The sequence below is a fragment of the Rhodococcus sp. Chr-9 genome (assembly GCF_000801125.1).
Classification (GTDB): domain Bacteria; phylum Actinomycetota; class Actinomycetes; order Mycobacteriales; family Mycobacteriaceae; genus Rhodococcus; species Rhodococcus pyridinivorans.
This window is the reverse complement of sequence record NZ_JTIZ01000076.1, coordinates 1-115,343: the sequence shown is the minus strand read 5'-3', so window position 1 is coordinate 115,343 and position 115,343 is coordinate 1. Positions and strand designations below refer to the sequence as shown.

The following is a 115,343-nucleotide window of genomic DNA, read 5'->3' as shown; positions in this document are numbered from 1 at the left end:
CGAGTCCGTTCAGACCCGGAAACTGCACGCTGGTCGCCTCGGTGAGGGTTTCGCGCGAGACCAGCACGGGGTCGAGCAGCTCGCGCGCGAACAACGCGAGATCGGCGACCGACGACTGCGCCCCGTGACCCGCCGGCCCCGGCAGGGACGAGGACGGCATGCCGAGCGGCTCGAAGACCGCTTGCCGGAGGTATTCCGGGAACTCGATACCGGTTTCCGTCTCGACGAGTTCGGCAAGCACTTCGAAGCCCGCACTCGAGTAGATCCGCTTCCGTTCGGGTTCGGTCTGCACGGTGCGCTCACCGAACGCCAGACCGGAGGCGTGGGCGAGCAGGTGGCGCACCGTCGACCCCGCGGGGCCCGCGGGCTGGTCGAGCTCGATCGCGCCCTCCTCGACGGCCACCAGCGCGGCGTACGCCACGAGCGGCTTCGTCACGGATGCGAGTGGGAAGACCTCGTCGAGGTCTCCCCTGGACGCGACCGTTCCGCCGTCGCGGGTCACCACCGCGGCGGCGGAACGGTCGACAGGCCAGTCGCTGAGCAGATCGAGGCTGTGCACGCGATCAGCCTACGAGACGCCCCGGCGGCGCGGGGTCACCGGTCGGTACCGGTCACCAGTCGGCTTCGGTGTAGCGGATGACGCCGCGGATGTTCCTGCCCTCGAGCATGTCCCGGTATCCGTCGTTGATCTGCTCGAGGGTGTAGGTACGCGTGACCATGTCGGCCAGGTTCAGTTGACCGGACTTGTACAGGTCGAGCAGGTTGGGGATGTCCACCCGCGCGTTGCAGCCACCGAAGATGTTGCCCTTGAGGTCCTTCTGCAGCATCGAGAGCAGGAACGAGTTGAGCTTGACGTCCATGTCGGACATGTAGCCCATCGCCGTGACGACGCACCGGCCGCCCTTGGCCGTGAGTGTCAGTGCCGGATCGACCAGCTCGCCCTTCATCTCGCCCACGGTGATGATCGTCGAGTGGCACATGCGGCCCCACGTGATCTCCATGATGGGCACGATGGCCTCCTCGATGGAGGCGTAGGTGTGGGTGGCACCGAACTTGAGCGCCTGCTCCCGCTTCCACGGCTCCGGGTCGATCGCGAACACGTGGCGCGCACCCGAGGCGACGGCGCCCTGCAGAGCGCTCATGCCGACACCGCCGACGCCGATGATGGCGACCGAGTCGCCGGCCTTGACCTCGGCGATGTTCGTCGCCGAACCCCAGCCGGTGGGCACGCCGCAGCCGACCAGCGCCGCGAGCTCGAAGGGTACGTCCTTGTCGATCTTGACGACCTGGCTCTGGTTGACCGTCATGTACGGCGAGAAGGTGCCGAGGAGGCACATCGCGATCACGTTCTCGCCGCGGGCCTGAATGCGGTAGGTGCCGTCGGAGATCGCCTGGCCGCCGAGCAGTCCCGCCCCGAGGTCGCACAGATTCGAGTGCCCCGAGGAACAGGACGGACACCGTCCGCACGCAGGGATGAAGGACAGCACGACGTGGTCGCCCACCTCGAGACCCACCACACCCTCACCGACCTTGGTGATCACGCCCGAGCCCTCGTGACCACCCATGGCGGGGAAGGACGGCATCGGGGTTGCGCCCGTGACGATGTGATGGTCGGAATGGCACATGCCGGCGGCTTCCATGCGGATCTGCACTTCGCCCGCGACGGGATCGCCGAGGTCGATCTCCTCGACGGACCACGGTTCGTCGATGCCCCACAGCACTGCACCCTTGGTCTTCATCTGGCTCGCCTTCCATCGCATTGCCGGTTGTGCACGTGACGATAGCCACAATCGCACAGAATTGGAACAGGTTCTACATGCTTTCCCGGCCCGGTGGGACACCCGCGCTCGATACGGTGAGAGGCAGTCCCGCGGGTCACCACCGCCCGAGCGTCCGAGGAGATGCCGTGTCCGACAATCCGGAACTCACTTTCCACGGGGCGGCGAGAACCGTCACCGGTTCGTGCGCGACGGTCGAACTCGGCGACGCACGGATCCTGATCGACTGCGGACTGTTCCAGGGCTCCCGCAGCCTCGAGAACCTGAACGTCGCAGAGTTCCCGTTCCCCCCGGAGTCGGTCGACGCCGTGATCCTCACCCACGCCCACATCGACCATTGCGGCCTGCTCCCCAAGCTCGTCGCCCGCGGCTTCGACGGCCCGATCTTCTGCACGGCCCCCACAGCGGAATTGCTCTCGTTCATGCTTGCCGACTCGGCTCGCATCCAGGAGGTCGAGGCCCAGCGCCGCAATCGGCGACGCGACCGCGCGAACCGCGCCGAATTCCACCCGATCTACATCGAGGAGGACGCCCGGCTCGCCGCCTCGCGCGCCCGGCCGATACCGCTCGAGGAGTGGTTCGAACCGGCGCCCGGTTTCCGGGTCCGCCTGTGGAATGCCGGACACATCCTGGGATCGGCCTCGGCGGAGATCGAGGCCGGCGGTGTGCGGATGTTGTTCTCGGGGGATCTGGGGCCGGAACAGAAGGCCTTCCACGCCGATCCGGAAGGTCCGACCGGACTCGACTACGTCGTCTGCGAATCCACCTACGGGGACCGCTCACGCCCTCGACTCACGATCGCCGAGCGCCGCGACCTCCTCGCCCGGGAGGTGAACGAGGCACTCGGGCGGGGCGGCAACCTGATCGTGCCGTCGTTCGCGCTCGAACGCACCCAGGAGTTGTTGCTCGACATCGGATATCTGCTCGATGACGAGCGTATTCCGGGGGTGCCGGTCTTCGTCGACTCCCCGCTGGCGATCCGCGCGACCGACGTCTTCGCCGCACATGCCGGAGAACTCGAGGATCTCGACGGCCGGAACGTCTTCCGCCATCCGGGCATCCGGTACACCACCGAGGCCGAGGAATCGATGCGGATCGACAGCTACGATCGCGCGATCATCATCGCGGCCTCCGGGATGTGCGAGGCGGGACGGGTTCGGCACCACCTGCGGAACAACCTCGCCCGCCCCGACTCGACGGTGCTCTTCGTCGGCTATCAGGCGCAAGGCACGCTCGGCAGGGTGATCCTCGAGGGTGCCTCGAAGGTCCGGATCTCGGGTGAGGACATCGATGTCCGGGCACGGATCCGGCGGATCGACAGCTACTCCGCGCACGCCGATCGCGGCGAGTTGGTGCAATGGGTCGGGCAACGCGCGCCGATCTCCGGTGCAGTCTTCCTCGACCACGGAGAACCCGATGCGCTCGCCGCCTTCACGGCGGCGCTGCACGACCTCGATGCCGGACTGAACGTGGTCGTCCCGGAGATCGGCGCCCGATACCGGCTCGTGGCGGGCGGTCCGCCCGAGCACATCGCCACGGTCGCACCCCCGGCGCCGGTGCACGTCGGCCGCGACTGGCAGAACGAGTACGCCGAGTTCGCTACCGGTCTGCGCGACCAGCTGCTCGAGATCGACGACCCGCGCACCCGGGAGCGCGCGATCGCTGCGATGCGGAAGGTGCTCGACGAATACCGCACGGGTGCCCAGACCCCGGAGGAGCACCGGCGCCACTCGAGGCCGGGCCGGCGCAAGCCTCCGCCCCGCCGGAGGCGCCGTTTCTGAGCGTGATCCTCATGTTCGACCGCGGCGAGGGCCGCCGCATCGGCATCGGACAACGGAGGACGAACCATGACGACGAAGGCGCTCGCGCCCGACGTATCCACGTGGCCGGCAGAGAACCCGCAGCTCATCGGCAGCCGCTGCGACGACTGTTCCGCGACCACATGGCCCACCCAGCCGCGTTGCCCCCCGGTGCAGCGGGGCGAACTTCTCGGAGCTGCTGCTGCCGCGTCGCGGCACGCTCGTGGCATGGACCACGCAGGGCTTCGTGCCGATCTGATCCGCACACATCCCATCGAGGAGTTCCCGACATCGTGAACGACGTTGCCATCATCGGGGTGGGCCTTCACCCGTTCGGTAGATTCGGCGCCAACCGGCATTCCCTTCACCAACGTGTTCAACACGTGCGCGACGTCCGCTTCACCGCCGATCCCGCCATGCTCGGTCTGCCCGCCTGGTACGCCGAGAACGGACAGTTCGTCACCACCAAGTTCTTCGGCATGAAGGCGAACCGCTACGCCATCGACCACAACATCTCGCACAAGACGCTCGCACGGGTCGCGGCGAAGAATTACCGCAACGGCGGCCTCAACCCGAATGCCTTCCGCCGCACGGAGTTCAACATCGACGACATTCTGTCGTCGCCGATGCTCAACTACCCGTTCACGGCGAAGATGTTCTGCGCGCCGGACGAGGCTGCCGCAGCGGTGATCATGTGCCGCGGCGATCTGGTGTCGAAGCACACTACCGAAACGCCGGTCTACCTGCGCTCCAACGCGATTCGCACGCGCACCTACGGCGCGTACGAGGTCCGTGTGACGTGGGCGTCGGTCGAGGAGGACGTCTCCCCCACCGTCTACGCAGCCAAGGCCGCCTTCGAGGGCGTCGGCACCAGCCCCGAGGGCGTCGGCATCGGCCCCGAGGGCGTCGAGGGAGCCACCGCGATCGGCGGATCCCTCCCTGCGAACACCGACGGGTGGTCTCATCGTCAACGGTGAACCCGTCGACGTCTCCGGCATCCGCCAGGTCCACGAACTGGTGTTGCAGCTGCGCGGTCCGGCCGGCGAGCGGCAGATTCCGGGCGAGCCGAAGGTGGGCCTCGCCCAAGTCCACGGTGCCCCGGCACCGCAGCCGCATCGATCCTGTCACTCCGAGCACCACGTAACCGCACGAAAGTTCGCTCGCCGCAAGAGATCCCGAGTGCGGTGGCCGAACTCGTCCCAGGGACACCGCGAGGCCGGAATCACAGCACCCCGAGGCACTTTTCGCAACCGGAGGAAGGTACTGTCCAGCTCAGCGGGTCGAACGCGGGGGACGACTCTCGGCATCACTTCGAGTCGAGGCGTTCATCCGTGCGTCGATCCGTCGTGTCCCGTCGTGGCTTCCGCAGCCTTGCGGTCGGTCTCGCAGGCCTCTCGTCGCTCGTGTTCGGCACCGCCACCGCGCACGCCGATCCCGAGCAACCCGACGCCGAGCCCGCCACCGCCTACGTCGAGGGCGTCGACGAGGTGACCGACCAGCACTGGACGGTCCGCGTCTATTCCCCGGCCGTGGATACCGTGATCCCCCTGGACGTCCTGCGTCCGGCCGATCCGAGCGAGCCGCGGCCGGTCGTCTACGCCCTCGGCGGCGCGGGTGTCGGTGTGATCGACGGCACCGGGTGGATGGAGAGCAGCGACATCGCCGAGTTCTTCTCGGACAAGAATGTCAACGTGGTCATCCCCGCCACCGGCAACTTCAGCTACTTCACCGACTGGGATCTCGACGATCCGGTTCTCGGTCGCAACCAGTGGCAGACCTTCCTCCTCGAGGAACTGCCGCCCGTCGTCGACGAACTGCTCGACACCGACGGCAAGCAGTCGATCATCGGGATGTCCATGAGTGCCGGCTCCGCGCTGGACCTCGCGATCCGGAGCGGCGACCTGTACTCCGGCGTCGCATCCCTCAGCGGATGCGTGCGCACCAGTGATCCGGTCGGTCAGCTGTACGTGAGGCTCGTCGTCGAGCGCCGCGGCAAGGGCGACGTCGAGAGCATGTGGGGTCCGGCCGACGGGTCCGCGCTGGGCCGAGCACGACGTCTACCTCAATGCGGAAGGCTTGCGCGGCAAGGCCTTGTACCTGTCGAGCCGCAACGGTCTGCCCGGCACGTACGACGTCCCCGGTCAGGAACGCGCGGCGGGTGAATCGTTCGCCACGCAGATCGTCGCAGGCGGAGCGATCGAGGCCGCCACGAATGCCTGCACGCACCAGCTGGTGGACCGGCTCGAAGCGCTCGACATCCCGGTCACGGCCGAACTCGATGCCGACGGAACGCATTCGTGGGGTTACTGGGAGGACGACCCGCGCAAGGCGTGGCCGATCCTCGCCGAGTCGATGGGCGCTGAGGCCTGATCGCGAGGCTTCGCTCGCGGGGGGCCTGATCGCGAGGCTTCGCTCGCGGGGGGCCTGATCCCGAGGCGTCACTCGCCGGGGTCCAACCGGATCCGGGCGACCACCGAACGGTGATCCGCCCTGGGAAGGTCGTCGGAGTCGAACGCGACGGCCGTCCCGTTCCCGACGAGGATGTGATCGATCGCCACCAGCGGCGGGCCGGGTTTGTCGGTCGGATAGGTACGCACCGCCCCCGCTCCCGCCTGCTCCGCGGCATCGGCGAAACGCCCCGAGAGCAACGCGCGGAACTGCGCATGGTCGTAGGTGGCGTTGAAATCGCCACCCACGACTGCGGGGACGTCGGCCGGAGATCGATCGAGGATGTTCTGCAACCGTGACAGTTCGGCAGCCCAGTCCTGCGCGTCGAACACCGGTGGGACCGGGTGGAACGCGTGGACCGCGACCGGTCCCGCTCCCGGTACGTCCGCGAGCGCAGAGAGTTGACGGAAGACGAATCCGTCGTGTTCGACGGTGTCCGACAGCGGAAATCGGCTCCAGATCCCCGTTCCCGACGCCAACTCTCCGGGGACGAGATACCGATGGGGTAACAGCTCGTCGAGACCGGCACGGGTGAGTCCATCGACCCCCGCAGAGGTGAGTTCGTTCACCGTGAGCAGGTCGACGTCGCGGTCCCGGACCCGGGACACGACGACCTCGGGATCGGCACCCCTGTCGAACAGAATGTTCGCGTGCATCACGGTGATATCGGGACCCGCACCGGCCGCAGCCGTCGCGACGTGGAGAGGCGCCTGGGTCCAGACCGCAGTCGCAGCAATCGCACCCGCAACGAGGGCCCCGAATAGGCGTCGACGGACGGCAAAGGCGATCAGCCCGATCACCGCACCGGCCATCAGATACGACGCGCCGGACGCTGCGAGCACCAAGGATTGGGCCGACCACCTACCGAAGTGGAGCGCGAGACCGACCGCGCCTGTCGCGGTTGCCGTCCACCCGAGAACGTCCGATCCGAGCCGGAGCCACTTCGCCGTCACCACGCCACACAACCATGCCGCAGGTCGCGTGCGCGAGGACCCGTCACCGATCGGAGCGGGAGGCGATCGCGGCGAGGTGCGTCGCGAGCCGGTCCGCGGCCGCCCGAAGTTCCGGTGGCTCGAGGACGACCGCCTCGAAACCCATTCGCGCGACGTGCATCACGACCCAGTCCGGGTCGTCCGCGCCGACGACGAGCACGCACCACCCGTCCTCGTCGTCCTCGACCCGCCCGACCTGCGGCGGCACCATGTCGCGCACCTGGCCGGCGTCCGCCCGCAGGCGGATCCGCGCGATGTACCGGTAGGGCGACTCCGTCACGGACCGCTGGACGTACGACACCGGATCGGGATGCTGCCGCGGCCGGAACCGCCAGGTCGTGAGGGACACGTCGCGCATCCGGTCGAGCCGGAAGGTGCGCCAGTCGTCGCGATCGACGTCCCATGCCATGAGGTACCAGCGCTGTCCGGCAGCGACCATCCGCACCGGTTCGACGGTGCGCTCGTCGTCCGCCTCCTGCCGGGTGGTGTACCGGAACCGCACACGGGTCGCGTCGCGGCACGCGCGGGCCAACGCCAGCAGCGTGTCGGCGTCGATCTCGGTGCCCGCGCCGACGACGGTCTCGGTGGCGCCGTAGATCGCCCGCACCTCCTCGCGCAGACGCGGCGGCATCACCTGGTCGAGCTTGGCCAGTGCACGCAGGGCCGCCTCGGCGGCACCGGCGATGGTGCTGCCCGACGCCAGTCGCAGCGACACCGCCGTGGCGATCGCTTCGTCGTCGTGCAGGAGCAGCGGCGGCAGTCTCGTGCCGGCACCGAGTTGATAACCACCGCCGACACCGGGGGTCGCGCGGACGGGATAGCCGAGGGCGCGCAGCCGATCGACGTCGCGGCGCACCGAGCGATCGGTCACGCCGAGTTCCGCAGCCAGTTCGTCAGCGGTCCACGAGGGGCGACTCTGCAACAGCGCAAGCACCCTCAGAACCCGTTCGGTGGTCGACTCGACGGTCACACGACGATAGTCGCACGGATCACGGACCGAAACTGTCCGGAATATGCGTCAACCTGGAGCCATGACAGAACTCGACTGGAATCACCTACTGCGACAGCAACTCGACTATCCGGTTCGCCGCCGCCTCGACGGCCTCACCGACGACGAATACTTCTTCGAGCCCGCACCCGACTGCTGGAGTGTTCGGCCGCGCGGGACGGGCACCGCTCCCCTACTGGGAGGCGCCGGGGCGATGACCATCGATTTCGCGTTCCCCGAACCGGATCCGCCACCCTTCACGACGATTGCGTGGCGGCTCGGGCATGTGATCGTCGGCGTGCTGGCGATGCGCAACGCGAGCCATTTCGGACGCACGGCCACCGACTACATGTCGTTCGAGTACGCAGCGACCGCGGACGAGGCCCTCGCCCAGCTCGATGCCGAACTCGCCACGTGGATTGCGGGCGTCGAGTCCCTCGGGGAAGACGGACTCGCCCGACCGTGCGGTGAAGCCGAAGGACCGTACGCCGAGTACCCGATGGGCACGCTGGTCCTGCACATCCACCGCGAACTCATCCATCATCTGTCCGAGGTCTGTCTTCTGAGGGACCACTACCTGCACACCCGTACCCGCGCCCGACAGGAGGCGAGCTGACATGGCCCGCGACATCCAGATCACGTTCGACTGCGCCGATCCCGCGGCTCTCGCGGACTTCTGGGCGGACGCCCTCGGCTACGAACTCCAGAAGCCGCCCGGCAATTTCGTGTCGTGGGACGACGCGCTCGACGCGATGGGGGTGCCACTCGAACGACGCAACGACGCGTCGGGCATCGTCGACCCGGACGAGGCAGGGCCCCGACTGTTCTTCCAGAAGGTGCCCGAGGGCAAGCAGGCCAAGAACCGGATGCATCTGGACGTGCGTGCCGCGCCCGGACTCGACGGCGCCGAGCGCATGGCCGCCCTGGAAGCCGAGGCCGAGCGGCTCGTCGCACGCGGGGCCACGCGCCTGGAGCGTCACGACCCGGCGCCGCCGTTCGGGGCCGGCCACATCGTCATGGCCGACCCCGAGGGCAACGAATTCTGCCTCGACTGAGACTTCGCATGGTCAGGCCGGTTCCGAGACCCAGTGGACGAGTTGCCAGATGATCCCGTTCGGATCGGCGAACTGGCAGTACCGTTCACCCCACGGCTCGGTCTCCGGCTTGGTCACGACCGTCGCACCGGCTTCCGCGATGCGCGCGAACTCGGTGTCGACGTCGTCGACGACGAAGGCGATGAGCATGCCCTGACCGGCCGGGCCGGCGACGGATTCCGGCTTGAAGGTCGACAGCCCGGTACGCAGGAACACGATGTTGAATCCTGCGTCCGGGTGAGTCAACGAGACGAATCCGTCCGCCGACATCTCCTCGGTGAAACCGAAGTGCCGGATTGCGAAATCTGCCGATGCGGCAGTGTCGGCGACGTTGAGCGACAGTGCTGTGGACTTGATTTTCATAGGACCTCCCCCAGAGCAGAAACCTTGTACGGCGTATAGAGTACTCCCGAGAGCGAGTTTTCGGGAGGCATTTATGGCGCGCGATCTGATCGACCTGCTGTGGCGCGAGCATCCCGACGCGCCGACCGGTGGTTCCCGCGGGCCGAAAGCCAAGATCACCACCACATCCGCGGTGGACGCTGCGGTAACCGTCGCCGACGCGGTGGGCCTCGACGCGGTGACGATCCGTCGCCTCGCGACCGATCTGGGCGTCTCCGCCATGGCCCTCTACACCCATGTCGGGTCGCGCGACGACCTCCTCGTCCTCATGGTCGATCGGGTCCACGCCCGGCAACCCCGGCCGCCCTACGAGGCCCCGTCGTGGCGGGATCGGGTACGGCAGGTCGCCGAATCCGAACTCGAGCACTACGCCGCACACTGGTGGCTGCTGGACGTCGACGATCAGCGCACGGCCCTCGGCCCCGGCACGATCGCGAAGTACGACCACGAACTCCACGCCTTCGACGGCACGCCCCTCGGCGACTTCGATCGCGACGCCGCGCTCACGTTCGTCGCGGACTTCGTGCGGGGTGCGGCCCGAGCCCGACGACCTGATCCGCACGCCGCCGACATGGGCGAGGCCTGGGCGCGATGGAACGAGCGACTCGCGCACTATCTCGGTGACGACCATCCCCTCGCACAGCGGGTGGGAGCGGCCGCCGGAGCAGAGATGAACGCCGCCTACAGCCCGCACCACGCATGGGAGTTCGGGCTGCAGCGCATCCTCGACGGGCTCGAACCGCTCGTCTCGAATGGCGGGGTGCGACCCACCGGGGAATGATTTCCCCGAAGGTTCGTACGAGAGATTCGAGGATTTCATGAAGCGATTCGCCGCGGGCGTGCTCGGTTGTGCCGCAATCGCCTTTGCAGTGCCGGCCACGGCGTACGCAGATCCCGGCACACCTACGCTCCCCACGGAGGACTACTCCGGGTGCCGCTTCGCGTCGATCTCCGCGGAATGCCGCTGGGAAACGCTCCTCGCCAGCTTGGCCGGCCTGTTACCGACCGGATCCGCGGAGGCCGGACCCACCATCCGGTAGAAGCCGTCACGACTTGGGTGGATCCGCCCCCGCTTTCCGGGGTCGGATCCACCCGAATCGCATCACCTCTCGCGCACCTCTTCGAGCCTGCGGATCAACGTCGCCGCGTCGAACGGGCCGGTGTGCCGGGCGAGGTCCGATCCGGTGGCGCCGAGGTAGAAGGTGGGCGTTCCGAAGACGTCGCTGGTCTCGGCGTCGAGATCGTCGTCCTCGACACGGTGACGATACCGCCCCAGGCGAAGGTCCTCGTCGAACCTGTCCATATCGAGACCCAACTGCTGGGCGTGTTCGTAGATCTCGTCGCGGGACAGAGCGTCGCTGTGGGCGAACAGGTGGTCGTGCATGTCCCAGAATCGTCCCTGCGCCGCCGCAGCCTCGGCCGCTTCGGCGGCGAACCGGGCGTGCGGGTGGTGTTCATCGAGGGGAAGGTGCCGGAAGACGTACCGCAGGTCGTCGCCGAAGTGCTCGCGCACGTCGCGGATGCTGCCGGTGGCCTTGCTGCAGAACGGGCACTCGAAGTCTCCGTACTCGACGAGTGTGAGCGGAGCGTCGACCGGTCCCCGTATGTGGTCGCGGTTCGGATCCACCGGACGCAGCAGCACGAGCCCGGCAGATCCCTGCGGCGGATTCAGGCGGTCGGACAGCCGGAACAAAGCCCAGCCCAGCGCCGTGGCGAGAACAGCCGCGAGAAGGACGCCGATTCGGGCGTCGTTGGCCGCTTCGGGAGATTCGATCGCCAGATCCACGATGAACAGTGAGATCGTGAACCCGATGCCGGCGAGCGCGGCACCCCCACCGACGTGCGAGAGGGTGAGTCCCGGCGGCAGGCTGCCCGGACGCAGGCGCGAGAAGATGGCAGTGGCCGCGGTGATGCCCACGAGTTTGCCCACCACGAGACCGAGGACGACGCCCCACGTGATCGGCGACCGGATCGCAGTGCCGACGGTCTCGGCGGAGATCACCACACCCGCGTTGGCGAGGGCGAAGATCGGCACGACGAGGAACGCCGTGTACGGCTGGTAAAGCCGTAGCAGCCGCTCGTTCACGGACACGGCGCGGAGCACCCCGAGTTGCGCGGCGCGCGCGTAGTCGGAGTTGGGCGACTGGCGGAACGCCCGCGTGAGTTCGCCGGCGCGCTCCACCTCGCTGCGGCGCGGCGGATAGACGGGAAGGATCAACGCGATCAGTACACCGGCGAGGGTCGGGTGCACACCGGATTCGTAGAACGCCACCCACGTCCCTGCCGCGACGACGAAGTAGACGACGCCCCGCCACACCTCGAGCCGGCGGAATTGCAGGATCAGCAACAGTCCGATCGCGGCAGGTATCAGGTAGACCGGCTGCAGATCGTCGGTGTAGACGAAGGCGATGATGGCGAGGGCGCCGATGTCGTCGGCCACGGCCAGCGTGAGGATGAACACGCGCAGGCGGGCCGGGCAGCGGGGTCCGACCAGCGCGAGCGCACCGAGCACGAAGGCGGTGTCGGTGGACACGACCACACCCCACGCTCCTGCGGCCTCCCCGCTGGGGTTGAGCAGCAGAAACAGTCCCGCAGGTAGCGCGAGCCCCGCGATTGCCGCCACGAGCGGGACCGCGGCGCGCGTCCGGTCGGTGAGCTCTCCCATGGTGAGCTCGCGTTTGACCTCGAGGCCGACGACGAAGAAGAACAGCGTCATGACGGCGTCGTTGACCCAGTGCTCGAGGTCGAGATCGATGCCGTAGTCGCCGATGCTGATGCTGAGAGGTGTGTGCCAGAACGTCTCGTACGAGTCGCCCAGGTTGGCCCAGACCAGAGCGATCAGGGTCGCCGCGAGTACGACGCCTGCCGCGAGCGTGTCGTCGTCCGTGCCGTCGCGGACCCCTGCCAGAAGGTCGGACGCCCGGCGGAGCGTCGTCGGGTTCTCGTCGACCGTCATGTGCTCCCTCGTTCCGCAATCCGCTCCGAGCAACTCGGTGCCGGTGAGTACACCGACGACATCGCACAACGCCGGCCCCCGGGGCGATTATTTCCGGTATCGGCCGTTCGAACCTGCATTGTCCGAACACAACAATGCAACCGGTTCCGCCGTACAGGAGGCGGAATGCACCCCTCCGACTACCGACCTCATCCGAAACTAGACCGAATCGTTGTGCCAACAACCGATTTCGGCGTTTCGACAGCCCGACCGTTACATTCCGCCGCTACCTGTCGCCTCGACGGAGGATAGCCCTGCGCGTCCGCCCCGGGTATCGTCACGATCCACCGAAGCATCGGTTCCGAATAACCCTCGGTGAGAACAACTTTCCTAAGTTCTCTTACGGAGAGGAGGTGGATCCGTTGCTGCACACGGGGACGATCCGAAGAGCCCGATGGATGTTGATCACCGCACTGGGAGCAGGGGTGCTCGTCGCGGCGACGACGCACCAGCCCGACTCTGTGGTCCGGGCCGACCCGACGGTCGCGCATGCCCGGTCGTCGCACTCCTCGGTCTCGGTTTGCGCACCGCCGGACGGTGCGCCTGTCTGGCGTCCGGGCGAGCTCGGCGACCACCCGGATCCACCGGCTGCGATCGGAGCGGTGGCGAACGGGCGGATCGGAGGCGTCTTCCATCCGTCCACCACGATTCGACTGACCGGCCTGGACGTGTGCGAGCAGTACATCGACCGCACCATCGTCACGACGAACGACGGTTGGTTCCTGTTCACCGGTCTCATGCCGGGTCGCTACACGCTGCGGGGGGACGACGGAACGGTGCTCACCGAGGTCGAGGTCTCCGCCGAGTCATCGGATCATTCCGGACTGGTGTTGGCTCCCGGTTAGGTCGTCAGCACGAGGAGGTAGCCGCCGCCGGCCTGCTCGATCCTGGTATCGAACCGCACTCCCGGCTCGAGTCGCGACAAGCGGTCGAGGAGCCATTCGGAGGCGTCCTCCGCGTCCGACTTCTCGGGACACCGGGCAACGGCGACGCGACCACCCTTGCGGGTGAGCTGCTCGACGACGCCGATGATGGGCGCCGGGTCGACGACGAAGAGCCGGTCGGACCACGGCACGACGGGTTTGACGGCACCCTTCTTGGTGTTGCAGGCGCGGTGCGCGAGTCGCTCGACTCCGCCCTTTCCCTTGCCACCCTTCTTGGCGGTGTTGATGCTGTCGATGCTGGGACCGCGCGGGTCGTTGACCGACATGTCGGGGTCCACGGGCTCGTCGCACAACCAGCAACGCCACGCCTCGCGCTCACCGACTTCTCGAAGGGTGCTCATGGGGTCGAACGCTACCGTTCCGACAAGCAGGAACATCTCGCGGCCATGAGCGAAGGATGTGGGGCGGGCGGGGCTCGAACCCGCGACCAGCGGATTATGAGTCCGCGGCTCTAACCGACTGAGCTACCGCCCCGTCGCGACGACATGCGTCGCACAGTGCCGCACTGCTCGCACGGCGCGATCGAATGCTACCCGGACACAGCGGGCAACACTCTACCGGGTACGAAGTAGCAGAGATCACATCGGTGGATGTTCTGCCGCATAGGCACCCCCGGATACACAGAATCCTCCCACCCGTGACGGGTGGGAGGATTCTGTAGGCGCTCCCCCGGCTGGACTCGAACCAGCAACCGTTCGATTAACAGTCGAATGCTCTGCCAATTGAGCTACAGGGGATTGTCCTGCGGTGCTCCGCGGTTTCCCCCGGTGCGTGAAAAACCATAGCGTCCCACCCGCCGCAGCACCAAATCGCCTGCTTGTGGGCATGCTGCGGGGTCATCGGGCAGGATGGGGACGACGCAGTCACAGGTGGAANTACTCGGCACCCGAGCGGGTCGCGCGAGGTACGAACAGATCAGCAAGACGGCCAAGGCGGTGGCCGCGAGCCCCGTCACGAAGAAGGCGATCGAGGTGGGCCGGCAGAAGCTCGCCGACTCGCTCAGTCCTCAGCCCAAGCTCGAGCCGATGAAGCCCATCGACGAGACGACCACGATCATGATCCCGCGGGACCAGTTGAAGAAGTAGACGGTCAGCCGGCCAGGCCGTCACCGATGGCCTGGTCGAGCAGGCTCCGCCGGTACTGTTCGAGCGCCATGAGGTCGCCGAGCAGGGCGTGGAACTCCTCGGACTCGGTGGCCGGGGAAATCCGCTGCAGTTTGGACTTCAGTTCGGCCACCTGCTCGCCGACCCAGACCTCCTGCAGCCGGGCCAGCACGCCACCGATGTAGCGCGGCAGCCGGTCCTCTTCGGCGGGGACGGGTTCGACGGCGAGTTCCATCACGAGCGAGTGCGCGACGGGATCGGTCGCTGCCCTGCCGACGGCGTCGACCCACTCGGCTCCCCCGAGGCCCGCTGCAGTTCCGCCGGCGTCGGCGACGGCCTGCCGCACGGCCGCGTAAGCAGGGTCGGTGAAGGTCTCCGGCGGCAGGGAGTCGAAGACGGTCCCGGCGATACCCGGATACTGCAGCGCGGCCTTCAGCGCGTCGCGCTGCGGCCACAGCGTCGGATCATTCGGCCGAGGGCGGCGCAGGGCCGACACGGGCTCCGCCGTGGCCGTCGCGGGCCGCGCCTTGGCTTCCGGTGCACGAACTCCTCGCCGTGCCTCCTCCTGCACACGCCGACGCACGGTGGGGATGTCGTCCCATCCCGTCCAGTGCGCGAGTTGCACCGCGTAGTTGTCGCGGATCGTGCGGTCCTTGATCCGGCCCACGACGGGGACACATCGGCGCAGGGCCTCGACGCGACCTTCGACGGTGTCGAGATTGTGTTCGGCGAGAATCGATTTCACGACGAACTCGAACATCGGGGTGCGGCGGGCCACGAGGTCGCGCACCGCACCGTCGCCCGACTGCTGCCGCAACTCGCACGGGTCCATGCCCTTGGGGGCGATCGCGACGTAGGTCTTCGCGGCGGTCTTCTGATCGCCCTCGAACGCCTTCATCGCCGCCGCACGACCGGCGTCGTCGCCATCGAAGGTGTAGATGACCTCACCGCGGAAGAAGCTGTCGTCCATGAGCAGGCGACGCAGCAGCGCGAGATGTTCGTCACCGAAGGCAGTGCCGCACGCGGCGACCGCGGTCTTCACGCCGGCCAGGTGCATGGCCATGACGTCGGTGTAGCCCTCGACGATCACGGCCTGGTGCGACTTGGCGATCTCGCGCTTGGCGAGGTCGAGGCCGAACAACACCTGAGACTTCTTGTACAGCACCGTTTCCGGTGTGTTCATGTACTTGGCGGTGATCTGGTCGTCGTCGTACAGACGGCGGGCACCGAAGCCGATGACGTCGCCCGCGAGATTGCGGATGGGCCACAGCAGTCGACGGTGGAAGCGGTCGATCGGACCGCGGCGACCCTGCCGGGACAGTCCTGCGGCCTCGAGTTCCGAGAATTCGAATCCCCGGCCGAGGAGGTGCTTGGTGAGCGCGTCCCAGCCGGCGGGTGCGTAGCCGCAGCCGAACGTCTCGGCGGCTGCCTGGTCGAAGTTGCGTTCGGTCAGGTAGTCGCGGGCGGCCTGGGCGTCGGGCGCGCGCAGTTGCTCGGCGTAGAACTGTTGGGCGGCCGCGTTCGCCGCGACCAGCCGGGCACGCGTGCCCCGGTCGCGTTGGACGGACGGACCGCCGCCTTCGTAGTTCAGCGTGTAGCCGACACGCTCGGCGAGCTGCTCGACGGCCTCGACGAAGCTGACGTGTTCGATCTTCTGCAGGAACGAGTAGACGTCGCCGCCCTCACCGCAGCCGAAGCAGTGGTAGTGCCCGTGATTGGGCCGCACGTGGAAAGACGGGGACTTCTCGTCGTGGAAGGGACACAGGCCCTTGAGCGAGTCGGCGCCTCCGCGCTTGAGTGCGACGTACTCGCCGACGATGTCCTCGATGCGCACGCGGTCGCGAATGGCCGCGATGTCTCTGTCTGAAATACGGCCGGCCACGAGACGAGTCTAAGCCGCCGGGCAGACTGCCCGGCACGACGGTCCGACGCAACCCACACCCGCGAGCGCGTAAGCGCGTCCCTCCGGACAGATGCACGGCGCCGGACTCGTGCTTGTGTCCGCGAAGGGCGCAAACGTCGGTGTCAGCCCCAGCTCGCCTGCGCGGCGAGGCTGTCCCGGTCGATCCGTTCGAGGCGCGATTCGGTGCACGACGCGATCTGATCGACCACGACCCGTACCTTCGCAGCATCGTCGGGCGCGGCCTTCCAGGCGGCGACGAAGAACGGGTCGAGACCGACCGGCGCGGTGCGCAGTAGCCACTCGGCGACGCGGTGGATGCGTTCGCGTTGCGATTCCTGGCGGGTGCGGTGGGCGCGGTCGGACATGACGAACTGCAGCGCCATCGTCTTGAGCAACGCGACCTCCGAGACCACGATCGGCGGGACCACGAGGTCGGCGTCGTACCGGGTGACGCGTCGGCCTTCCGTCGCCTCCCGGGTCCCGAGGATCGCTGCGTTGGCGAAGCGGCCCACCAGCTCGCTGGTCAGCTTCTTGAGCGCGACCGAGCAGGCGAGGGTGCCGTCGAAGGTGCCGACGGCGCGGACCACCGGCATGGAGGACAACCGCTTCGCCGCCTCGGTGAGCTCGGCCGGGTCGAGACCCGAGAATTCGCGCATGCCCACCTCGATGAGTCCGGCGACATCGTCGGGATCGTCGAGCATCCGCAGGTCGATGCGACCGTCGATCACACCGTCCTCGAGGTCGTGCACCGAGTACGCGACGTCGTCGGACCAGTCCATGATCTGCGCCTCGAGGCACTTGCGGCGCTCGGGTGCGCCTTCGCGGATCCAGTGGAGGATCTCGGCGTCGTCGTCGTACGAGCCGAACTTCGCGCCCGGGCGCGGACGCGTCCAGGGGTACTTGAGCGTCGCGTCGAGCGAGGCGCGGGTGAGGTTGAGACCGGCGCTCGAGCCGTCCGGATAGAGGATCTTCGGTTCGAGGCAGGTGAGGATGCGCAGGTTCTGCGCGTTGCCTTCGAATCCGCCGCAGGACTCCGCGACCGCGTCGAGTGCCCGCTCGCCGTTGTGCCCGTAGGGCGGGTGCCCGATATCGTGGGCGAGGCCGGCCAGGTCGACGAGATCGGGGTCGGCGCCGAGCCCTTCGCCGATGCTGCGGCCGATCTGCGCGACCTCCATCGAGTGCGTCAGACGGGTGCGCGGGGTGTCGCCGTCACGGGGGCCGACGACCTGTGTCTTGTCGGCCAGGCGGCGCAGGGCCGCGCAGTGCTGCACGCGCGCACGGTCGCGTGCGAAGGCGGTCCGCTCGGACGCCGCTCCCTCGGACCCGGCGAGCGCCGAGGTCTTGCGCGGCTCGGCGACGCGCCGTTCGAGATCGTGTTCGCTGTAGCGCTGCATCACACTGCCTTCCGTCACCGAAGACCCTACGTTCCGCCTCACTGCTGCGCCGTATACGGGAAATCGGCGGAGAAGTGGGTGATCTGGTACCAGATCAACGCGCCGGTCTCGCGGGCGATGCCGTGCAGCTGCGACTCGCGGGTGAACACCGCCGGACCCTGGCGGGTGGGAGCGGTCCAGGCGTCGAGACCGGCGTCGCGCGCCATGGTCCGGGTACGCAACGAATGCCACGGGTCGCTGACGAGCACGACCGACGACAGGCCCAGCTCCGACATCTCGCGGCTGACGGCCTCGACGCTGAGCAGTGTGTCCGAGCCCTCTTCGACGGCGACGATCGACTCGGCGGGCACCCCGCGCGAGACGAGATAGTTCTTGCCCGCCGCGGCCTCGGTGAACAGGTCGCCCTCCTGCTTGCCGCCGACGGTGACGATCCGCGGCGACACTCCCGCTTCGTAGAGCTTGAGGGCCTGCTCGAGGCGGGCCTCGAAAACCGACGACGGTGTGCCCGAATACTGCGCGGCCCCGAGCACGANGGCGGGGGTGCGGTCGTCGATCCGCGCGACCTGCCACACCCGCAGCGCCGTGCCGCCGACGACGAGGACGGCGGCGAGCAGCACCCCGATGATCAGTCGCCGGAGCCAGCGCGCGATGCGCGCGCCGACCCCGAGGTCGTCCCCGGTGTACGTCGCGGTGGTGCCGGTGCGGCGGGATGCGGTGCTCACCCCCTGATTCTGCCAGCGAACGAGAACGCGTCGACCGGACGACGCGCCGACCCCGTCCTCACCTCGGAACCACTAGATTCGATTCCATGGCACACGTATCGGCCGCACCGCTCCGGCGACCTGCAGCACCGCTCCGGCGACCTGCAGCACCGCTCCGGCGACCTGCACGGTCCGCGCTCGCATTCGTCCCCGCCCTGCTGGCAGTGACCGCGTGGCTGTTCCTTCCCGCGGCGGCCTCCGCGGAGCCACCCTCGCGGCTCCCCCAGCCGATCACCGACACCGCGGGCGTGCTCGACGACGCCGACGTCGCACGCATCCAGGAAGCGACGAACACCCTCTACGACGAGCACGGCCTGCAGTTGTGGGTGACCTACGTGTCGAGCTTCGACGGACGCGACTACAACAGTTGGGCGCAGGCCACCGCGCAGGCAAGCAATTTCGGTCCCGACACCGCGCTGCTGGCGGTGGCGACCGACGACCGCGAGTTCGCGCTGTGGACACCGACGGGTTCGGAGATCTCCGAGAGCGAGCGCGACCGGATCAGCTCGTCCGGCGTCGTGCCGGCCCTGCGCAACAGCGATTGGGCGGGCGCCGCCGTGGGCGCGGCCGACGGGTTGAGCAACGCCCTTACGCCGTCGGCTGCTCCGGTGACGACGCTGCTCGTCGGCGGCGGTGTCATCGCGGCCGGTGGTGCCGGGCTCTACGCCTACAACCGGCGGTCGAAGAGGAAGCGCGCCGACGCCGGTGCCGCGCAGGCCGCGCAGGTCGATCCGGCCGACACGACCGCTCTGCGCGGTCTGCCGGTCGAGGGTCTAGACCAGTATGCACAGACCCTCCTGGTGGACACCGACAACGCGGTGCGGTCCAGCGCCGAAGCGCTCGAGCTCGCCCGGGGTGAGTTCGGGGACTCCGCGGTGGCTCCTTTCGACCGCGCACACCGGCAGGCACAGGTCGCGTTGGCGAACGCCTTCGAGATCCGTCAGCGCCTCGACGACGACATCCCCGAGACGCCCGAACAGCAGCGCGACATGCTCGTGCAACTCGTCTCCTCGTGCGGGCAGGCGAACCGCGAACTCGATGCGCAGGTCGAGGCGTTCGACAAGATGCGCAACCTGCTGCTCGATGCCCCGGCCCGTCTGGACGGCCTCACGCAGCGCGCGATCGCGCTGCAGGCCCGCATCCCCGAGGCCGAGCGGATTCTGGGGCAGCTGCACTCGGAGTTCCCGGCGGGCGCCCTGACTCCGGTGGTCGACAACGTCTCGCTGGCGTGGGAGGAGATCTCGTTCGCCGAGAACGCGATCGACCAGGGCCGCACGGCGGTGGCGCGACCGGTCGGTGAGCAGGGCGACGCCGTGCGCGCGATCCGCGAGGCCGAACGCGCACTGGGGCATGCCGCGACGCTGCTCGACGCGCTCGACCATGCGGCGGAGGACATCCGGCGCGCGATCGCGACGCTTCCCGCCGCGGTGGAGGACGCCGAACAGGGTGTCGCCGACGCGAAGCAACTCCTCGACGCGGGCGGCCCGGAACTCGTCGACGCCCTGAAGGCCGTGCAGGAAGCCCTCGACCACGCCCGGGCCGAGCAGCACACCGACCCGCTGGGCAGTTTCACGCGGGTCGTCGAGGCCGATGCGCGTCTCGACGAGTTGCGTGCCCGGACGCGGCAGGCGAAGCAGCAAGCCGAGGAGATGCGGCGCCGCCTCGAACAGGATCTGAGCGCAGCGCAAGCGCAGGTCACCGCCGCGGCCGACTTCATCGGGACCCGCCGCGGCGTCGTGGGCGCCCAGGCACGCACCCGCCTGTCGGAGGCGCAGCGGCACCTGCAGGCCGCGCAGCAGGCAGCCGAGTCCGATCCGGCGGCCGCCATCCAGTACGCGCGGTCCGCCGCGTCGCTGGCCGCGCAGGCACTGCGCAGCGCCCAGAACGACGTGCAGCGCTGGAACAACCAGCACCGTCCGCCCCGCGGTGGTTCGTCGGGCGGCAACGTCGCCGGTGCCGTGCTCGGCGGCATCCTCATCAACAGCGTGCTCAACAGCGGCCGCGGCGGTGGCTTCGGTGGCGGTTTCGGTGGGGGCGGTTTCGGGGGCAGCGGCTTCGGCGGATCGAGTGGAGGACGCTTCTAGACCGGACGCTACCCCCACTACGAACTCATGGGACGCCTCGGAACGGTCGACGTCGCGCTGACACCGACCGACACGGACACGGTCTCATGGTTCTTCCGCAGCCCGCTCTACAAGCACTTCGGGTTGCTCACCGAATACGAGGGCACCTTCACCCACCAGGGTCGCAGCGTCACGGCCGACGGTCTGTGCTCGTTCGAGTACGGGGCGATACCGAGCCCGTATCTGATGCGGTCCACTCCTCTGCCGCCCGCGGCGAAGGCTCCGCTCGACCATTTCGTCTACCAGATCGTCGATCTCGACGCCGACACGCAGATCCTGTTGAGCCGCTACGCGATCGGTGACCGACCGTTCATGACGACGGCGATCCTGCGTACCCGCAGCGGTGCGGAACCCGTTGCCGGGACGTGGATTTCGAGATGGTTGAACTGCGCGACCAGTCCGAGCCGACTCCCTACGGCATCCCGATGCAGGTGCCGCGCCGGACCCGGTTCCTGGTGAAGGACACCCGCGGTCGTCCCTGGCTGGATTTCGAAGGGATCATGGACACCCCCTTCACCTACGGGCTGAGCACCGGATTCGTCACCGGTTTCGCATGGTCGGCGATCTGGCGGGGTGAGGAGATCTCCGGCCGCAGATATTTCGAGTACATCGATCGGCGCTCGACGAGGTGACCGCTACGAGCACCCGGCTACGAAGCGACAGATGCCCTCCGGTCCGTCGGGACCGGAGGGCATCTGCGTCGATCGGATCGGTCAGCAGCCGATCAGGCGCTGCGCGAGGTAGCCCTCGACCTGGTCGAGGCTCACACGCTCCTGCGCCATGGTGTCGCGCTCACGGATCGTGACGGCCTGGTCCTCGAGGGTGTCGAAGTCGACTGTGATGCAGAACGGGGTGCCGATCTCGTCCTGGCGACGGTAGCGGCGGCCGATGGCGCCGGCGTCGTCGAACTCGATGTTCCAGTTCTGGCGCAGCTTCGCGGCGAGGTCCTTGGCCTTCGGGCTCAGGTCGGCGTTGCGGCTGAGCGGCAGCACGGCGGCCTTGACCGGCGCGAGACGACGGTCGAGGCGCAGCACGGTGCGCTTGTCGACGCCACCCTTGGCGTTGGGTGCCTCGTCCTCGGTGTAGGCGTCGACGAGGAAGGCCATGAGCGAACGGGTCAGGCCGGCCGCCGGCTCGATCACGTAGGGCGTGTAGCGCTCATTGGTGGCCTGATCGAAGAAGCTCAGGTCGGTGCCGGAGTGCTTCGAGTGCGTCGACAGGTCGAAGTCGGTGCGGTTCGCGACGCCCTCGAGCTCACCCCATTCGCTGCCCTGGAAGTGGAAGCGGTACTCGATGTCGACGGTGCGCTTCGAGTAGTGCGACAGCTTCTCTAGCGGGTGCTCGTAGAGGCGCAGGTTGTCCTTGTTGATGCCCAGATCGGTGTACCAGTTCATCCGGTAGTCGATCCAGTACTGGTGCCACTGCTCGTCTTCGCCGGGCTTGACGAAGAACTCCATCTCCATCTGCTCGAACTCGCGGGTGCGGAAGATGAAGTTGCCGGGCGTGATCTCGTTGCGGAAGCTCTTGCCGATCTGGCCGATGCCGAAGGGCGGCTTCTTGCGCGAGGTGGTGAGCACGTTCGCGAAGTTCACGAAGATGCCCTGCGCCGTCTCGGGGCGCAGGTAGTGCAGGCCTTCCTCGCTCTCGATCGGGCCGAGGAAGGTCTTGAGCATCATGTTGAAGTCGCGGGGCTCGGTCCACTGGCCCTTGGTGCCGCAGTCCGGGCAGACGATCTCGGTCATCGGCACGGCGTCGGGGTCGTCGAGCTTGTTCTTCTCGGCGTAGGCCTCCTGCAGGTGATCCTGCCGGTGACGCTTGTGACAGCTCAGGCACTCGACGAGCGGGTCGTTGAAGACACCGACGTGGCCGGAGGCGACCCAGACCTGACGCGGCAGGATCACGGACGAGTCGAGGCCGACGACGTCCTCGCGGCTGGTGACCATGTTGCGCCACCACTGCTTCTTGATGTTGTCCTTGAGCTCCACGCCGAGCGGCCCGTAATCCCACGCGGACCTGGTGCCGCCGTAGATCTCACCGCAGGGATAGACCAGGCCCCGGCGCTTGGCGAGGTTGGCGACGGTATCGATCTTGGATTTGGGTGCCACTCGGTTTCTCCATCTTCGATGCGGGTTTTCGCAGCATGCGTCGATCTGTAAGCCTATCGCTCCTCGTTCGCAGCTCGAATTCGCGCCGGTTGACATGCACAACCGTGCATATCAAAATGGAATCGATTTGCAATAAGGCCCGCCGACCGGCGGCCGCCCCTGCCCCGAGGAGCCCCGTGAGCATCGACGCCGATCCACGCGAGTGCAGCACGGGCGAGCGCGCCCGCGGCCCGATCGGCAGCGACGCCCTGCCGTCCCCGGTCGATGTCTCCCCCGGCGCCCTGATCGCGGCCGGTGAGCTGCTGCGCGCACTGTCGGCACCCGTCCGCATCTCGATCGTGCTCGAACTGCGCGAGTCGGCCCGCTGCGTGCACGAGCTCGTCGGCGCCCTCGGCGTCACCCAGCCGCTCATCAGCCAGCATCTCCGCGTGCTCAAGACCGCCGGCGTCGTGCGCGGCGAACGCTCGGGACGCGAAGTGCTCTACCACCTGGCCGACGACCATCTCGCCCGCATCGTCGTCGACGCCGTCGCTCACGCCCAGGAAGGACGATCGCAGTGACCTCCGCCCGCAAACCTCTCGTGGGGGTCCGCTCGACCCGTCAACGCAGCGCCATCGTCGACCTGCTCGACAACACCGAGGAGTTCCGGTCCGCCCAGGACCTGCACGACGAGCTGCGCAAGCGCGGCGAGGGCATCGGCCTGACGACCGTCTACCGCACCCTGCAGTCGCTCGCCGAGGTCGGCAGCGTCGACGTGCTGCGCACCGACAGCGGCGAGTCGCTGTTCCGGCGGTGTTCCTCCGGGCACCACCACCATCTCGTGTGCCGCCACTGCGGCTTCACGGTCGAGGTGGACGGCCCGGAGGTCGAACGCTGGTCGCACGAGGTGGCCGAGTCGAACGGCTTCGTCGACGTCAGCCACACCGTGGAGATCTTCGGCAACTGCCGCGAGTGCGCCCTCGCTCAGGGCTGAACCGACGGCCCGCGGCCGTCAGCCGCAATCGCAGTCATCACAGCCGCAGCCGTCGGCGAGCAGGTTCTCCTCGCCGTCCTCGGCCTCACCGTCGAAGACCGACGCTTCTCCGCCGAGACGCTGCGCCAATGCGCGTGCCTGCTCGACGACCGGCACGAGCGACGCGACGGCCCGCACGAGATGGATCGGGACGAGCGGCGACGCCGCGACCCGCAGTTCGACGGTGACTCGGTCCTTGTCGAGGACGAACTTGACTTCGGGGAACTCGACCTGCAGGTCGCCGAGGACCTCGGCGGCGCGGGTGCGGCCCGTGATGCCCTCGACCAGGTAGGTGGTGAGCAGCACGAAGCCGCCCTCGGCGTCGACGGTCGCGTAGGTGAGCACGTCGTCGATCCAGATCGGGATCTCGCCGTCCTCGTCGGGCTCGGGCGCTTCCTCGAGAATCTCGGACAGCGTCTCCACCACAGCGGCGCGCAGCATGTCGTCGTCCTCGGTGGGGATCGCGACGGCGTGCGTCCCGTCGGCGACGACCTCCTCGGTGGTGGTCTCGGCGTCGATGTCGGTGGTGGTCACGAATTCTCCTTGGGATCGGGGGTGCCGGCCACGGCGCCACGCGCGTCGGCGGCACCGTCGAGCACGAGCAACAGCATGGTGGTCAGCGCCGTGTCGTCGAGCCCGGTCGCGGGGAACGAGTACCGCAGCACGACGTCGGCGTCGGTCTCGCGTTCGATGAGGTGGACCGAGCCGAACTGCAGGGCGTCGGCGGCGGCCGCGACCCGACCGCGCACGGCGTCGTCGAGCGGAAGATCCCACGCGAGCACTCCGGTGACGGAGACCACGTCGAGTCCTTCGGTGAGCGTGACGACCTGCAGCGCGAAGGGCACGGCGCCGTAGTCGAATCCGAACGAGCCGTCGCCGTCGGCGGCGGACGACGGGGTGCGGACGTCGACGAAGGGCGTCAGCGCGCCCGCGATCCGCTCGCGCAGCGAGGTCACTTCACACCACCGAACCGCCGGTCGCGGGAGGCGTATTCGACGCACGCCGCCCACAGATCGCGCCGGTCGAAATCGGGGAACATCGTGTCCTGGAAGACGAGTTCGGCGTAGGCCGACTGCCACAGCAGGAAGTTCGAGGTGCGCTGCTCGCCCGAGGGCCGCAGGAACAGGTCGACGTCGGGCATGTCGGGCTCGTCGAGATACCGCGCGATCGTCGACTCCGTGATGCGTTCGGGATCGAGTTCCCCTGCCGCGACCCGGCGGGCGATCTCCCGTGCGGCGTCGGCGATCTCGGCGCGACCGCCGTAGTTGACGCACATCGTGAGAGTCATGACGTCGTTGTCCTTCGTCAGTTCCTCGGCGATCTCGAGTTCCTTGATCACGCTGCGCCACAGGCGGGGACGGCGACCGGCCCACCGGACGCGCACCCCCATCTCGTGCATCTCGTCGCGGCGGCGGCGGATCACGTCGCGGTTGAAGCCCATGAGGAAGCGGACCTCGTCGGGGCTGCGCTTCCAGTTCTCGGTGGAGAAGGCGTAGGCCGAGAGCCACTCGACGCCCATCTCGATACATCCGCACACCGTGTCCATCAGCACGGCCTCGCCGCGTTCGTGGCCGGCGGTGCGCGGCAGACCGCGCTCCTGCGCCCAGCGACCGTTGCCGTCCATCACGAGCGCCACGTGCTGGGGGATCAGCTCGGGTTGCAGCACGGGAGGTCGCGCGCCCGACGGATGCGGGTCGGGCGGCCGGATCACCCGCTCAGGCGATGGGGGCGTGGTACGTCGTCGAATCACGGTCCCCATCCTGCCGGACACCCTGGGCGACGTCATCAACCCGGTTCCCCGTCGCAGGTTCGGTGCGACCGCGCTCGACGAGGGGCAGCGAACGCAGTTGCCGTTCGAGATGCCACTGCAGGTGCGCGGCGACGAGCCCGCTGGCCTGGCGACGCACCGCCGTGTCGGCGGCCTCGGTGTCGGCCCAGCGTCCGTGGTTGAGCGCGTCGAGCAGCGCCAACACACCCGGGGCCGGGGTGGCCGCCCCCGGCGGACGGCAGTGCACGCACACCGCACCACCGGCGGCGACGTGGAAGGCGGTGTGCGGGCCGGGACGGTCGCAGCGCGCGCAGTGGGTGATCGCCGGCGCCCATCCCGCGTAGGCCATGGCCCGCAGCAGATAGGCGTCGAGTACGAGTTCGGGTGGCCGGGTGCGGTCGCACACCGCGCGGAGGGCGCCGACGGTGAGTGCGTGCAGGCGCGGCACGGGCGCGCGTTCCTCACCGGCGAGGCGTTCGGCGGTCTCGAGGATCGCGCACGCGGTGGTGTAGCGGGGGTAGTCGTCGACGATACCCACCGCGAAGGCGTCGAGGGTCTGCACCTGGGTGATGACGTCGAGACTGCGGCCCGGGTGGAGCTGGACGTCGATGTGGGCGAACGGTTCGAGCCGTGCGCCGAACTTGGAGCGTGTCCGGCGCACGCCCTTCGCGACGGCCCGCACGAGACCGTGCCGACGCGTCAGCAGGGTGACGATGCGGTCGGCCTCGCCCAGCTTGTGCTGGCGCAGCACCACCGCGTTGTCCCGATAAAGCCTCACTCCCCGAGTCTGTCATGTCGCGGTGACACGGGACGGTCCACGAAGGGACTCGACACCCAGAACGGGAACGCGTTATTGTTCGTTCGAACGAACGGGGGAACGAATGGACGCTCGAACCGACCTGCGCGACCTGAAGGCGACCGTCGAGGCACTCGACCGCGGCGAGACCACCTCCACGGACCTCGTCCGTGCGAGCCTCGACCGGATCGACGAATCGCAACCGCACCTGAACGCCTTCCGCGTCGTGCGCCGCACCACCGCACTCGACGAGGCCCGCGAGGCCGACCGGCGCCGCGCGAACGGCGAACACCTCCCCCTGCTGGGTGTCCCCATCGCGATCAAGGACGACACCGACATCGTCGGCGAGACGACGATGTTCGGCTGCGCCGGCACCTTCGCCCCGAAGGACACCGACGCCGAGGTGGTGCGTCGCCTGCGGGCCGCCGGCGCGGTGATCGTCGGCAAGACCCACTCCCCCGAACTCGGCCAGTGGCCGCTCACCGGCGGCGACGCCTTCGGGCACACCCGCAGCGCGTGGTCGCGCGACCACACCCCCGGCGGCTCGTCGGGTGGCAGCGCCGCGGCCGTCGCGGCGGGACTCGTGCCGGCCGCCCTGGGATCCGACGGCGCCGGATCGGTCCGCATCCCCGCCTCGTGGTCCAATCTCGTCGGCATCAAGCCCCAACGCGGCCGGATCTCCATGTGGCCCGACGCCGAATCCTTCAACGGACTCACCACGCACGGCCCACTCGCCCGCACGGTCGCCGACGCGGCCCTGCTCCTCGACGTCGTGTCCGGGAACCACCCCGGCGACCGGCACGCGTGCGCGCCGCTGACCGTCTCCGACGCCGTGGGACGAGATCCCGGCAGACTGAACATCGCTCTGTCGCTGAAGATCCCGTTCACCGCGACACCCACCAGCCTCGACGCCCGCGTCCGCACCCGCATCGCCGCACTCGCCGCGGTACTGCGCGATCTCGGCCACGAGGTGACGCTCGCCGATCCCGACTACGGAATGACGTTCGGTCTCACCTTCCTCCCTCGATCCATGGCCGGTATCGAGGATTGGTTGTACCGCCTGCCCGACCCGTCCCTCGCCGACGTGCGCACCCGCGCCAACGCCCGCACCGGCCGGTTCCTGCACGGTTATCCGTTGCGGGCGGCGCGCGCGGTCGAACCGCGACTGCACCGTCGGGTCGGCCGCATCTTCGACCGGTTCGACGTCGTACTCGCCCCCACCACTGCCACACCGCCGCTGCCGGTGACGGCGATCGACGGCATCGGCGGCTGGGCGACCGACAAGGTCATCACCGGCGCATGCCCCTACGCGTGGCCGTGGAACGTGCTGGGCTGGCCCGCGATCAACGTCCCCGCGGGTTTCACCGAGGAGCGACTGCCGGTGGGTGCCCAGCTGCTCGGCCCGGCGAACTCCGAACCGCTGCTGGTGTCCCTCGCCTCCCAACTCGAATCGGTGCTGCGCTGGCACGAACACACCCCGGAGCGATGGTGGTGACCACGCGCGACGACGCCCGCTCGCGGATCGTCCACGCCACCCTGTATCTCGTCGGCACCGACGGGGTCGCCGGGGTGACGAACCGGCGCATCGCGGCGCGCGCCGAAGTGTCGCTCGGTTCGATCACCTACCATTTCCCCACCCAGGCCGACCTGCTGCGCGCCGCGCTCGAGTTCTTCGTCGACGAGGAGACCGAGCGGCTGCGAGAACTCGCCGAGCAGTATCGATCCCGGGCCCTGTCGCTGACGGAGGCCGCCGAACTCACCGAACGCGTCGCCCACGACCTGACCTTCACGGCCGAACGCATCGCCCCCTTCGAGCTCTATGTGCAGGCGGGGCGCGACGAGGAACTGCGGCGGGTCGCCGAACGCTGCTGGCGTGCCTACGACGCGTTGACTGCCTCCGTCCTTTCCGCGCTGGGAGTGCCGGATCCGGAGACGATCGCCCCGACGGTCGTCGCGACCATCACCGGGCTGCAACTGCGCCGCCTGTCGACGGGTACGGAGCCGGATCTGTCGGAGGCCGTTCTGCTGCTGCTGCACGGCGCGGCGGCCACGCGTCGCTGAGTTCCCTTCGGTCACCGGCCCCGGCGTGACGACGCGTTCACATCCGCGTCCGCGACGAAACACCACCGTCACGAATTATGCCGTGTGCACAATTCTTTCGCGTCGCGAGTGGTTGGTCGGCCGATTGCCGAGTCCTGTCCGACTCTTCGGGATCGACATGTTCCGGCCGACGACGGCGGTGCCGCCCATCGATGCTCGCGGCGATGCTGCACCATCGGCGCCGACGAACTCATGGTGCGTCCCTTCGGGCGCTGGATGATCAACGGCCGTATCGCCTACGTCGTGCTGTTCGTCGTCACCTATCTGCTGTCGTTGTTCTTCTGCCCACACCTGCTCTCGCGATCATCGGTGCCGTGCTGCTCCCGGCGGCGATCAAGGCCGGGCTGCCGCCGCTCGGCCTTGATCGCCCTCGCGATTTCCGGACAGGGCGTGGCCCTCGAACATTGTGCCACCCATTTCGTCGACGGCTTGGTCCACGCGTTCAAGGCCATGGGAATCATCCTGCCGGTGGCCGGATTCGTGTACCCCGGCATCCCCGACTACTCCGGTTCGATCCTGGGACTCGAGGACGGCACCGGGCCGGCCTTCCTGTTCGACGCCGTCGAGAGCATCCAGACCCGCATTCCCGACAACGGTCTCTTCGCCGCGTTCAGCATGATCCTGATCGGCATGCTCATCGGTCTGGACGGCTCCGGCTGGGCCGGTCTGCCGCTTACCGGTGGTATCGTCGCCGCGCTCGCCCCGCAGGCCGGAACGGACACCGCAACGCTTGCCGCCCTTGCGCAGAACGCCGCGACCTGGACCGGCGGCGGCACCCGCGTCATCTGGTCGTCGCTGATCGTGGTCGCGGGCTTCTGCCGCGTCCCGGTCGGTGATCTCGTGCGACGACTCGCGATCCCGGTGGTGAGCGGATTGCTCGTCGCCGCTGTCGCCGCTTCGACGTCTCCGCTGCCGTCGCCATGACACCGCGGCCGGCGGAACTGATCGACCGCTTCAGCGCGTTCGTCGGCACCGACCTACCTCGCGTCGATGTGGGTCGCCCGGCCGATCACCGCGTCCACCCCGTAGGGCTCGGCGTCAGAATCCCAGACGGCCCAGCTGTTTGGGGTCTCGCTGCCAGTCCTTCGCGACCTTCACGTGCAGGTCGAGGTAGATCTTCACGCCGAGGAGCTTCTCGATGTGGGTGCGTGCGGCGGTGCCCACTTCGCGCAGCCGCGCGCCCCCCTTGCCGATGACGATGCCCTTCTGGCTCGGCCGTTCGACGTAGAGCAGGGCGTGCACGTCGAGCATCTCGCCCTGCTTCTCGGTGCGACCCTCGCGTTCGGTGATCTCCTCGATCACGACGGCGAGCGAGTGGGGCAGCTCGTCGCCGAGACCTTCGAGGGCGGCCTCGCGGATGAGCTCGGCCATCAGGGTCTCTTCCGGCTCGTCGGTGAGCTCGCCGTCGGGATAGAAGGCCGGTCCGGGTTCCATGTGCGAGACGAGGACGTCGACGAGGACCTCGACCTGCTCACCCGAGGCCGCGGAGACCGGCACGACCTCGCAGTTCTCGCCGAGGAGCTTCGACACGGCGAGCAACTGCGCGGCGACCTGCTGTTTGCCCACCTTGTCGATCTTCGTGACAATGCCGATGACCGGGGTCTTCGGCGCCATGTGGCGCACCTGCTCGAGGATCCAGCGGTCGCCGGGGCCGATCTTCTCGTCGGCGGGGAAGCACATGCCGATCGCGTCGACCTCGGAGTAGGTGTCCTGCACCAGGTCGTTGAGCCGCTGGCCGAGCAGGGTGCGCGGGCGGTGCAGTCCCGGGGTGTCCACGAGGATGAGCTGGGCGTTGTCGCGGTGGACGATGCCGCGGATGGTGTGGCGGGTGGTCTGCGGGCGCGACGAGGTGATCGCGATCTTGCTGCCGACAAGCGCATTCGTGAGCGTCGACTTCCCGGTGTTGGGCCGGCCGACGAAACAGATGAAGCCGGAACGGAAGTCGGTGTCGGTCATGCATGCTCCTCGGTGGTGGCCGTATCGGTATCGGTGGGTTCTTCTTCGGGGCTGACGCGCTGCACGAAGACGGTGCTCACACGCACCCGCCCGCGGACGTCCGGTCCGCCCTCGCCGCGGAGCAGCAGGCCGTGGGTCCGTACCTCCGCACCCGGCAGAGGAACTCGGCCGAGTTCGTAGCCGAGGAGTCCGCCGACGGTGTCGACCTCGTCGTCCTCGATGTCGATGTCGAACAGTTCGCCGAGGTCCTCGACGGGAAGTCGCGCGGAAACGCGGTAGGTGTCGTCGCCGAGTTCCTCGACGTCGGGGATCTCCCCGGTGTCGTACTCGTCGGCGATCTCGCCGACGATCTCCTCGATGACGTCCTCGATCGTCACGAGACCGGCGATGCCGCCGTATTCGTCGACGAGGATCGCCATGTGGTTGCGGTCGCGCTGCATGTCGGCGAGCAGATCGTCGAGGCGCTTCGAATCCGGCACGAAGACCGCCGGTCGCATGACGTCGGCGACGGAGACGCTGCGTCCGCCGTCGCGGTGGTAGTAGGTCTGCTGGACGAGATCCTTGAGGTAGACGACACCGCGGATGTCGTCGACGTTCTCACCGATCACCGGGATCCGCGAGTGCCCGCTGCGGACGGCGAGCGAGGTGGCCTGACCGGCCGTCTTGGTCTCCTCGATCCACACCATCTCGGGGCGTGGAACCATGATCTCGCGAGCGGTGGTGTCGCCGAAGTCGAACACCGACTGGATCATCCGGCGTTCCTCGTCGGCCACGACCCCGCTCTCCTGAGCGAGATCGACCAGTTCGCGCAGCTCGATCTCGTTGGAGAACGGGCCGTTCCTGAAACCGCGACCGGGTGTGACCGCATTGCCTACGCTGATGAGGATTCGGCTGATCGGACCGAGCAGGACACCGAGTACCCGCAGCGGTCCGGTGGCGGCGAGCGCGATCGGGTACGCGTGCTGGCGTCCGAGCGTGCGCGGGCTGACCCCGATCACGACGTAGTCGACGATCACCATCACCGCAGCGCCCACGACGAGCGCCCATGTGCGGTCGAGCACGGCGAGCAACGCACCGACGAGCACGACGGTGGCGGTGATCTCGCAGAGGATGCGCAGCAGCACCGTCAGATTGACGTAGCGGGGCCGATCGTCGAGCAGACCGAGCAGGCGGCGCGCACTGGGGCGGCCCTCCTTCGCGAGTTCCTCGGCGCGCGCCGCGGATACGGTGTTGAGCGCGGAATCGACAGCGGCGAACAGGCCGCCGAGCACCACCAGGACGACCGCCAGGACGACGAGGGGCACGGTACTCACGCGATCGTCACTCCCTCGATCGGTGCCGTCCGATCACGATGGCTCGCACTGTCGCCGCTCATGATTCGGGGGTGTCGACGAAACCGGCCTTGCCCAGCAACTTCCGGTCGCGGGCGGCGAGCCGCGCCTCGTGCTCGGCGCGGCGGATCTCCTCGTACCACTCGGCGAGGAGCTGGTTCTGCAGGCCGAACATCTCCTTCTCCTCCTCCGGTTCGGCGTGGTCGTAGCCGAGGAGGTGGAGCATGCCGTGCACGGTGAGCAGGGCGAGTTCGTGGGCCACCGGGTGACCGGCCTTCGCCGCCTGGTCGGCGGCGAACTGCGGACACAGCACGATGTCGCCGAGCATCGACGGTCCCGGTTCGGGAGCGTCCGGACGCCCCCCGGGCTCGAGTTCGTCCATGGGGAACGACATCACGTCGGTGGGGCCGGGAAGGTCCATCCACCGCACGTGCAGATCGGCCATGGTGTCGAGGTCCACGAGCACCATCGACAACTCCGCCGCCGGATGCACATCCATCCGGGCGATCACGAAACGGGCGACGTCGAGGAGCTCCTCCTCCGAGACGTCCATTCCCGATTCGTTCGAGATCTCGATGCTCATGACTGGAGTTCCTTCTGCACGACGGTATTCGGTTGATCTACAAGGGTGTTCATCGACGCTGCACCCGCTGCGCGCGACGTTGAGCACGGTTGCCGGGGATCCCGTCGCCGTCGCGGGTGGCCTCGAAACGGCTGTAGGCGTCGACGATGTCGGAGACGAGCCGGTGCCGCACGACGTCGCTGCTGTCGAGTCGCGCGATGTGGATGTCGTCGATGCCGTCGAGGATCTCGGTGGCGGCGGCGAGACCCGAACGGGCGCCGCCGGGCAGGTCGATCTGCGTGATGTCGCCCGTCACGACGATCTTGGAATTGAAGCCCAGACGCGTGAGGAACATCTTCATCTGTTCGGCGGTGGTGTTCTGCGCCTCGTCGAGGATGATGAACGCATCGTTCAGGGTGCGGCCACGCATGTACGCCAGGGGTGCGACCTCGATGACCCCGGCCTGCATGAGCTTCGGGATCGCCTCGGGATCCATCATGTCGTGCAGCGCGTCGTGCAGTGGACGCAGATACGGGTCGATCTTCTCGTGCAGGGTGCCCGGCAGGAAGCCGAGCCGCTCCCCTGCCTCGACGGCGGGACGCGTGAGGATGATGCGGTTGACCTGCTTGGTCTGCAGCGCCTGCACGGCCTTTGCCATGGCGAGATAGGTCTTGCCCGTACCAGCCGGTCCGACACCGAAAACGATGGTGTGGGCATCGATCGCGTCGACGTACCGCTTCTGGTTCAGGGTCTTGGGCCGGATCGTCTTCCCGCGCCGCGACAGAATGTCGAGGCTGAGCACGTCGGCCGGCGACTCGGAGAGCCCCTGGGTGAGCATGCCCACGGTGCGACGCACGGCGTCGGGCGCGAGCGATTGTCCGCGACGGACGATGGTGACGAGTTCGGCGAGCGCACGTTCCGCGAGGGCGACGTCGGCGGGCGCTCCGGTCAGCGTGACGGTGTTGCCCCGCACGTGGATGTCCGCCGCCAGGAGGGCTTCGAGGGCGATCAGATTCTCGTCCGCGGCTCCGAGCAGGGGCGCTGCGGCCTCCGAGGGGAGGTCGAGGCTCGATTTGACCGTGGTCGGCTCGAATTCGGGGGGCTCGTGGGGTCGGTCTGGTTCACTCACGTGGACGGTACGTCCTGCTTTCGGTTCGGCTCCTGCACGACGGTCGTCGTGTTCGTGCCAGTCTAGCGCCGGACGAAGCGCACCCTCCCGCAACAGGGAGTTTCAGCGGGGTTGGATTCCGCCTTCACCAGAACCCGCCTCCGCGAGCCACCGCCGTGCCTCGGCGAGGATCCCGGGTGCCCGGTCGGGTGAGACCCCACCGAGCACGAGATTGCCCAGGACGATCGTGTCGCCCGAGTCGTCCACCAGCCCGAGATTGGCCTGCTCGAGTGTGGCCATCGTCAGGCCCTCCATCATCCCTACGAGCACGGGCGCCGGGAGGTAGTCGGAGAGCTGGCTCTGCGCGAGGCCGCGTTCGACGTGCCCGAGGACACGTGAGCGCACCGGGGAGACCAGCTCGGCGATGCGCTGCTCTCCCATCTCCTTGCGGGCGAAGGAGAGCAGCACGCGGTAGCGGTCGCCGATGGGCCAGGTCCGCAACGCCACGACCGCGAGCGCGACCGCGGGATCGTCCGGCTCGGGGTGGTCGAGAGCCTCGGCGAGTGCGGTCGAGGCGTCGTCGACGATCCCCTCGACGAGGGCTTCCCGGTTGGGGAAGTGCGCATAGACGGTGCGGCGGACGACACCCGCGGCTTTGGCGACATCGTCCATGCTCGCGTCGGAGTCGGCCGCAAAGCACATCACCGCAGCGTCGAGTATGCGCATGCGGTTCGCATTGAATCGGGTTCGCGGTCGTGTGACCGAGTTCTCCACGTTCTCGCCCTCTTCCGCTGACTGTGATCTGTCTTTCATTTTAGTTGCACACGGATGTGCAGCTGCGTAACTTGCACACCACCGTGTAGATCGGGGCTCAGGTCCCGGCCCGTGTCGCACCCGAGGAGAGCCCATGCCCACTGCCGTGACCCTCGCAGGAGGGACCGCAGCGAAGGAACCCTACCGGCTGCGCTGGGCCGGACTGGCGGTGCTGTGCCTGAGCCTGCTCATCGTCGTGATGGCCAACACCTCGCTCATCGTCGCCGCACCCGGCATGCTGCGCGAACTGCAGCTCACCAGCGCCGACATGCAGTGGATCATCGACGGCTACACCGTCCCCTATGCCGCGCTGATGCTGCTGTTCGGCGTGCTCGGCGATCGATACGGACGACGTCGCGCGTTGCTGGCGGGCCTGGTCGTCTTTGCCGCCGGCGCGGTCTACGGATCGTTCGCCGACAGCGCCGGCGACGTGATCGTCGCGCGCATCGTCATGGGGGTGGGCGCCGCCGTGATCATGCCTGCGACACTGTCGCTGCTCGTCGCGATGTTCCCCGTGCACGAGCGTGCCCGCGCGATCGCAGCCTGGGCCGCCACGTCCGGACTCGCCATTGCGCTCGGTCCCCTGCTCGCCGGATGGCTCCTCGAATCGAACTCGTGGGGTTCGACCTTCCTCATCAACGTGCCGATCGCGGCATTCGCGGCGATCGCGGCCCTGATCCTCGTGCCGGCCTCGAAGGCGGACGATCTCACCCGCACCGACTGGGTCGGCGGCGCCCTGTCGGTCGCTGCTCTCGGCGGAATCGTCTACGCGATCATCGAGGGGTTCCACTTCGGTTGGGGCACCGGGGTGATCGCCACCTCGATCGGCTCGGTGATCGCCGCGGTGCTCTTCGTGATGTGGGAACTTCGCCACCCCCGGCCGTTGCTGGACGTGCGTCGGGTCGCGGACCGGACCGTCGGCGGTGCGTGCGTGTCGGTGTTACTGCTCTTCCTCGTCGCCTTCGGCGCCATCTACTTCGTCGCGCAGCAGTTCCAGTTCGTGCTCGGTTACGGCCCGCTCGAGACCGGTCTGCGTCTGCTTCCCCTCGCGGTGACGGTCTCGCTCGGCGCGGCGCTGAGCGGCCGGTTCGCGCCCCGACTCGGTGCGCGGGCCCTCGTGGGCACGGGCATGTTCGCCGCTGCGGCAGGCATCCTCACCTTGACCGTCACGGCCGGCGCCTCCGGCTTCACGCCCTTTCTGATCTCGTTGTTGCTGCTCGGATTGGGCATCGGCCTGGCCACATCCCCGTCCACCGACCTGATCATGGGCGGCTTCCCCGACTCGGACCTCGGAGCGGCGGGCGGGTTGAACGACACCGCAGTGGAATTCGGCGGGTCTCTGGGCATCGCCGTGCTCGGCTCGATCCTCGCGACCACCTATCACCGCGAGATCTCCGGGTTCCTCGACGGATTGCCGTTGGCGGACCTGACAGGTCCGATGGCCGATCAGGCCGCGATGGCGATCGAGGCGGCCGGCGATTCGGTGGGCGGTGCGGCGATCGTCGCGGAGGAACTCGCAGCGAACCCATTCGCGGCGTCGTACGCACAACCGCTGCTCGACGCGTCGTCCGCAGCGTTCGCCGAGGCGATCTCGTCCGCGAGCCTCGTCGCCGGCATCGTCCTGCTCATCGGCGCCGCGGCGGTCACCACGCTACTCCCCCGCGGACTCCACACCCGCACCGGCAGCGAGGCCGAGATCGGCCACTGACCGGACGGTGAGCAGGTCGAGCGATCGCGCCCAGGCCCGGGTGCTCCGGTTCAGGAAGGCGACGTGATCCTCACCGTCGAACAGCTCCAGCGACACCGGATCTCCTGCCGCGTCGGCCGCGTCGACGTAACGGTGCGCGACACTCACCGACACCTGCTCGTCGGCGGTGCCGTGCAGCACCGCGACCGGCACACCGATCGGCGGCCGGTGCGTCGGCGAGGCCGACCGATAACACTCGGGTGCCTCCGCGTAGGACGCACCGAAGAGCGCCTCGAACGCCTCCACGCGACGACCGCGCTCCCCGGCGGTGACGAGGTCGAGCGCACCCGCCTGCGAAACCACGAATTCCGGTCGCACCGACGTGCACTCACCCGCGAGCCACACCGCCAGCTGGCCTCCCGCAGAGTGACCGACGAGCCGCACACGGTCGAGATCGACCTCGACACCGCCGCGCTGCGCGTGCGGAACGACCTCGGTGAAGATCGTCTCGTACGCCGCGACCACATCGGCGGACATCTCGTCCCACGCGCCACCGGCCTCGAGACGGCGGTACTCGACGTTCCACGCCACCACACCGCGACGCGCGAGTTCCACGGACAGCGCCGTACCGAGGGTGAGCTGGTAGCGGCCGTGCCACGAACCGCCGTGAACGACCATGACGGCGGGAACGGGCCCCGTCACCGTCGCGGGGTCGGGTAGGAAGACGTGCCCGAACTGCTGCGAGTGGGTGCCGTAGGCGATCTTCGTACGAGCCAAGAGAGGAAATTCCTTCGATACGTATGGTCGGGACCCGCAAGCGATCCCGCAGCACAGAGAATCGGGACCCGCAAGCGATCCCTAGTGCAGGGGCCTGGTACGCCACCGGTCGGTCAACACACCGATCGCGCCGAGTGCGACGGCCGCGGCGGTCGAGGTGCGCAGCACCGTGGGGCCGAGACCGACGGCCACCGCGCCCGCGTCGACGAGGGCCTCGACCTCCGCGTCGTCGAGTCCGCCTTCGGGACCGACGATCAGCGTCAGCGAATCGACGTCGCGCACGGGCAGATCGGCGAAGGGGATCGTGGCGGATTCGTGGAGCACCGCGACGACGTCGCCGCGCTCGACGGCCGAGCGGACCCGTGCGACGACCTCGGGTGTGCGGTGCAACCCGGCCACCGTCGGCACGTGCGCGCGCCGCGACTGCTTCGCCGCGGACGTCGCGACCGCCTGCCACTTGGCAACACCCTTGTCCGCCTTGGCATCCCACCGGGCGACACAGCGCACCGACTGCCACGGTACGAACTCGTCGGCGCCGGCCTCGGTGGCCAGTTCGACGGCGAGTTCGGACCGGTCGGACTTCGGCAGCGCCTGCACGACGGTCACGCTCGGACGCGGCGGGTCGACAACGCGACGACCGAGCACGAGCGCTTCGAGCCGGTCCTTCGCGACCGCCGTGACCTCGACGTCGGCGACCTCACCGGCACCGTCGGACAACACGAGCCGCTCGCCTACCGCGATACGGCGCACCGTCGCGGCGTGCCGGCCCTCCTTGCCGTCGAGCACGGCCGTCCGCCCCTCGTCGGGCAGCGGGTCGAGGTAGAACAGTGTCGCGGCCACCCGAGCGACCTAACGGGCGCTGAACGCGTCGCGCAGGCGCGAGAACAGGCCGCCGGTGTTCTGCGAACCCGTGGTCACGACCTCGACATGCTCCCGGTCGCTGTGCCGGCGCAGGTCCTCGAGCAGCTTCGTCTGCTTGTGATCGAGCTTGCTCGGCACCACGACCTCGAGATGCGCGTGCAGGTCGCCGCGCGTACCCGAGCGCAGCTTCGGCATGCCGTGGCCGCGCAGCACCGAGACCGAACCGGGCTGGGTGCCGGGATCGATGGTGATCTCGGTGGGGCCGTCGAGGATGGTCTCGATCGTCACCTTGGTGCCGAGCGCAGCGTCGACCATGGGCACGCGGATGGTGCAGTGCAGGTCGTCGCCGTCGCGCACGAAAACCTCGTGCTGCTGTTCGAGCACCTCGACGTAGAGATCGCCGGCAGGACCGCCGCCGGGGCCGACCTCGCCCTGAGCCGCGAGGCGGATGCGCATCCCGTTGCCGACGCCGGCGGGCACCTTGACGGTGACCTCGCGGCGGGCGCGCACGCGGCCGTCACCACCGCACTTGCGGCAGGGATCCGGGATCGTCTCGCCGACACCGCGGCAGGTGGGGCACGGGCGGGACGTCATGACCTGGCCGAGGAAGGAACGCTGGACGGACTGAACCTCACCGGCGCCACCGCAGGTCTCGCAGCGCACGGGCTTCGAATCGCCGTGGGTGCCGGAACCGGTGCACGCGTCGCACAGGATCGCGGTGTCGACCGTGACCGTCTTGGTGACGCCGCGAGCGCATTCCTCGAGGGTCAGGCGGGTGCGGAGCAGCGAGTCGGCGCCGGGCTGGACGCGGCCGCGCGGACCGCGGGAACCGCCGGCCCCACCACCGAAGAACGCCTCGAAGACATCACCGAGGCCGCCACCGAAGCCGGCGCCGCCGAAGCCGCCCGCACCGCCGCCACCGGGTTCGAGCGGGTCGCCGCCGAGGTCGACGATGCGTCGCTTCTCGGGATCCGACAGCACCTCGTAGGCGGCCGAGATCTCCTGGAAACGCTTCTGCGCCGACTCGTCGGGGTTCACATCCGGGTGGTGCTCGCGCGCCAACTTGCGGTACGCCCGTTTGATCTCCTGGTCGGTCGCGTTCTTGGACACGCCGAGCGTCCCGTAGTAGTCCCGTGCCACGTTTGGTTCTCGTCCTTACGTCGTTCTACAGAGCAAAAATGGACGGTGCTCAGCGTTCGCCGAGCACCTCACCGATATATCTCGCAACGGTGGCGACCGATGCGATGGTTCCCGGATAGTCCATCCGGGTGGGGCCGAGCACTCCCAGACCACCGAAGACCGTACCCGCGGCCCCGTAGCCGGTGGACACGACCGAGGTGGTGCGCATCTCCTCGAACTGGGTCTCCTCACCGATGCGGACGGTGACCCGGCCTGCGTCCTGGCTGGACGCGAGCAGTTTGAGCACCACGACCTGCTCCTCGAGGGCTTCGAGGACCGTACGCAACGAGCCCGGAAGCATGCCGTGGCCGTCGAAGTCGGCGGCGTTGCGGGTGAGATTGGCGGTGCCGCCGAGCACGAGACGCTCCTCGGGGTGCTCGACGAGGGTCTCCACCAACACGGTGGTGCACCGGATGAGCGCGTCGCGCAGATCGTCCGGTGCGTTGTCGGCGAGCTCGGTCACTGCGACGGAGGCCGCGGCGAGCCGCTTGCCGGTCAATGCCCCGCCGAGCAGCTCACGCAACCGCGACAGGCCGTCCTCGTCGATCACGTCGCCGAGTTCGACGATGCGCTGATCGACGCGGCCCGAGTCGGTGATGAGCACGAGCAGCAGCCGCGCCGGTGTCAGCCCGACCACCTCGAGATGTCGCACGGACGACGCGGAGAGCGTCGGGTACTGCACGACCGCGACCTGGCGGGTGAGCTGCGCGAGCAACCGCACCGCGCGGCGCAGCACGTCGTCGAGGTCGACGCCCGATTCGAGGAACTGCAGGATTGCGCGGCGCTCGGCCGACGAGAGCGGTTTGACCTCCGCGATCCTGTCGACGAACTGGCGGTAGCCCTTGTCGGTGGGCACGCGTCCCGAGCTCGTGTGGGTCTGTGTGATGTATCCCTCTGCTTCGAGCACAGCCATGTCGTTGCGGACCGTGGCGCTGGACACTCCGAGATTGTGCCGGTCGACGAGAGTCTTGGAGCCGATCGGCTCCTTGGTGGACACGTAATCCGCCACGATGGCGCGCAAGACCGTGAATCTCCGCTCCTCGGTACTCGACAACCCGCCACCTCCGTTTCCGCCGCCTGCAGGACTGCACCTCTCGGGGCCGTACCCTGTCAGTCTAATCGCGCGACGACCTCGAAGGTGTCGGGCACGTGTGCGATACCACCCCGAACCGGAAGCGACGCCTTCGGCGCGTCCCCCGTAATGTGTTCACATGATCTTCAAGGGCGTCCGGGACGGCAAGCCGTATCCCGATCACGGACTGTCTCTGCGCGACTGGTCGAGGATTCCGCCCCGCCAGGTGCGCCTCGACGAGATCGTCACGACGACGAAGGTGCTCGAACTCGACCGGCTGTTGTCGGAGGACTCGACGTTCTACGGCGATCTGTTCCCACACGCCGTCCAGTGGCAGGGCGTGCTGTACCTCGAGGACGGACTCCACCGTGCCGTGCAGTCTGCGCTGCGGAACCGGACGGTGCTGCACGTGCGTGTCTTCGAGTACGACGTGCTGATTCCCGGTGGCGTGCCCGACCCGGGCGCCGAGGTTCGGGGCCCGTCGCCCGCATAGCCCGATCAGGGGTGGATACCGTGGAGCCCCGCGATGTGTCGAGTGTGATCGTCACCCTCACGTTCGTCACCGTCGACGGCCGGACCGAGTCGGATAAGTACTAGGTGTCGGTGGTCGAGAACCGTGGGCGGCTGTCGGTCTACGACTCGGAGCGCATCGGAGCAGCATGACGCGACCGGTCGGTCGGAGCAGCATGACGCGACCGGACGGTCAGTCGTCCGCGCCGACCAGGATGGTGCGGACCACCGCGTCGGCGAGCAGCCGGCCCCGGTCGGTCAGCACGAGCTGATCGTCGCGCTCCACGGCGAGCCCGTCGGCGACCACCGTCTCTGCTGCCTCGCGCTCACCGTCGTCGAGCTCCGACAACGGCAGGCCCGTGCGCAGCCGGACGGTGAGCATGACGAGTTCGGTGTGCCGGTCCTCGGCCGTGAGGTGTTCGCTGCCCCCGACGGGCAGGACTCCGTCGGCGAGGGTCGACGCGTAACGGGCGGGATGCTTGACGTTCCACCAGCGCACGCCACCGACGTGGCTGTGCGCGCCCGGCCCGGCGCCCCACCAGTCGCCGCCGTCCCAGTAACCGAGGTTGTGGGCGCAGCGCGCCGACGGATCATCGGCCTTCGCCCAGTTGGACACCTCGTACCAGGTCATCCCGGCGTCGGCGAGTCGCGCGTCGATCCGCTCGTACCGCGATGCGAGCACGTCGTCGTCCGGAGCCGGCAGCTCGCCGCGACGGACACGGCGAGCGAGGGCGGTGCCGTCCTCGACGATGAGCGCGTACGCCGAGACGTGGTCGACCCCCGCTTCGAGCACGGCGTCGAGGGAGGCGTCGAGGTCGGCGTCGCGCTCGCCGGGAGTACCGTAGATCAGATCGAGGTTGATGTGGCCGAAACCGGCCGCGCGCGCTTCCTTCGCCGCCGCGACGGGACGCCCGGGTGTGTGGGTGCGGTCGAGGACCGCCAGCACGTGGGGCGCCGCGGACTGCATGCCGAGCGACACGCGGGTGTATCCGGCCTCGCGGATCGACGAGAAGAACTCCGTGGAGGTCGACTCCGGGTTCGATTCGGTGGTCACCTCGGCGCCGGGAGCGAGCCCGAACGAGTCGCGGATCGCGTCGAGCACCTGCGCGAGACCGTCCGCGCCGAGCAGCGAGGGTGTTCCGCCGCCGACGAAGACCGTCTCGGCAGCGGGAGTCCGTCGTCCGGATTCGGACAGCAGCCGGGCACCGGCGTCGAGTTCGCGGCGCAGACCCTCCAGCCAGGACTGCGGCGACGCCGCGCTGCCGAGTTCCCCGGCCGTGTAGGTGTTGAAGTCGCAGTAGCCGCAGCGGGTCGCGCAGAAGGGCACGTGCACGTACACACCGAACGGTCGCGTCCCCACTCCTGCGAGTGCCGAAGCGGGAAGTTCGAGACCGGCCGGACGACCCGCGATACCGATTTCCGTGCCGGTGCGTCGACCGATCTCAGTGCTGTTCACGCCCTCCAGTGTTCCAGAGACCTGAAGGGCGGCTCCGCGCGCGACGCCCCTACCTCGACATTTCCCGAAAATCGGGTGGAAATACCGCCCGCAATTCGGAATCGCCCCGGTGACATGGCACAATGGTCCGCATGACAGGACACGGAGTGCGACTCGTGGCGCGACGCCACGTCGACTTCAAGCGCGTCTGCGCATCCTGTTGTCTGCCTTGCGCCGCTTGTCTCTGCGCCGACTGTCTCTAGTCGGCACTCCCCGGCACATCCCAGATCCCGCCGGGTCGAAGCATGCGTGCACGAGGTCAGCTCCCTCCTGCGCTCGTCGATCCGGTTCCAGCGAGTATCAGGAGACCCTGTATGTCGTCGATCACCGACGTCACGCCCGCCGACGAGTCGGCCACTCCCGCCCGCCGCGCGCGTCCCGCCAAGCGTCGCGCCGAAGGCCAGTGGGCCCTCGGCTACCGGGAGCCGCTCAACGCCAACGAGCAGACGAAGAAGGACGACAACCCGCTCAACGTCCGCAAGCGTATCGAGAACATCTATGCGCAAACCGGTTTCGACGGAATCGACAAGAGCGATCTGCGCGGCCGCTTCCGCTGGTGGGGTCTGTACACCCAGCGCGAGCAGGGCTACGACGGCACCTACACCGGTGACGAGAACATCGACCTGCTCGAGGCGAAGTACTTCATGATGCGGGTGCGCTGCGACGCCGGCGCCCTGAATCTCGCGCAGCTGCGGACGATCGCCGGTATCTCCACCGAGTTCGGTCGCGACACCGCCGACCTGTCCGACCGCGAGAACGTCCAGTACCACTGGATCGAGGTCGAGAACGTCCCCGAGATCTGGCGTCGTCTCGAATCGGTCGGCCTGAAGACCACCGAGGCGTGCGGCGACTGCCCTCGCGTCGTGCTCGGTTCGCCGCTCGCCGGTGAGTCCCTCGACGAGATCATCGACGGCACCCCCGCGATCGACGAGATCGTGCGCCGCTACATCGGCAACCCCGAGTACTCGAACCTGCCGCGCAAGTTCAAGACCGCGATCTCCGGCCAGCAGGACGTCGTGCACGAGATCAACGACGTCGCCTTCATCGGCGTCGAGCATCCCGAGCACGGCCCCGGCTTCGACCTGTGGGTCGGCGGCGGCCTGTCCACCAACCCGATGCTCGCGCAGCGGGTCGGCGCCTGGGTGCCGCTCGAGGAGGTCGCCGATGTGTGGGAAGGCGTCGTCGCGATCTTCCGCGACTACGGCTACCGGCGGCTGCGGTCCAAGGCACGCCTGAAGTTCCTCATCAAGGACTGGGGCATCGAGAAGTTCCGCGAGGTGCTCGAGACCGAGTACCTGAAGCGTCCGCTCATCGACGGCCCGGCCCCGGCCGCACCGGAGCGTCCCATCGATCACGTCGGTATCCAGAAGCTGCGCAACGGCCTCAACGCCGTGGGTGTCGCGCCGATCGCCGGTCGTGTCTCGGGCACGATCCTGTCGAAGGTCGCCGACGCCGCCGAACGTGCGGGTTCCGACCGGATCCGGTTCACCCCATACCAGAAGCTGATCGTGCTCGACGTGGCCGACGACAAGGTCGAGCAGCTCGTCACCGAGCTCGAGGCGCTGGGTCTGCCGGCCTCGCCGTCGCCGTGGCGCAAGAATCTCATGGCGTGCACGGGAATCGAGTTCTGCAAGCTGTCCTTCGTCGAGACGCGCAAGCGTTCGCAAGCCCTCGTGCCCGAGCTCGAGGAGCGTCTCGCCGACATCAACGCGCAGCTCGACGTCCCGGTGACGATCAACATCAACGGCTGCCCGAACTCGTGTGCGCGCTCCCAGATCGCCGACATCGGCTTCAAGGGTCAACTCGTCGACGACGGTGAGGGCAACCAGGTCGAAGGTTTCCAGGTGCACCTCGGCGGTGCGCTGGGCTTCGACGCGAAGTTCGGACGCAAGCTGCGCCAGCACAAGGTCACCAGCGCCGAGCTCGGCGACTACATCGAGCGGGTGGTGCGCACCTTCGTCAAGGAGCGCACGCCCGGCGAGCGCTTCGGCGAATGGGTCGTCCGCGCCGAGGAGGCAGACCTGCGATGACGGGCACTGCTGCAGCGGTCGACACGAAGACGGATCGGGAAGGGACGCGATGACGATCGATACGAACATCGACGAGCTCCGGAGTATTGCCGCGCAGGGGGCGGCAGAACTCGAAGGTGCGTCGGCGCAGGAACTCCTGCGGTGGACGGACGAGACCTTCGGTACCCCCACCACCGACGGTGGACGTAGCGGGTACATCGTCGCGTCCAACATGCAGGACGGTGTCCTGGTCCATCTGGCCGCGCAGCAGCGCCCCGGCGTGGACGTGCTGTTCCTCGACACCGGCTACCACTTCGCCGAGACGCTCGGCACGCGCGATGCGGTGGAGCAGGTGTACGGCGTGAACATCGTCAACGCCCGGGCGCAGCAGTCCGTCGCGGAGCAGGACGCCCTGCTCGGCAAGGATCTGTTCGCCCGCGACCCGAACGAGTGCTGCCGCCTGCGCAAGGTGGTGCCGCTGAAGGAGAGCCTGAAGGGCTACCGCGCCTGGGTGACCGGAATCCGCCGTGTCGAGGCGCCCACCCGCGCGAACTCACCGCTCATCTCGTTCGACGACGCGTTCGGACTGGTGAAGATCAATCCGATCGCGGCATGGTCCGACGAGGACATGCAGAACTACATCGACGAACACGGGATCCTCGTCAATCCGCTCGTCGACGAGGGCTACCCGTCCATCGGGTGCGCCCCGTGCACCACCAAACCACTTCCCGGAGCCGATCCGCGCAGCGGGCGCTGGGCCGGCCGAGCCAAGACCGAATGCGGGTTGCACGCCTCATGACACTCACCGATACGAATCCCACCGAGACCCGGACGCTGCTGGACGGCAACCGGTTCGACACCCTCGACGCCCTCGAGTCGGAAGCGATCCACGTCTTCCGCGAGGTCGCGGGCGAGTTCGAACGCCCCGTCATCCTGTTCTCGGGAGGCAAGGACTCCACCGTCCTGCTGCACCTCGCCATCAAAGCGTTCTGGCCCGCGCCGCTGCCCTTCGCGCTGCTGCACGTCGACACCGGCCACAACCTCCCCGAGGTCCTCGAGTTCCGCGACCACGTCGTCGAAAAGTACAACCTCCGACTGCACGTCGCGAGTGTCGAGGACTACCTCGCCGACGGCCGGCTCACCGAGCGTCCCGACGGCATCCGCAACCCGCTGCAGACCGTGCCGCTGCTCGACGCGATCTCGGAGAACCGGTTCGACGCCGTCTTCGGTGGCGGCCGCCGCGACGAGGAGCGTTCGCGCGCCAAGGAGCGGATCTTCTCGCTGCGCAACGCATTCGGCCAGTGGGATCCGAAGCGTCAGCGTCCGGAGTTGTGGAATCTGTACAACGGGCGGCACGCACCCGGGGAGCACGTGCGTGTCTTCCCGCTGAGCAACTTCACCGAGCTCGACATCTGGCGCTACATTGCCCGCGAGAACGTCGAACTGGCGAGCATCTACTACGCGCACGAGCGCCCCGTCTACCGCCGCGACGGCATGTGGATGACCCCGGGTGTCTGGGGCGGTCCGGCCGAGGGCGAAGAGCCCGAGACGCGTTCGGTGCGCTACCGCACCGTCGGCGACGGATCGACCACCGGCGCGATCCTGTCCGAGGCCTCCACGAACGAGGAGATCCTCGCCGAGGTCGCGGCATCACGACTGACCGAGCGCGGCGCCACCCGCGGCGACGACCGGGTTTCCGAAGCGGCGATGGAAGACCGCAAGCGAGAGGGCTATTTCTGATCATGAGCGACCTTCACGAGCAGAGCGTGCAGAGCGACACGCAGCTGCTGCGCCTCGCCACCGCCGGTTCGGTCGACGACGGCAAGTCCACCCTGGTGGGACGACTGCTCTACGACACCAAGTCCGTACTCGCCGACCAGATCGACGCCGTCACCCGCGCGTCGGTCGACCGCGGCCTCGACACCCCCGACCTCTCGCTGCTCGTCGACGGCCTTCGCGCCGAGCGTGAGCAGGGCATCACCATCGACGTGGCGTACCGCTACTTCGCGACGCCGAAGCGCAGCTTCGTCCTCGCGGACACCCCGGGTCACGTCCAGTACACCCGCAACACGGTGTCGGGTGCGTCCACCGCGCAGCTCGTCGTCCTGCTCGTCGACGCGCGCAAGGGTGTCGTCTCGCAGACCCGCAAGCACGCCGCCGTGCTGGCCCTGCTCGGTGTGCCGAAGCTCGTCCTCGCGGTCAACAAGATCGACCTCGTCGAGGATCCGGCCTCGGTGTTCGCGCAGATCTCCGCCGAGTTCGGGGAACTGACGAGTTCGCTCGGCTGGGCACCCGAGGACGTGCAGGAGATCCCGGTCTCCGCGCTGCACGGCGACAACGTGGCCGTGCGCAGCGAGAGCACCCCCTACTACGACGGCCCGACGCTCATCGAGCACCTCGAGTCGGTTCCCGTCGACGCCGATGTGCACGGCCGGCACGAGACCGGTCTGCGCTTCCCGGTGCAGTACGTGATCCGTCCCCGCACCGCCGAGTTCCCCGACTACCGCGGCTACGCCGGTCAGGTCGCGGCAGGGTCCCTGCGCCCCGGTGACGAGGTCGTCGTGCTGCCGTCCGGTGTCCGCACCACCGTCGAGCGCATCGACAGTGCCGACGGCGCATTCGATGTCGCGCACGCCGGCCGGTCGGTGACCCTCGTGCTCGCCGACGACGTCGACGTCTCCCGCGGCGACATCATCGCCACCCCGGAGGCGGCACCCGAGCCGCTGTCGGAGTTCGAGGCCACCGTGTGCTGGCTCGCCGAGAAGCCGTTGCGCCCGGGCGCCCGGTTGCTGCTCAAGCACGGCACCCGCATCACGCAGGCCATCGTCGGGACGATCGACGAGCGGTTCGACGAGCAGGATCTCTCCTCCGTCCCGAGCCCGGAGAGCATCGAGCTCAACGAGATCGCGCGCATCACGGTGCGTGTGGCCGAGCCGATCGCCGCGGACGACTACCGCATCAACCGCCGCAGCGGCAGCTTCCTGCTGATCGATCCGGCCGGGGGCAACACCCTCGCCGCGGGTCTCGTGGGCGACGGACTCGCCGACATCGAGCTCGGGGACCGCGTCCCGGCATGATGCCGCTCGTCGCCGTCGCGCACGGCAGTCGCGACCCGCGTTCGGCGCAGGCCGTGGCTGCCGCGCTCGACACCGTCCGGGCCGAGAACCCCGGTCTGGACGTGCGACTCGCGTTCCTCGACCTGAACACCCCGTCGGTCGGTCAGGCTCTCGACGCGCTCGCCGCGGACGGGCACCGGCAGGTCGCGGTGGTGCCGCTGCTGCTCGGCAGCGCCTTCCACGCGCGGGTCGATCTGCCGGCCCTGTTGCACGAAGCGCAGCAACGTCATCCGCTGCTCGAGGTGCTGTGCTCGCCGATCCTCGGCGACGACGATCTCCTCGTCGACGCGGCTCGCGATCTCATCACGGCCACGGGGGTGTCGGCCGACGATCCGTCCGTCGGTATCGCAGTGTGCGCGGTGGGATCGCGACGCCCCGAAGCGAACCGGGCGACCGGGCTGGTCGTGCCCCGCATTCTCGTCGGCACGGCGTGGACGCAGGCCGCGGCGTGCTTCGCCACGACCGGTCCGTCCGTGGGGACGACCCTCGCCGACCTCACCTCCCGCGGTGCCCGCACCGTCGTGCTGACACCGTGGATCCTCGCCCCCGGGCTGCTGTGGGACCGTGCCTGCGCCGAGGCCGACAGCCTCGGGCACGTGCGGGTCGCGCAGACCCTCACCCGGCACGATGCCGTCGCGCGGGTGATCACCGAGCGCTACACCGAGGCCGTGCACCGGCGGCGCGGACTGCGCGTGGCCTGAGTCACTTCCGGATCTCCACCCGAGTTCACGCACGATTTGCATTCCTCCGCTACAACGGAGTCACGGTCGTCGTCCGACGACATCGGTGATCCGGGAGGGCCTCACGTGCAGAACGAACTTCGGCGCTACATCGATCGGCTCCGCACGGAGGGCTATTCGGTGCGCGACGACCACGGTGAGGACCCCGATCTGATCGACATCGAGGGCCGGGCCGTCGACACCTGGCGGGAGAACTATCCGTACGACACCCGGATGGACCGCGCCACCTACGAGGTCGAGAAGTATCTCCTGCAGATCGAACTGCTGAAGTTCCAGTCGTGGGCCAAGGACAACGGCTCCAAGCACATCATCGTGTTCGAAGGTCGCGACGCCGCCGGCAAGGGCGGCACGATCAAGCGGTTCCAGGAGTACATCAACGTCCGGCACGCCCGGACCGTCGCGCTGAACAAGCCGTCCGACCGTGAGCAGGGCCAGTGGTATATGCAGCGCTACATCCAGCACTTCCCCACCGCCGGTGAGCTCGTACTGTTCGACCGCTCCTGGTACAACCGAGCCGGCGTCGAACGGGTCATGGGTTTCTGCAGCGACGACGAGTACGAACGTTTCATGGAGCACGTCCCGTTGTTCGAGAAGCTCGTCGTGGACGCCGGCATCACCCTGACGAAGTTCTGGTTCTCCGTCACCCGGAGGGAGCAGCGCACGCGCTTCGCCATCCGCCAGCTCGATCCGGTGCGGCGGTGGAAGCTGTCGGAGATGGACCTCGAATCGCTCGACAAGTGGGACCAGTACACCGACGCGAAGGAAGAGATGTTCCGGCGCACCGACACCGACTGGGCGCCGTGGACGACCATCAAGTCCAACGACAAGAAGCGGGCCCGGGTCAACGCGATGCGGTTCTTCCTCAACCAGTTCGAGTACGACGACAAGGACCGTCAGATCGTCTTCCCGGCCGACCCGAGGATCGTGCAGCGCGGCAAGGACGCCGTCGGCGACTAGCTGCCGGGAGGTCGTGCTCCGGGCGTGCCGAGGTGCGCAGGACTGGCGCCCAGACTGCGATCCGTACCACACTGGATGGTGACGCGAGGAGGCAGCATGGGCACAGCCAATGTCGGTCACGGAATCGTCGTCGGCATCGACGGATCGGACAGCGCACTCGATGCGGCCCGGTGGGCCGCCTGCGTCGCCCGACGTCTCGGCGAACCGATCGACCTGGTCCACGTTCATCCCCCCACCTCCGGCGACGGGACCGACCCGTCGGAGGAAGCCGTTCTGACCGCCGCGGAAGCGGCAGTTCGGGGCGCGGTCGACCGGGTCGAGGTCCGGCGGTCCACTCCGTCGGGCAAGCCGGATCGAGTGCTCACCGACCTGTCGCGCGAGGCACGGATGATCGTCCTCGGCCACACGACCACCACGGAGTGGGAGTCGATGATCCGGCGCTCCGACGTCGTGTCGGTGGCCAACCACGCGGAATGCCCGGTGGTGACGTGGCGCAGCCGCGACGGATTCCAACCGCCCGACGGGCGCCCGGTCGTCGTCGGAGTGGACGGCACCGAGGTCAGCGAGTCCGCCGTCGAGCATGCGTTCGCGACCGCCGCGGCGCTCGAGGCACCCCTCGTCGCGATCCACACCTGGACGGAGCAGTCCACGCTCACCTACGGCGAGGGGTCACGGTTCACGGACTGGACGGCCTACGTCGAGCACCGGAGGGAGGAGATGAAGTCGCATACCTCCTGGCACACCGAACGGTTCCCCGACGTCGCGGTCTCCTACCGGGTCGAGCGGGGCAAGCCCGACATCGTCCTGCTCGAGGAATCCAAGAGTGCCCAGCTCGTGGTGGTCGGCAGCCACGGCCGGAGCCCGCTGGCCGCTGCGGTGGTCGGCTCGAGCAGTCAGGGACTCATCCATCACAGTTGCTGTCCGGTCATGATCTGCCGCGCCCACCACCGATCGGAAACCGAGGCCCACTGAGCCGACCCGCGTGACCCTCGAGTCCCCCGCTCGGTTACTGTGCGGCGGTACCGAGCGGGGCGGTCTCCGACGCGGCCGGAGCGTGCGCGTAGACGGTGTCGCCCGCGACGAGCCCCAGGTCGTGGGTTTCGCCGCGGGTGATCTGCGTCGTGAACTGCTCACCCGTCGCGTCGTTGCGCAGTTCGACGCGCACCTCGAAGCCCAGCCGGACCACACGCTCGACGGTCGCCCGCGTGACACCGACCGAGCCGCCGGAGGTGTCGGAGAGCGCAGGTTGCCGGGCGAGCCGGATGTCGTGCGGCCGCACCAGCACGCCGTTGAGCTTGGACACCGTCCCGAGGAACGACATCACGAAGCTGTTCGCCGGGCGATCGTAGAGTTCCTCCGGCGTTCCGACCTGTTCGATACGTCCGGCATTCATCACCGCGATGCGGTCGGCGACGTCGAGCGCCTCCTCCTGGTCGTGCGTGACGAGCACGGTGGTCACGTGCACCTCGTCGTGCAGGCGGCGCAGCCAGGTCCGCAGGTCGGCGCGCACCTTCGCGTCCAGGGCACCGAACGGCTCGTCGAGCAGCAGCACCTGCGGGTCGACGGCGAGAGCACGGGCGAGCGCCATGCGCTGACGCTGGCCACCGGACAACTGCGCCGGATAGCGTCGCTGGAACCCGCCGAGCCCGACGATCTCGAGCAGGTCGTCGACCCGCTTCGTGATCTCGGCCTTGGGCCGCTTGCGGATCTTGAGTCCGAAGGCGACGTTCTCGCGCACGGTCATGTGCTTGAACGCGGCGTAGTGCTGGAAGACGAAACCGATGTCGCGCTTCTGCGGGGTGACGCCGGTGACGTCCTTACCGGCGATGTGGACGGTGCCCGCGTCGAGGGTCTCGAGGCCGGCGATCGAACGCAGCAGCGTCGACTTCCCCGAACCCGAGGGTCCGAGCAGGGCGGTGAGCGAGCCGGACGGGATGTCGATGTCGACGTCGGCGAGTGCGGCGAAATCTCCGTAGTTCTTGCGCGCCCCGGTAACAGCGATCATTCGGTGGTCCTCTTCCGGTCGAGCAGGGTCATCAGCAGCAGGACGATCACCGCGATGGCCATGAGCAGGGTCGCGGCGCTGTAGGCGCCGAAGGTGTTGTGGTCGTCGATGTACCGGGCGTGCACGAGCAGCGTCAGGGTCTGGGAGACGCCGGGGAAGCCGGACGAGACCATGATGACGGCGCCGAACTCGCCGAGGGCCCGCGCGACGGTGAGGACGATGCCGTAGGTCAGGCCCCAGCGGATCGCCGGCAACGTGATCCGCCAGAAGGTCTGCCAGGTGTTCGCGCCGAGGGTCGCGGCGGCCTGCTCCTGCTCCTCACCGATCTCGCGCAGCACCGGTTCGACCTCGCGCACGACGAACGGCAGCGTCACGAAGATCGTCGCGAGCACCATGCCCGGCAGGCCGAAGATCACCTTGAAGCCGAGATCCTCGACGGCACCGAACCAGCCGTTGGCGCCCCACAACATGATCAGGGCGACACCCACGACGATCGGCGAGACCGCGAAGGGCAAGTCGACGACGGCCTGCAACAGTCCCCTCCCCGGGAATCTGCCGCGGACGAGCGCCAGCGCGACGACGATGCCGAAGATCACGTTCACGGGCACGACGATCGCGACGATGAGCAGCGACAGGTTCAGAGCCGAGATCGCCGCCGGGGTGCTGATCGACTCGGCGAACGCCACGATGCCGTTCTCGAAGGTGCGGTAGAGGATCACCCCGATCGGGACGAGCAACAGTACGAACAGGTAGGCGAGCGCGACGAAGCGCAGCGACAGTCGGGATGCGAGGGACTGTTTCACCGGTCGTCCTCCTCTCGGCGCAGCCCCCGATTTGCAACCAGGCGCAGGACGAACAGCACGACGAAGGCGATCACCAGCAGCGCGACGGAGACCGCGGCGGCGTTGACCGGCCGGTCGATCTCGATTTGCTGCTGGATGTACTGCGACGCGACCTGGGTCTTGTACGGGATGTTGCCGCCGATGAGCACGATCGAGCCGTACTCGCCGATGGCGCGGGCGAATGCCAGGCCGGTGCCGCCGAGGACCGCCGGCGCGAGCACGGGCAGCACGACCGTGCGGAAGATCGTGAAGTTGCCGGCGCCGAGCGAGGCGGCGGCCTCCTCGACCTCACGGTCGGCCTCGATGAGCACCGGCTGCACCGAGCGCACCACGAACGGCAGCGTGACGAACGCCAGCGCCACCACCAGTCCCGGCTCGGTCGCGTTGAGCTGCACACCGATCGGGCTCTGCGGCCCGTACAGCGAGAGCAGCACGATGCTCGCGACGATCGTCGGTAGCGCGAAGGGCAGGTCGATCAGGGCATTGACGAACTTCTTGCCCGGGAACTCGTCGCGGACGAGCACCCAGGCGATCACCGTGCCCATCACCGCGTTGATCGCCGCGACGACCAGCGAGACGACGACGGTGATCCGTAGGGTCGCCAGGGCGGCCGGAGCGGTGATCGCATCGACGAACGTCCCGAGACCGTCCGAGACGGAGTGGAAGGCCAGGGCCGCGAGGGGAAGCAGGACGATCAGGCTCAACCACAGTGTGGCGATGCCGATACCGAGGGGCCCGACGGCGCCGGTGAACATCCGGCGTCGTGGTCGGGCGGGGGCCGTGGCGGACGGCCGGCGACGCGAACCCGCCGGGGCGGGAGACGAATCTCCCGACCCGGCGGTGTGTTCCGAAACGGTCACGCGCGTGCTCTACTTCGTTGCGTTGTCGTAGATCACCGCGATGGTGCCGGTGCTGTCGGCGAACAGCTCCTCGTTCACGGTCTCCCAGCCGCCGAGATCGGCGACGGTCCACAGTTTCTCCGGCTGCGGGAACTCATCGGCGAATTCCTCGGCGACGGTCGGATCGACGGGCCGGAAACCGGCTTCGGCCCACAGGCGCTGGGCCTCGGGGGTGTACAGGAAGTCGTTGAACGCCTGCGCGACCTCGACGTCCTTCGCGTTCTTCAGTACCGCCGCAGGGTTCTCGATCTTGAAGGTGACGGGCGGGGTGACGTGCTCGACGGGGTCGCCGTTGCGCTCGATGAACAGTGCCTCGTTCTCGTAGCTCAGCAGCACGTCGCCGGTGCCCTGCAGGAAGGTCTCGGTGGCCTCGCGACCGGACTTCGGCTGTACCTTCACATGGTCGGTGACCAGTGCGGTGACGTAGTCGATGCCGGCCTGCGGGTCGGCGCCGCCGTTGCTCTTCGCGGCGTACGGCGCAAGCAGGTTCCACTTCGCCGAACCCGAGCTGAACGGGTTGGGGGTGACGACCTCGACATCCGGCCGGAGCAGGTCGTCCCAGTCCCGAATGTTCTTCGGGTTGCCCTCACGGACGACGATGGTCACGACCGATCCGAACGGTATCCCGTTGTAGGCGTTGTTGTTCCAGTTCTCGTCGACGAGTCCCGCGTCGACGAGACGGGTGATGTCGGGCTCGACGGAGAAGTTCACGAAGTTCGCCTCGGCGCCGTCGCGCACCTTGCGGGCCTGGTCTCCGGAGGCGCCGTAGGACTGCTGGAAGACGACGCCCTCGCCTTCCTCGGTCTCCTGGAAGGCGGGGATCAGCGAGTCGAATCCGACCTTGGGCACGGCGTAGGCGTAGAGGTTGACCGTGCCGCCGGATCCGTCGCCGCCGCTCTCGGCTCCGACGGTGTCGCTCGAACCACCGGAGCAGGCGGTGAGGGAGAGTGCGGTGACCGCGGCGAACGCCGCGACAGCGAACCTGGAACGTTTCATGACGAGCCTCCTGAGGGGCTGTTTCGAGGGGGGATGAACGCGACCGGCACCGGACGAGGGGCTGCCGGAATCGGACCGGCCGGGATTCGCGAGGATGCGGCACCGACGGACGAGAGGATCCGGAAGACGGGGACCGCGGAGAGAAGGAGGATTCAGCGACAACAGTCGATGTCGGCGACCGATGGCATGCCCACAGCGATCAACGCCAACTCGTGGCGGAGGCGGGGCAGAGTGGTCGCGGACACGCGGCAGAGATTAGCAGAGGTCGAGGGTCGACCGAAATCGACGATTCGGACACCGGACGTCGAGCACCGAACCGGATGCGGGAGCGGCGTGCTCACATGGAGACGAGCCATGCGACGACGACGATGATCAGCAGCGCGATCAGCGCCAGGGTTACGCGCGAACGCGGCATGTCAGCAATCCTCCGTCGTCGTGGCGGGCGAGTCCGTCTCTCCGCGGCCGAGCAGTCCGAAGACACCGGCCATCGCCCGATCGAGCAGCCATGCGACCCCGGAGCAGGCCGGCACCAGCACTGCGAGCACCAGGGTCACCTGGGGGACGAAGGACAGGCCCGCGAGCCACAGCTCGAAGCCGTCCCACCACGAAGCCACCCGATCCATTGCCTACACCCTAGTAGGTTCGGCAACCGCGCTGCGATCCGCCCGGCCCGCGGTGATCATGGAGGGATGGACCACTACCACTCCTCCTCACCGCTGTCGGGGGCACCCTTCCGACGGAGTCCGTTCCCGCCGATCGACGACTACGCATTCCTCTCGGATTGCGAGAGCACCTGCCTGATCGCACGTGACGGCACCGTGGAGTGGATGTGCGTGCCCCGTCCGGACTCGCCGAGTGTGTTCGGGTCGCTGCTGGACCGCAGCGCGGGACATTTCCGGTTGTCGCCGCACGACCGCACCGTTCCTGCGGCACGCCGGTACCTGCCGGGCGGTCTGGTGCTCGAGACGACCTGGCAGACCGACACGGGTTGGATGATCGTGCGGGACGCGCTGGTCATGTCACCCTGGTACGACGTCGAGGAACGCTCCACCACGCATCGCCGGACCCCGTCCGACTGGGAGGCCGAGCACATGCTGTTGCGCACGGTGCGCTGCGTGAACGGGACGGTCGACCTGTACGTCAGCTGCGAACCCGCCTTCGACTACCACCGCGGCCGCACCGAATGGAGCTATACCGGCAAGGTCTACGAGGAGGCCACCGCGGTGTGCCGGAACGCGCCGGACGAACATCCGACGCTGCGCATGACGACGGATCTGCGCCTCGGAATCGAGGACCGCGAGGTCCGCGCGCGACGTCGACTCCACAAGGGCGACACGGCCTTCGTCGCATTGTCGTGGTCGGACTGCCCGATGCCGCACACCTTCGACGAGGCCGCCGTCAAGATGACCGCCACCCAGGACTACTGGCGCGAGTGGATCACGACGGGCCGCTTCCCGGATCACCCGTGGCGCACCTACCTGCAGAGCAGCGCTCTGACGCTCAAGGGACTGACCTACAGCCCGACCGGGGCGCTGCTCGCAGCGTCGACGACCTCACTCCCCGAAACACCTGGCGGAGAACGTAACTGGGACTACCGCTACGCGTGGGTACGCGATTCGACCTTCGCACTGTGGGGTCTGTACACCCTCGGGTTCGACCGGGAGGCCGACGACTTCTTCTCGTTCATCCTCGACGTCTCACGCGACGCGGACGGCGTCCGCTATCCGCTCCAGGTGATGTACGGGGTGGGCGGTGAGCGCGAGTTGCCGGAGTCGACCCTCGATCATCTGAGCGGCTACGACGGCGCCACCCCGGTCCGCATCGGCAACGACGCCTATCACCAACAGCAACACGACATCTGGGGCACACTGCTCGACTCGGTGTACCTGCACGTCAAGTCCCGCGGGCACTTCCCCCAGACGCTGTTGCACACCCTGCGCCGGCAGGTCGAGGAGGCAGCGGCCAACTGGCGCAAGCCCGATCGCGGCATCTGGGAGGTGCGCGGCGAACCCCAGCACTTCGTGTCGTCGAAGGTCATGTGCTGGGTGGCACTCGATCGCGGCGCGAAACTCGCCGAACTGCAGGGTCGTCCCGACTACGCCCGGAAGTGGGCGGCGATGGCCGACGAGATCAAGGCCGACGTCCTCGAACACGGCGTCGACGAACGCGGCGTCTTCACCCAGCGGTACGGCCACCCGTCACTCGACGCGTCGGCTCTGCTGATCCCCTTGTTGCGCTTCCTGCCCGCAGACGACCCCCGGGTGCGGGCCACGGTGCTGGCGATCGCCGACGAACTCACCGAGGACGGGCTGGTGCTGCGCTACCGGGTGGAGACCACCGACGACGGGCTCGCGGGCAAGGAGGGCTCGTTCACCATCTGCTCGTTCTGGCTGGTCTCGGCGCTCGTCGAGATCGGCGAGGTCGAGCGGGCCGCCGCACTGTGCCAGCGCCTGCTCGACTACGCGAGCCCCCTGAAGCTCTATGCCGAGGAGATCGACACCGAGAGCGGACGTCATCTGGGGAACTTCCCGCAGGCGTTCACCCACCTGGCGCTCATCAATGCCGTCGTCCATGTCATCCGCGCAGAGCGGGAGATCGGAGCGGGCAACTTCCGGCCCGCGCATCTCGGACCGTGAGCCGGTCTCAGGCGACTCAGCGCCACCGCATCCGGGGAGACGTCGGTCTGCCACGGATAGAGGCCGCGCTCGTCGCCGTACGAGCCGGCGCTGTAGTACGCGACGGGCTGCACCCCGAGTTCGACGAGAGCGTCGAGCCATTGGCTGGAGGTCGCGACGATCCGCTCGGGTGTGCCCTCGATCGTCGTCGTGCCGTAGGAGTGCTCGACGGTGACGGTCTCGCCGCCGGCGGTCGCGGTGTCATCGGTGTCCGACGAACACGCCACGAGGGTCGGGGCGACGAACAGTACGAGCGCTACCGCGGAGAGAACGACTCGGCGCATGGGCGACCTCCACCTCAGGTGAGGCTCACCTCAGCTCGAATGTGGACGTCCGTGTGCCGGCGCAGTGCTCAACGGAAGCGGGACAGCAGGGTCTCCGCCTGTTCGGCGATACCCCGGATCACCTCGCCCGCGGGTCGCTCGGAGCGCACCAGACCGGCGGCCTCCCCCGCGTAGACCACCCCGATGTCGGGATCGTCACCGGTGTACGCCGCGGCGAGGGTGTCCTCGTCGGCGCCCCGGCCGTGCCACTCCTCGGTGAACGCATTGCGCAGGGCGCGTCCGCCCCAGCGCGCCGGCCACGGCTGGTGCCGGGCCTTGTCGAAGACGTCGGTGTAGACGGTGTCGGCGCTGCCGGCCTCCACGAGCCGGCCACGGGCGTAGTCGGGGCCGACGGTCTCCGGGCTGGCGAGCAGCGCCGTCCCGACCAGGGCGCCCTGCCCACCGGCTGCGAGCACCGCTGCCAGACCGCGACCCGTGGCGATGCCACCTGCGGCGAGCACGGGCAGCGACGTCGACTCGAGCACCTCCTGCAGCAACGGGAGGGTACCGATCCTGCCCGTGTGCCCACCGGCCTCATGGCCCTGCGCGATCACCGCGTCGACACCCGCTGCCTCGACCACGCGCAGATCGTCGACCGTGTTGATCTGCGAGAGGACGACGGCCCCGGCCTCGTGGACGCGCTCGATGTAGGGAGCGGGATCGCCGAACGAGAGCGTGACCAGTTGCGGGCGGTGCTCGAGCACCGCGGTGAGGAGGCTGTCGTCGTCGGCAAGCGCCCAAGTCATCAGACCGAATCCCACGGCCCCACCACCGATCTCGCGGGCGGTGCGCACCTCGCCCTCGATCCACTCGGCGGTGTTGTACCGGGCGGCACCGATCAGGCCGAGTCCGCCGGCCCGCGTCACCTCGCCGGCGAGCCGCCCACCGGCCCGGCCACCCATGGGCGCACCCAGCAGAGGAACGGAGATTCCGAGTTCACGGGTGAGCCAGGTGTCGAGCACGCGAATCCTTCCGGTGGGCGTCGCAGCAGGAGCGACTACTTCTTCGGCTTGTCGGACGAGGCCTCGGACGACAACGCGGCGACGAACGCCTCCTGCGGAACGTCGACGCGGCCGATGGTCTTCATCCGCTTCTTGCCTTCCTTCTGCTTCTCGAGCAGCTTGCGCTTACGGCTGATGTCGCCGCCGTAGCACTTGGCGAGAACGTCCTTGCGGATCGCCCGGATGTTCTCGCGGGCGATGATCTTCGAGCCGATCGCGGCCTGGACGGGCACCTCGAACTGCTGCCGCGGGATGAGTTCCTTGAGCTTGGTCGTCATCTTGTTGCCGTAGGCGGCCGCGGCGTCCTTGTGGACGATCGCGCTGAATGCGTCGACGGCCTCGCCCTGCAACAGGATGTCGACCTTGACCAGCGCGGCCTCCTGCTCTCCGGCCTCCTCGTAGTCCATCGAGGCGTAGCCGCGGGTGCGCGACTTCAGCGAGTCGAAGAAGTCGAAGATGATCTCGGCCATCGGCAGCGTGTACCGCAGCTCGACGCGGGTCTCGGACAGGTAGTCCATACCGCCGAGCTCACCGCGCCGCGACTGGCACAGCTCCATGATCGAACCGATGAACTCGCTCGGCGCGATGATGGTGCACTTGACGATCGGTTCGTAGATCTCGCGAGCCTTGCCCTCGGGCCAGTCGGACGGGTTCGTCACGACGACTTCCTGGCCGCCTTCGAGCACGACGCGGTAGACGACGTTGGGAGCCGTGGAGATCAGGTCGAGGCCGAACTCGCGCTCGAGGCGCTCGCGGGTGATCTCCATGTGCAGCAGACCGAGGAAGCCGCAGCGGAAACCGAACCCGAGAGCGACGGACGTCTCGGGCTCGTAGGTGAGCGCGGCGTCGTTGAGCTGGAGCTTGTCGAGCGCGTCGCGCAGCACCGGGTAGTCGGAGCCGTCGACCGGGTACAGACCGGAGTAGACCATCGGGCGCGGTTCGCGGTAGCCGGTGAGCGGCTCCTCCGCACCGTGGCGGGCGGTGGTGACGGTGTCGCCGACCTTCGACTGGCGCACGTCCTTCACGCCGGTGATGAGATAGCCCACCTCGCCGACGCCGAGACCGGCGGTGGCCTTGGGTTCGGGCGAGACGATGCCGACCTCGAGCAGTTCGTGGGTCGTGCCCGTCGACATCATCTTGATCTTCTCGCGGGGCACGATCTTGCCGTCGACCACACGCACGTACGTCACGACGCCGCGGTAGGTGTCGTAGACGGAGTCGAAGATCATGGCGCGGGCGGGCGCGTCGGCGTCACCGACCGGCGGCGGCACCTGGCGGATCACGGCGTCGATGAGTTCGGGGACGCCCTCGCCGGTCTTGCCGGAGACCCGGAGCACGTCGGACGGCTCACAGCCGATGATGTTCGCGATCTCACCGGCATAGCGGTCGGGATCGGCCGCGGGCAGGTCGATCTTGTTGAGGACCGGGATGATCGTCAGGTCCTTGTCGAGCGCAAGGTAGAGATTGGCGAGGGTCTGCGCCTCGATGCCCTGCGCGGCGTCGACGAGCAGGACCGCGCCCTCGCACGCCTCGAGCGCGCGGGAGACCTCGTAGGTGAAGTCGACGTGGCCCGGGGTGTCGATCAGGTGCATCACATAGTCTTCGCCGTCGAGCTTCCACGGCAGACGTACGTTCTGCGCCTTGATCGTGATGCCACGCTCGCGCTCGATGTCCATGCGGTCGAGGTACTGGGCGCGCATCTGCCGCTCCTCGACCACCCCGGTGAGCTGCAGCATCCGGTCCGCGAGCGTCGACTTTCCGTGGTCGATGTGCGCGATGATGCAGAAGTTCCGGATCTTTGCGGGGTCCGTGAACGTGGTGTCGGCGAAGGTGCTGATGTCGTGCTCCTGACTCGGACTGGCAGCGGCCAGCAGACCGCGGTCACCCTGCAGAATATCCAAGTCGGGCGACGGCCGGGATTTCGCCCGGGTCAGGTCCGGTTAAGCTCGGTTCCCGTGGCCGGTACATGGAAGAAGTTGGGCAGGCAGCTGGGGCGTCTCGCCGTCGACCAGGGTCCGAAGATCTACCAGCAGTTGCAGCAGTCCGGGGCGCTCGACAAGGCGCGCGCCGCGTTGAACGCGGCTGGCCGGACCGGCGCAGCGAGCGGAACCTCGGGGAGCGGTACCACTGCGGCACCGAAGCCCGGCGCGTCCGGGACCACGGCGCCGAAGCCAGGTGCCGCGAAGACCCAGTCCGGCACGAAGCGTCCAGCCCCCGGTCGCCCGGTGGCGTCGCGCACCACGCCCACGGCGCAGCGTGCCCGCCGCCTCGAGTACTCCCCCGACCTCGACGGTCGCGCCGATCCGGGCGAGATCGTGTGGACCTGGGTGGCCTATGAAGAAGATCCGACGGAGGGCAAGGACCGCCCGGTGCTCGTCGTGGGCCGCGACGACAGGACGCTGCTCGGGCTGATGCTCTCGTCGAACTCCGACCGCGACGGTCACCGCGACTGGCTCGGAATCGGCTCCGGACCGTGGGACGCGGAGAACCGCCCGAGCTGGGTGCGCCTCGATCGCGTGCTCGACGTCCCCGAGGACGGCATCCGCCGCGAAGGCGCGATCCTCCCCCGCGCACGATTCGATCAGGTCGCGACCCGGCTCCGTACCGATTTCGGCTGGAGCTGAATCGGGCCGCGCCCTGACCGCAGGCCCTCAGGAGGCCCGGAGCCCGTACCGCCGCCCGAAGAGGAAGGTGTAGACGAGCGCTCCGAGCGCTCCGCCGATGAGCGGGAACACGATGAATGCCCACAGCTGCCCGAGCGCACCGTCCTGGTAGAAGGCGACGGCGAGGCTACGGGCGGGATTGACCGACGTGTTGTCGATCGGGATCGAGATCAGGTGGATCACCGCGAGAGTGAAGCCGATGGCGATGCCGGCGATCGGCGCGTCGGCCACCTGATCGGTCGCACCCAGCACCACGAAGACGAGCACGGCCGTGAGCAGGACCTCGACGACGATCATCGCGCCGATGCCGTAGCCGTTCTCGAGCACGCCGCCGAGCGGACCGTGCACCGCCGAGGGGCTGTGCGCGCCCCAGCCGTTCGCCCCGAGGCCGTCGGCGGCACGGTCGTAGCTCGGCAACGACGACGCCACCGCGTAGAGCGTCAGACCGGCGACCAGACCGCCGACGACCTGCGCGATCCAGTAACCCACGGCGCGCACCGGCGTCACGTGACCGACGATGAGCTGCCCGAGCGTCACCGCCGGGTTCACGTGACACCCGGAGATCGGGCCGATGGTGTACACGAGGAACAGCAGGGTCAGGCCGAACGCCAGTGCGACGCCGAGCTGACCGACATAGGTTCCGGCGAACACCGCGGTACCCACCGCGGAGAACACCAGGAGGAAGGTTCCGATCGCCTCCGCCACGTACTTCCGCAGGTCGGAGAACTCACCGGGGTCTCTGATTTCCAGGGAGGTCTGGCGTGCGAGATCTTCGTCGATTCGGGACTCGGGATCGCGTGGGGGTTCCATGGGTCACCTCGATGTTCGCGGTCCCGCTCGCAGGCGGAACCTGGTGGTAGAACACTTCGAGTCGATGCACCGCAGCCGCGAACTCGTCGTTCGCGCTGTGAGGGAGATTACGCATGCGCCGTGACCTCGACAACGACATCGTGCACCGTGGCGTGTCCGCCCATGTAGATGCCCTCCCGCGGCGGCACGCAACGACAACAGTCAGGTGCGCGTAGTCCTGGCCGAAACGATCAGGCCGGTGAGAAGGGTGATTCGACCGCCGGTTTGGGCTTTGCGATCCGTTCTTGGTAGCCTTGTCCATCGGTGCTCAGATGCACCCAGAGCTTTCCTACCAGCTACCAGCAAGACGACAGGATTTTACGCGTGGCCAACATCAAGTCCCAGGTGAAGCGGATTCGCACCAACGAGCGCAACCGACTCCGGAATCAGTCGGTGAAGTCGTCGCTTCGTACGGCGATCCGTTCGTTCCGCGAGGCTGCGGCCGCTGGCGACAAGGACAAGGTCAACGAGCTCCTCGTCGCCACGAGCCGTCAGCTCGACAAGGCTGCCAGCAAGGGTGTCATCCACCCCAACCAGGCTGCCAACAAGAAGTCTGCTCTCGCGAAGCTTGCCAACAAGCTCTGAGTTCATCGCTCCGAGGTAGTAGACGCAGGCTCTGCTTCACGAAGGCCGTCCCCCGCCGGGGACGGCCTTCGTGGCGTTGAACGACAGAAATGATGCCGCCCGCCCGGAATCGGCCGCGGGCACGAGCACGGGCACGGGCACGGCGGAGAAGCCTCAGGCCGCCAGCTCGGAGATGACCCGCACGGCGTGCTCGAGGGCGTAGTCCGGATCGGCCGCGGCTCCCTTGACGTCGGCGTTGAGCGCAGCGACCACCGTGAGTGCGGTCCCGATCGACGCCGGCGCCCACGTGCGCGCCTGCGCCTGCGCCTTCTTCACCTTCCACGGCGGCATACCCAGCGACGACGCGAGGGAGAACGGGTCGCCGCGACCGGCCGAGCCGACCCGGGCGATCGTGTGCACGGCGTCGGCGAGAGCATCGGCGAGCAGCACGTGGGCGACACCGCGGTGCATCGCCCACCGTAGCGCTTCGAGCGCACCGGCCGTATCGCCGGCCACGGCCTTCTCGGCTACGTCGAATCCCGACACCTCGGCCTTGCCCGAGTAGTAGCGTCGCACGGCCGCAGCATCGATCTTGCCGCCGGTGTCGGCCACGAGCTGGCTGCACGCCGCAGCGAGTTCGCGCAGGTCGGAACCCACCGCCTCGATGACGAGCTGTTCGACATCGCCCGAGACTCGCACCCCCGCAGCCTGGAACTCCTTGTGGACGAACGTCCGCACCCACGCCGCCTTCTCCCCCGCCTTCGCGGGAGCGGCACACATGTGCTCCTCGGCGCCGCGCTTGCGCAGCGCGGGCACCATCGCCTTGGTGCGTCCCCCGCCGCTGTGGAGGATCACCAGTGTCACGCCCGGAGGCGGATCGCCCGCGACATCGAGGATCAGCGCCGCGGCGTCCTTCCCGGCGTCGGCGGTGGATTCGAGGATCACGATGCGTTCTTCCGCGAACAGCGACGGACTCAGCAGCTCGGCGAGTTCGGGTACGCCCGCGTCGCCGGCGCGGAGCCGGGAGACGGGGAGATCGCCGGGAGTTTCGCTGCGCGTGCGGACATCGGACACGATCTTCGCGACGGCACGGTCGACGAGCAGTTCTTCCTCACCGAGGATCAGATGCAGGGACGCGTCGCTCACGGTTCGATCGTGCCACGCACGTCCGACACCACCGCGAGCGCCCCGGAGGCGGCACGGAGCACTGCAACGTCGCCGTGCAGGTCGGTCCGCAGGACCCGCGCCCCGATTCCGGTCAGGGTGGAGACGATCTCGGGATGGGGATGCCCGAACAGGTTGTCTCGCCCGGCGCTGACGAGGGCGACGCTCGGCCGCACAGCGGTGAGGAAGCGTGCGGGTGTGGTGCGCGAGCCGTGGTGCGGCACCTTCAACACGTCCGCACGCACGTCGGTGCCCGACCGCACGAGTGCGTCGAGCGCGGCCTCCTCCGCGTCTCCCGGCAACAGGACCCGGCCCACGACGGTGTCGACCGCCAGGACGAGCGAGTTGTCGTTCTCGGAACCGCCTGTCCGTCGCCCGGCCGGGCCCAGCACCCGGATGTCGAGATCGCCCGCACGCAGGGTCGCACCGGCACCCACTTCCCGCACCACGACACCGGTCCCGGTCGCCGCGTCGAGCACACCCGCCGCGTCGTCACCGGCAGCACCCGGCCCGACCACGACCATCTCGACCGAGCGCCCGGTGAGGACACCGCGGATCCCACCCGCGTGGTCGGCGTGCAGGTGTGACACGACGAGCAGTGCGATACGGCGAATCCTCAACCGGCGCAGGCACCGATCGACGGGTTCCGGTTCGGGTCCGGTGTCGACGACGACCGCGCGCCCGTCCCCCGTCGCCAGCACCAGCGCATCGCCCTGACCGACATCGCATGCGACGAGTACCCATTCGGCTCCGGGCCAGCCCGGTCGCAGCATCCGCACCGGCAGCCACACCGCCGCGACGGCCACCGCAATCACGAGAGCCGTGATCCGCACCCGCCGGTGACGAGCCACCGACCACGCCACCGCGACCAGCACCGCCGCGACCACTGCCCCCACCGGCCCGTCCGGCACCTCGAGCTCGGCCGACGGCAACGATGCCGCCCGGTCGGCCACCGCGATCAGCCACCACAGGAGCGGCCCGGTGCCGCGCGCGAGCACCTCCCCAACCCACGGGACGACGGAGGCGCCCAGCGCGACCAGCGAACCGAGGACCGTCAGCGGCGCAAGTACCGGGGCGACGAGGACATTGGCCGCGACCGACACGACACTCACGGTCCCGCTCACCGCCGCGACGAGAGGTGCGGTCGCTACGAACGCGACCAGCGACATTGCCGCGACCTCCGCGATGGGACGCGGCCACCCGCGATCCACGAGCCGGGTCACGACAGGTGGCGCGGCGACGATCAGTGCCGCCGTCGCGGACACCGACAGCGCGAACCCGACGTCGACGGCGAGGTCGGGCAGGAGTACGAGCAGTACGCCCACCGCGGTGCACAGGGCGGGAAGTGCCTGTCGCTCACGACCCGTCACGAATGCCAGCAACCCGATCGATCCCATCGCGGCCGCGCGCACCACACTCGCCGACGGACGGACCACGACGACGAAGGCGACGAGAGCCGTCGCGGCGAGGACGGTCCCGGAACGCGGTCCGAGTCCTACCGCGCGCACGAGGAGCAGTACCGCTCCGAGGACGATGCTGACGTTGGCTCCGGACACGGCCGTCAAATGCGTCAGTCCGGCCACCCGGAAGTCCTCCCGCACCTCGTCGGTCAGCGCCGTGGTGTCGCCCACCACGAGACCGGGCAGCAGGCCGGCCCGATCNCGGGAAGCACCGCGGAACCCACCTGCGCGAGCCGGTCGCGTACCGTGCCAGCCCATCGCTGCCACACCGGGGGCGGGCCGACGACCGTGGGTGCGTTCTCCGCGTGGAGCACCGCCACCGTGGCGCCCGGCCCGGTGTGCGGCGCCGCCCGCACGCGTGCGGTGACCGACTGCCCGGGCAGGAGATCTCCCCACGAGTCGGCCGGGGCGAGCACCACCACCGATCCCCCGGTGTCCATGGATCGTCCACCGACCATCACGTGCTCGAGCCGGGCCGGGATGCGTACCCGGGGTGTGTCGTCGAAGGCCGCGGCCCGGATGCGTCGCGGGTCGTCGGTGGAGAGGAGGACGACGCCGGCCCACGCTCCCCTTTCCGCTGCGGAGGCGATCGGGTGCTGGTCGGCGGCCCACATCCGTAGACCGGCGGCCGGCCCGAATCCCGCGACGACGGCCAGTGCGGCGAGGAGGATCCGCGCACCTCCGCGTGGGATGCGACCGGTCGCGACGAGACGGACCGTCACGGCGCATCCGACGACGGCCGCGACCGCCACGGCGGTGACGATCCGCCATCCCGTGTACAACCCGAGAAGTGTCACGGCCCACGCGGCCAGCGCGCACGGCACCAGCCGGGCATCGAGAACCGTTGCGGCGTCGGACCCGTCGTTCCGTCCGGTCACACCGTCACCAGTTCACGCAGCCTCGCGAGTCGCGCCGGTCCGATCCCGTCGACCTCACCGAGTTGTTCGACGTCCGTGAACGGTCCGTTGGTGTCGCGCCACGAGACGATCGCCGCTGCCGTGACGGGACCGACGCCCGGCAGCGCGTCGAGCGCGGTCTCGTCGGCGGTGTTGAGATCCACCGGCCCGCTTGCCTCCGGTGGAGCATCGCCCGGTGTCTGCGCCCCGACGATTCCACTGGCCTGCGGAACAGGTTGGGGCGGGGCGATTCCCACGACGATCTGGTCACCGTCGGCGACCCGCCGGGCCAGATTCAGGCCGATGAGGTCGGCGCCGTCGGCAGCACCGCCGGCAGCGTCGAGCGCGTCGGCCACACGGGATCCCGCCGGCAGCCGCACGAGCCCGGGACGTGTCACCGCACCCACGACGCTGACGACGAAATCGGCGGAATCCGGTTGTGCCGTGTCCGTCTCCCTCGCGGCGGACGGCTCTGCCGTGTCCACGACTTCGACTCTCGGCAGCGGCGGTACCGGTTCGGGGACCGGCCGGTCGCGCCACACGACGACGAGTGCCACTGCGGCGGCGAGTACTCCGATCGCGGCGAGTGCAGCGGTTCCCCGTCGTCCGGTGTCCCATCGCGCTGCGGTCAGCCGATCGACGAATCGTTCCCGGCCGGGACCGCTGTGGAGGGGTTCGTCGCCGTCGTCCGGATCCGCCCAGGGATGGTCGTTCGCCGACCTGTCGTTGGTCCAGGGCGGTTCCGCGGGCATCGCCGAGGAACGCGTGATCGCGCCGAGGCGGGTGCGCGCGAGATCACGGTGGTCACTGCTCGCCATGCCGCGACGCTAGCCGCGGCCGCGACCGCCGGATTCGGTGTCGGCGCCGATTCGGCCGGGGTTGTGGATGACCCGCACCCCTGTGGATGAATGCCCGGAGGGGGCCTCCACCGGCATCATCCGGGCCGGGAGGTGGTGTAGGTGGTCAGTCCTCGGAGACACCGGTCGCCGCGGAGGCGACGACCACACCGACCGCACCCGGCCCGACGTGCGCGCCGAGAACCGCGTCGAGTTCGGACACGACGATCTCGGTGCCTTCCGGAAGGCGCTGTGCGAGCTGATCGACGAGGCTGCGCGCCCGCTCGGGTGCCCCGCGGTGGTGCACCGCGACGAGCGGTTCGTCGCCCACGTCGGTCGCGGCTCCGTCGACGAGCTTGGCCATCGCCTTGGTCATCGTGCGGGTCTTCTCCCGCAGGACGAGCTTGCCGTCGGAGATGTGCAGCACGGGCTTCATCGCGAGCGCGGTACCCAACAGCGCTGTGGCCGTGCCGATCCGGCCACCGCGACGGAGGTGGTCGAGCCGGTCGACGACGAGCAGGGTCCGGGCGGACGCCGCGACCTCCACGGCCCGCTCGTACACCCGGGCCAGGTCTTCTCCGGCCCGTGCGGCGCGCACCGCTTCGAGGACGGCGAAACCCGAACCCATGGCGGTGTTCCGCGAATCGACGAGCCGGATCCGGTCGCCCAGCGATTCGGCGGCGTGCCGGGCTGCGTCCCATGTCCCGGACAGCACCCGCGAGAGGTGCACGGCTACGACGCCGTCTCCTCCACTGTCCTCGAGCGCCTCGGTATAGGCGTCGGTCAGTTCTGCGGGAGACGGACCGGAGGTCGTCACGGTCGACAGGTCCTCCGGTAACTCGTCGACGCCCTCGCGGAGGTCGCGTCCGCCCGCGATGATGTGCAGTGGCACAACACGGATGTCGTACCGACGGACCAGTTCAGGGTCGATACAACTCGACGAATCTGTGACGACGACGACGGACACGACGCCTACCGTAGGCCCTCCACCGGGACTTCCGCATCCCGATGCACGATCCGGACCGCGTCGCCGACAGCGGCGGCGACACGGCGGTGTCCTTCCCAACCCCAGTGGATCCCGTCGGGATTGGCGTCGTCGGAGAAGACGTTCTCCCGCACCGCTTCGGCGAGATCGACGAGGGGAACCGACTTCTCGGCCGCCCAGCGGGTGATCGCGCGTGCCGCGGGGAGCCGGCCGGCATGCACCGACCGGTACTGCTCGCTGCGGTGCACCGACGGCATGGTGCCGATGACGGGCAGATCGGGGCGCATGTATGCCAATGCGTCCCTGATCGTTTCGAGGTACTCGACGCTGACCCGGGGTGGGAGCGCCACCGGTCGCCCGAGCGGTGACAGTCGCGGCTGCAACCACCCGTAGGCGTTACGCGCCGCGCGACGCAGGGCCGGCGGGCGGATGTAGCGCAGGCCCTCCCGCAGTGCGGTGGGCAGCGGGGACGGGAGGGTGTCCATCCCGCCCACGGCCAGGACGACGGCTCCGGCGTGCGGGATCGCGGCCCACACCCGCGGGTCCTGGGTCATGGCCCACCACGCGTCGCGTGTGGTCCACCCGATTCGGGCGACGAGTTCGACGTCCCATCCGAGTTCGGCCGCGACCAGGTTGGGCCAGATCTGCGGATGGTCGGCGGGCAGGCCGCCCTTCGGGCCGTAGTAGCTCAGGGAGTCACCGATCACCAGCAGGACCGGGCGCTGCGGGGCGGCGTCGGTTCCGATCGGCGTGGGTTCAGAGGACGTCATCGGGCGCCACTGTGGCCGACGCGTTCCAGACGTCGAGGCGCCAGGACGGCACCTCGCCGTATCCGCTGAGCTGCACCCAGCCGGTGTTCCCGAGACCGCCGAGGACGGACCACCGATCGACGGGCAGGTCGAGCAGGGCGGCGGTGAGCGCGGCGATCAGACCCCCGTGTGCGACCAGCACGATGGGCCGATCGCTCCAGTCCTCGTACTTGTCGAGCAGTTCGCCGACGACGGCCATGCTGCGCCGCGCGACGTCGATCCGGTTCTCGCCTCCCGGCGGTGCCCAGGTCGCGTCGGCGCGCCACGCGCTGCGCGCGCCCGGGGCCACGGCGTCGACCTCGGTGTGGGTCAGGCCCTGCCATTCGCCGAGATGCGTCTCGCGCAGCCGCGTGTCGATCGCGACCGGCAGCCCGATGCGATCGCCGAGCGCGGTCGCCGTGTCGTAGGCGCGGCGCAGATCGGACGAGACGACGGCGAGCGGATCGAACCGGGCGATCGCGTCGGCGACGGCGAGCGCCTGCTGCCGGCCGAGCTCGGAGAGGTCGGTGTCGAGTTGGCCCTGCATCCGCCGCGTGGCGTTGTACTCGGTCTGGCCGTGGCGCAGCAGCACCAGCTGCCGCACCCGCGGGCTCTGCGAACCCTCCTCCGGACGACTCACACGTCCTCCGGCGAGTCGGCGGCGTCGATCGCCGAACGGGGGCCACCCACACCGTCGACCTCGATGGTCGGGCAGTCCTTCCACAGGCGGTCGAGGGCATAGAAGTTGCGCTCGTCCTCGTGCTGGATGTGCACCACGACGTCGACGTAGTCGAGCAACGTCCACCGTCCCTCGCGGGTGCCCTCGCGGCGGACGGGCTTGTGGCCGGCCTCGCGCAGCTTCTCCTCGACATTGTCGACGATGGCGTTGACCTGACGCTCGTTGGGTGCGGACGCGATGACGAAGCAATCGGTGATCACCAGTTGCTCGGACACGTCGAGCACCACGACGTCGGTGGCGAGTTTCTCGTCGGCGGCCAGGGCTGCGATTCGGGCCATCTCCGTGGCTTCTGCCGTTGCGCTCACTGCGTGCTCTTTCTCTCGATGGTGCCGGGGGTGTTTCCGTCGAACACCGGGACGGGATCTCCGTCGGGGTGCGTATTCGTGCGGTAGAGCCGGCGTTTGCTGATGTACTGCACCACTCCGTCGGGGACCAGATACCAGACGGGACGGTTCTCGCGGGCCCTCCTGCGGCAGTCCGTGGAGGAGATCGCCAGTGCCGGGATCTCCACCAGGCTCACCGCCTCGGCCGGGAGTTCGTCCAGATGCGGTGCCAGGTGTTCGGCGTGAAGGTCGTATCCGGGCCGGGACACCCCGACGAAGCGGGCGAGGTCGAACAGGGTCTGCCAGTCCTGCCAGGACAGGATCGATCCCAGTGCGTCCGCGCCGGTGATGAAGTACAGATCCGCGTCGGGATACTGCTCGCTGAGATCGCGCAGGGTGTCGACGGTGTAGGTGGGTTTGCGTCGATCGATGTCGACGCGGCTGACGGAGAACCGCGGGTTGGATGCGGTCGCGATCACCGTCATCAGGTAACGGTCCTCGGCGGGGCTGACGTCGCGTCCGGTCTTCTGCCAGGGTTGCCCGGTGGGCACGAAGATCACTTCGTCCAGGTCGAAGCTCGCGGCGACCTCGCTGGCCGCCACGAGGTGTCCGTGGTGGATCGGGTCGAACGTTCCACCCATGACGCCCAGGCGGCGCCTGGGGGCCGAGGACCGATCCGTTGGCTGATGCACGGTTGTCCAGCTTACGGGTTCACACGGGGAGCAGACTCGCCACCACCGTTGCGAGCTGCTGCGCCGACCGGCACTCGTGCATCGTGACGACCTCGCTGTAGACCCTGGCGGCCGAATCCCCCGAACCCCATTGTCCCTTCGGCTCGGGATTGAGCCAGTGCGCGTGCCGTGCGACGGACACGAGATGTTCGAGGACTTCGAGGTTCGGATTGCGGTAGTTCGTGCGGCCGTCGCCGAGGATCAGCAGCGAGCTGCGGCTGGTGAGGGCGTGGGCGTGGTTCTCGGCGAAGCCGCCGAGGGCGTGTCCGTAGTCGGAGTGACCGTCGTAGGTGATCAGCTCCGCTTCCTTCAGCATCCGCGACATGGACTCGCCCAGATCGGACCCTGCGGCGAAATGATGGGTGACCTCGTCGGCGGTGTCGATGAACGCGAACACGCGCACGCGGGAGAACTGTTCGCGCAGGGCGTGCACGAGCAGCAACGTGAAGTGCGAGAAGCCGGCGACGGAGCCGGAGACGTCGCAGAGCACGACGAGCTCGGGACGCGCCGGACGGGGCTTGCGGTTGACCAGGTCGATGGGCACGCCACCGGTCGACATGGACTTGCGCAGTGTGCGCCGCAGGTCGATGGCGCCGGCACGAGCGCGCCGGCGGCGCGCCGCGAGACGGCTCGCGAGCAGACGCGCGAGCGGCATGACGCTGCGGCGCAGGGCGACGAGTTCCGCGTCGGACGCGCGCAGGAAGTCGACTTCCTCGGCAAGCTTGGGCACCCCGTACTTCTCGACGCGTTCGCGGCCGAGCTGCTCGGCGGTGCGTCGCCGGGTCTCCCGTTCGACCATCGCCCGGAAATCGGCGATGCGCTGGGCGGCGGTGCGCCGCGCGACCTCGCTCTCGTAGGCGGCGTCGTCGCGTTCCTCGCGGGTGCTGTTGCCGAGCAGTCCCTCGAGGATCTTCGTGAGCAGGGTGTCCGGGGAGACGTCGCGAAGCGCCTGATAGGCCGAGAAGGACGGGCCGTTCGACGACGCATACTGGCCGAGTTCCTCGACGATGGCGGAGACGAGCATCTCGGAGGCCTCGAGTGCCTCCGGCGACTCGTCGGACAGCAGCTCGGCGATGAGATCGCGTAGGGCCTCGAAGTCGACCTCCCCCGTGGGGGTGCGCGGGATGCTCGCCTGAGGGTCGGTGGCCTCGCGGCGTCCGATCGCGGGCGGGAACCACAGGTCGAACAGGGCGTCGAAGGTCGGCCGGTGTGTGGACCGGCGGAGCAGGGTGCACGCGAGGCCCTCGCGGAGGGCCTCCCGATCGAGGAGATCGAGCACCGTCATGACCCGTCCGGCGTCGACCGTCTCGGACGGCCCGACCGCGATGCCGCGGCGGCGCAGCGCCTCGACGAATCCGACCAGGTGCCCGGGCAGTCCGCGGGGTGCCGGGGGCGCCTCGGATTCGGGAAGGTGCGCGGCGGCCATGTCAGTTCAACCGGAGCTCGGCGCCAGCGCGGATCTGGTCGGACTGGTGCTTGAGGATCACGCCGAGCGTGCTGCGCAGCGCGGTGTCGTCGATGGTGTCGAGTCCTAGTGCGAGCAGGGTGCGACCCCAGTCGATCGTCTCGGCCACCGACGGCACCTTCTTGAGTTGCATGCCGCGGAGCACGCGGACCGTGCGTACGAGTTGGTCGGCGAGCGCGTCGGGCAGATCGGGGACCCGGCTGGCGAGGATGCGTCGTTCGAGGTCGGCGTCGGGGAAGTCCAGGTGCAGGAACAGGCACCGGCGCTTGAGCGCTTCGGACAACTCGCGGGTGGCGTTCGAGGTGAGCACCGCGAACGGCTTGCGCGTGGCACGGATGGTGCCGAGTTCGGGCACCGTGACCGCGAAGTCACTGAGCACCTCGAGCAGCAGGCCTTCGATCTCCACGTCGGCCTTGTCGACCTCGTCGACGAGCAGCACCGTCGGATCCTCGCGGCGGATCGCGGTGAGCAGCGGCCGCGACAGCAGGAACTCCTCGGAGAAGACGTCTTCCTTGGTGCGGTCCCACGACTCGCCCGCCGCGGCGGTCGCCCCTGCCGACTGGATGCGCAGGATCTGCTTGGCGTGGTTCCACTCGTACAGCGCGCGGGACTCGTCAACGCCCTCGTAGCACTGCAGGCGCACGAGTTCGGCCTCGGAGGTCTCGGCGACGGCGCGGGCAAGTTCGGTCTTGCCCACGCCCGCGGGTCCCTCGATCAGCAACGGCTTGCCGAGGCGATCGGCGAGGAACACCGCGGTCGCGGTGGACTTGTCGGCGAGATAACCGGTACCGGCCAGACGATCGACGACGTCCTGGACGTCCGCGAAGATCGGCGGGGTGGTGGGCAGCGCACGATCCACGCTGGTTCCTTTCGTCGGGCCGGTCTCGATCAGGCGGGACGGGTGTGGCCGTCGCCCCACACCACCCACTTCGTCGACGTCAGTTCGGGCAGACCCATCGGGCCGCGAGCGTGCAGCTTCTGGGTGGAGATGCCGATCTCCGCGCCGAATCCGAACTGCTCGCCGTCCGTGAACGCCGTCGAAGCGTTGACCATAACGGCTGCGGCGTCCACGCGCGTCGTGAACTCCCGAGCAGCGGCGAGGTCCGAGGTGACGATCGCCTCGGTGTGGCCGGTGCCGTAACGGTCGATGTGGTCGACGGCCGCGTCGAGGTCGTCGACCACCGCGAGGGCGACGTCGAGCGAGAGGTACTCGTCGGACCAGTCCTGGTCGGTCGCGGGCACGAGGCCGGGCAGGTCGCCGTGGACCGTCACGCTGTGTTGCTGGAATGCCTGCAGGAGCTTCGGGACGGCGGTGTCGGCGATCGCCTTGTCGACGAGGATCGTCTCGGCGGTGTTGCACACGCTGGGCCGGCGGGTCTTCGCGTTGATCACGATCTTCTCCGCCATCTCCAGATCGGCCGCGGAGTGGACGTAGACGTGGCAGTTGCCGGTGCCCGTCTCGATCGTGGGGACGGTCGCGTCGCGCACCACCGCGGCGATCAGACCGGCGCCACCGCGCGGGATCACGACGTCGACCAGGCCTCGAGCCTGGATCAGATGCGTGACCGACGAGCGGTCGGCGCTCGGCAGCAGCTGCACGGCATCGGCGGGGATGCCCCGGCTCTCGAGCGAGGCGCGCAGCACCTCGACGAGCGCGGCGTTGGAGCGGGCCGCGGACGACGAGCCGCGCAGCAGCGCGGCGTTGCCGGACTTCAGGGCGAGACCGAATGCGTCGACCGTGACGTTGGGCCGTGCTTCGTAGACCATGCCGACCACGCCGAGCGGGACGCGCACCTGGCGCAGCTCGAGACCGTTCGGCAGCGTCGAGCCGCGGACGACGCCGCCGATCGGGTCGGGCAGTCCGGCCACCTGGCGCAGGCCGGCGGCGATCCCGTCGATCCGGGCAGAGGTCAGGCGCAGGCGGTCGAGGATGGCCTCTTCGGTGCCACCGGCGCGGGCGGCCTCGATGTCCTCCGCGTTCGCGGCGAGGACGGTATCGGCGGCGGCGAGCAGAGCGTCGGCCGCGGCGTGCAGAGCCGCGTCCTTCTCGGTGGTGGTGAGCAACGCGAGACGACGGGAGGCCACGCGGGCGCGACGCGCGGCTTCGTGGACGGCCTCACGGGTGTCCGTGCCGGCGTCGGTCGCAGCTGAGTCGGGGGTCACGGCAGTCATATATTCAGCCTAGTCGGGTCCTCGCGGAAGCCGACAGGCCGTGTGCCGTCAGCGCAGGCCGGTGCCCCGCGCCAGCGCCGTCTCCACCAGGATCGACAGCAGCTCGGCATACTCCACTCCGGTGGCCTCCCACATCCGCGGGTACATCGAGATGGAGGTGAATCCGGGCATCGTGTTGATCTCGTTGATCACCGGTCCGTCCTCGGTGACGAAGAAGTCGACGCGGGACAGGCCGTGGCAGTCGAGGGCGCGGAACGCCCGGACCGCGAGTTCGCGGATCCGGTCGGAGGTCTCTTCGTCGAGCTTGGCCGGGACGTCGAACTCGCAGACGTCGTCGAGGTACTTCGTGTCGAAGTCGTAGAACGCCTCGTGGTCGCCGGAGGTGTCGGGCATGCGGATCTCGGCGACGACACTCGCGCGGACGTCGCCGTCCGGGAACTCGAGCACGCCGCACTCCACCTCGCGGCCGATGATCGCGGACTCGACGATGACCTTGGGGTCGTGCTGCCGGGCCTTCGCGACGGCGTCGTCGAAGGCGGCCCAGTCGGCCACGCGACTGATGCCGATGGACGATCCGCCGCGGGCGGGCTTGACGAAGACGGGCAGGCCGAGGCGGGTCTTCTGCTCCTCGGTGAGGGTCGCGGTGCCGGGACGCAGGACGATCTGGAAGCCGACGGGCAGGCCTTCGGCCGCGAGCAGTTTCTTGGTGAACTCCTTGTCCATCCCGGCGGCGCTGGCAAGAACCCCGGGACCGACGTACGGGATGTCCGCGAGTTCGAGCAGACCCTGGATGGTGCCGTCCTCGCCGTAGGCGCCGTGCAGGACCGGGAACACCACGTCGACCGAGGCGAGCACCCGGCCGTAGGAGCCCTCGTCGAGGGCGACGATGTCGCCACCGCGGGTCGGATCCGCGGTGAGGACGAGATCGGAGCCGTCGCCGGCGACGACGGGCAGTTCGCGACCGGCCGCGGCGAGGCCGGCGGGGTCCGCGTCGCCGAGGACCCATGCGCCCTCGGGAGTGATGCCGATGGGCACGACCTCGTACTTCTCCGGATCCAGGTTGCGCAGGATGCTCCCTGCCGAGATGCAGGAGACGGAATGTTCGTTGCTGCGACCACCGAAGACGACGGCCACCCGGGTTCGGGGCATACTCACGTGTCGAACCGTACCGGGTGGCGATCTCCGCGTGTCGAGCGAGTCCTACGCGGGTGGGGCCGGACGCCCTGCTATGTCTCCGCGGGCTCCGGTCTCCCTCGGTGGAGGGTCGTCTCCCTCAGCGCCGCGTCGAGATCGGCGAGCAGATCCGCGGTGTCCTCGATTCCGCACGACAACCGGACGAATCCCTCCGGCACCGCATCGCCCCATCGTGCGCGACGATCCGCTGTCGTGTGGATACCGCCGAAGCTGGTGGCGGGTGCGACGAGCGTGGCCGCGCGGACGAAGCGGTGCACCTCGTCGCGGCCGGGTAGCCGGAAGGTGACGAGGGGGCCGAAGCGGCTCATCTGGCCGGCCGCCACGGCGTGGGCGGGGTCGCCGGCGAGTCCGGGATAGCGGACGTCCGTGACAGCGGCGTGCTCGAGCAGCATCCCGGCGACGGCGAGCGCGTTGGCGCACTGCCGTTCGAAGCGCAGTCCGGCGGTGCCGAGGCTGCGGTGCGCGAGCCAGGTCTCGAAGGGTCCCAGCACGGTTCCCGACAACAGTCGTTCCCGGTCGATCGCGGGCAGCAGTTCGGGATCCGCGACGGCGATGTATCCGAACAGCAGGTCACTGTGTCCGCTGAGCGATTTCGTCCCGCTGGCCACCACGACGTCGGCGCCGAGATCGAGGGGCAGCTGGCCCAGGGGTGTGGCGGTGGTGTTGTCGACGAGCAGGAGCGCGTCGGAGACGTGGCACGCGGTCGCGATCGCGCGCAGGTCGACGGTGTCGAGGCCTGGATTCGACGGGGTCTCGACCAGTACGACGGAATTGTCGGGAGCGGTCACCAGAACGTCGGTCAGGGTGCCGTCACCGAACTCCGCGACCGACATCTCGACGACCTTCACTCCGTGCGGCGCCAGGAATTCCTGCGCGTACGTGCGCACCTGGTAGTAACCGTCGGAGGGGACGACGACCGTGCCGCCCGGGGCCACGAGGGATCGCAGGGCGACCGTGATCGCCGACATTCCCGAGCCGACGACGCGGGCGGCCGAGGCGTGCTCGAGGTCGGCGAGCGCCGATTCGAGTGCGCGCCAGCCGGGATTCGAGGCCCGCGCATAGGTGTCGACGTCGTCGCGCTCGTCCTCCCCGAGGAGATACGGCGCCGCGAAGACCGGTCCCGCCTGCAGCGGGGAGCCCGGAACACCCTCGTGTGCAACTGCCTTCACACAGCGAGTCGAATCGCCCGTCATGCCACTCATTCCGGCTTGATCCGGCGTCCGAGCAGCTGCCCGATCGCGTCCTGCACCGACATGCCTTCGTGGCACACGCGGTGCACGGCGTCGGTGAGCGGCATCTCGACGTCGTAACTCGCTGCGAGGGCGCGGACCGAGGTGCACGACTTGACCCCTTCGGCCACCTGACCGTGGGTGGCCTCCTGCGCGCTCTCGAGGGACTCACCGCGGCCGAGTCGTTCGCCGAACGAACGGTTGCGGGACAACGGGGACGTACATGTGGCGACAAGATCGCCGACACCGGCGAGACCGGCGAGCGTGGCCGGCTTGGCCCCGAGGGCGGTTCCGAGCCGGGTGATCTCGGCGAGACCGCGGGTGATGATGCTCGCGACGGTGTTCTCACCGAGCCCGACTCCGGCGGCCATGCCGCACGCGAGGGCAATGACGTTCTTGCAGGCGCCGCCGACCTCGCAGCCGATGACGTCGGAGTTCGTGTACGGACGGAAATATTTTGTGGCGCAGGATTTCTGGATCTCCATGGCGCGGGTGGAATCGGGGCACGCGATGACGGTCGCGGCCGGTTGCCCCTCGGCGATCTCACGGGCGAGGTTGGGGCCGGACAGCACGGCGATGCGATTCTGCTCGGCGCCGGTGACCTGACCGATCACCTGACTCATGCGCATCAGGGTGCCGCTCTCGATTCCCTTGGCGAGACTGAGAAGTGTCGCGTCCGGTCCGATATCTGCCTTCCACTCCTCGAGATTGGTACGCAGGGTCTGACTCGGGACGGCGAGGACCACGAAATCGGCGCCCTCGAGGGCCACCCGATGATCGGCCGTCGCCTTCAGCGAGTGCGGCAGTTCCACACCGGGTAGATAGTCGGAGTTCTCGTGCCGCTCGGCGATGCCACGCGCCACCTTCTCGCGCCGCGCCCAGATCGTCACGTCCGTTCCGGCGTCGGCCAGCACCTTGGCGTACGCCGTCCCCCACGAACCCGCGCCCAGAACTGCTGCTGTGGTCACGCCATCCTCACTCTCATCCGATGCCCGGCACTCACGCTCGCGATCGGCCCGGAGCGGGCGGTCGCGACCGGTTCGGTCCGGGCGGTCACCACCCACGGTCGCACCCAGTATCGCGCAGGCTCCACCGACACCGCGCCGGGTCGGAGGACGGACCGCACACGACCCGGTCGCACCGGGCGCTCGTGCGGTTCGTCACCTCGCACGACCGTGCGATTCGATACTGATGGCACAATCGGGCAATGCCCGCGACGCACGTGCTCGTTCCCGTCAAGGCCCTCGGCCTGGCGAAATCGCGGCTCTCGCACGTCCTCGCCCCGGCAGCACGGGAATCACTGGTGCTTGCGATGCTGCAGGACACCGTGACGGCGGCGCTGTCCGCCGGAGACGTGACGGTCACCGTCGTCACCGCCGACGAGCGGGTCGCGGCCGCGGCGCTGGACTGCGGCGCGGACGTCCTCCCCGATCCGGTGCGTCCCGACTCCCCCGACCCACTGAACTCCGCACTGCTCGCAGCGGCCCGCCGGGCGCGGGAGCACGCACCCGGCGCCGAACTCGTGGCGTTGCAGGCCGACCTTCCGTCCCTGCGGCCCGAGGATTTCGTGCTCGCACGCGAGACTGCGCGGCGGACCGGAACGGCCGTGGTCGTCGACCACACGGCGAGCGGTACGACGGCGTTGCTGCACTGCGTGAGCGGCACCCTGCCGCCACTGTCGTTCGGTCCGGGATCGGCCGGTCGCCACATCGATGCCGGTGCGTACCCGGTACCGGACGCCCTCCCCGGACTGCGACTCGATGTGGACACACCGGACGATCTTGCCGCCGCACTGCAACTCGGCGTCGGACCGGCCACCGCGGCCGTGCTCGACACGGTCGAGTTCCCCCTGTGCCACCCGTGCGACAGCGCTGCAGGGAGCCGTCGCTCTGCAACAATGAACTCGTGACCAACGGCGATTCCCCCGATCCCACGAGTTCCGAGCACGCGGCACCATCCGGTGCCGCACGACCCGCCGGTCGCGTAGCGACCGCCACCAGCGCCCCTCCGGCCGCGACGGGACTGCAGTCGAGGACCGATCACGACAACACACTTCCCGTCGACCGCTATCTCAACCGCGAACAGAGCTGGCTCGATTTCAACGCCCGCGTTCTCGCGCTCGCGGAGGACACCTCGCAGCCGTTGCTCGAACGCGCCAAGTTCCTCGCGATCTTCGCGTCGAATCTCGACGAGTTCTACATGGTGCGGGTCGCCGGGCTGAAACGTCGCGCCGAGACGGGGTTGTCGGTCCGGTCCGCGGACGGACTGACCCCGCGCGCCCAGCTCGCGCTCATCGCGTCGAGCACGCGCGAACTCGCCGGTCGCCACGCGCAGGTCTTCCTCGACTCGGTCATGCCCGCCCTGGCGGCCGAAGGCATCTCGATCATCCGATGGGCGGATCTGACGGAGGACGAACGCCGACGACTGACACAGTATTTCGCCGACCAGGTCTTCCCGGTCCTGACGCCGCTCGCGGTCGATCCCGCACACCCCTTCCCGTACATCAGCGGCCTGTCCCTGAACCTCGCTGTCACGGTCAAGGATTCGCAGTCGTCCGGTGAACACTTCGCGCGCGTGAAGGTGCCCGACAACGTCGATCGGTTCGTCCGGGTCGATCGCGCGGGTTCGTCGCACGGACTGCCGGCCTTCCTCCCGCTCGAGGAGCTGATCGCCGCCCATCTCGACGTGTTGTTCCCGGGCATGGAGATCGTCGAGCACCACGCATTCCGCGTCACCCGCAACGCCGACTTCGAGGTCGAGGAGGACCGCGACGAGGATCTCCTTCAAGCCCTCGAACGCGAACTCGCCCGGCGGCGCTTCGGATCTCCCGTGCGGCTCGAGGTGTCGGACGACATGACCGAGCACATGCTCGACCTCCTGTTGCGCGAACTCGACGTCGATCGGGTGGACGTCGTCCAGTTGCCCGGGCTGCTCGATCTGTCGTCGCTGTGGCAGGTGCACGCCGTCGACCGACCGGATCTGAAGGACGCCCCCTTCGTGCCGGCGACCCATCCCGCCTTCGGCGAGCGAGAGACACCGAAGAGCGTGTTCTCCACCCTGCGCGAGGGCGACATCCTCGTCCACCACCCGTACGACTCGTTCTCCACGAGCGTGCAACGGTTCATCGAGCAGGCCGCCGCCGACAGCCAGGTCCTCGCGATCAAGCAGACGCTGTACCGGACGTCGGGCGACTCCCCCATCGTCAACGCCCTGATCGCCGCTGCCGAAGCGGGCAAGCAGGTCGTCGCGCTCGTGGAGATCAAGGCACGCTTCGACGAGCAGGCCAACATCAAGTGGGCGCGCAAGCTCGAACAGGCCGGTGTCCACGTCGTATACGGACTCGTAGGTCTGAAGACACACTGCAAGACCTGTCTGGTCGTGCGGCGCGAGGGTTCGACGATCCGCCGCTACTGCCACATCGGCACCGGCAACTACAACCCGAAGACCGCTCGTCTCTACGAGGACGTCGGCCTGCTCACGTCGTCACCCGAGATCGGCGCCGACCTCACCGACCTGTTCAACACCCTCACCGGATACTCCCGGAAGGCGCAGTACCGCAATCTGCTCGTCGCACCGCACGGAGTCCGCAAGGGCATCATCGAACGCGTCGAGCGTGAGATCGAGCACCACGCGGCCGGTCGCCCCAGCGGGATCCGGCTCAAGGCCAACGCCCTCGTCGACGAGCAGGTGATCGACGCGCTCTACCGCGCGTCGCGGGCAGGGGTGCGGACCGAGGTGGTCGTGCGCGGGATCTGTGCCCTCAAGCCGGGCGTGCCCGGCCTGAGCGAGAACATCACGGTGCGCTCGATTCTGGGGCGGTTCCTCGAACATTCGCGGTTGTTCCATTTCCGGGGCAGCGACGAGTACTGGATCGGTAGCGCCGACATGATGCACCGGAACCTCGACCGTCGCGTCGAGGTGATGGTGCAGGTGAAGAACACCCGGCTCGCAGCGCAGCTGGACGGCATCTTCGATTCCGCGCTCGACCCGGTCACCCGCTGCTGGATTCTCGAGGGCGACGGCACCTGGACGGCGTCCCCCGAGCCGGGAACCGCTGCCCGCGACCACCAGGTCGAACTCATGCGTAGTCGTGCGTCCTGAGGTGGAGGGAACGTTGACCGAATCACGCGACAAGCCCGTGAAGGCCAACATCTTCGCGGCGGGCGCGGTCCTGTGGCGTCCTGTCGACGAGAACGCTCCGGACGATGTGCAGGTCGCGCTCGTGCATCGCCCGCGCTACAACGACTGGTCCTTTCCGAAGGGCAAGCTCGACGCGGGTGAGACGGCCGTGGTTGCCGCGGTGCGGGAGATCGAGGAGGAGACCGGATTCCGCTCCGCGCTCGGCAGTAGTCTCGGGAAGGTCGTCTACCCCGTTCCGGGTCACCGCAAGCTCAAGCGGGTGGACTACTGGGCTGCGCGGTGCCTCGACGGGCAGTTCGCGCCCAATGACGAGGTTGACGAATTGCGTTGGGTGTCCCCCGAAGAGGCATTCGATCTGTTGTCCTATCCGATGGACCGCAGTGTCCTGCGCCGGTTCCGCCGGGTGCCGTTGGACACGACCATGGCGCTGATCGTGCGGCACGCCAAGGCGGGTAGTCGGAAGAAGTACAAGGGCGACGACCGTTACCGGCCCCTCGATGCGTCCGGACGGGCGCAGGCCGAGGCTCTCGTTCCGCAGTTGACGGCATTCGGCGGCGACAGCGTGGTGTCCGCCGACCGCACGCGGTGCATCGCGACGGTCGAACCCTTCGCCTCCCGGCACGGACTCGAGATCGCGATCGAGCCGTCCCTGTCGGAGGAGGAGTACCGCGCCGATCCGGACCGCGGCCGCAAGCGGGCGCTGGAGATCGCGTCCGGTCCCGGCACTCCCGTGATCTGCAGTCAGGGCAAGGTGATCCCGCCGCTGCTGGAGTGGTGGGCCGAGCGCGACGGTCTCGCGCTGCCTCCGGCGCGGAACCGGAAGGCGAGCATGTGGGTGTTGTCGCTGCGCGGCGATCGTCTCGTCGCAGCCGACCACCTCGACAGCCCTCTTCCCACGGGCCGTCCACCGGCGGACGACGAGAGCATCNTCGCACGTGTGCGAGCCGCATCGCGGGTGGGTGTTACTTCTTGGTGCTCTTGCGGGCCGTGGTCTTCTTGGCCGTGGTCTTCTTGGCCGGGCTCTTCTTGGCCGCGGTCTTCTTGGCCGCGGTCGACTTGGTGGCGGTGGTCTTCTTCGCCGGAGTCGACTTGGCCGCCGTGGTCTTCTTCGCCGCGGTGGTCTTCTTCGCCGCGGTCGACTTGGTCGCCGTGGTCTTCTTCGCCGCCGTGGTCTTCTTCGCCGCCTTCTTCGCCGCCGTGGTCTTCTTCGCCGCCTTCTTCGCTGCCGCGGTCTTCTTGGCCGCTGCAGCTGCACCGCGCTTCACGGCCGGACCCGAAGCCGGGAGCTTCTGGGTGCCCGCGATGATGTTCTTGAAGGACTGGCCGGGACGGAAGGCCGGCACCGAGGTCGGCTTGACCTTGACCGTCTCACCCGTGCGCGGGTTCCGCGCGACACGCGCGGCCCGACGACGCTTCTCGAAGACACCGAATCCGGTGATGGTGACGCTCTTACCGTCGTGCACGGCGCGAACGATCGCGTCCACGATGTGCTCGACGGCCGCGGTGGCGGTGCGCCTGTCCGAACCGAGTTTCTCGGTCAGAACGTCGATCAGTTCTGCCTTGTTCATTGATTTCCTCCGCACATACACGGTCCACCGTCAGACCGACTCCAGTCCACGGTAGACCCGCAAACGGGCAAGAGTCTATGTGCCACGCGGATTCTCATGCAAATAACCTCCGGGCCCGGCCCGACGGGAGCGTCGGACCGGACCCGGAGAAGGCGCGTTCGGGGGTGTTTTCAGGGCGCCGGAAGGGTACTCGGTTTCCATGACGGCCTTGACTTTTCGTACTCGGAAATCGCGTCTACCTGGCGCAATGTCAATCCGATGTCGTCGAGACCCTCCAGCAGACGCCACCGCGTGTAGTCGTCAATGGTGAACGGCACCACGGTGGTTCCGGCGGTCACCGTCCGGTTCTCGAGATCCACTTCCAGTTCGAGTCCGGGCTGCTGCTCGATGAGCTTCCACAGCAGTTCGACGTCGTCCTGCGAGACCTGAGCGGCGAGCAGACCGGCCTTTCCGGCGTTGCCCCGGAAGATGTCGGCGAAGCGGGACGAGATCACGACCCGGAATCCGTAATCCGACAACGCCCACACGGCATGCTCACGCGAGGAGCCGGTGCCGAAATCCGGTCCGGCGACGAGAACGCTGCCGCGGTCGAAGGGCGGGGTGTTGAGGACGAAGGACGGGTCGTTGCGCCATGCGGCGAACAGACCGTCCTCGAATCCCGTACGGGTGACGCGCTTCAGGTACACGGCCGGGATGATCTGATCCGTGTCGACATTGGAGCGGCGCAGCGGGACGCCGATGCCCCTGTGGGTGGTGAAGGCTTCCATCGAAAATTCTCCTCGTCGGTCCTGTGGTCTAGTCCAGATCCGCCGGTGCGGAAAGCGTTCCCCGCACCGCGGTTGCGGCGGCCACGGCCGGCGAGACGAGATGCGTCCGTCCGCCCTTGCCCTGCCGTCCTTCGAAATTCCGGTTCGAGGTCGACGCGGAACGCTCGCCCGGCGCCAACTGGTCGGGGTTCATGCCCAGGCACATCGAGCACCCGGCCTGACGCCACTCGGCCCCTGCGGCGGTGAAGATCTCGCCGAGACCCTCCTCCTCCGCCTGCGCGCGCACCCGCATCGAACCCGGCACGACGAGCATCCGGACGCCGTCGGCGACCTTGCGGCCCTGCAGGACATCCGCCACGGCACGCAGATCCTCGATGCGGCCGTTGGTGCACGAGCCGACGAAGACGGTGTCGATCTTCACGTCGCGCAGCGGCATGCCCGGTTCGAGATCCATGTAGCGCAACGCCTTTTCCGCTGCAGACCGCTCGGTTTCGTCGGCGATCTCCTCGGGTACCGGAACGCTGGACCCGAGCGCAGCGCCCTGGCCCGGGTTGGTGCCCCACGTGACGAAGGGGGTCAGAGCGCTGCCGTCGATGTGGACCTCGGCGTCGAAAACCGCGTCGTCGTCGGTCTTCAGCTGCTCCCACGCCTCCACGGCAGCATCCCAGTCGGCGCCCTTCGGGGCGTGCGGGCGGCCCTTGATGAACTCGTAGGTGGTCTCGTCGGGGGCGATCATGCCGGCGCGGGCGCCCGCCTCGATCGACATGTTGCAGATGGTCATCCGCGCTTCCATCGACAGTGCGCGGATCGCCTCGCCGCGGTACTCGAGGACGTAGCCCTGTCCGCCGCCGGTGCCGATCTTCGCGATGATCGCGAGGATGAGGTCCTTGCTCGTCACTCCCGGCGCGAGGGTGCCGCCGACGTTGATGGCCATCGTCTTGAACGGCCGCAGCGACAACGTCTGTGTCGCCATGACGTGTTCGACCTCACTGGTGCCGATGCCCATCGCCAGTGCGCCGAAGGCGCCGTGGGTGGAGGTGTGGCTGTCGCCGCACACCACCGTCATGCCGGGCTGCGTGAGACCGAGCTGCGGGCCGACCACGTGGACGATGCCCTGATCGAGGTCGCCCATGGGGTGCAGACGGACACCGAACTCCTCGCAGTTGCGGCGCAGGGTCTCGACCTGTGTGCGCGAGACCGGGTCGGCGATCGGCTTGTCGATGTCCACCGTGGGGACGTTGTGGTCCTCGGTGGCGATCGTGAGGTCGGGACGCCGCAGCGGGCGTCCTGCCAGCCGCAGACCGTCGAAGGCCTGCGGGCTGGTCACCTCGTGTACGAGATGCAGGTCGATGTAGATCAGGTCCGGCTGTCGCGCCGATCCCTCTCCTTCACCGCGCACGACCACGTGCTGGTCCCACACCTTTTCCGCCAGAGTCTTTCCAGCCATCTTCTCCACCTTGTCGTACGTGACGAACGCGGGATCCCGGGGGCTGTCCGGCCGCGTATGGCGTCGTCCCCACCGTTCTCGGCATGCGATATGCTTCCCATTATGCGAGACGGAGGTATCGACCTATGAGACAGCATAGCGGGATCGGAGTGCTGGACAAAGCGATGACAGTTCTCCATGCGGTTGCCGAACAGCCGTGCAACCTCAACGAGTTGTGCGCGCGGACCGGCCTGCCCCGTGCCACGGCGCACCGTCTCGCCGTGGGCCTCGAGGTCCACCGCCTCCTCATGCGCGACAGCGACGGACAGTGGCGTCCCGGCCCCGGACTGGCCGAATTGTCCGCGGGCGCAGGCGACACGCTCGTCGAGGCCGCCTCGCTCGTCCTCCCCCGTCTGCGCGAGATCACCGGCGAGAGCGTGCAGTTGTACCGCCGCGAGGGCACCCAGCGGGTCTGCGTCGCCGCTCTCGAACCGCCGACCGGTCTGCGCGACACGGTCCTCGTCGGCGCACGCCTTCCGATGACGGCCGGCTCCGGCGCGAAAGTTCTGCTCGCGTGGGCCGATACGGCGACCCAGCGCGCCATCCTCCCCGACGCGGCCTTCGGTGAACGCGTGCTCGTCGAGGTCCGCCGCCGCGGCTGGGCGCAGAGCGCCGCCGAACGCGAACCCGGTGTGGCGTCGGTCGCCGCACCCGTGCGCGACAGCAGCGGTGGCGTGATCGCCGCGATCTCCGTATCGGGCCCCATCGACCGCATGGGCCGCCGACCGGGCGCCCGCTGGGCCGCCGACCTCCTCGCCGCCGCAGAAGCGCTCCAGAAGCGTCTCTGAGGCCGACCGCATGCCCGTGTCCCTCCCGGGTGGAGCCCAGGAGGGACACGGGCGGGGCGGGAGGAAGACAGCCGTGCGGCCCCACGCTCTGCCAGAGTGCTTCGCATGGGAACCAACCGCCGCGCAGGCATCACGATGACGGAGTCGGAGATCGACGAGTTCCTCCACCGCAGCCGGGTCGCGAACCTGGCGACCCTCGGACCGACGGGCACCCCGCACCTCGTCGCCATGTGGTACGCGGTGCTCGACGGGGAGATCTGGTTCGAGACGAAGGCGAAATCGCAGAAGGTGGTCAACCTCCGGCGCGACGATCGCGTGACCGTCCTCGTCGAGGCCGGCGACACCTACGACCAGTTGCGTGGCGTCTCGATCGAGGGGCGGGCGGAGATCGTGGACGACCACGACCGCCTGTTCGAGGTCTGCCGCGACGTGTGGGAGCGGTACACCGCCCCGTACACGGAGGAGGCGCGCCCCGCGGTGGAGCAGATGATGCACAAACGGGTGGCCGTCCGTGTGGTGCCCGCGCGGGTGCGTTCGTGGGATCACTGCAAGCTCGGGATGCCTGCCATGGAGATCGGCGGCACGACGGCCGCCCATCTTCCGTCCGCCGCGCACTGACCGCCCATACGCGAAAGGCTCTCCGATCGATGATCGGAGAGCCTTCGTGGTTGTACCCCCGATGGGATTCGAACCCACGCTACCGCCGTGAGAGGGCGGCGTCCTAGGCCGCTAGACGACGGGGGCCTATGGAACTTCTTCTCTTCGCTTCCCGAAGGAAGCTCAGCCAGCATAGCTGGCTGAGACGTTGCGGGCAAACCGCCGCGTCTCAGCTGGGGTACCAGGACTCGAACCTAGAATGGCTGAACCAGAATCAGCTGTGTTGCCAATTACACCATACCCCAATGGTTTGTTCCTTCGGCCTGCCCTGCGGGCGTTGTGGCCTCCGTTCCGAACCGAGAAGAAGATTAGCACCAACCCCGCCACCAACTACAAATCGGCTGGTCAGAGGAGTGCAATCAAGCTCAGGACGAGCTCGGTGGCATGAAATCGAGCCCGGAACGAGTTCGGCCCGTCGCCGGCGGGTGCCGACGACGGGCCGAGAGCGACCATGCAGGGGTCAGGCGATGCGCGCCCGCCCGGCACGCAGTCGTGCAAGGGTGCGCTCACGGCCGAGCAGTTCCATCGACTCGTAGAGCGGCGGGCTGACGTGCGAGCCCGTCACCGCGACCCGCACGGGAGCGAAGGCCTTCCTCGGCTTCAGTTCGAGCCCCTCGATCAGTGCGCTCTTGAGCGCCTCCTCGATCGCCGGCGTGGTCCACTCGGTCAGGCCCTCGAGGGCGGCGACGGAGGCGTCGAGCACGGGCGCGGCATCCTCCTTGAGATTCTTCGCCGCGGAGACCTCGTCGAGCGTGAAGTCGGCGTCGTCGACGAACAGGAACTTCAGCAGGTCCCACGCGTCCCCGAGAACGACGATACGGGTCTGTACGAGGTCGGCGGCCGTCCGGAAGAGCGCGTCGTCGACGTCGGCCCCGATCCGGCCGTGCTCGACGAGGTACGCCTTCAGCCGGGTCGCGAACTCCTCCGGCTCGAGCAGGCGGATGTGCTCGGCGTTGATGGCGTCGGCCTTCTTCTGGTCGAACCGGGCGGGGTTCGAGTTGACCTTGGAGATCTCGAAGGCCGCGACCATCTCGTCGAGGGAGAACACGTCGCGGTCGTCGGCGAGACCCCAGCCGAGCAGAGCGAGGTAGTTGAGCAGGCCCTCGGGGATGAACCCGCGATCGCGGTGCAGGAAGAGGTTGGACTCCGGGTCGCGCTTGGAGAGCTTCTTGTTGCCCTGCCCCATCACGAACGGCAGGTGGCCGAACTCGGGCGTGAAATCGGTGACGCCGATGCGCTGCAGCGCCGCGTACAGCGCAAGCTGACGCGGGGTGGACGACAGCAGGTCCTCGCCGCGCAGGACGTGTGTGATCTTCATCAGCGCGTCGTCGACGGGATTGACGAGCGTGTAGAGCGGGATGCCGTTGCCGCGGGTCAGCGCGAAGTCGGGCACCGAGCCTGCCTTGAAAGTGGTCTCGCCGCGGACCAGGTCGTTCCACGTGAGGTCCTCTTCGGGCATGCGCAGTCGCACGACCGGCTTGCGCCCCTCGTCGAGGAATGCCTGCCGCTGCTCCGGGGTGAGGTCGCGGTCGAAGTTGTCGTAGCCGAGCTTCGGGTCGCGGCCGGCGGCCTTGTGCCGCTCCTCGACCTCTTCCGGCGTCGAGAACGACTCGTAGGCCTCCCCGGAGTCGACGAGCTTCTGCACGATCTCGAGGTGAAGGTCGCGTCGCTGCGACTGCCGGTACGGCTCGTACGGTCCGCCGACCTCCGGACCCTCGTCCCATTCGAGACCAAGCCACCGGAGGGCGTCGAGGATTGCCTGGTACGACTCCTCGGTGTCGCGTGCGGCGTCGGTGTCTTCGATGCGGAACACGAAGGTGCCGCCGTGATGACGCGCGAAAGCCCAATTGAACAGGGCGGTGCGCACCAGACCCACATGCGGGGTTCCGGTCGGTGACGGGCAGAAACGTACGCGTACTTCGCTGGTGGTCATGACTCGCTCAGGGTTGAGGATCGACGGGAGACCTTCCCAGGCTATCCGCCCCGCAGCGAGCTCCGGTCAGGATCCCTTGGCGACGACCGGATTCGTGAGCGTTCCGATGCCCTCGACGGTGATCGAGACTGTGTTGCCCGGCTCGATCGGTCCGACACCTTCGGGAGTGCCGGTGAGGATGACGTCGCCCGGCAGCAGGGTCATGACACCGGAGATCCATTCGATGAGCTTCGGGATGTCGTGCACCATCTTCGAGGTGCGGCTGCGTTGGCGGATCTGCCCGTCGACCTCCGCCGAGATCTCGAGATCGGAAGGGTCGATGTCGGTTTCGATCCACGGACCGAGCGGGCAGAAGGTGTCGTGGCCCTTGGCTCGGCCCCACTGGCCGTCCTTGCGCTGATGGTCGCGCGCGGACACGTCGTTGGCGATCGTGTAGCCGAGGATCGCCTCCCGGGCCTTCGCGGCGGGGACGTCCTTGCAGGGACGCCCGATGACCACGGCGAGTTCGGCCTCGTGATGGACGAGCGAGGTGGTGGGCGGAATCACGATGGGCGCGCCCGGGCCCACGATCGACGTGTTGGGCTTGAGGAAGATCATCGGCTCGTCGGGGACCTCGTTGCCCGACTCGGCGGCGTGGGCGGCGTAGTTGCGACCGACCGCGATCACCTTGGTGGCGAGGATCGGGGCGAGAATCCGCACGTCGGCGAGGGGCCAGCTCCGGCCCGTGAAGGTGGGGTTCCCGAAAGGATGCTCGGCGATCTCCTTCGCCGTCGCGGACTTCCCCTCCCCTTCGATGCTCACGAACGCGACACCATCCGGGCTGGCAATTCGACCAAGGCGCATGTCCGGAGTCTAACGGTGCGCGCACACTGCGATCGACGCCCGGGTGCCGCGGGTATAGAGTCCGACCAAGATTTCATATAACGGTACAACTTTCTCAGATAGTGGGACTCATGGACACTCCGGACATCGGTCGGCGCCGATGGCTGATCCTGGCCCTCGGCGTCCTCGCCCAGGCCTCCCAGGCCACCGTCATCAACGGCGTCGCCTTCCTCATCCCAACCCTGAACCAGGAGGGTGGCTTCACCCTCGCCCAGGCCGGAACCCTCGCCGGCGCACCGATCCTCGGCGGCGTGTTCACGCTCGTCGTGTGGGGCGCGATCGCCGACCGGTTCGGCGAACGTCTCGCGCTGGCCGCCGGACTCGGGATCGCGGCCGTCTCGATGGGACTCGCGAGCGCGACCACCTCACTGGACCTGTCCCGCACCACCTCCGCAGCACTGCTCGGCCTATTGCTGATGTGTGCGGGAGCCGGCGCCGTGAGCGCCAATTCGGCGAGCGGTCGCGTGGTGGTCGGATGGTTCCCGCCGCACCAGCGCGGCCTCGCGATGGGCATCCGGCAGATGTCGGTGCCGCTGGGTGTCGCCGCGGGCGCACTCGTCATCCCCACTCTCGCGGGCGACCACGGGATCGCCTGGGCGCTCTCGTTTCCCATGCTCGCGTGCGGGCTCGCAGCCGTCGTCTGCGCGGTCGGCGTGGTGGATCCGCCCCGACCCGGACGGGTGGAGGCCGAGCGCGCAGGCGTGCTCGGCAATCCCTACCGGAGTTCCATGTCCCTCACGCGGATCCATCTCGCGTCGATCCTGCTCGTCGTTCCGCAGTACGTCGTGTGGACCTACGCCCTGGTCTGGCTCATCGCCGACCGCGGCTGGGACGAGGTCGGCGCCGGTCTCGTCATCACCGCCGCCCAGATCCTCGGCGCCCTCGGACGTGTCGTCACCGGGGCCTGGTCCGATCGGGTGGGCAGCAGGCTGGGACCGATGCGCCTCGTCGCCGCATCGGTCGTCGTGTCGATGGTCGCGCTCTCCGTCACGGCGTGGACGGATTCGGCGATCGCGGTGGGCGTCCTGCTCGTCGCGTCGATCCTGACCTCGGCGCCGAACGGGTTGGCATTCACTGCCGTCGCGGAGATCGCCGGCCCGTTCTGGGGCGGCCGCGCACTCGGGATCCAGAACACCGGGCAGTTCGTGTTCGCCGCGGCCGTCGGACCGGTCTTCGGTGGGCTCATCGCCGCGGTCGGATTCCCCGCGGCCTTCGCCCTGTCCGCCATCGCTCCCGCAGCGGCGGTCCCGGTGATACCGAAGNGTGGCGCCGGACGGGACGTACCCGCCGGCGCCACGCGCGTTTGTGCCGAAGAACTCGGTGCCCGGAGAGAATCCGCGCTCAGAGATCAAAGAGAAGCAGCGATCCGATCGCCGATCTCGGTGGTCACGATCGGACCGGGACCACGATTCGCGAGGTCGGCCTCGACGGCCCGCTCGACGCGTGCAGCATCCTCCTCGCGCCCGAGATGGCGCAGCAGCAAGGCGGTGGACAGGATCGCCGCGGTGGGATCGGCGATGCCCTTGCCGGCGATGTCCGGTGCCGAGCCGTGGACCGGTTCGAACATCGACGGGTTGGTGCCCGAGGCGTCGATGTTGCCGCTCGCGGCAAGGCCGATACCGCCGGTTACGGCGCCGGCGAGGTCGGTGATGATGTCGCCGAACAGGTTGTCGGTGACGATGACGTCGAAGCGCGACGGGTCGTCGACCATGTAGATGGTCGCGGCGTCGATGTGACAGTAGGCCGTGGTGACCTCAGGGAACTCCTTGCCGACGGTCTCGACGGCGCGGGTCCAGATGGCGCCGGCGTTCGACAGCACGTTCGTCTTGTGGATGAGCGTGACGTGCTTGCGGCGGGTCTGCGCGAGCTCGAAGGCGTAGCGGACCACGCGCTCGGCTCCGAACCAGGTGTTCACCGAGACCTCGGTGGCGATCTCGTGCGGGGTGCCGACGCGGATCGCTCCCCCGTTGCCGGTGTACGGGCCCTCGGTGCCCTCGCGGACGACGACGAAGTCGATCTCGTGGTCGGCGGCGAGCGGCGACTTCGAGCCCGGGTACAGGCGCGACGGCCGCAGGTTGACGTGGTGGTCGAGTGCGAACCGCATGTTCAGGAGGAGACCGCGTTCGAGGACGCCCGGCGTGACCGACGGATCGCCGATGGCACCGAGGAGGATCGCGTCGTGCTCGCGGATCGCGGCGAGATCGGCATCGGGCAGGAGTTCGCCGGTCGCGTTGTACCGGCGGGCACCGAGGTCGTACTCGGTCGTCTCGAGATCCGGGACGAGGGCGCGGAGCACCTTGAGAGCTTCCGCCGTGACCTCGACACCGATGCCGTCACCGGGGATGACCGCAAGTTTCATGAGCACTACTCACTTCCTGTGCGACGGTGGCCGCGACCGTGCAGACGGTCGCGGCCACCGGATGATGGAGAACCGAAGGATCAGGACAGGTCGACCTGGGCGACGCGCGCGTCGAGCGCCTCGGTGATCTGTCCGACCTCGGCGTCGCCGACGACGCGGTCGACACGGAGGATCACGGTGGCGCCGGGGCCCTCCGCGTCCTGGCTCAGCGCCGCGGCCTGGATGTCGATGCTCGCGTTGCCGAGCACGGTGCCCAGCGTTCCGAGGACACCCGGACGGTCCTGGTAGTGGACGATCAGGTTGTGGCCCTCGGCGCGGAGGTCGAAGCTGCGGCTGTTGATGTTGACGATCTTCTCGACCTGCTGCAGGCCGGTGAGCGCACCCGCGACGGACGTGACGTGTCCGTCCGGCGCCACGGCGCGGACCTCGACGGCGCTGCGGTGCGTGGTGGCCTCGCTGACCTTCTCGACCTCGACCGTCACGCCGCGCTGCTCCGCGAGCTTGGGGGCGTTGACGAAGGTGACGGGCTCGTCGCTGCTCGCCGAGAACAGGCCGCGGAGGGCGGCCAGGCCGAGAATGTCGGTGTTCTCGGCCGAGAGCTCACCGCTGACGACGACCTGCACGTTCTGCACGGCCTCGGGCGAGAGGGTGCCGGCGAGCAGACCGAGCTTGCGAACGAGCTCGAGCCACGGCGCGACCTCCTCGCCCACGGGGCCACCGGAGACGTTGACGGCATCGGGCACGAACTCGCCGGCGAGGGCGAGCAGCACGCTCTTGGCAACGTCGGTACCGGCGCGGTCCTGGGCCTCGGCGGTGGATGCACCGAGGTGCGGGGTGACGACGACGTTGTCGAGGTCGAACAGCTTCGAATCGGTGCACGGCTCGGTCTCGAAGACGTCGAGGCCGGCAGCGCGGACCTTGCCTTCGACGAGCGCGTCGTACAGCGCGTCCTCGTCGATCAGGCCACCGCGGGCGGCGTTGACGATGATGACGCCGTCCTTGGCCTTGGACAGACGCTCGGCGTTGATCAGGCCGGCGGTCTCCTTGGTCTTGGGCAGGTGCACCGAGATGAAGTCGGCGCGGGCGACCAGCTCGTCGATGTCGACGAGCTCGATGCCGAGCTGTGCGGCGCGGGCGGCCGGCAAGTAGGGGTCGTACGCGATGACGTGGGTTTCGAACGCCGCGAGACGCTGGGCGAACAGCTGGCCGATGCGGCCGAGGCCGACGACGCCGACCGTCTTGCCGAGGATTTCGGTGCCGTTGAAGCTCGACCGCTTCCAGGTGCGCTCACGCAGGGTGCGGTCGGCGGCGGGAACCTGCCGCGCCGCGGACATGAGGAGCGCGACCGCGTGCTCGGCGGCGGAGTGGATGTTGGAGGTGGGCGCGTTGACGACCATCACACCGCGCTCGGTGGCAGCAGCGATGTCGACGTTGTCGAGGCCGACACCGGCGCGACCGACGATCTTGAGGTTGGGCGCCGCAGCGAGCACCTCGGCGTCGACGGTGGTCGCGGAGCGGACCAGCAGCGCCTGGGCCTCGGGCACGGCCGCGAGCAGGGCGGGGCGGTCGGGGCCGTCGACCCAGCGCACCTCGACACCGTCACCGAGCGCATCGACGGTCGACTGCGCAAGCTTGTCGGCGATCAGGACTACTGGACGGCCATTCTGGCTCACGTGCGGACTCCCTGTGTCGTGAATGTGTGAGTGGTCGACGGCGCTCGCGCCCGACAGCATGCGTGGGCACCCGCGACCGCCCACAGTTTAGTGCCCCGGCCCCTCCCACGGGGCCACCGGGACCGGGATCACGGTGGTGCGGGCCGATCCTTCCGCGGGGGCGGGACGATGTCCTGCGGGGGTGCGTCGAGCACACTGCGCTCGATGCCGGGCTGGTTCCGGTGCCGGAAGGCCACCACGGCAGTGCGGACGGTCGGATGGAATCGACCGGCCCCGAAGCGATTCCCCGATTGCATCCGGTGCAACTTGTCCTTGACCGGCCCCTTCATCGCGGCGAAGGCGAGCCATATCCCCCTGTGGGCGAGGTAGTCGTCGAGACGTTCGATCTCCTCGACGGCGCTGATGTCTAAATCCGTGATCGGTTCGGCCGCGAGTACCACCCACTCGATACGGTCCTCGCGTTCGCGGACGAGTTCACGGACGAACTTCGTGAGGATCACACCGTTCGCGAAGAACAGCGGAGCGTCGAATCGCACGAGCACGAGACCCGGGATGCGGTGGCCCTCGGGATGCCGCTCCCGGTCGTGATATCCGGCGATGTTCTCGAGTTCGACGAGTTCGGTCCGGTGGGGTTGCCAGGCACGCACGATCACGACCGCCAACGACAATGCGATCGCGACGAGTACACCCCTCAACACACCGGCGAGACCGACCGCCACGAATGCGGCGAAGGACAAACAGAATTCGATCTTGTTGACCCGCCACAGGCGACCGAGCCCCTTCGCATCGACGAGCGCACTCGCCGCGGCGATCACGACGGCAGCGAGCGCGGCCTGCGGCAGGTACGCCGTCGCCCCCGGCGCGGCGAGCAGGAAGATCGCGACCGTCACCGCTCCGACGGCACCCGCGAGCTGGGTACGCGCTCCGGCCTGTTCGAGGACGGGAGTGCGACTGCCGCTGCCGCAGATGGGGAATCCGCCCGTCGCACCGGCTGCGATGTTCACCACACCGAGGGCGCGCATCTCGGAACTGCCGTCCACGTCCTCGCCCCGTCGGAGCGCGAACGAGCGCGACAGCACCGCGGTGTCGGCGAACGCGATGACGGCGACCGCGACCGCGGGTGCGAGCAGTTCGATCACGTCTCCCCGTTCGATACCGCCCAGAACGGGCGCGGGGATCCCGGAGGGCAGCGCCCCCACCATCTCCACCCGATCGGTGAGCCCGAACACCTCGACCGCCGCGGAGGCGGCGACCACCGCGACGAGCACCGCGGGTATGCGGGGAACGACCTTCTGCAGCACGAGGATCACAGCGAGGGTGCCGGCGCCGAGGAGAAGTCCGACCGGTTCGACACCGTCCTCGAAGACGTCGTCGACGACGTCGAGAACCTCGGCGACGACACCGGATTCGTCGGCCGAGGTGCCCAGCAGGAGCGGGAGCTGCCCGACGATGACGATGATCGCGATCGCGTTGAGGAAACCGACCCGGATCGGTGTGGAGAGCAGATAGGTCAGGAATCCGAAGCGGAGTATCCCCCCGACGAGGAGGATCGCCCCGACGAGGAGGGCGAGCACACCGGCGAGGGCGACCGCACGCTGCGGGTCACCGTCGGCGGCGAGCGGGATCACCGCGGCCGCGATGAGCGGGGCGAGCGCGGAATCCGGTCCGAGCACGAGGATCCGGGACGGACCGACCACCGCGTACACGAGCATCGGCACCACTGTCGCGTAGAGACCCGTGTAGGGCGGCAGTCCCGCCGCCTGGGCATATCCCATGCCGGTGGGGACGAGCAGGGCGCTGAGCGCGAGACCCGCCGTGACGTCGCCCCGCAGCCACCCCCGCCGGTAGGACCGTGCGGTGGCGACACCCGGGAGCCGCCCGAACGCGGCGAGGAGCCACATCAGCCCAGTATCCTCCGCGGCCTCGGCCCGTGGCTGCGACATCGCTCANGGCCCGGCACCCCAGTAGGGGTACCGGGCCGCCGTGACCGGATCAGGTGGCTGTCACGCCGTCTCGGTGATGGGGCGATCGACCCAGCTCATCAGGTCGCGCAGCTGCTTGCCGACAACCTCGATGCCGTGCTCGGCATTCTGCTTGCGCAGGCCTTCGAGCTCCTTGTTGCCGCCCTCGACGTTGGCGACGAGACGCTTGACGAAGGTGCCGTCCTGGATGTCCTTCAGGATCTCCTTCATGCGCTCCTTGGTGCCGGCGTCGATGACGCGCGGGCCGGAGAGGTAGCCGCCGAACTCCGCGGTGTCGGACACCGAGTAGTTCATGCGGGCGATGCCACCCTCGTACATGAGGTCGACGATGAGCTTGAGCTCGTGGAGAACCTCGAAGTAGGCCATCTCGGGGGCGTAGCCCGCCTCGACCATGACGTCGAAGCCGGTCTTGACGAGCTCCTCGGTGCCACCGCAGAGCACGGCCTGCTCGCCGAAGAGGTCGGTCTCGGTCTCTTCCTTGAAGGTGGTCTTGATGACGCCGGCCCGGGTGCCGCCGATGCCCTTGGCGTAGGACAGCGCGAGCGCCTGGCCCTCACCCTTGGGGTCCTGATGGACGGCGATGAGCGCGGGAACGCCCTTGCCGTCGACGAACTGACGACGCACGAGGTGGCCGGGGCCCTTGGGGGCGACCATCGCGACGGTCACGTTCTCCGGAGCGGTGATGAGACCGAAGTGGATGTTGAGGCCGTGGCCGAAGAACAGCGCGTCGCCGTCCTTCAGGTTGGGCTCGATGTCGTTGGTGAAGATCGACGCCTGGGCGGTGTCGGGCGCGAGGATCATGATGACGTCGGCCCACTCGGAGACCTCGGCGGGGGTGCCGACGGTGAGACCGGCTTCCTCGGCCTTGGCCCGCGACTTCGAGCCCTCCTTCAGACCGATGCGAACGTCGACGCCCGAGTCGCGCAGGCTCAGCGAGTGCGCGTGTCCCTGACTGCCGTAGCCGATGACGGCGACCTTACGACCCTGGATGATCGACAGGTCGGCATCGTCGTCGTAGAACATCTCGACTGCCACAGTGATTACCTCTTTCAGCAAGTATGGGTGTGTTAAGGCTAACGGGTAGCCGTGATGGACTTCGGACCGCGTCCGACGGCGACGACACCGGACTGGACGATCTCGCGGATTCCGTACGGTTCGAGCATGCGCAACAGCGCGTCGAGCTTGGACCGCGTACCGGTCGCCTCGATGGTCAGCGACTCGGGCGAGACGTCGATCACCTTGGCGCGGAACAGATTCACCGTCTCAATGACCTGGGTGCGTACACTCGCGTCGGCGCGCACCTTGATGAGCACGAGTTCGCGGGCGACGGACGCCTCGTCCTCCTGCTCGACGATCTTGATGACGTTGACGAGCTTGTTGAGCTGCTTGGTGACCTGCTCGAGCGGGAACTCGTCGACGGTCACCACGATCGTCATCCGCGAGATGTCGGGCACCTCGGTGCCACCGACGGCAAGGGATTCGATGTTGAAGCCGCGTCGCGAGAACAGCGATGCGACTCGGGCGAGCACGCCCGGCTTGTCCTCGACGAGAACACTGAGGGTGTGACTCGTGCTCACTTGGTCTCCTCCTGGGCCGCAGCGTTCTCGCTGCGGGTTTCGAGCGCGTCGATGGTCTCGTGGATGACAGCGGGATCGTCGGCAGCGGCGTCGTCGTCGAACAGCGGCCGGATATCGCGAGCCGCCATGATCTCGTCGTTGCTCGTGCCGGCGGCGACCATCGGCCACACCTGCGCGTCCTTGCCGACGATGAAGTCGATCACGACGGGACGATCGTTGACCTCCTGCGCCCGGCGGATCGCAGGCTCGACGTCTTCCTCGCGCTCGACGCGGATGCCCACGCAGCCGAGGGCCTCGGCGAGCTTGACGAAGTCGGGGATGCGTAGCGAGTGCGTCGCCAGGTCGGTGTTCGAGTATCGCTCCTCGTAGAAGAGGGTCTGCCACTGCCGGACCATGCCGAGATTGCCGTTGTTGATGAGCGCGACCTTGATCGGCACACCCTCGACGGCGCACGTCGCGAGTTCCTGGTTGGTCATCTGGAAGCAGCCGTCGCCGTCGATGGCCCACACCTCGGTGTCGGGGCAACCCATCTTGGCGCCCATCGCGGCGGGCACCGCGTAGCCCATGGTGCCGAGACCACCGGAGTTGAGCCAGGTGCGCGGCTTCTCGTAGTCGACGAACTGCGCCGCCCACATCTGGTGCTGACCGACGCCTGCGCAGTAGATCGCGTCGGGACCGGCGAGCTTACCGACGGCCTGGATGACGTACTGCGGCGACAGGGTGTCGTCGGTGGGACGGTCGTAGCTCAGCGGGTAGGTGCGACGGATGTCGTCGAGGTAGGCCCACCATGCCGTGTAGTCGAGCTTCGTGCCGGTCGCCAGGTCGGCGCGGATCGCCTCGAGCAGTTCGACGATGACCTCCTTGCAGTCACCGACGATCGGCACGTCGGCGTGCCGGTTCTTGCCGATCTCCGCCGGGTCGATGTCGGCGTGGATGACCTTGGCGTCGGGCGCGAAGGAGTCCAGCTGACCGGTGACGCGGTCGTCGAAGCGGGCACCGAGGGTGATGAGCAGGTCACTCTTCTGCAGTGCGGCCACCGCGGCGACGTTGCCGTGCATGCCGGGCATGCCGCAGTGCAGGTTGTGGCTGTCGGGGAACGCACCGCGGGCCATGAGCGTCGTAACGACCGGGATGCCGGTCAGCTCGGCGAGCTCGAGCAGCTCGGCCGACGCCTCGGCCTTGATGACACCGCCGCCGACGTACAGCACCGGGTTCTTCGCGTCGGCGATCAGTCGCGCGGCCTCGCGGACCTGCTTGCCGTGCGGCTTCGTCACCGGGCGGTAGCCGGGCAGGTGCATCTCCGGCGGCCAGCTGAAGGTGGTCTGTGCCTGGAGGATGTCCTTGGGGATGTCGACGAGGACCGCGCCCGGTCGGCCCGAGGAGGCGAGGTAGAACGCCTCGGCCAGGATGCGCGGGATGTCGGCGCCGTCGGTGACCAGGAAGTTGTGCTTCGTGATCGGCATCGTGATGCCGGAGATGTCGGCTTCCTGGAAGGCGTCGGTGCCGATGAGCGGGCGACCGACCTGGCCGGTGATCGCGACGAGGGGCACGGAGTCCATCTGCGCGTCGGCGAGCGGGGTGACGAGATTCGTCGCGCCCGGACCGGAAGTGGCCATGCACACGCCGACCTTGCCGGTGGCCTGGGCGTAACCGGTGGCAGCGTGCCCGGCGCCCTGCTCGTGACGGACGAGCACGTGGCGCACGCGCCGCGAATCGAAGATCGGGTCGTAGACGGGCAGGATCGCGCCGCCGGGAATGCCGAACACCGTGTCGACCTCGAGTTCCTCGAGTGCGCGGACCACCGACTGGGCGCCGGTGACCCGCTCGGGGGCGACCTGGCGTCGATTGGCGGGCTGCGTCGCGGCAGCTGCGGGAGTCGGGGTGGCGGACCCCGGCTTTCGCGGCGAGGGTTGAGGCCGTGCGGTTGGTGCGCTCACTGCGAATTCCTCTGATTCTGGCTCCGGGCAACAAAAAACCCTCGTCAGCAAGTCTGCTGTACGAGGGTGGCGCGTCGTGGGCGAGTTGCGAAATGCGGCTCAGGCGACGACGCGCCGGCCGATTACGAGCAACCCATTCTGATTCACGCGCTCGACGGTAGGCGCATGGTGTCCAGACAGTCAACTTGGTGCGGTCCACTGTCCCAGAATGTGAGATGCCGCGGCTGCAGTGCGAAGATGTAGAGGTGTCATCTTCCCAGCAGCCCGTGCCACCGCCCCCATCATCCCACACGCCCGATTCGACGACGCAGGTCATCCAGATCTCGCGACTGTCCTTCCTCGCGTGCGCTCTGCTGTTCCTCGCCCTCGCCTCCCCCGCGCTGGCGTGGCCGGAGGCCTTCGCATGGACGCTGATCATCCCGTTCCTCGTCGCCGCCTGGGTCGTGCGGGTACGCACCGTCGTCGGCCCCGAGGGCATCGTCGCGCGAGCGACCTTCAAGACGACGAACCTGAAGTGGGACGAACTCGACGGCCTCCGGTTCCCGAAGCGGGGCTGGGCCCGCGCACGGCTCACCGACGGCAGCGAGGTCGCACTGCCGGTCGTCACCTTCGGCCGGCTGCCGCAGCTGTCGGAGGCCAGCGGAGGCCGCATCACCGATCCGTACGCGGCCGCACAGCTCGCCGAGGAGAAGGCATACCGCGAGAAGGCGGCCGCCGAAGCCGGTCCGGATGCCGAAACCACCGACGACGCAGTCACCGTCGAGAAGAAGGGGGACCGCTCCTCCTGATCCTCGCGACCGGGTGCGAATAGAGGCATCCGGAAGCACGCGAGTAGATTCGTCGGTGCCGTTGCCCGGATCCGCCCAGCCCGGCGCCCGGACGCGGCCCGGCCGATTGCGCACCAGCCACCGTCAAGGAAGTCAGCCCATGCCCCCGTTGAGGTCACGCACCACCACCGTCGGACGAAACGCCGCGGGAGCGCGCTCCCTGTGGCGCGCCACCGGCCTGACCGATTCCGACTTCGGCAAGCCGATCGTCGCCATCGCGAACTCCTACACGCAGTTCGTACCCGGTCACGTCCACCTCAAGGACGTCGGTGAGATCGTCGCGAAGGCCGTGCGCGAAGCGGGCGGCGTGGCGCGCGAGTTCCACACCATCGCAGTCGACGACGGCATCGCCATGGGCCACGGCGGCATGCTCTACTCGCTGCCGAGCCGCGAGATCATCGCCGACTCCGTCGAATACATGGTCAACGCGCACACCGCCGATGCACTGGTGTGCATCTCGAACTGCGACAAGATCACCCCGGGCATGCTCAATGCCGCGATGCGCCTGAACATCCCGACGGTCTTCGTCTCCGGTGGTCCGATGGAGGCCGGCAAGGCGGTCGTCGTCAACGGTGTCGCGCAGGCCCCCACCGACCTCATCACCGCCATCTCGGCCTCCGCCAGCGAGGCCGTCGACGACGCGGGACTCGACGAGGTCGAGCGCAGCGCGTGCCCGACCTGCGGTTCGTGCTCGGGCATGTTCACCGCAAACTCGATGAACTGCCTCACCGAGGCTCTCGGTCTCGCGCTGCCAGGCAACGGTTCGACCCTCGCCACCCACGAGGCGCGACGCGCACTGTTCGAGACCGCCGGCCGGACGATCGTCGAGGCCGCCCTGCGCTACTACCGCGACGACGACGAGTCGGTGCTTCCGCGCAACATCGCCACCCCGGCCGCCTTCCGCAACGCAATGGCGCTCGACGTCGCCATGGGTGGTTCCACCAACACCGTGCTGCACACCCTCGCCGCCGCGCAGGAGGGTGAGGTCGACTTCGATCTCACCACCATCGACGAGATCAGCCGCCGGGTGCCCTGCCTGGCGAAGGTCTCCCCGAACTCCGACTACCACATGGAGGACGTGCACCGCGCCGGCGGAATCCCCGCCATCCTCGGCGAGCTGCGCCGCGGTGGTCTGCTCGAGACCGACGTCTCCACGGTCCACACGAAGAGCTTCGACGAGTGGCTCGACACCTGGGACATCCGTTCCGGCAAGGCGTCCGAGACGGCCCTCGAGCTGTTCCACGCCGCACCGGGCGGTGTGCGCACCACCGAACCGTTCTCGACGGACAACCGCTGGTCGTCGCTCGACACCGATTCCGCGAACGGTTGCATCCGCGACATCGAGCACGCCTACACCGTCGAGGGCGGCCTGTGCGTGCTGCGCGGCAATCTCGCACCGGACGGCGCGATCCTCAAGACCGCCGGTATCGACGAGGATCTGTTCCACTTCGAGGGCCCGGCCTACGTCGTCGAGTCGCAGGAGGAGGCCGTCTCGGTCATCCTCGGCAAGAAGATCAAGGCCGGCGACGTGGTCGTCGTCCGCTACGAGGGCCCGGCCGGCGGCCCCGGCATGCAGGAGATGCTGCACCCGACCTCCTTCCTCAAGGGCATCGGTCTGGGCAAGGTGTGTGCCCTGATCACCGACGGCCGCTTCTCCGGCGGCACCTCCGGTCTGTCCATCGGGCACGTCTCCCCCGAGGCCGCTTCCGGTGGTGTGATCGGCCTGATCGAGCAGGGCGACCGGATCCGCATCGACGTCGCGACCCGCACCCTCGAGGTGCTCGTCGACGACGAGGTGCTCGCGGATCGTCGCGCGAAGATGGAGGCCTCCGAGCGTCCGTGGCAGCCCGTCGACCGTGAGCGCACGGTCTCGAAGGCACTGCGCGCCTACGCCGCTCTGGCGACCTCCGCCGACAAGGGTGCCGTGCGGCGCGTGCCGTAACACCTGACNGTAATGTCCGGCTTGCGGTGTCTCAGCGTCCGAAGATCCACAGGCACACGCCGGCCGCCACACCCAGCAGCAGCACGACGAACGAGCCCAGGAACGGACGCGTCGCCCAGCCGCGTCGCCCGTCGATCGCGATGCGTCCCGGTCCGGTGAGGGTGATCGCCACCGCGCAGGCGACGAGGAGGGCCTCGAATTCGAAGCCCGACGATTCGGCGGCGAAGAACTGGACGCCCGGTTCGAGTTCGTGCTTGAACAGCACCGCGTTGACCATGATCGCGACGATCGCGGCAGCGGCGAACGGGGTGAGCAGACCCAGGACGAGCAGTCCTCCGGCCGCGATCTCACCGACCGCGCCGACGATCGCGAGCACGGCGGGCTGCTGGTATCCCGCATCGCGGAGCAACGACTCGAAACCGTCGAGTCCAGGCCCGTTCCACAGACCCACCAGCTTCTGCAGTCCGTGGGCGACGAGGATCGCCCCGACCGCCGCACGCAGGACGAACAGACCGAGGTCGAGCGTTCCGCGGCGCACCTTCGCCGGGGCCTGTTCGCCGGCGACCACCGCGCCGCCCGTATCCGCACCGTAGACCGGCTCCGGCCGGTACATCTGCTCGGTGGGAGCGGCGTAGGCGTCGCTGCCGAGGGGAGTTCCGCCTGCGCCGAAGTCATCGTCGGATCCGAGATACGACTCGCGTGGTCGGCGCATCTCGAGTGTGTGTTCGTCGGGCTGGTCGCCGTAGGGATTCGAACCCGCGTCCGGTATGCCACCGTTCTTGTTGTCGGCCACGTCCTCAGCCTATGCCCGTGACCGTCCCCGCACCCGGCATCCGCGGGTGCGCGCGTCGTGCCGGTAACGTTTGCGGCATGACACGGGGTACGCGGTGGACGGGTTCGTGGGGCGTACGTGCGGCAGCGGCGGTGCTCGCCGTCGGAGTCCTCGCCGTCCCGTCCTGCGCCCGCTTCGACGACTCCGCGTCGACCCCGTTCACTCCCGAGCCCACCTTCGACCCGGGACCGGGCGTCGGACCCCAGGACCCCACCGAGACGACGACGCCGAGCGCCTCCCCCAAGCCACCGGGGCCCTGTGTCGACCCCGATCCGTCCGTGATCGCGACCTGCCTCGACGTCACCGGCGGCCTGGTAACGATGCCCGATGGCAACTCCGCGCTCGTCACCGAGCGTCGGACGGGCCGGATACTGCAGGTCGCCCCGGAGACCGAGCCGGTGGAGATCGCGACCATCCCGGTCGACGGCTCCGGGGACGGTGGGCTGCTGGACGTGGCGCTCTCCCCCACTTTCGCCGAGGACCGACTGCTCTACGCCTACATCACCACGGCCTCCGACAACCGCGTGGTCCGCATCGCCGCGGGTGACACTCCCAAGGACGTGCTGACGGGGATCCCCCGCGGCGCGACGGGCAACTCCGGCGCCATCGAGTTCGTCTCACCCACCGAACTCGCCGTTCTGACCGGCGACGCCGGAAACGCAGCGGCCGCAAACGATCCGAACGTCTTGTCCGGCAAGCTCCTGAACCTGCCGCTCCCAGCCCCCGGCGCGGCACCCGCCCCGTCGGTGATGTTGTCGGGCATCGGCACCGCGGGCGATGTGTGCCGCGACCCCAACGGCAATCTGTGGGTCACCGACCGCACTCCCCTCGAAGACCGGCTCCAGCGGGTCGGGGTCGACGGCTCGACCGGCACAGGCCCGGCCTGGACGTGGCCCGAGCGGCCCGGTGTCGCCGGGTGCGCAGCGGCCCCCGACGGGATCGCGATCTCGCTCACCGACGCGAAGGCCGTCGCGGTCGTCGCCACCGATCCGGGCACCGGAGCGGTCACGGCGTCGCCCGTCCTCGCAGCGGAGGACCGTTACGGCATGCTGCGCGGCGCCGCGTCGTCGCCCGACGGCCTGCTGTGGGTCTCGACGGTCAACAAGTCCGGTTCCGAACCGGGACCGAACGACGACCGCGTCGTCCGCATCCAGTTCCCGGCCGGTGGCGGTGGATTCGACTGATCACGCCCGCTCCGGCGTCTCCACCGGTTCGGTGCGGTGGAGCAGTCCCGCGAGCATCGGGAGCACGAGGACGGTGACGGCGCCCGCCGCCACGAGGATCGACGCGCTCGCGTTCGACATCTGGTCGGCACTCACCGCCACGCCCGTGACCGCGACGATCAGGGGAAGACCCGTCGTCGAGTACAGGGCGATCTGCAACTGCTCCGCGGTTCCGAACATCCGCTTTCCGGTCTCGTCACGTTCGAGGCGCGATGCGACGAAGACCGGCACACCCCGCACCAGGACGAGCAGTCCGAGGAATGCCAGCAGGATCCCCGGGGCACTCACAACGGCACCGACGTCGATCGCCATGCCCGAGGTGACGAAGAAGATCGGGATGAGGAAGCCGTAGCCCAGACCGTCGAGCTTCTTCTCGAGCCGCTCGTCGCCCGCCGGGATCGTGCGGCGCAGGATGAAACCGGCCGCGAAGGCACCGAGGATGATGTCGAGATCGAAGACTGCCGCGACGGCGATGAGTCCGACGAGCAGCAGCATCGTCAGGCGCACCGGGATCTGGGCGGTGGTGTCGGAACCGAGCCGGACGAACTGGGTGAACCGTGAGCCCTCCCGCAGGATCCAGGTCGGCAGCACGGCGACGACGACGGCCACGACCGCGAACGCCAGCAGGACGATCAGCGAGCCGAGTGCGCCGCGCGCACCGAGCAGGGTCGCCATGGCCACGACGGGCAGCAGCTCTCCGAACGCCCCGTGGTTGAGCACCGAGCGTCCGAGTGGGGTCGCGACGAGTCCGCGGTCGGCGAGGATCGGCAGGAGCGTCCCCAGCGCCGTGGACGTCAGCGCGATCGCCACGGCGATCTCGGCGTGCACCTGACCCGCCGCTCCCAGTGCGGCGACGGTGCCGAGAGCCAACAACATGCACACACACCAGGTGAACATCGCGCGACGCCCACCCCGCCCGCGCAGCTCGGCGGGGTCGATCTCGTATCCGGCGAGCAGGAAGAGCATCCCCAGGCCGAGTTCGCGCAGGATACCGATCTCGCTGCCCGTCTCCGCGAGGTCGAGCGCGTAGGGGCCGATGAGGACACCGGTCACCAGCAGCAGCACGACCTCGGGCACCAGCCGACGCGGGACGGCGCCGGCGATCAGCGGTGCCAGCACCGCCGCGACGGCGATCCAGAACAGCGAGGTGGCGACAGCAGCGTCCATGCGCCGCTACTCTAGCCGCGCAAGATCAACTGCACGCAGCGATGACGAGTTCCTTCACGCGCGCCGGATCGGCCTGTCCGCGAGTGGCCTTCATGACGTCGCCGACGATCTTGCCGGCCGCCTGGACCTTGCCGGAGCGGATCTTGTCGGCGATGTCGGGGTTGGCGGCCAGCGCGGCGTCGACCGCGGCCTGCAGCGCCGAATCGTCGCGCACGACCTCGAGACCGCGAGCGGCGACCACCTCGTCGGGCTCGCCCTCACCGGCGAGCACACCGTCGACGACCTGACGGGCCAGCTTGTTCGTCAGCTTGCCGTCGGCCACCAGCGCGATGACGCGGGCGACCTGTTCGGGTGTGATAGGCAGTTCGGCGAGTTCGACACCGCGGGTGTTGGCCTGCTGGGCCAGGTAGGCGACCCACCACGAGCGGGCCTCCGAGGCGGGGGCGCCGGCCTCGGTGGTCGCGATGACGAGGTCGAGCGCTCCGGCGTTGACGAGGTCGCGCATCTCCTCGTCGGAGACACCCCAGTCGGCCTGGATGCGGGCGCGGCGCAGCCACGGCAGCTCGGGCAGCGTCGCGCGCAGCTCTTCGACCCAGGCGGCGTCGGGCGCGATCGGCTCGAGGTCGGGCTCCGGGAAGTAGCGGTAGTCCTCGGCGGTCTCCTTGCGGCGACCGGGCGAGGTGGTGCCGTCGGCCTCCTGGAAGTGCCGGGTCTCCTGGATCACCTCACCACCGGAGACCAGTACGGCCGCCTGGCGCCGCATCTCGTAGCGCACGGCCACCTCGACGGACTTGAGAGAGTTGACGTTCTTCGTCTCGGTGCGGGTACCGAACTCCTTCGCGCCGATGGGCATCAGCGAGATGTTCGCGTCGCACCGCATCGAACCCTGGTCCATGCGGACGTCGGAGACGTCGAGTGCCTCGAGCAGGTCGCGCAGGGCGGTGACGTAGGCGCGGGCGACCTCGGGGGCGCGCTCGCCGGCACCGACGATCGGCTTGGTGACGATCTCGACGAGCGGCACACCGGCGCGGTTGTAGTCGAGAAGCGAGTGGCTCGCACCGTGGATGCGACCGGTGGCGCCACCGACGTGCAGCGACTTGCCGGTGTCCTCCTCCATGTGCGCGCGCTCGATGTCGACCCGCCAGGTGGTGCCGTCATCGAGTACGACATCGAGATATCCGTCGGTGGCGATCGGCTCGTCGTACTGCGAAATCTGGTAGTTCTTCGGCTGATCCGGGTAGAAGTAGTTCTTACGCGCGAAGCGACCCCACGGGGTGATCGAGCAGTTCAGCGCGAGGCCGATGCGGATCGCGGACTCGACCGCGGCCTGGTTGACGACGGGCAGCGCCCCCGGCAGACCGAGGCAGACCGGACACACCTGCGTGTTGGGCTCGGCGCCGAAGGTGGTCGGGCAGCCGCAGAACATCTTGGTGGCGGTGTGCAGCTCGACGTGCACCTCCATGCCCATCACGGGCTCGAACTTCGCGAGCACGTCGTCGTAGGCGAGCAGGTCAGCGGACACGGAGGCAGTCATGGTGTCGATTTTAGACGGCGCCGACAGTGCCGACGCGCCGCCTCACCCGAACAGGATCCGCATCTCCTGATAGCGCTCGTCGGGCACGTACTTCGGTTCGGCGAGCTCGTCGAAATCGACCCGAGCGATGTCGGTGCCGTGCAGCGCGACCATGTGCCCCCAATCCTCCTCGGCGACGAGATCGGTCACCGCCATGCCGAGTCGCGTGGCGAGCACCCGGTCGAATGCCGTGGGGACACCGCCCCGTTGGATGTGACCGAGCACCGTCGCGCGGGCCTCGACGCCGGTGTGCTTCTCGATGAGCGGCGCGAGCACCTCCGCGATACCGCCGAGACGCGGCCGGTCGAATCCGTCGAGCCCCTTGGTGGAGTACGCCTCCTCCATCTCGGGCAGTGTGAAGCCCTCAGCGACGACAACCATCGGCGAACGCCCGCGGTCGCGGACGCTGGTCACCCACTCGCAGATCTGTTCGAGGCTCTCGGGGTGTTCGGGGATGAGGATGGCGTGTGCACCACCGGCAGTACCCGCGTGCAATGCGATCCATCCGGCGTGCCGGCCCATGACCTCGAGCACCATGCACCGCTTGTGGGAGTTGCCGGTGGTGCGGAGACGGTCGATCGCCACCGTCGCGATCTCGACGGCCGTGTCGAAACCGAAGGTGTAGTCGGTGTGGCTGAGGTCGTTGTCGATCGTCTTCGGCACACCGACGATGCGGATCCCTTCACCGAACAGTCGCTTCGAGGCGGCAGCGGTGCCCTCTCCCCCGATGGCGATCACCGCGTCGATCCCGAGGCGGCCGAGGGTCTTCTGGATGTTCTGTGCCCCACCGTCGGGTCCCTGGTACGGACCGAACCGGCTCGTGCCGAGGATCGTGCCACCCTGCTGGGCGAGACCGCGAACACGGCTGCGGTCCAACGGGATCACATCGCCCTCGACGAGACCGCGCCAGCCGTCGAGGAATCCGACGAACTCCTGTCCGTGGACCTCGGTGCCCTTGAGCACCGCACCGCGGATGACCGCGTTGAGCCCGGGGCAGTCCCCGCCACTGGTGAGAATTCCGATCCTCGTCACGCACTACCTCCCGTCGCATGGTTCCGTACCGCACGGACCGATACCGCCCGGACCGCTGCTGCATTGCCATCCTGCCCGTTCACCGGCGCGACGGCAGCCCGATTCAGCCGGGTGTGACGAGACCGGACTCGTAGGCGAGCACCACGGCCTGTGCCCGGTCGCGCAGGTGCAGTTTTGCGAGAACCTTGCCGACGTGGGTCTTCACGGTCTGCTCGGCGACGAACAATCGTTCTGCGATCTCGGTGTTCGACAGGCCGTGTGCGATCAGTTCCAGCACCTCGAGTTCGCGCGGGGTCAGCGGATCGAGGACACGGTCGCGCCCTCTCGCCGGCCCGCGCCGGCTGGTGACGTCGGCGATGAGGCGACGGGTGACGGTCGGCGCGAGCAGTGCCTGACCATCGGCGACCACCCTCACGGCCCGCACGAGTTCGTCGGCGGGGGCGTCCTTGAGCAGAAACCCGCTTGCTCCCATCCCGAGCGACTCGTAGACGTAGTCGTCGAGGTCGAAGGTGGTGAGCATGAGCACCTTCGACCGCGGCTCACGGGTGTCGGCAAGGATGTGCCGCGCCGCGTCGAGACCGTTCATCTCGGGCATGCGCACGTCCATGAGGACGACGTCGGGCCGCAGTCGCGCGACCTCCGAGACAGCCGCTCGACCGTCGGGGGCATCGCCGACGACGCTGATGTCGGGCTGGGCTCCGAGCAGTGCTCCGAAGCCCTGCCGGACCATTGCCTGGTCGTCGGCGATGAACACGGTGATGGGAGGGTGCGGTTCGGTCATCGGCACCCACCTTAGGCCCCGGTCAGCACCGGGAGAACCGCTCGGACCTCGAAACCGCCGCCGGGGCGGGGATGGGCGACGAGTTGCCCGCCCACGACGGACGCACGTTCGACCATGCCGAGGATTCCGTTGCCGCCGCTGCGGTCCGACTGCCGAACGGTGGTGTCGACCTGACCGGGCGAGGCCGGCCCGTTGGTCACCTCCACCGTGACGGTCGCCGGCTCCCACTGCAGTCGTGCGGACACGCGGGCGCCGGGTGCGTGCCGGGCCGCGTTCGCCAGAGACTCTTGCAGGATCCGGTAGACGGTGAGTCCGACACTGTCGGAGACGGGTGCGGGGACGCCGACCGTCTCCGTCTCGAGCGCCATCCCGGCTCGGCGGGAGGACTCGAACAGCTCACCGATGCGGTCGATGTCGGGCTGCGGTTCGTGTTCGGGGAGCTGCCCGTCGCTGCGGAGTACTCCGAGCAGGGTGCGGACCTCGTTCAGCGCCTCCCGTGCGGTCGCACCGAGGGCGTCGAATTCGGCGCGCACGTCGTCGTTCACGTCCGGGAGCCGGTAGGGCGCGCTCTGCGCCTGCACGACGATCATCGACATGTGATGGGCAACGATGTCGTGGAGGTCGCGTGCGATGTGGGCCTTCTCCTCGAGGATGGCGCGCCGTGCACGTTCGAGCTCGCTGGCTTCCTCCTGCTGGGCGAGTTGCCGTCGGGAGATCATCAGCCAGCGCACCAACAGCCCGAACACCACCAGCGCGCTGATCCCGATCCCCCAGCCCCAGCCGTCGCTGCCGGGGACGAAGGCCGCGAAGAGCAGAACCGTCGAGACCCAGACGACGAGGACGATCCGGATCTCCTCGCGGATCGCCACGGCGAACACCAGCGCGAGCATCACCATGATGTGCACGACCTGCCACGGATAGTCGTAGCCGGGGACCAGGTCGAACGCTGTCGGGATGACGAGTCCCGCCGCCGCGGCCACCGCCCACCCGAGCGCCGGCCGGACGAGCACGAGGAGGAACGGGAACACCGCCATCCCCGAGATCAGCGGCAACAGGGGTGGGGAGACGTCGTGGGTCAGGGGCAGCGTCGGCCACGCGATCGCATAGAGGATCAACGTCACGGTGACCACGGTGATGACGCTCCACCGTCCCCGGCCCAGGCGTCCCGCGGTTCTCACGCCGGACTTCGCAAGCTCTCTCACCTCACCCACGCTAGGAGCCGGGGTCTCGACTGTCCTCATACCTGGGGGTGAGATCCGCATAGCTCTGCGGGTGGTGTCGGCCTCCTCGAGATCGCTCCGTCGCGGGGTCCGGTGCAGGGCTGCGCGTTCCTAGCGTCACCGGCATGACAGTGAGATCCGCAGCGGTCCGAGTCGCGTCGGTCGCCTTCCTCGCCACCGCAGCATATGCCGCCGTGCCGGGGGCGCTCGCCCACTCCGCCGCGCCCCCGACGGAGGACGCCGCGGCCGCAGCGACGGTGACGGCGCTCGTCGCCGACGACGCGGAGGGAGCACTGTCGTCCCTGCCGGCCGATTTCACCGCCGTGATGGAGTATGCGCCGATCGTCGAACAGTGGGCGGACGGGACGACGGTGCTCGCCGACCCCGAAGGTGACTGCTCCGCCCCGGTGCCGCTGCCGGCGGCGTTCGAATCGGCATGCCGGGTGCACGATCTCGGGTACGACCTCCTGCGGTACGCCCACACCACCGGTGGCGAGCTGGGCACCGGTGCCCGCCGCGACCTCGACGGTCTGTTCGCACGGCATCTCGACACCGTCTGCCGTTCCGAACCCGGCATCCCCTCCTGCACGCCGATCGCAGGGATTTCTTCTGCAGCAGTGGAATTCAACTCGTGGCGACAGGGTCACCGGACACCTGTCGCGGAATCGCCGTGGGCCCTGGCCGTCGCTGCGGGCTCGGTCGCTCTGGGCTTCACGGCACGAAAGGTACGGCGATGACGATCCTCACGGTGGTTCTCGCGACGGTGATCTCCCTCGCCCCTCCCCTGCTGCCGCGACAGTCGGTCGTGCAGGGCGTCGTCACAGGGGTGTTCGTCGTGGTCGCGCTGGCCGTTCTCCGTCTCGTCGTGACCGCGAGGCGGCGGACCGGTCGGGCTCCGCGGCCGGCGAGACCGGAACTGCGTGTGCCCGTCGCGCTCGTCGGCGGATCCGTCGTGCTGGTCACGGCCGCCGGTGCGCATCGGTGGCAGAACGGTCTGCGCGAGGCGATGGCGGTCCCGGCGCTGGATGTGCGCTGGTGGCTGGAGGCACTGGCAGTCGCGATCGTGGTCGTCGCGGCGCTGCTCGCCCTTCCGCGCCTCGTGCACCTCCTGTCGCGACGCGGGGTGGCGGTGGCCGTCGCCGCGACGCTGGGAATCGGCGCCACGGTTGGGATCGGCACCACGGCGGCCTTCTCACCCGGAGGGGCGGTCGACACGGTCGCCTCCCCCACCGCGCTCTCGGCGGGATTGTCGGGTGGCGTGGGATCGGCGGTGTTGTGGAACCGGTTGGGTCGAGAGGGGCAGAAGTTCGTGTCCCTGCCCTCCGAGGGGTCACCGATCCGGATCTACATACCGTTGTCGGCCGCGCCGGATCCGTCTGCGCGCGCCGAGTTCGCGGTGGACGAACTCCGCCGGGCGAGAGCCTTCGACCGACCGCATCTCGTGGTGGCCGTGCCGACCGGCTCGGGCTGGGTCGATGCCGCTGCGGTTCGCGGCTTCGAGGACCGGTGGGGCGACGATGTCGCCATCGTCGCCCAGCAGTACTCGGACATGCCGAGCTGGGTGACCTTCGTCCTCGATCGCGGTGCTGCGGAGGAGGAGGCCCGCGCGCTCGTCACCGCCTTGCGGGCGTACCTGTCCACGCTGCCCGACGAGCGACGCCCCGCCCTGCACGTCTACGGGCAGTCTCTGGGAGCGTCCGGCGCGAGCGCCGTCTTCGACGACGAACCGGAGCCGTGTGCACTGTTCCTCGCGGGGCCACCCGCGGGGGTCCGCACCGCCGGTGCGAGTGTCCGGGCGAACACCTCCGACCCGGTGGTGTGGTGGCGGCCGTCGCTGCTGTGGTCGCCGCCCGATCTGTCGCATGCGCGCGCCGATGCCCCGACCCCGCCGTGGCTGCCGGTGGTGTCGTTCGTGAACACAACGGTGGACCTGCTCACCTCGCTCGAGACGGCACCCGGTCACGGTCATCGCTACGGCGACGATCAGGCGCGGTGCATCTCCGCCGACGGGTAGATCGCGCCCACACGGATCGGCGTCCGGATACACCGCGACCCGCCGGCCGACGAACGGCACGACGGGTCGTGGTGTGGGAAAGGATCAGGCGACGATGGGTCCTCGTGCCGCCTCGAAGGCCGCACCCACGCGGTACAGGCGCTCGTCGGCCAGGGCCGGGGCCATGATCTGCAGACCGACGGGGAGACCGTCGTCCGCCGAGAGGCCGGACGGCACCGACATCGCGCAGTGCCCCGCAAGGTTGGTCGGGAGCGTGCACAGGTCGGACAGGTACATCGCCAGCGGATCGTCGACCTTCTCGCCGAGCTTCCACGGCGTGAACGGGCTCGTGGGCGAGACCAGCACGTCGACCTGCTCGTAGGCCTTGTCGAAGTCCTGCGCGATGAGGCTCCGGACTTTGAGTGCCTGACCGTAGTAGGCCTCGTAGTAGCCGGAGGACAGCGCGTAGGTGCCGATCATGATGCGGCGCTTGACCTCCTTGCCGAAACCGGCGGCGCGGGTCGCGGCCATGACCTGCTCGGCACTCATCGTGCCGTCGTCGACGCGCATGCCGTACCGCATCGCGTCGAAGCGGGCCAGGTTGGAGGAGACCTCCGACGGCAGGATCAGGTAGTACGAGGCGAGCGCGTACTCGAAGTGCGGGCACGAGACCTCGACGACCTCCGCACCGAGCTTCGTGAGCGTCTCGACCGCCGCATCGAACGACGAGAGCACGCCGGGCTGGTAGCTGTCGGAGTGCAACTCCTTGACCACGCCGACCTTCAGGCCCTTCAGGTCGCCGGCCGCACCCTGGCGCGCCGCCTCCACGACGGGACGCACGGGGGCGTTCACCGACGTCGAGTCGCGCGGGTCGTGCCCGGCGATGACCTCGTGCAGCAGCGCCGTGTCGAGGACGGTGCGGCCGCAGGGACCACCCTGGTCGAGCGACGACGCACAGGCGACGAGGCCGTACCGAGAGACCGTGCCGTAGGTGGGCTTGGTGCCGACGGTGGCGGTGACAGCGGCGGGCTGGCGGATCGAGCCACCGGTGTCGGTGCCGATCGCGAGGGGTGCTTGATACGACGCGAGCGCCGCAGCGGAACCGCCACCCGAGCCACCCGGGATACGGCTGGTGTCCCACGGGTTGCGGGTGGGGCCGTAGGCCGAGTTCTCGGTGGACGAACCCATCGCGAACTCGTCCATGTTGGTCTTGCCGAGGATGGGGATCCCGGCCTCGCGCAGCTTCGTGGTGAGCGTCGCGTCGTAGGGCGAGACCCAGCCCTCGAGGATCTTCGAACCGCACGTGGTGGGCATGTCCGTGGTGGTGAACACGTCCTTGAGCGCGAGCGGCACACCGGCGAGCGCCGAGGCCGGTTTCTCGCCCGCGGCGACGGCACGGTCGACCTCGTCCGCGGCGGCGAGCGCCTGCTCGGAGGCGACGTGCAGGAAGGCGTTGTACTCGCCGTCGACCTCGGCGATGCGATCGAGGTGGGCCTGGGTGACCTCCACCGACGACAGTTCGCCGGCATGGATCTTCGACGCCAGAGTCGCGGCGTCGAGGCGTGTCGTATCCGTGCTCATTCGCCCTCTCCCAGGATCTGCGGGACCGAGAAGCGATCCTCCTCGACGGCCGGCGCACCGGAGAGCGCCTGCTCGGGTGTGAGACCGGGGACGACGACGTCGGGTCGCGTCACGTTGGTGACGGCGTTCGGGTTCGCCATGGGAGCCACATCGTCCGCGGCCACCTCCGACACCGCCTTGACGTGGTTGAGGATCGAATCCAACTGACCGGCGAACTCGTCGAGTTCGGCATCGGTCAGCGCAAGCCGGGACAACCGGGCGAGATGCGCGACCTCGTCACGGGAGATGGCAGGCACCGTGAATGGCCCCTTTCCGATGGAGAGTGAACGTCCTGTCCAGGGTAATGCGTCCTGGAAGCGACGGCGCACGCGGTTCGGCGACATCACTCGTCGCCCGGTCGGCGTCGCGTCCCGTCCGCCGATGTTGCAAGCTTCGCAACGCTGTGTTGCGTTCGTGTGACATGCACCGTCGCGACCGGGGATTATCGATGGGGTCGGCATAATTTCGGATCTGCGCCGTCCCGGACGCCGGCGCCGAGGTGCAAGGATGTGGTCTGCCAGAGGTCGACACGGGCCCCTGGGCCGGCACTCGGATGCCGGCGCACCATGTGCCGTCGATGTGGCGTTCGTCGACGGCACGAAACCGACTGGGGAAAGGACTCACGTGTCGTACCTCTTGCGTGTCAGGCTCCCCGATCGTCCCGGTAGCCTCGGCTCGCTCGCCCTGGCGCTCGGTTCGGTCGGCGCCGACATCCTGTCGCTCGACGTCGTCGAACGCGGCACGGACTTCGCGATCGACGATCTCGTCGTCGACGTCGAGCCGGGCAAGCTCCCCGACACGCTCCTCACCGCGGCCGAGGCCCTGCCCGGTGTGACGGTCGACTCGATCCGTCCCTACGCCGGAATCCTCGACACCCATCGCGAACTCGAACTGATCGATCACGTCGCCGCCGCCCGCGACGACCGCATCCAGATCCTCGTCGACGGTGCTCCCCGGGTGCTCCGCGTGGGTTGGGCGACCGTGCTCGGAGTCGGCCCGAACGGCATCTTCCGCCTCGCGGGGAGCCCGGGTTCGCCGGAGACCCACCTCGACGGCGTCCCCTGGATGCCGCTCGCCGAGGCCACCCTGCTCGACCACGACGGTGAGTGGGTGCCGCAGCTCTGGCGCGACATGGACACGATGCTCGCGGCCGCTCCCCTCGGCTCGCCCGAACGTGTCCTCGTCCTCGGCCGCCCCGGCGGACCGGAGTTCCGTCCGTCCGAGATCGCACGCATCGGTTACTTCGCGGGCATCGTCGGCACCGTCCTCCGATAGTCCCCCGGGGTTCCGGTCGCAGCTTCGGGAAAGGGTCTCAGCCGACGACGAGCCTGTGCGCCTGCGCGATCGCTTCCTCACGCGAATGCACGCCCAGTTTCCGGTAGAGGGAACGCAATTGGGTCTTGACGGTGTTGAGGGTGACGAACTGTTCCTTGGCGATCGTGCTCGCCGTGCCGCCGGCGAGCAATGCGTCGAGGACCGCGCGCTCGCGTGGGGTCAGCCGTACGACGACACGGATCTCGCGGAAGATGCCGTACTCGGCCATCGCCGGGTCGAGATCGATCGGCAGGTCGACCCCGAGCGACAGGATGTCGCGCACGGCCGAGGGCGGGACTCCGACGAACGGCCGTGTCACCCCGGCATGTTCCGCCAGCACCACGGCCCGCTGGAGATGCCGTCGCGCATCGGTGCGGCGACCGAGTCTCAGAGACGCCACCGATCCGATCAGGGCGAGTTCCGCACCGACGGCCGGACAGTGCTCACGGGCGGCATCCCCACGATGCACGATCACCTCCGCGCCTCCGGGATCGCCGCCGAGCAGACGCAATCGCGCACGGGCCGGAGCCGTGAGGGGGTGCGTCGAGCTGTCGACCAGCTCGCGCGCCGCGCGGGCCTCGCCGAGCGCGAGGTGCAGGTCGGCACGCGCGGCATCGACCAACACCGCGGAGATACCGGTGAGGCGATGGGAGAAGTGCTGAAGTTCCGAATCGATGTACAGCAGGCCGTCGGCGGGCACACCGCTCAGCAGCGCCAGTCGCCCCCGCGCGTACATGACGGCCGCCCACAACTCTTCCGTGTGGCGGGGAGTGCCGAGTTCGGAGAGCGCGCGGAAGGCCGTGCCGGTGTCGAGCCTGTCGAGGGCCACGAGCGCGGTGGCGACCAGGCCCGCCGTACGGATGAGGGCCTCGGCCTCTCCCATGATCGGCGGATGCCGGAGCTCCTCCTCGATCCACCGGGTCGCCTCGTGGGTCCGGCCCCGGAGTGCTTCGAGGAGCGCGAGTTTGCCCGCGGCCTCTCGCTCGACGAACACACCGCGACCCGCCGTGTGGGCACGGCGCAGCATCGTTCCGGCATCGGTGGTGCGTCCGCCGAGGAGGTAGACGGTGCCGAAGTTGAGGTATTTCAGTCCGTGGGCGTGCCGGGTCGTGTCGTCCAGCGTCTCGAAATTCGGCACGGGTTCGGTGGCCAGGCCGTCGCACACTTCCATCGCCTCGTCGTAGGCACCCTGCATCCGGAGACTTCCGAGGCGAAGGATCGTTTCGAAGGATCGAGGGAAGGCCCACTGTTCCGGCTCTCCCGCCTTGTTCCGGGCACGGGTGATCGTCCGCAGCGACGCGACGGTGCGATCGTTGGTCGTCATATAGTCGGGGAGCAGCTCGAGCAGCACGATCCCCAGGGAGCGGAGCGATCCGCTTCCGTACAGCGCCACCCAGTTCTTCTCGACGATGTCGATCGCGCATCGCCAGTCGCGCCGCTCCACGGCATGTTCGAGGGCGATGTCCGGACGCGAGCGCTGCAACCAGTAGTCGATGAGAGCCGACCGCGCATCCCACAGCTCCTTCGGGTATTCGGCGCTGCCCACCCGCAGGAGTGATCTGTGGACGACCTCGGGATAGCGCCAGGCGGTCTCGCCGTCCGTGGAGTCGTCGTCCGTCGAGCAGGCCTCGATCAGTCCCGACTCGGTCAGCGCGGTGAGGAAGGCGTCGCTGTCGTCGATGTGCGGTAGAGCCGAAATCGACGACTCCGTCACCGTGTTGGGTGCGGCGGAGACGAGGACCGAGCGGGAGGACAGTGCCAGTGAGGGATCCGCGGCCACGACATGCATGACGACGAGATCGACGGTCGAGTCGACCAGGACGTCGAGGGCGTCGGTGCCGTAGACCCGATCCGGCTTCTCGGCACGCAGCGTCGCACACACCGCCGCGACGAATGCGGCGAATCCTTCGGTGCGGCGGGTGATCCACTCGATGGTGCGTTGGTCCCGCGCAAGTCCGAAGAGCCGGCACAGTGCAGCGGTCTCGTCCACGGTGAACGCCAGGTCGTCGTCGCCGACGATCGTCCTGTGCGGGTGTCCGTCGACAAGTTCGGCCCACGAGCCTGCGGCCCTGCTGGTGACCACCATCCGCACCTGCGGCCCGAGCCGCAGCAACTGCCCGACCCGGTCTTCGATCGCTTCGACCGACCGGACACCGTCGAGCACGAACATCACGGGCCGGGGGTGCCGGACCAGTATCGAACACAACGAGTCGAAGGAGCCTTCCGCCGCAACGGGTTCGTCGACTCCGAGGGAGGTACACAGCGACGATGCCACCGTCGCCCAGTAGGTCTCGGGTGTGACGTCGTGCGCGGGTTCGGGAATCACCACCGGCGCCCACTCGGGACACGGGTCGGTCGCCAGCCACGTGTCGACGAGGGTCGTCTTGCCGGAGAAGGGGCCACCGAGGATCACGGCGAGTTCGGAATGCGCGGACAGAACGGAGAACAATCGGCGACGGGACAAAGGCAGTGTTCTCGGCACGTCCACTATCCCTTTCGCATCCGGGCAGCATCGCCCTCGAAACGGACTCACAAGTATGTGCAAATATTAGCCTCAATCTTTCGCGCGGACCGCGTGCCGGCCTGAGCGGTC

The 115,343-nt window shown here is 68.7% G+C and carries 103 protein-coding genes, 4 tRNA genes and 8 pseudogenes (1 of these 115 running past the window's edge); 42 read left to right on the top strand and 73 right to left on the bottom strand.

Annotated features, from left to right (window positions below):
- Positions 1-559, bottom strand: the 5' portion of a protein-coding gene (locus QR64_RS10530; RefSeq protein WP_006554445.1) for a serine hydrolase domain-containing protein. Its footprint begins 254 nt before the window's first position; 559 of the gene's 813 nt are visible here — the first part of the coding sequence; the start codon lies at positions 557-559; its stop codon lies off the left edge, out of view.
- A 52-nt stretch (positions 560-611) separates the two neighbouring features.
- Positions 612-1,739, bottom strand: coding sequence for an NDMA-dependent alcohol dehydrogenase (locus tag QR64_RS10525; RefSeq protein ID WP_019289833.1), 1,128 nt, complete (start codon positions 1,737-1,739; stop codon positions 612-614).
- A gap of 167 nt (positions 1,740-1,906) precedes the next feature.
- Here QR64_RS10525 and QR64_RS10520 point away from each other — a divergent pair, with 167 nt between their 5' ends.
- The 5 genes and pseudogenes from QR64_RS10520 (at position 1,907) to QR64_RS28670 (ending at position 5,947) form a co-directional block, all read left to right on the top strand.
- Positions 1,907-3,559 carry an MBL fold metallo-hydrolase gene (locus tag QR64_RS10520; RefSeq protein WP_039585158.1) on the top strand — a complete coding sequence of 551 codons (1,653 nt, stop codon included), beginning with the start codon at positions 1,907-1,909 and terminating at the stop codon, positions 3,557-3,559.
- A gap of 66 nt (positions 3,560-3,625) precedes the next feature.
- Positions 3,626-3,830: pseudogene (locus QR64_RS10515) on the top strand (Zn-ribbon domain-containing OB-fold protein); the annotation flags it as partial.
- A 37-nt stretch (positions 3,831-3,867) separates the two neighbouring features.
- Positions 3,868-4,707 (top strand): annotated as a pseudogene (locus QR64_RS10510) (thiolase family protein); the annotation flags it as partial.
- Between the two features lie 201 nt (positions 4,708-4,908).
- Positions 4,909-5,739, top strand: coding sequence for an alpha/beta hydrolase (locus tag QR64_RS10505; RefSeq protein ID WP_255028964.1), 831 nt, complete (start codon positions 4,909-4,911; stop codon positions 5,737-5,739).
- Positions 5,669-5,947 carry a hypothetical protein gene (locus QR64_RS28670; RefSeq protein ID WP_230810182.1) on the top strand — a complete coding sequence of 93 codons (279 nt, stop codon included), beginning with the start codon at positions 5,669-5,671 and terminating at the stop codon, positions 5,945-5,947. The genes QR64_RS10505 and QR64_RS28670 overlap by 71 nt, the downstream gene beginning before the upstream one ends.
- Positions 5,948-6,015: 68 nt before the next feature.
- Here QR64_RS28670 and QR64_RS10500 read toward each other — a convergent pair whose 3' ends face one another.
- Complete coding sequence (locus tag QR64_RS10500) at positions 6,016-6,981, bottom strand: endonuclease/exonuclease/phosphatase family protein (protein WP_039585157.1); 966 nt, start codon at positions 6,979-6,981, stop codon at positions 6,016-6,018.
- Positions 6,982-7,021: 40 nt separating this feature from the next.
- Positions 7,022-7,987 (bottom strand): helix-turn-helix transcriptional regulator, encoded by a 966-nt coding sequence (locus QR64_RS10495; protein ID WP_039585156.1) that lies wholly within the window; start codon positions 7,985-7,987, stop codon positions 7,022-7,024.
- Between the two features lie 61 nt (positions 7,988-8,048).
- On the opposite strand from QR64_RS10495, the gene QR64_RS10490 reads away from it, so the two are divergent.
- Positions 8,049-8,621 (top strand): DinB family protein, encoded by a 573-nt coding sequence (locus tag QR64_RS10490; protein WP_039585155.1) that lies wholly within the window; start codon positions 8,049-8,051, stop codon positions 8,619-8,621.
- A 1-nt stretch (position 8,622) separates the two neighbouring features.
- A complete protein-coding gene (locus QR64_RS10485; protein ID WP_006554454.1) occupies positions 8,623-9,060 on the top strand; it encodes a VOC family protein in 438 nt (145 codons plus the stop codon).
- A gap of 12 nt (positions 9,061-9,072) precedes the next feature.
- Here QR64_RS10485 and QR64_RS10480 read toward each other — a convergent pair whose 3' ends face one another.
- Positions 9,073-9,462 (bottom strand): VOC family protein, encoded by a 390-nt coding sequence (locus tag QR64_RS10480; RefSeq protein ID WP_006554455.1) that lies wholly within the window; start codon positions 9,460-9,462, stop codon positions 9,073-9,075.
- A gap of 73 nt (positions 9,463-9,535) precedes the next feature.
- Here QR64_RS10480 and QR64_RS10475 point away from each other — a divergent pair, with 73 nt between their 5' ends.
- On the top strand, positions 9,536-10,282 hold the full coding sequence (locus QR64_RS10475; protein ID WP_039585154.1) for a TetR/AcrR family transcriptional regulator: 747 nt from the start codon (positions 9,536-9,538) through the stop codon (positions 10,280-10,282).
- 321 nt (positions 10,283-10,603) lie between these two features.
- Here QR64_RS10475 and nhaA read toward each other — a convergent pair whose 3' ends face one another.
- Positions 10,604-12,457: a Na+/H+ antiporter NhaA gene (gene nhaA / locus QR64_RS10465; RefSeq protein WP_039585237.1), complete on the bottom strand. Its 1,854-nt coding sequence runs from the start codon at positions 12,455-12,457 to the stop codon at positions 10,604-10,606.
- Between the two features lie 437 nt (positions 12,458-12,894).
- Between nhaA and QR64_RS10460 the strand changes: the two genes are divergently transcribed.
- Entirely contained in the window at positions 12,895-13,341 is a 447-nt protein-coding gene (locus QR64_RS10460) for a hypothetical protein (protein ID WP_033097773.1), read from the top strand.
- Here QR64_RS10460 and QR64_RS10455 read toward each other — a convergent pair.
- The 3 genes from QR64_RS10455 to QR64_RS10445 form a co-directional block, all read right to left on the bottom strand.
- On the bottom strand, positions 13,338-13,718 hold the full coding sequence (locus tag QR64_RS10455) for a hypothetical protein (RefSeq protein ID WP_006554460.1): 381 nt from the start codon (positions 13,716-13,718) through the stop codon (positions 13,338-13,340). The two genes, QR64_RS10460 and QR64_RS10455, sit on opposite strands and share 4 nt — an antisense overlap.
- Before the next feature lie 122 nt (positions 13,719-13,840).
- Positions 13,841-13,914 (bottom strand) — tRNA-Ile (locus QR64_RS10450).
- A 190-nt stretch (positions 13,915-14,104) separates the two neighbouring features.
- A tRNA-Asn gene (locus tag QR64_RS10445) sits at positions 14,105-14,177 on the bottom strand.
- Positions 14,178-14,316: 139 nt separating this feature from the next.
- Between QR64_RS10445 and QR64_RS10440 the strand changes: the two genes are divergently transcribed.
- Positions 14,317-14,525, top strand: a 209-nt coding sequence (locus QR64_RS10440; RefSeq protein ID WP_152640946.1) for a hypothetical protein, incomplete at its 5' end; no start/stop codon positions are given.
- Positions 14,526-14,529: 4 nt separating this feature from the next.
- Here QR64_RS10440 and dnaG read toward each other — a convergent pair.
- From dnaG to QR64_RS27745, 4 genes and pseudogenes are all read right to left on the bottom strand, one after another.
- Entirely contained in the window at positions 14,530-16,425 is a 1,896-nt protein-coding gene (dnaG, locus tag QR64_RS10435) for a DNA primase (RefSeq protein WP_006554462.1), read from the bottom strand.
- 143 nt (positions 16,426-16,568) lie between these two features.
- A complete protein-coding gene (locus QR64_RS10430) occupies positions 16,569-17,840 on the bottom strand; it encodes a deoxyguanosinetriphosphate triphosphohydrolase (RefSeq protein WP_039585151.1) in 1,272 nt (423 codons plus the stop codon).
- 38 nt (positions 17,841-17,878) lie between these two features.
- Positions 17,879-18,372, bottom strand: a pseudogene (locus QR64_RS10425) (YdcF family protein); the annotation flags it as partial.
- A 1-nt stretch (position 18,373) separates the two neighbouring features.
- Positions 18,374-18,562 (bottom strand): annotated as a pseudogene (locus tag QR64_RS27745) (YdcF family protein); the annotation flags it as partial.
- 86 nt (positions 18,563-18,648) lie between these two features.
- Between QR64_RS27745 and QR64_RS10420 the strand changes: the two are divergent.
- The 3 genes and pseudogenes from QR64_RS10420 to QR64_RS25175 all read left to right on the top strand — a co-directional run bounded on the left by QR64_RS10420 (position 18,649) and on the right by QR64_RS25175 (position 21,356).
- Entirely contained in the window at positions 18,649-20,685 is a 2,037-nt protein-coding gene (locus tag QR64_RS10420) for a TPM domain-containing protein (RefSeq protein ID WP_039585149.1), read from the top strand.
- A gap of 15 nt (positions 20,686-20,700) precedes the next feature.
- A pseudogene (locus QR64_RS10415) lies at positions 20,701-21,183 on the top strand (DUF6670 family protein); the annotation flags it as partial.
- The gene (locus tag QR64_RS25175) at positions 21,102-21,356 is read left to right on the top strand and encodes a DUF6670 family protein (RefSeq protein ID WP_152640943.1); all 255 of its coding nucleotides are present in this window, start codon (positions 21,102-21,104) and stop codon (positions 21,354-21,356) included. The pseudogene QR64_RS10415 and the gene QR64_RS25175, both read left to right, overlap by 82 nt.
- A gap of 81 nt (positions 21,357-21,437) precedes the next feature.
- Here the strand turns inward: QR64_RS25175 and QR64_RS10410 are convergent, their stop codons facing one another.
- A complete protein-coding gene (locus QR64_RS10410; RefSeq protein ID WP_006554466.1) occupies positions 21,438-22,829 on the bottom strand; it encodes a glycine--tRNA ligase in 1,392 nt (463 codons plus the stop codon).
- Positions 22,830-23,005: 176 nt separating this feature from the next.
- On the opposite strand from QR64_RS10410, the gene QR64_RS10405 reads away from it, so the two are divergent.
- Complete coding sequence (locus tag QR64_RS10405) at positions 23,006-23,389, top strand: ArsR/SmtB family transcription factor (protein WP_006554467.1); 384 nt, start codon at positions 23,006-23,008, stop codon at positions 23,387-23,389.
- The gene (locus tag QR64_RS10400; protein ID WP_006554468.1) at positions 23,386-23,802 is read left to right on the top strand and encodes a Fur family transcriptional regulator; all 417 of its coding nucleotides are present in this window, start codon (positions 23,386-23,388) and stop codon (positions 23,800-23,802) included. Before QR64_RS10405 ends, QR64_RS10400 begins: the two co-directional genes overlap by 4 nt.
- Before the next feature lie 18 nt (positions 23,803-23,820).
- Here QR64_RS10400 and QR64_RS10395 read toward each other — a convergent pair whose 3' ends face one another.
- Genes QR64_RS10395 through recO form a run of 4 tightly spaced genes read right to left on the bottom strand, consistent with a single transcriptional unit; the run spans position 23,821 to position 26,387 of the window.
- On the bottom strand, positions 23,821-24,375 hold the full coding sequence (locus tag QR64_RS10395; protein ID WP_039585148.1) for a T3SS (YopN, CesT) and YbjN peptide-binding chaperone 1: 555 nt from the start codon (positions 24,373-24,375) through the stop codon (positions 23,821-23,823).
- Positions 24,372-24,797 carry a hypothetical protein gene (locus tag QR64_RS10390; RefSeq protein WP_006554470.1) on the bottom strand — a complete coding sequence of 142 codons (426 nt, stop codon included), beginning with the start codon at positions 24,795-24,797 and terminating at the stop codon, positions 24,372-24,374. Before QR64_RS10390 ends, QR64_RS10395 begins: the two co-directional genes overlap by 4 nt.
- Positions 24,794-25,600 carry an isoprenyl transferase gene (locus tag QR64_RS10385; RefSeq protein ID WP_050993415.1) on the bottom strand — a complete coding sequence of 269 codons (807 nt, stop codon included), beginning with the start codon at positions 25,598-25,600 and terminating at the stop codon, positions 24,794-24,796. The genes QR64_RS10390 and QR64_RS10385 overlap by 4 nt, the downstream gene beginning before the upstream one ends.
- Positions 25,557-26,387 (bottom strand): DNA repair protein RecO, encoded by an 831-nt coding sequence (gene recO, locus QR64_RS10380; RefSeq protein ID WP_084222317.1) that lies wholly within the window; start codon positions 26,385-26,387, stop codon positions 25,557-25,559. Before recO ends, QR64_RS10385 begins: the two co-directional genes overlap by 44 nt.
- 103 nt (positions 26,388-26,490) lie before the next feature.
- Between recO and QR64_RS10375 the strand changes: the two genes are divergently transcribed.
- From QR64_RS10375 to QR64_RS27740, 3 genes are all read left to right on the top strand, one after another.
- The gene (locus QR64_RS10375; protein WP_039585145.1) at positions 26,491-27,900 is read left to right on the top strand and encodes an amidase; all 1,410 of its coding nucleotides are present in this window, start codon (positions 26,491-26,493) and stop codon (positions 27,898-27,900) included.
- On the top strand, positions 27,891-28,466 hold the full coding sequence (locus QR64_RS10370) for a TetR/AcrR family transcriptional regulator (RefSeq protein ID WP_033097766.1): 576 nt from the start codon (positions 27,891-27,893) through the stop codon (positions 28,464-28,466). Before QR64_RS10375 ends, QR64_RS10370 begins: the two co-directional genes overlap by 10 nt.
- A 231-nt stretch (positions 28,467-28,697) precedes the next feature.
- Positions 28,698-29,429, top strand: a complete 732-nt coding sequence (locus QR64_RS27740; RefSeq protein WP_052227270.1) for a hypothetical protein — start codon at positions 28,698-28,700, stop codon at positions 29,427-29,429.
- 114 nt (positions 29,430-29,543) lie between these two features.
- On the opposite strand, the gene era is transcribed toward QR64_RS27740, so the two are convergent.
- The 5 genes from era to QR64_RS10340 form a co-directional block, all read right to left on the bottom strand.
- Positions 29,544-30,461 (bottom strand): GTPase Era, encoded by a 918-nt coding sequence (gene era, locus QR64_RS10360; protein WP_039585143.1) that lies wholly within the window; start codon positions 30,459-30,461, stop codon positions 29,544-29,546.
- Complete coding sequence (locus QR64_RS10355; RefSeq protein ID WP_006554477.1) at positions 30,458-31,774, bottom strand: hemolysin family protein; 1,317 nt, start codon at positions 31,772-31,774, stop codon at positions 30,458-30,460. Before QR64_RS10355 ends, era begins: the two co-directional genes overlap by 4 nt.
- Before the next feature lie 58 nt (positions 31,775-31,832).
- Positions 31,833-32,375 (bottom strand): rRNA maturation RNase YbeY, encoded by a 543-nt coding sequence (gene ybeY, locus QR64_RS10350; protein ID WP_006554478.1) that lies wholly within the window; start codon positions 32,373-32,375, stop codon positions 31,833-31,835.
- 49 nt (positions 32,376-32,424) lie between these two features.
- Positions 32,425-33,483: a PhoH family protein gene (locus QR64_RS10345; RefSeq protein ID WP_006554479.1), complete on the bottom strand. Its 1,059-nt coding sequence runs from the start codon at positions 33,481-33,483 to the stop codon at positions 32,425-32,427.
- A gap of 102 nt (positions 33,484-33,585) precedes the next feature.
- Positions 33,586-34,188 (bottom strand): TetR/AcrR family transcriptional regulator, encoded by a 603-nt coding sequence (locus QR64_RS10340; RefSeq protein WP_170318574.1) that lies wholly within the window; start codon positions 34,186-34,188, stop codon positions 33,586-33,588.
- A gap of 181 nt (positions 34,189-34,369) precedes the next feature.
- On the opposite strand from QR64_RS10340, the gene QR64_RS10335 reads away from it, so the two are divergent.
- Entirely contained in the window at positions 34,370-35,983 is a 1,614-nt protein-coding gene (locus tag QR64_RS10335; RefSeq protein ID WP_052227269.1) for an MFS transporter, read from the top strand.
- Here QR64_RS10335 and QR64_RS10330 read toward each other — a convergent pair.
- From QR64_RS10330 to hrcA, 4 genes are all read right to left on the bottom strand, one after another.
- On the bottom strand, positions 35,927-36,739 hold the full coding sequence (locus tag QR64_RS10330; protein ID WP_033097763.1) for an alpha/beta hydrolase family protein: 813 nt from the start codon (positions 36,737-36,739) through the stop codon (positions 35,927-35,929). The genes QR64_RS10335 and QR64_RS10330 overlap by 57 nt on opposite strands.
- A gap of 81 nt (positions 36,740-36,820) precedes the next feature.
- Entirely contained in the window at positions 36,821-37,579 is a 759-nt protein-coding gene (locus tag QR64_RS10325; RefSeq protein WP_033097762.1) for a 16S rRNA (uracil(1498)-N(3))-methyltransferase, read from the bottom strand.
- 9 nt (positions 37,580-37,588) lie between these two features.
- The gene (dnaJ, locus tag QR64_RS10320; RefSeq protein ID WP_006554483.1) at positions 37,589-38,740 is read right to left on the bottom strand and encodes a molecular chaperone DnaJ; all 1,152 of its coding nucleotides are present in this window, start codon (positions 38,738-38,740) and stop codon (positions 37,589-37,591) included.
- A gap of 49 nt (positions 38,741-38,789) precedes the next feature.
- Positions 38,790-39,833, bottom strand: a complete 1,044-nt coding sequence (gene hrcA, locus QR64_RS10315; RefSeq protein WP_006554484.1) for a heat-inducible transcriptional repressor HrcA — start codon at positions 39,831-39,833, stop codon at positions 38,790-38,792.
- A gap of 157 nt (positions 39,834-39,990) precedes the next feature.
- On the opposite strand from hrcA, the gene QR64_RS10310 reads away from it, so the two are divergent.
- Positions 39,991-40,344: a type II toxin-antitoxin system VapB family antitoxin gene (locus QR64_RS10310; protein WP_006554485.1), complete on the top strand. Its 354-nt coding sequence runs from the start codon at positions 39,991-39,993 to the stop codon at positions 40,342-40,344.
- A gap of 210 nt (positions 40,345-40,554) precedes the next feature.
- Here QR64_RS10310 and hemW read toward each other — a convergent pair whose 3' ends face one another.
- Positions 40,555-41,778: a radical SAM family heme chaperone HemW gene (hemW, locus tag QR64_RS10305; RefSeq protein ID WP_200886496.1), complete on the bottom strand. Its 1,224-nt coding sequence runs from the start codon at positions 41,776-41,778 to the stop codon at positions 40,555-40,557.
- A gap of 392 nt (positions 41,779-42,170) precedes the next feature.
- On the opposite strand from hemW, the gene QR64_RS10300 reads away from it, so the two are divergent.
- The 7 genes from QR64_RS10300 (at position 42,171) to QR64_RS10270 (ending at position 49,650) form a co-directional block, all read left to right on the top strand.
- Entirely contained in the window at positions 42,171-43,886 is a 1,716-nt protein-coding gene (locus tag QR64_RS10300; RefSeq protein ID WP_019288351.1) for a nitrite/sulfite reductase, read from the top strand.
- A gap of 49 nt (positions 43,887-43,935) precedes the next feature.
- The gene (locus tag QR64_RS10295) at positions 43,936-44,664 is read left to right on the top strand and encodes a phosphoadenylyl-sulfate reductase (RefSeq protein ID WP_006554488.1); all 729 of its coding nucleotides are present in this window, start codon (positions 43,936-43,938) and stop codon (positions 44,662-44,664) included.
- Positions 44,661-45,605, top strand: a complete 945-nt coding sequence (gene cysD, locus QR64_RS10290) for a sulfate adenylyltransferase subunit CysD (protein ID WP_006554489.1) — start codon at positions 44,661-44,663, stop codon at positions 45,603-45,605. Before QR64_RS10295 ends, cysD begins: the two co-directional genes overlap by 4 nt.
- 2 nt (positions 45,606-45,607) lie before the next feature.
- Complete coding sequence (locus tag QR64_RS10285) at positions 45,608-46,942, top strand: sulfate adenylyltransferase subunit 1 (RefSeq protein ID WP_039585140.1); 1,335 nt, start codon at positions 45,608-45,610, stop codon at positions 46,940-46,942.
- Positions 46,939-47,682: a sirohydrochlorin chelatase gene (locus tag QR64_RS10280; RefSeq protein WP_006554491.1), complete on the top strand. Its 744-nt coding sequence runs from the start codon at positions 46,939-46,941 to the stop codon at positions 47,680-47,682. The genes QR64_RS10285 and QR64_RS10280 overlap by 4 nt, the downstream gene beginning before the upstream one ends.
- A gap of 105 nt (positions 47,683-47,787) precedes the next feature.
- Positions 47,788-48,678 carry a polyphosphate kinase 2 gene (ppk2, locus tag QR64_RS10275; protein ID WP_006554492.1) on the top strand — a complete coding sequence of 297 codons (891 nt, stop codon included), beginning with the start codon at positions 47,788-47,790 and terminating at the stop codon, positions 48,676-48,678.
- A 96-nt stretch (positions 48,679-48,774) separates the two neighbouring features.
- The gene (locus QR64_RS10270) at positions 48,775-49,650 is read left to right on the top strand and encodes a universal stress protein (RefSeq protein ID WP_039585139.1); all 876 of its coding nucleotides are present in this window, start codon (positions 48,775-48,777) and stop codon (positions 49,648-49,650) included.
- Positions 49,651-49,684: 34 nt separating this feature from the next.
- Here the strand turns inward: QR64_RS10270 and QR64_RS10265 are convergent, their stop codons facing one another.
- The 6 genes from QR64_RS10265 to QR64_RS10245 all read right to left on the bottom strand — a co-directional run bounded on the left by QR64_RS10265 (position 49,685) and on the right by QR64_RS10245 (position 54,043).
- Entirely contained in the window at positions 49,685-50,683 is a 999-nt protein-coding gene (locus tag QR64_RS10265; RefSeq protein ID WP_039585137.1) for a sulfate/molybdate ABC transporter ATP-binding protein, read from the bottom strand.
- The gene (cysW, locus tag QR64_RS10260) at positions 50,680-51,486 is read right to left on the bottom strand and encodes a sulfate ABC transporter permease subunit CysW (RefSeq protein ID WP_039585136.1); all 807 of its coding nucleotides are present in this window, start codon (positions 51,484-51,486) and stop codon (positions 50,680-50,682) included. Before cysW ends, QR64_RS10265 begins: the two co-directional genes overlap by 4 nt.
- Entirely contained in the window at positions 51,483-52,280 is a 798-nt protein-coding gene (cysT, locus tag QR64_RS10255; RefSeq protein WP_016694104.1) for a sulfate ABC transporter permease subunit CysT, read from the bottom strand. The genes cysW and cysT overlap by 4 nt, the downstream gene beginning before the upstream one ends.
- 114 nt (positions 52,281-52,394) lie before the next feature.
- On the bottom strand, positions 52,395-53,420 hold the full coding sequence (locus QR64_RS10250) for a sulfate ABC transporter substrate-binding protein (RefSeq protein WP_039585135.1): 1,026 nt from the start codon (positions 53,418-53,420) through the stop codon (positions 52,395-52,397).
- Between the two features lie 152 nt (positions 53,421-53,572).
- Positions 53,573-53,665 (bottom strand): Ms4533A family Cys-rich leader peptide, encoded by a 93-nt coding sequence (locus tag QR64_RS28665; protein ID WP_309568822.1) that lies wholly within the window; start codon positions 53,663-53,665, stop codon positions 53,573-53,575.
- Between the two features lie 171 nt (positions 53,666-53,836).
- Positions 53,837-54,043, bottom strand: a complete 207-nt coding sequence (locus QR64_RS10245) for a hypothetical protein (RefSeq protein WP_039585134.1) — start codon at positions 54,041-54,043, stop codon at positions 53,837-53,839.
- 66 nt (positions 54,044-54,109) lie between these two features.
- On the opposite strand from QR64_RS10245, the gene QR64_RS10240 reads away from it, so the two are divergent.
- Entirely contained in the window at positions 54,110-56,056 is a 1,947-nt protein-coding gene (locus tag QR64_RS10240) for a glycoside hydrolase family 15 protein (RefSeq protein ID WP_039585133.1), read from the top strand.
- 391 nt (positions 56,057-56,447) lie between these two features.
- Here the strand turns inward: QR64_RS10240 and QR64_RS10235 are convergent, their stop codons facing one another.
- Positions 56,448-57,380 (bottom strand): NAD(P)H-dependent flavin oxidoreductase, encoded by a 933-nt coding sequence (locus QR64_RS10235; protein ID WP_019288359.1) that lies wholly within the window; start codon positions 57,378-57,380, stop codon positions 56,448-56,450.
- 35 nt (positions 57,381-57,415) lie between these two features.
- Positions 57,416-59,311 (bottom strand): translation elongation factor 4, encoded by a 1,896-nt coding sequence (gene lepA / locus QR64_RS10230; RefSeq protein ID WP_259443777.1) that lies wholly within the window; start codon positions 59,309-59,311, stop codon positions 57,416-57,418.
- 63 nt (positions 59,312-59,374) lie between these two features.
- On the opposite strand from lepA, the gene QR64_RS10225 reads away from it, so the two are divergent.
- A complete protein-coding gene (locus QR64_RS10225; protein WP_019288360.1) occupies positions 59,375-60,043 on the top strand; it encodes a type II toxin-antitoxin system PemK/MazF family toxin in 669 nt (222 codons plus the stop codon).
- A gap of 27 nt (positions 60,044-60,070) precedes the next feature.
- Here QR64_RS10225 and QR64_RS10220 read toward each other — a convergent pair whose 3' ends face one another.
- Entirely contained in the window at positions 60,071-60,892 is an 822-nt protein-coding gene (locus tag QR64_RS10220; RefSeq protein ID WP_006554504.1) for an aquaporin, read from the bottom strand.
- Between the two features lie 363 nt (positions 60,893-61,255).
- On the opposite strand from QR64_RS10220, the gene rpsT reads away from it, so the two are divergent.
- Positions 61,256-61,516: a 30S ribosomal protein S20 gene (gene rpsT, locus QR64_RS10215; RefSeq protein ID WP_006554505.1), complete on the top strand. Its 261-nt coding sequence runs from the start codon at positions 61,256-61,258 to the stop codon at positions 61,514-61,516.
- A gap of 153 nt (positions 61,517-61,669) precedes the next feature.
- Here the strand turns inward: rpsT and holA are convergent, their stop codons facing one another.
- The 14 genes and pseudogenes from holA to QR64_RS10145 all read right to left on the bottom strand — a co-directional run bounded on the left by holA (position 61,670) and on the right by QR64_RS10145 (position 76,445).
- Entirely contained in the window at positions 61,670-62,641 is a 972-nt protein-coding gene (gene holA, locus QR64_RS10210; protein WP_006554506.1) for a DNA polymerase III subunit delta, read from the bottom strand.
- A pseudogene (locus QR64_RS10205) lies at positions 62,638-64,320 on the bottom strand (DNA internalization-related competence protein ComEC/Rec2); the annotation flags it as partial. The gene holA and the pseudogene QR64_RS10205, both read right to left, overlap by 4 nt.
- A gap of 673 nt (positions 64,321-64,993) precedes the next feature.
- Complete coding sequence (locus tag QR64_RS10200) at positions 64,994-65,833, bottom strand: ComEA family DNA-binding protein (RefSeq protein ID WP_039585132.1); 840 nt, start codon at positions 65,831-65,833, stop codon at positions 64,994-64,996.
- 145 nt (positions 65,834-65,978) lie between these two features.
- Positions 65,979-66,818 carry a DegV family protein gene (locus tag QR64_RS10195; protein WP_006554508.1) on the bottom strand — a complete coding sequence of 280 codons (840 nt, stop codon included), beginning with the start codon at positions 66,816-66,818 and terminating at the stop codon, positions 65,979-65,981.
- A 5-nt stretch (positions 66,819-66,823) separates the two neighbouring features.
- Positions 66,824-67,606 (bottom strand): diglucosylglycerate octanoyltransferase, encoded by a 783-nt coding sequence (gene octT / locus QR64_RS10190; protein WP_006554509.1) that lies wholly within the window; start codon positions 67,604-67,606, stop codon positions 66,824-66,826.
- The gene (locus QR64_RS10185) at positions 67,593-68,171 is read right to left on the bottom strand and encodes a histidine phosphatase family protein (RefSeq protein ID WP_230810365.1); all 579 of its coding nucleotides are present in this window, start codon (positions 68,169-68,171) and stop codon (positions 67,593-67,595) included. Before QR64_RS10185 ends, octT begins: the two co-directional genes overlap by 14 nt.
- A gap of 89 nt (positions 68,172-68,260) precedes the next feature.
- Positions 68,261-68,668, bottom strand: coding sequence for a ribosome silencing factor (gene rsfS / locus QR64_RS10180; RefSeq protein ID WP_024101369.1), 408 nt, complete (start codon positions 68,666-68,668; stop codon positions 68,261-68,263).
- Positions 68,665-69,327: a nicotinate-nucleotide adenylyltransferase gene (gene nadD / locus QR64_RS10175; protein ID WP_019288365.1), complete on the bottom strand. Its 663-nt coding sequence runs from the start codon at positions 69,325-69,327 to the stop codon at positions 68,665-68,667. Before nadD ends, rsfS begins: the two co-directional genes overlap by 4 nt.
- A 70-nt stretch (positions 69,328-69,397) precedes the next feature.
- The gene (locus tag QR64_RS10170) at positions 69,398-70,843 is read right to left on the bottom strand and encodes a vWA domain-containing protein (protein ID WP_039585130.1); all 1,446 of its coding nucleotides are present in this window, start codon (positions 70,841-70,843) and stop codon (positions 69,398-69,400) included.
- A gap of 1 nt (position 70,844) precedes the next feature.
- Positions 70,845-71,741 (bottom strand): AAA family ATPase, encoded by an 897-nt coding sequence (locus QR64_RS10165; RefSeq protein WP_039585235.1) that lies wholly within the window; start codon positions 71,739-71,741, stop codon positions 70,845-70,847.
- 29 nt (positions 71,742-71,770) lie between these two features.
- The gene (locus tag QR64_RS10160; RefSeq protein WP_006554515.1) at positions 71,771-73,054 is read right to left on the bottom strand and encodes a glutamate-5-semialdehyde dehydrogenase; all 1,284 of its coding nucleotides are present in this window, start codon (positions 73,052-73,054) and stop codon (positions 71,771-71,773) included.
- A gap of 48 nt (positions 73,055-73,102) precedes the next feature.
- Positions 73,103-74,209: a D-alanine--D-alanine ligase family protein gene (locus tag QR64_RS10155; protein ID WP_039585129.1), complete on the bottom strand. Its 1,107-nt coding sequence runs from the start codon at positions 74,207-74,209 to the stop codon at positions 73,103-73,105.
- 71 nt (positions 74,210-74,280) lie between these two features.
- Positions 74,281-75,441 (bottom strand): cystathionine gamma-lyase, encoded by a 1,161-nt coding sequence (locus QR64_RS10150; protein ID WP_084222316.1) that lies wholly within the window; start codon positions 75,439-75,441, stop codon positions 74,281-74,283.
- Positions 75,442-75,446: 5 nt separating this feature from the next.
- Positions 75,447-76,445 (bottom strand): NAD(P)H-dependent glycerol-3-phosphate dehydrogenase, encoded by a 999-nt coding sequence (locus QR64_RS10145; RefSeq protein ID WP_019288371.1) that lies wholly within the window; start codon positions 76,443-76,445, stop codon positions 75,447-75,449.
- 239 nt (positions 76,446-76,684) lie between these two features.
- Here QR64_RS10145 and cofC point away from each other — a divergent pair, with 239 nt between their 5' ends.
- The 3 genes and pseudogenes from cofC to QR64_RS25805 all read left to right on the top strand — a co-directional run.
- Positions 76,685-77,386: a 2-phospho-L-lactate guanylyltransferase gene (gene cofC, locus QR64_RS10135; protein ID WP_019288372.1), complete on the top strand. Its 702-nt coding sequence runs from the start codon at positions 76,685-76,687 to the stop codon at positions 77,384-77,386.
- Positions 77,383-79,578, top strand: a complete 2,196-nt coding sequence (locus QR64_RS10130) for an RNA degradosome polyphosphate kinase (RefSeq protein ID WP_006554520.1) — start codon at positions 77,383-77,385, stop codon at positions 79,576-79,578. Before cofC ends, QR64_RS10130 begins: the two co-directional genes overlap by 4 nt.
- Positions 79,579-79,591: 13 nt before the next feature.
- Positions 79,592-80,545, top strand: a pseudogene (locus tag QR64_RS25805) (NUDIX hydrolase); the annotation flags it as partial.
- A 34-nt stretch (positions 80,546-80,579) separates the two neighbouring features.
- On the opposite strand, the gene QR64_RS10120 reads toward QR64_RS25805, so the two are convergent.
- The 3 genes from QR64_RS10120 to leuC all read right to left on the bottom strand — a co-directional run bounded on the left by QR64_RS10120 (position 80,580) and on the right by leuC (position 83,408).
- A complete protein-coding gene (locus tag QR64_RS10120; protein WP_039585127.1) occupies positions 80,580-81,185 on the bottom strand; it encodes an HU family DNA-binding protein in 606 nt (201 codons plus the stop codon).
- A 170-nt stretch (positions 81,186-81,355) separates the two neighbouring features.
- Positions 81,356-81,952 carry a 3-isopropylmalate dehydratase small subunit gene (gene leuD / locus QR64_RS10115; RefSeq protein WP_006554524.1) on the bottom strand — a complete coding sequence of 199 codons (597 nt, stop codon included), beginning with the start codon at positions 81,950-81,952 and terminating at the stop codon, positions 81,356-81,358.
- A 28-nt stretch (positions 81,953-81,980) separates the two neighbouring features.
- Positions 81,981-83,408 carry a 3-isopropylmalate dehydratase large subunit gene (gene leuC / locus QR64_RS10110; RefSeq protein WP_019288377.1) on the bottom strand — a complete coding sequence of 476 codons (1,428 nt, stop codon included), beginning with the start codon at positions 83,406-83,408 and terminating at the stop codon, positions 81,981-81,983.
- 116 nt (positions 83,409-83,524) lie between these two features.
- Here leuC and QR64_RS10105 point away from each other — a divergent pair, with 116 nt between their 5' ends.
- Positions 83,525-84,226 (top strand): IclR family transcriptional regulator, encoded by a 702-nt coding sequence (locus tag QR64_RS10105; RefSeq protein ID WP_006554526.1) that lies wholly within the window; start codon positions 83,525-83,527, stop codon positions 84,224-84,226.
- A 105-nt stretch (positions 84,227-84,331) separates the two neighbouring features.
- The gene (locus tag QR64_RS10100) at positions 84,332-84,844 is read left to right on the top strand and encodes a pyridoxamine 5'-phosphate oxidase family protein (protein ID WP_037215989.1); all 513 of its coding nucleotides are present in this window, start codon (positions 84,332-84,334) and stop codon (positions 84,842-84,844) included.
- A 53-nt stretch (positions 84,845-84,897) separates the two neighbouring features.
- Here QR64_RS10100 and QR64_RS10095 read toward each other — a convergent pair.
- The 4 genes from QR64_RS10095 to QR64_RS10080 form a co-directional block, all read right to left on the bottom strand.
- A tRNA-Glu gene (locus QR64_RS10095) sits at positions 84,898-84,970 on the bottom strand.
- 86 nt (positions 84,971-85,056) lie between these two features.
- Positions 85,057-85,128 (bottom strand) — tRNA-Gln (locus tag QR64_RS10090).
- Between the two features lie 215 nt (positions 85,129-85,343).
- Positions 85,344-86,816: a glutamate--tRNA ligase gene (gene gltX / locus QR64_RS10085; RefSeq protein ID WP_006554528.1), complete on the bottom strand. Its 1,473-nt coding sequence runs from the start codon at positions 86,814-86,816 to the stop codon at positions 85,344-85,346.
- Between the two features lie 66 nt (positions 86,817-86,882).
- Complete coding sequence (locus tag QR64_RS10080; RefSeq protein WP_006554529.1) at positions 86,883-87,659, bottom strand: fumarylacetoacetate hydrolase family protein; 777 nt, start codon at positions 87,657-87,659, stop codon at positions 86,883-86,885.
- A gap of 110 nt (positions 87,660-87,769) precedes the next feature.
- Here QR64_RS10080 and QR64_RS25800 point away from each other — a divergent pair.
- Positions 87,770-88,960, top strand: a pseudogene (locus tag QR64_RS25800) (MFS transporter); the annotation flags it as partial.
- An 86-nt stretch (positions 88,961-89,046) separates the two neighbouring features.
- On the opposite strand, the gene QR64_RS10065 reads toward QR64_RS25800, so the two are convergent.
- The 6 genes from QR64_RS10065 to QR64_RS10040 form a co-directional block, all read right to left on the bottom strand.
- Positions 89,047-90,057 (bottom strand): 3-isopropylmalate dehydrogenase, encoded by a 1,011-nt coding sequence (locus QR64_RS10065; RefSeq protein WP_039585233.1) that lies wholly within the window; start codon positions 90,055-90,057, stop codon positions 89,047-89,049.
- Positions 90,058-90,137: 80 nt separating this feature from the next.
- Entirely contained in the window at positions 90,138-91,730 is a 1,593-nt protein-coding gene (gene serA / locus QR64_RS10060; RefSeq protein WP_006554532.1) for a phosphoglycerate dehydrogenase, read from the bottom strand.
- A gap of 128 nt (positions 91,731-91,858) precedes the next feature.
- Positions 91,859-93,631, bottom strand: a complete 1,773-nt coding sequence (locus tag QR64_RS10055) for a SulP family inorganic anion transporter (protein ID WP_039585120.1) — start codon at positions 93,629-93,631, stop codon at positions 91,859-91,861.
- 102 nt (positions 93,632-93,733) lie between these two features.
- Positions 93,734-94,735: a ketol-acid reductoisomerase gene (gene ilvC / locus QR64_RS10050; protein WP_170318577.1), complete on the bottom strand. Its 1,002-nt coding sequence runs from the start codon at positions 94,733-94,735 to the stop codon at positions 93,734-93,736.
- Positions 94,736-94,785: 50 nt separating this feature from the next.
- On the bottom strand, positions 94,786-95,289 hold the full coding sequence (gene ilvN / locus QR64_RS10045; RefSeq protein WP_006554535.1) for an acetolactate synthase small subunit: 504 nt from the start codon (positions 95,287-95,289) through the stop codon (positions 94,786-94,788).
- Complete coding sequence (locus QR64_RS10040) at positions 95,286-97,226, bottom strand: acetolactate synthase large subunit (RefSeq protein WP_024101384.1); 1,941 nt, start codon at positions 97,224-97,226, stop codon at positions 95,286-95,288. Before QR64_RS10040 ends, ilvN begins: the two co-directional genes overlap by 4 nt.
- A 266-nt stretch (positions 97,227-97,492) precedes the next feature.
- On the opposite strand from QR64_RS10040, the gene QR64_RS10035 reads away from it, so the two are divergent.
- Positions 97,493-98,014, top strand: coding sequence for a PH domain-containing protein (locus QR64_RS10035; protein ID WP_006554537.1), 522 nt, complete (start codon positions 97,493-97,495; stop codon positions 98,012-98,014).
- A gap of 139 nt (positions 98,015-98,153) precedes the next feature.
- On the top strand, positions 98,154-99,995 hold the full coding sequence (gene ilvD / locus QR64_RS10030; protein WP_039585119.1) for a dihydroxy-acid dehydratase: 1,842 nt from the start codon (positions 98,154-98,156) through the stop codon (positions 99,993-99,995).
- A 31-nt stretch (positions 99,996-100,026) separates the two neighbouring features.
- Here ilvD and QR64_RS10025 read toward each other — a convergent pair whose 3' ends face one another.
- Positions 100,027-100,788 carry a DoxX family protein gene (locus QR64_RS10025; RefSeq protein ID WP_039585118.1) on the bottom strand — a complete coding sequence of 254 codons (762 nt, stop codon included), beginning with the start codon at positions 100,786-100,788 and terminating at the stop codon, positions 100,027-100,029.
- A gap of 77 nt (positions 100,789-100,865) precedes the next feature.
- Between QR64_RS10025 and QR64_RS10020 the strand changes: the two genes are divergently transcribed.
- Positions 100,866-102,011 carry a PQQ-dependent sugar dehydrogenase gene (locus QR64_RS10020; RefSeq protein ID WP_039585117.1) on the top strand — a complete coding sequence of 382 codons (1,146 nt, stop codon included), beginning with the start codon at positions 100,866-100,868 and terminating at the stop codon, positions 102,009-102,011.
- Here the strand turns inward: QR64_RS10020 and QR64_RS10015 are convergent, their stop codons facing one another.
- From QR64_RS10015 to QR64_RS09995, 5 genes are all read right to left on the bottom strand, one after another.
- Entirely contained in the window at positions 102,012-103,217 is a 1,206-nt protein-coding gene (locus tag QR64_RS10015) for a cation:proton antiporter (RefSeq protein WP_039585114.1), read from the bottom strand.
- A gap of 25 nt (positions 103,218-103,242) precedes the next feature.
- Positions 103,243-104,751 carry an Asp-tRNA(Asn)/Glu-tRNA(Gln) amidotransferase subunit GatB gene (gene gatB / locus QR64_RS10010; RefSeq protein WP_006554542.1) on the bottom strand — a complete coding sequence of 503 codons (1,509 nt, stop codon included), beginning with the start codon at positions 104,749-104,751 and terminating at the stop codon, positions 103,243-103,245.
- A 42-nt stretch (positions 104,752-104,793) separates the two neighbouring features.
- Complete coding sequence (locus tag QR64_RS10005) at positions 104,794-105,822, bottom strand: 6-phosphofructokinase (RefSeq protein WP_039585113.1); 1,029 nt, start codon at positions 105,820-105,822, stop codon at positions 104,794-104,796.
- A 103-nt stretch (positions 105,823-105,925) separates the two neighbouring features.
- Complete coding sequence (locus QR64_RS10000) at positions 105,926-106,603, bottom strand: response regulator (protein WP_006554544.1); 678 nt, start codon at positions 106,601-106,603, stop codon at positions 105,926-105,928.
- 11 nt (positions 106,604-106,614) lie between these two features.
- Entirely contained in the window at positions 106,615-107,781 is a 1,167-nt protein-coding gene (locus QR64_RS09995; RefSeq protein WP_411908076.1) for a sensor histidine kinase, read from the bottom strand.
- Between the two features lie 167 nt (positions 107,782-107,948).
- Between QR64_RS09995 and QR64_RS09990 the strand changes: the two genes are divergently transcribed.
- Both QR64_RS09990 and QR64_RS09985 read left to right on the top strand, forming a co-directional pair.
- Complete coding sequence (locus tag QR64_RS09990; protein WP_039585112.1) at positions 107,949-108,560, top strand: hypothetical protein; 612 nt, start codon at positions 107,949-107,951, stop codon at positions 108,558-108,560.
- Positions 108,557-109,837 (top strand): alpha/beta-hydrolase family protein, encoded by a 1,281-nt coding sequence (locus QR64_RS09985; protein ID WP_039585110.1) that lies wholly within the window; start codon positions 108,557-108,559, stop codon positions 109,835-109,837. The genes QR64_RS09990 and QR64_RS09985 overlap by 4 nt, the downstream gene beginning before the upstream one ends.
- Before the next feature lie 84 nt (positions 109,838-109,921).
- Here the strand turns inward: QR64_RS09985 and gatA are convergent, their stop codons facing one another.
- Positions 109,922-111,397 (bottom strand): Asp-tRNA(Asn)/Glu-tRNA(Gln) amidotransferase subunit GatA, encoded by a 1,476-nt coding sequence (gene gatA / locus QR64_RS09980; protein WP_006554548.1) that lies wholly within the window; start codon positions 111,395-111,397, stop codon positions 109,922-109,924.
- Entirely contained in the window at positions 111,394-111,693 is a 300-nt protein-coding gene (gatC, locus tag QR64_RS09975; protein ID WP_006554549.1) for an Asp-tRNA(Asn)/Glu-tRNA(Gln) amidotransferase subunit GatC, read from the bottom strand. Before gatC ends, gatA begins: the two co-directional genes overlap by 4 nt.
- Positions 111,694-112,060: 367 nt before the next feature.
- Between gatC and QR64_RS09970 the strand changes: the two genes are divergently transcribed.
- Positions 112,061-112,711 carry an amino acid-binding protein gene (locus tag QR64_RS09970; protein ID WP_006554550.1) on the top strand — a complete coding sequence of 217 codons (651 nt, stop codon included), beginning with the start codon at positions 112,061-112,063 and terminating at the stop codon, positions 112,709-112,711.
- Positions 112,712-112,748: 37 nt separating this feature from the next.
- Here the strand turns inward: QR64_RS09970 and QR64_RS09965 are convergent, their stop codons facing one another.
- The gene (locus QR64_RS09965) at positions 112,749-115,232 is read right to left on the bottom strand and encodes a LuxR C-terminal-related transcriptional regulator (protein ID WP_235367094.1); all 2,484 of its coding nucleotides are present in this window, start codon (positions 115,230-115,232) and stop codon (positions 112,749-112,751) included.
- Between the last annotated feature and the right edge of the window lie 111 nt (positions 115,233-115,343).

Coding starts and splice junctions, on each gene's coding strand:
- QR64_RS10490 (WP_039585155.1), top strand. CDS start 8,049: ATGACAGAACTCGACTGGAATCACCTACTGCGACAGCAACTCGACTAT.
- octT (WP_006554509.1), bottom strand. CDS start 67,606: ATGACGTCCTCTGAACCCACGCCGATCGGAACCGACGCCGCCCCGCAG.
- QR64_RS27740 (WP_052227270.1), top strand. CDS start 28,698: ATGGTGCGTCCCTTCGGGCGCTGGATGATCAACGGCCGTATCGCCTAC.
- QR64_RS10185 (WP_230810365.1), bottom strand. CDS start 68,171: ATGCAGGGCCAACTCGACACCGACCTCTCCGAGCTCGGCCGGCAGCAG.
- gatA (WP_006554548.1), bottom strand. CDS start 111,397: ATGAGCACGGATACGACACGCCTCGACGCCGCGACTCTGGCGTCGAAG.
- QR64_RS25175 (WP_152640943.1), top strand. CDS start 21,102: ATGGTTGAACTGCGCGACCAGTCCGAGCCGACTCCCTACGGCATCCCG.
- cysD (WP_006554489.1), top strand. CDS start 44,661: ATGACACTCACCGATACGAATCCCACCGAGACCCGGACGCTGCTGGAC.
- cofC (WP_019288372.1), top strand. CDS start 76,685: ATGCCCGCGACGCACGTGCTCGTTCCCGTCAAGGCCCTCGGCCTGGCG.
- QR64_RS10280 (WP_006554491.1), top strand. CDS start 46,939: ATGATGCCGCTCGTCGCCGTCGCGCACGGCAGTCGCGACCCGCGTTCG.
- cysT (WP_016694104.1), bottom strand. CDS start 52,280: ATGTTCACCGGCGCCGTCGGGCCCCTCGGTATCGGCATCGCCACACTG.
- QR64_RS10460 (WP_033097773.1), top strand. CDS start 12,895: ATGTTGATCACCGCACTGGGAGCAGGGGTGCTCGTCGCGGCGACGACG.
- QR64_RS10170 (WP_039585130.1), bottom strand. CDS start 70,843: ATGGCCGCCGCGCACCTTCCCGAATCCGAGGCGCCCCCGGCACCCCGC.
- QR64_RS10080 (WP_006554529.1), bottom strand. CDS start 87,659: ATGCGCCTTGGTCGAATTGCCAGCCCGGATGGTGTCGCGTTCGTGAGC.
- QR64_RS10150 (WP_084222316.1), bottom strand. CDS start 75,441: ATGACGGGCGATTCGACTCGCTGTGTGAAGGCAGTTGCACACGAGGGT.
- era (WP_039585143.1), bottom strand. CDS start 30,461: ATGACCGACACCGACTTCCGTTCCGGCTTCATCTGTTTCGTCGGCCGG.
- QR64_RS10525 (WP_019289833.1), bottom strand. CDS start 1,739: ATGAAGACCAAGGGTGCAGTGCTGTGGGGCATCGACGAACCGTGGTCC.
- QR64_RS10335 (WP_052227269.1), top strand. CDS start 34,370: ATGCCCACTGCCGTGACCCTCGCAGGAGGGACCGCAGCGAAGGAACCC.
- QR64_RS10480 (WP_006554455.1), bottom strand. CDS start 9,462: ATGAAAATCAAGTCCACAGCACTGTCGCTCAACGTCGCCGACACTGCC.
- QR64_RS10485 (WP_006554454.1), top strand. CDS start 8,623: ATGGCCCGCGACATCCAGATCACGTTCGACTGCGCCGATCCCGCGGCT.
- QR64_RS10385 (WP_050993415.1), bottom strand. CDS start 25,600: ATGGGGACCGTGATTCGACGACGTACCACGCCCCCATCGCCTGAGCGG.
- QR64_RS10120 (WP_039585127.1), bottom strand. CDS start 81,185: ATGAACAAGGCAGAACTGATCGACGTTCTGACCGAGAAACTCGGTTCG.
- QR64_RS10055 (WP_039585120.1), bottom strand. CDS start 93,631: ATGTGGCTCCTCGCCGCGTTCGGGCGGCTCCCGGGTGTCGCCACCGCA.
- leuD (WP_006554524.1), bottom strand. CDS start 81,952: ATGGAAGCCTTCACCACCCACAGGGGCATCGGCGTCCCGCTGCGCCGC.
- QR64_RS10245 (WP_039585134.1), bottom strand. CDS start 54,043: ATGGATCGGGTGGCTTCGTGGTGGGACGGCTTCGAGCTGTGGCTCGCG.
- ybeY (WP_006554478.1), bottom strand. CDS start 32,375: ATGAGCATCGAGATCTCGAACGAATCGGGAATGGACGTCTCGGAGGAG.
- QR64_RS10475 (WP_039585154.1), top strand. CDS start 9,536: ATGGCGCGCGATCTGATCGACCTGCTGTGGCGCGAGCATCCCGACGCG.
- gltX (WP_006554528.1), bottom strand. CDS start 86,816: ATGACCACCAGCGAAGTACGCGTACGTTTCTGCCCGTCACCGACCGGA.
- QR64_RS10340 (WP_170318574.1), bottom strand. CDS start 34,188: ATGCGCATACTCGACGCTGCGGTGATGTGCTTTGCGGCCGACTCCGAC.
- QR64_RS10105 (WP_006554526.1), top strand. CDS start 83,525: ATGAGACAGCATAGCGGGATCGGAGTGCTGGACAAAGCGATGACAGTT.
- gatB (WP_006554542.1), bottom strand. CDS start 104,751: ATGACTGCCTCCGTGTCCGCTGACCTGCTCGCCTACGACGACGTGCTC.
- QR64_RS10000 (WP_006554544.1), bottom strand. CDS start 106,603: ATGACCGAACCGCACCCTCCCATCACCGTGTTCATCGCCGACGACCAG.
- QR64_RS10200 (WP_039585132.1), bottom strand. CDS start 65,833: ATGGCGAGCAGTGACCACCGTGATCTCGCGCGCACCCGCCTCGGCGCG.
- QR64_RS10375 (WP_039585145.1), top strand. CDS start 26,491: ATGGACGCTCGAACCGACCTGCGCGACCTGAAGGCGACCGTCGAGGCA.
- QR64_RS10100 (WP_037215989.1), top strand. CDS start 84,332: ATGGGAACCAACCGCCGCGCAGGCATCACGATGACGGAGTCGGAGATC.
- QR64_RS10310 (WP_006554485.1), top strand. CDS start 39,991: ATGATCTTCAAGGGCGTCCGGGACGGCAAGCCGTATCCCGATCACGGA.
- QR64_RS10020 (WP_039585117.1), top strand. CDS start 100,866: ATGACACGGGGTACGCGGTGGACGGGTTCGTGGGGCGTACGTGCGGCA.
- QR64_RS10270 (WP_039585139.1), top strand. CDS start 48,775: ATGGGCACAGCCAATGTCGGTCACGGAATCGTCGTCGGCATCGACGGA.
- QR64_RS10430 (WP_039585151.1), bottom strand. CDS start 17,840: ATGCAGCGCTACAGCGAACACGATCTCGAACGGCGCGTCGCCGAGCCG.
- QR64_RS10300 (WP_019288351.1), top strand. CDS start 42,171: ATGTCGTCGATCACCGACGTCACGCCCGCCGACGAGTCGGCCACTCCC.
- QR64_RS10265 (WP_039585137.1), bottom strand. CDS start 50,683: ATGATCGCTGTTACCGGGGCGCGCAAGAACTACGGAGATTTCGCCGCA.
- QR64_RS10240 (WP_039585133.1), top strand. CDS start 54,110: ATGGACCACTACCACTCCTCCTCACCGCTGTCGGGGGCACCCTTCCGA.
- QR64_RS09985 (WP_039585110.1), top strand. CDS start 108,557: ATGACGATCCTCACGGTGGTTCTCGCGACGGTGATCTCCCTCGCCCCT.
- QR64_RS10220 (WP_006554504.1), bottom strand. CDS start 60,892: ATGGAACCCCCACGCGATCCCGAGTCCCGAATCGACGAAGATCTCGCA.
- QR64_RS10295 (WP_006554488.1), top strand. CDS start 43,936: ATGACGATCGATACGAACATCGACGAGCTCCGGAGTATTGCCGCGCAG.
- nhaA (WP_039585237.1), bottom strand. CDS start 12,457: ATGACGGTCGACGAGAACCCGACGACGCTCCGCCGGGCGTCCGACCTT.
- QR64_RS09990 (WP_039585112.1), top strand. CDS start 107,949: ATGACAGTGAGATCCGCAGCGGTCCGAGTCGCGTCGGTCGCCTTCCTC.
- QR64_RS10420 (WP_039585149.1), top strand. CDS start 18,649: ATGGCACACGTATCGGCCGCACCGCTCCGGCGACCTGCAGCACCGCTC.
- QR64_RS10370 (WP_033097766.1), top strand. CDS start 27,891: ATGGTGGTGACCACGCGCGACGACGCCCGCTCGCGGATCGTCCACGCC.
- ilvD (WP_039585119.1), top strand. CDS start 98,154: ATGCCCCCGTTGAGGTCACGCACCACCACCGTCGGACGAAACGCCGCG.
- ilvC (WP_170318577.1), bottom strand. CDS start 94,735: ATGTTCTACGACGACGATGCCGACCTGTCGATCATCCAGGGTCGTAAG.
- QR64_RS10065 (WP_039585233.1), bottom strand. CDS start 90,057: ATGAAACTTGCGGTCATCCCCGGTGACGGCATCGGTGTCGAGGTCACG.
- QR64_RS10015 (WP_039585114.1), bottom strand. CDS start 103,217: ATGGACGCTGCTGTCGCCACCTCGCTGTTCTGGATCGCCGTCGCGGCG.
- QR64_RS10285 (WP_039585140.1), top strand. CDS start 45,608: ATGAGCGACCTTCACGAGCAGAGCGTGCAGAGCGACACGCAGCTGCTG.
- QR64_RS10250 (WP_039585135.1), bottom strand. CDS start 53,420: ATGAAACGTTCCAGGTTCGCTGTCGCGGCGTTCGCCGCGGTCACCGCA.
- nadD (WP_019288365.1), bottom strand. CDS start 69,327: ATGGGTGGAACGTTCGACCCGATCCACCACGGACACCTCGTGGCGGCC.
- QR64_RS10160 (WP_006554515.1), bottom strand. CDS start 73,054: ATGACTGCCGTGACCCCCGACTCAGCTGCGACCGACGCCGGCACGGAC.